Genomic DNA, 115343 nt, shown 5'->3' on the forward strand with positions numbered 1-115343 from the left:
CCGCGCGCCGCGGTGCGGATGTGGCGGCACTCGCGATCCTCGTCGCGGCCTTCGCCCTGGTGCCACCGCCGCTGGCGTTCGGCGGGTACTTCGCGGCCTGGCACTCCGCCCGGCATGTCGCCCGGCTGCTGCGCGCCGACCCTGCCAACCGCCACCACCTCGCCGCGGGACGGCTGGGTGGTCCGGCCCGCCGGTTCGCCCGGCAGGCCATCCTGCCCACCATCGCCGCCCTCGCCGGTCTGCTCGTCCTGGTGCACGTCAGCGCGTCGCCGACCGTCGGCCCCGCGACCGCCGGTCCGTCCCAGGAAACACCGTTCCAGCTGGTCTTCGCGGTGCTCGCCGGGCTCACCGTGCCGCACGCGGCGGTGGTCAACCGGCTCGACGCACGGATGGCCGCCCGAATAACCGGGCCGGTTGGCCGCTGCCCGATTCGGCGCGCCGGCTCGGGGTACGACCCCGAGTGGGGTGAACGAGGACGCTCCCATCACCGGTTCGCGCTGGCCGCGGCGGAAGAGATGACGACAGTCACCGCCAGAAACGACAGAGAGGAGTGCCCGATGCCGAGCACCACGATGCCCATGCTGGAGACGTACCCGAAGTCGATCAACCTGGACCGGACGAAGCTCGCAGCCACCATCGACGCTCTCGATGACTGCGCGCAGGCCTGCACCGCGTGCGCGGACGCCTGCCTCAGCGAGGACATGGTCGCCGAACTCACCAAGTGTGTCCGGACGAACCTGGACTGCGCCGACATCTGCGCGACCACCGCCCGGGTCCTGTCCCGACACACCGGCTACGACGCGAACATCAGCCGCACCCTCTTGGAGGCGTGCGTAACGGCCTGCAAGGCGTGCGGAGACGAGTGCGCCGCTCACGCCGACAAGCACCAGCACTGCCGGATCTGTGCTGATGCGTGCCGCGCCTGCGAGCGAGCCTGCCGGGAGCTGCTGGCCACCATCGCCTGAGCGAGCAGCTGGTGGCGTCGGCACCACCGGCTTCGGCGAAGACCACCGCGTCGCCCGTCACAGCTGTCCAGCCCGGAACCTAGCGGTGCCGGGCTGGACAGCAGGATTGGTCGGTGGTCAGGTGGCGAGGGCGACCTTCAGCCAGCCGGGGTCTCGGTCCTGAAACTCGCGGTACGCCTTAAGCACGTCGGCCATCGGTTCGTGCTCGGTCAGCAGCTGCGCCGGGTCGACCGTGCCGTTGGCGACGCTGTGCCATGTGACGGCCTTCATCGGATGTCCCTTCGTCGGCTCACCGGTCACCTACCCGGCCTGGCACGACCGAACCATTTCGATCAGCATCGGGCATCTCGTCACAGCCGGGCCGTCATCCGGCGAGGCGGTCCCGGAGGAACGCGACGATCTCCGTCCGTGCCGACCGCGCCTGGGGCACCACGCCCGGCATGCTGAGGAACGCGTGGGTCGCTCCGGGGTGTTCGGTGAGCTGTGCGGGCGTCCCGGCCTCGCGCAGCCGTCGCGCGTACGTACGTCCGTGATCGGCCAGCGGGTCGTGGGTCGGCACCACCACCAGCGCCGGAGCCAGCCCGCTCAGGTCGCCGGCGAACAACGGTGACACCGCGCGGGGGTCCGTTCCTTCCGGAGCGGCCAGCCGGCGGAACAATTCCAGCTGCGGCACGGTGAGGATCGGGCTGCTGGCGTGCTCGTCCATCGAGGCGTAGTCGAACGCCGTCGAGGTCAGATCGACGCAGGGATTGACAAGCACCTGTGCCCGTACCATCAGGTCGGACTCCCGGGCGCGGATCGCGGCCAGCGCGGCCACCACCGATCCGGCGCTCTCGCCGAAGACAACCACCCGGGTCGGGTCGATTCGCCACCGCGCGGCGTGCCGCACGACGTGGTTCAGCACGTCCCAGCCGTCGTCGACAGCTGCGGCCAACGAGACTCCGGGTGCGACGAGGCGGTGTTCGACCGACACGACCACCGCGGGCAGTCGACAGGCGAGGTGGCTGTTGACCCAGTCGCTCTGCACCGCTGTGCCCACGAAGCCACCGCCGTGGACGTGGAGCACGAGCGGCAGGCCGGCCGGATCGTCGCGTTCGGACGACGACCGGTAGACCCGGACCTGGAGCACCCGGTCGGGCAGCGTCAACTGCTGCCAGTCGATCCTGGCCCTGCGGTCCGGGAAGCCGGTGATCAACCGCGCCAGGCTGGAGGCCCGCCGGCGGTTCTCCGCGTCGCGGAACACGTCCAACGCCTCGGCCGGCATCGTCAGCCAGTCCGGCTCCTTCCGTAGGGCGTGCAGCAGCCGGACGCCCAGCGGCGGCCGTCGCATCTCGACCGTGTGGCTCATGGCTCCTCCTCGATCATTATTACGATACTTCAGGTATCGATACTGGAAGTAGCATAACTGGTTATCGTGTGACCATGGACCGAGCAACCACACCCACCAGACCGGCCGGCCGTCCCCGCTCCAGCGTCGACGCCACGGTCTTCGCCGCCACGCTCGACACGGTCCACCAGCTCGGCTACGCACACGCCACCGTCGACCGCATCGCCGCCGCGGCGGGCGTCGCGAAGACCACGATCTACCGCCGCTGGCCGTCGAAGGGTGCGCTGATCACCGCCTGCCTCGTCGACGCGTTCGGCCCGGCGCCACTGACCGGCGCCAGCCGGGAGGAGATCATGTCGACAGCGATCCGTTGGATCGCGGCGAAGATCGGTGAGCCCGGGATCGGCGCGGCGTTCGCGGGCGTGTTCACCGATGCCGTGAACGATCCCGCCCTGCGCCAGCTTCTTTCCGCACAGTTGCAGGACCCTTACCAGCTCGCGCTTCAGGAGGCGCTCGGCGAGCCGGAGAAGCGGGTGCTCTTCTTCATCGACGTGGTCGTCGGAACCCTGCTGCACCGGATGGGCATGACCGGCGAGCCGATGGACGACGCCGACGTCGACGCCCTGGTCGAGATGGTCCTACTCACTCTTCGCTAGGGGTGCGACGTGCTGGCGCGTCACGGTCCCGGCAGGGTGGTTCGCCAGGCCGCGACGAGGAGGAGTTGGCAGCCGTGGGGTAGTTCCATCGCTCCGGAAGCGTACGGCAGCTGTCCATCGCTGCCGGCCGGATCGACTGCCGGTACGCTGCACCGGCGGCGTCAGCCCGTTGCACCCGTCCCCGACGGGTGCACCACCGGCGCTCCTTCGGCACTGGCAGATGAAAGGCGACCCGACACCATGACGGCGGTACCAGGTGAACTGCGCGCTGCTGCGGATCCGGCGGGCGCAGGTCAGGCAGCGGAGGATCTGCGGACGCTGTTCGGGCAGTCCATTGCCGTCTTCGCAGCGCTGGCGGGGCCGGAGCACCTGGTGGAGACGGCCAATCCGGCGTTCTTCGCCGCCATCGGCGAGCATCGGGCCCGAACCGGCGTACCGCTCGTCGAGGTGATGCCCGAGCTGGCCGCTCAGGGCTTCATCGACCTGCTGGACGAGGTCTATCGCACGGGCGAGCCCTACACCGGTCGGGACGCTCGGGTCGTGCTGGGCACCGGGCCGCACGCGCGGGAGGCTTACTTCGACTTCACCTACGAGCCGCGCCGGGACGCCGACGGCACCGTGCTGGGCATCCGCGTGATCGGTGTGGAGACGACCCAGGTCAAGCAGGCCCAACGGCTGATGGCCGAGCACCGGGCCATGCTGGAGCAGATCGCCCGCCAGGCACCGCTGACCGAGGTACTCGACGGGATGGCGCGCTGTATCGAGCAGCTCGCCCCGCAGGAGATGCTCGTCTCCGTGCTGCTCGCCGACCCCGACGGTCGGCACCTGCGTCATGGTGCCGCGCCCAGCCTCCCGGACTTCTACAACGAGGCCATCGACGGGATCGCCACCGGTGAGGGGGTCGGATCCTGCGGCACCGCCGCGCACCGGCGGGAATCGGTGATCGTCACCGACATCGACACCGATCCCTTCTGGGCCGATTTCCGCGACCTGGCCGGGCGGGCCGGGCTGGCCGCCTGCTGGTCCACCCCGATCCTGGCCCGCGACGGCAGCCTGCTGGGCACCTTCGCGATGTACCACCGCACTCCGCGCGTGCCCCAGGACATCGACCTTGCCCTCGCCCGGGTCTTCGCTGGCACCGCCGCACTGGCCATCGAGCGGCACCACATCGAGCAGGCGAAACTCGCCGCCGAGGCGCGCGCGAAGGCAGCCCACGACGCACTCGCCAAGGCGGTACGCGCGGAGCGGGAGCTTCGTGCCGAGGCCGAGCAGCGCGCCAGCGTCGCCGCGGAACTGAATGCCCAGATGCGTGCCGCCGCGGCTGCGCAGGCCACCACCCCGCACCCGGAGACCTGCCAGCTCGGCGGCATCCAGGAGTGCACCGCACCGGCTGAAATTAAGATCGCCGATTCGTGGGGCGACTCGGCGTGGGGCTGTCCCCGCCACGTCGAGGAAGCCATCCTCAACGTGCGGACGGTCTTCATCGCCAGCGAGGAACTCGGCGGCCTGACCGCGTACCTCAACCGCTGACCGCCGGAGCTAAGGCCGACTCGAACTACTCTGAGTCACCATTTCGACACACCTCTACCCGTCCGGGCTCCGGTTCGCCAACACTTCCTTCATGCAGAGCAGTGGGCGTGAGCGCAGCGACGAGCGTTTCGAGAAGGTGGCCGAGGAGACCTCCGAGACGGTGACCCATGCGGCCAGCGTGCTGGAGGAGGAACTCGCGGCGGGCATTGCCAGCGCGCGACGGCTGGAGGAGAAGCTGAGCGCCGACCGCCGGGTGGACCCGGAGGCGTTCGACGAGTTGGTGACGCGGGTCCGTACCGACGGGCACGCGCTCATCGACACCGTGGTCGCGCAGTTGAAGACCTCCGACGACCGGCGAGGTGAGGTGATCCGCCGGTACACCTCGGACGCGCACGACGCCCTCGACGGCGTGCTCAACCTCGCACGGTTGGTGCCGGACATGGCGAACGGCCTGGTCGACCGGCTCACGCCGGAGGCCAGGCAGAAGCCCACACCCTCGGACAGGTAGCCGGACCACCGACGTGACTGGCGGTCACGTCACCCAGATGCTGGAGCGCTATCGCGCCCTCGCGATCGACGCGCTCCTCGCGGGTGTGCCGTCGGGCGGACCGCACTACCTCTACGACCTGGTGAGTGAGTATCCGCGGCGGTGGGGCAAGGGGCTGCGGGCCGCGCTCTGTCTCGCGGCCTGCCGGGCCTTCGGTGGCACGCCGTCGGTGGGGCTCAACGCGGCGGTGACGGTCGAACTGTTCCACAACGCGTTTCTGATCCATGACGACATCCAGGACGAGAGCGAGCAGCGGCGCGGAGCACAGACCCTGCACGGCGAGTACGGAGTCGGTGTCGCCCTCAATGTGGGAAACATGACGAACCTGCTCGCGTTGCAGCGGCTCGCCGCCAATCGTCGGGCCCTCGGCTCGGGGATCGCGTGGCGGCTGTTCGAGGAAACCCAACTCATGCTGCGTCACTCGTTGGAGGGGCAGGCCATCGAGGTCGGCTGGATCCGGGACAACGTGTGCGACCTCGACGCGGACGACTACTACCGGATGTGTCTGAAGAAGACCTCCTGGTATACCTGCATCTACCCGTGCCGTACCGGCATCCTCGTCGCCACCGGTCAGCATGACGCGATCGACGTGCTCGACCGCTACGGCTGGTATCTGGGTGCCGCGTTCCAGATCCAGGATGACGCGCTCAACCTCGTGGGGGACTTCGCCCGCTACGGCAAGGAGATCGCTGGCGATCTCTGGGAGGGCAAGCGGACACTGATCCTCATCGACTTCATGCGGCGATGTACCGGTGACGAACGCGAGCGGCTGCTGGAGTTCCTACGCCGGACCCGAACGCAGCGCACAGCCGCTGAGGTGCGGTGGCTGCACGGGCGGTTGCTCGCCTACGACTGCGTCGAGTCCGCCCGCCGCAGCGCCCGTGATCTGGCCGCCGCCGCGATCCGGGAAGGACGGCGGGCGTTGGGGCCGGCGGCCGAGACCGAGGACGGGCGCTTCCTGCTCGGCCTACCCGAGTACGTCGTGGAACGCAGCCGGTAGCGCCAGGGCTCCGCATTCCCGCCGCGCCGGAGCTGCACGGGTACCGCCGGGGTCAGCCGCCGAGGGTGGCAAGTTCCGAGACGACGACGTTCGTCAGTGCCCGGCCGTCGCGGCGGACCTGGCGCAGGTACCACTTCTGAATCGGCGCGTGGGTGGACTTCGCGAACTGCCAGGGCCCACGGGGGCTGTTGAGCTGCCCGAGGCCGGCGATCGCGGCGTTGATCTGCTCCGGGGTGGGGTTCACACCCGCTGCGGCGATCGCCCGATCCAGCACGGCTGCCGCGTCGTACGACGCCATGACGATCGAGGTGGGTACCCGGCCCGGGTAGGCCGCGTTCCAGGCGGCGACGAATTCCCGGTTGGCCGCGTTGTCGAGGTCGGGTGAGTAGTTCAGGCCGTTGTAGATGCCCTCGGCCGCGTCGCCCTGCTCGACCAGGCTCGCCGGCTCGGTCACGAAGCCCGCCGCGTAGAGCGGCAGGTCGGCGACGGGGGACGCGGCGTACTGCTTGACGAAGGTGATGGCGTTCTGCGCGTCGAAGAAGCAGTAGACCGCGTCGGCGCCGGACTCGGCGATCTCGTCCAGGTACGGCCTGAAGTCCTCGGTGACCGGGAACGGGCTGAAGACGGCTTTGCCACCGGGGTTGGCCAACCGGCCACCGAGGTCGGTGAACGTGTCGACGAATCCGCGCAACTCGTCGCGACCGCTCTGGAAGTCCGGCCCGATGGTGTAGACCCGGCCCTGCCCCACCTCCTGCTTGACGAACGGTGCCATGGCCACACCCGGCTCAACGGAGATCAGGTTGGTGTGCCAGATGTACGTCACGTCGGTCAGCGCCGGCCGCCCCAGGGCGCCGACGAGCGGAACCTTGTGCTTGTCGATGAGCGGCAGGATGGCGGCCACGCTGCCGCCGTTGATGATGCCGGTGATCGCCGAGACGCGATCCTGCTCCAGCAGTTTCGTGGCGGACTCGACTGTCACGTCGCGTTCGTAACCCTCGTCGGCGACGATCAGCTCCGCCGGATGGCCGCCCAACTGCCGGCCGCGCATGTCCAGGTAGAGCTGGAAGCCGTCGCGCAGCTCGGAGCCGGGTGCCTCGAGCGACCCGGCCAGGGCGGTGATCATTCCGATCCGGATGGTCTGACGTTGCGGTTCCGACCCGCCGTCACAGGCGGCGGTGGCGGCGACCAGTACGCCGGTCAGCAGGGCCGCGACGAGCCGACGGGCGGGGTGGCTGGCGTTCACAGCATCCCCAGCAACTGGGACCGCACCGCCGGGGTCAGCACCTCACCCATCCGGTTCGCCAGGTCGGTCATCTCGTACGAGACCTGACCCACGTCGCAGACCGGGGACGCCAGCACGAGCAGCGAGGCCCCGTCGCTGAACGACATGCAGAACATGAAGCCGCCGTCCATCTGGGTCACGTTGGAGATCACCGAGCCCGCCTGGAAGAACCGGGCAGCCCCGACGAGCAGGGCGATCAGTCCGCTGCCGGTGGCGGCGAGCTGATCCGCCCGGTCCCGGGGCAGGCTGTGGTTGTGCGCCAGGACCAGCCCGTCGGTGGAGATGGCGAGGGCATGACTGACCTCAGGAGTACGGTTCACGAAGTTCTGCAACAGCCAGCTCAGGTCGTTCGGGCTTGTCACGACGTCGCTCCAGATCGGGGAGGGGGTGGACGGTCAGCGTCAGAAGGAGGTGGTGGACCGGCGTCCGGCGACGCCCTTGGCGTAGGCCGACATCGCCGCCGACACGGCGGCCGGGTCCAGCTTCCGCCGCGGGTCCGCGCTCGGTTTCTGTGCCTCGGGTACGAGGTGCGGCTGCGGGACCCGGCGCGGCAGACCGACCTGAGTGGCGGGCGCCGGAGTGGCGGTCGCCCACTTCTCACCGTCATCGACCGGCCAGATGACGGCCACCGAGTCGCCGTCGAAGGCAGTCTTGAACCAGCCGTTCACCGTCGGCCCGGCCGGCAGGCCCACCGCGGTGGGCTGGGGCTGTGCTGCCGGCTGGAACAACGGTGCGGGCACCGGTGGGGCGACCGAGCCGGTCGGTGCCGGCGCGCTCGCCCGTACCGCGCCGGCCGTGCCGACACCGGCCGGGATCCGCCCGGCGCTCGGCACCTGGTTGTCGGGACCGGCCACCGGGACGTTGGCGCGGCTCGCCGAGGCCACGGCCGGACGTCTCCCGGCGGCGGAGGGTCGGCCTCGGCTTAGTTCGGGCTCCACCGCCGGTAGCTGCTGCGCCGGTCGGCGTACCACGATCGGCGCCGGCAGAGCGATCTCGGCCACCGTGCCGCCGGTTGGTCCGGGTCGTAGCTCGACCTTCACCGCGTGCCGGGCGGCGAGGCGGGCGACCACGGTCAGACCCATGGCTCGCACGCCCGACACGTCGACCGACGACGGGTTGGCAAGTGCCGCGTTCAACTGCGCGCACCGTTGCGGGGAGAGCCCGACCCCCTGGTCGACCACCTGCACGATCGCCCGGTCGGTGAGTGCATGCCCGGTGACCAGCACCTCCGCGTCCGGCGGGGAGTATCCGGTCGCGTTGTCCAGCAGTTCGGCGACCAGGTGCACGATCTCGTCGACCGCGTTGCCGGCGATTGCCAGCTCCTTGTCCACCGTGCCGATCCGGACCAGGGTGTAGTGCTCGATCTGGGACAGCGCGGCCTGGATCACATGGTCGAGCGGGACCGGTTCCTGACGTACCCGGGAGATGCCGGAACCACCGAGCACCAGCAGGCTCTGGTTGATCCGGGCCATCCGGGTCGCGAGATGGTCCAGTTGGTACAACTGCTGGAGACGTTCGGGGTCGGCCTCGTCGCGTTCCACGTCATCGACCTGGGCGAGCATCGCGTCCACCAGCCGCTGCTCACGCCGGGAGAGGTGGACGAAGATCTCCGCGATGTTGGCCCGCATCACCGCCTGCTCGCCGGCGATCCGGACCGCTTCCCGGTGCAGGGCCCGGGTCGCGGTGGCCACCTCGGCGATCTCGTCGGAACCGGTGATCCGGAATTCCGAGACGGAACGGTCCGCCACCTCGTCGGGCTGCACGCTGCCCGGTGGGGCCGCGCTGAGTTCCCGGACGACGGCCGGAAGCCGGTCGTACGCCACCTTGGTCACCGTGTTGCGCAGGGACCGCAGCCGGCGGGTGATCCGGCGCGCCACCACACCGGTGAGGACGGCGGTGAGCGCCAGGACCAGGAAGATGCCGACGCCCTGGAGCAGCGCGTCACGCAGCAGTTGCCCCCGCTCCGTCGACACCCGGTCGGCGACGGCGGCATCCACGTCGCTCTGGATCCGGAACATCTGGCTGACCCAGCCGTCGGTGGCCTCGACCCAGTCATCCGCGTCGACGGCGAGCCGGCCGCCGGGAAGTGTCCGACCCACCTGATCCTGAAGCCGTTGCGCGGCGACGACCTGAGGATCGGTGCCGATCTGCTCCCAGCTGGCCGCCCAGCCTGGTTCGGCGAGGGCCAGGAAGGCGTTGGTGGCCTCGGCATACCGGGCCTGGGCACCGACGATCTCCTGCTGCCCGGCCGGGGTCAGTTCACCTCCGGCGAGGCTGCGCAGCACGATCACCTGAAGCTGACCGATCGCCTCGCCTGCCTCGGAGACCGCCACCGCGGCCCGGACGTCTTCGGCGATGTTCGTCGAGGTGTCGGTGGCCACCGACGCGCGGAAGGTGAGCAGGTCCGCGACGAGGATCCGGTAGCTGAAGGCGATCGCGGACAGGGTTGCCCGGGGGCTCGAACGGACCTGCTCGCGTACCGAGCCGAGCGCCGTCAGACCGGCGTCGATCCGTTGCAGGGCCGAGTTCCCGGCCGACACCTCGGCCCGACGTCGTTGGAACTCGACGATCTCGGCGTCGGTCTTCGCCACCTGGTCGTCGAAGGTGGCGCTGGCGGCCTGACTCTGGGTGGTCACTTCGACCGCCGCGATCACCCGTTCGGCCTGCAGGGCGCGGGCCAGCGCACCGGCCTGGGTGGACAGTGTGACGACGTCGTGCACGGTGCCCGCGTTGAGCACCTGCCGAACGGTGCCCTCAAGGGCCAGGCCGGCGAACGCCACCACGGCGATCAGTGGTACGGCGACCAGCAGCCGTAGCAGGCGGACGATGCTGCCCCGGGCCAGCCACCCCCGGCGCGCTTCGGCATGGGTACGCACCGCGGCTGCCGCTGTAGCACGTGTCACCGGCGTACTCCGCCCCCTTGCCTCATCGACGTTGATCTCAGCAGGAACCGGCGTCCACGCCGGCTACATGGTGGAGGGTGGGCATGCCTGCCCACGTCAGAGCGCCATTCCTACCACGATGTATCGGTTCACCTCTAGATCCCTTATCGCCCGTCGACGGGCTGACTGACGTCTCGGACATGAACCGAAAACACGAAAGCGAAACTTGTTCGACCGATCGTCGTGAACCAATAGAGGAACGGGCGAGGCGAGATCTGGCTTGATCTTGTTAAGTGGTTGCATATACCCCTAGGGGGTATATGGTAGGGCCGGGAGGCGATGACATGGCCCACGTCGACACGAGAAACCATCCGGATCAGCACGGGCACGGCGGGCACGACAAGCACGCCGGGCACGATCCGGCGGCGTTCCGCCGCAAGTTCTGGCTCAGCCTGGCGCTGACCGTGCCGATCGTGGCCACCAGCCACATGGTGATGGACTGGCTCGGCTACGAACTCGACTTTTCCGGAATCGGTCTGGTCGGGCCGGTGCTCGGCACGGTGGTCTTCGGCTACGGCGGCTGGCCCTTCCTCCAGGGAGCGGTGCGTGAGATCCGGGACCGGGCGCCGGGCATGATGCTGCTGATCGCGATGGCGATCACGGTCGCCTACGTGGCATCGCTGGCCACCTCGTTCGGCGCCTTCGACCTGGACTTCTGGTGGGAACTCGCGGCGTTGGTGACCATCATGCTGCTCGGTCACTGGCAGGAGATGAAGGCGATCGGCCAGGCCCGGGGTGCCCTGTCGGCGCTCGCCGCGCTGCTGCCCGACGACGCCGAGCGGCTCGACCCGGACGGGGCACCGCAGCGGGTGCCGGTGGCCGAACTGGGCGTCGGTGACGTGGTCCTGGTCCGTCCGGGTGCCCGGGTGCCGGCCGACGGCACCGTGGTCGACGGTCGCGCCGAGATGGACGAGTCGATGATCACGGGTGAGTCCCGGCCGGTGGCCCGCGCCACCGGCGACCGGGTGGTGGCCGGCACGGTGGCCACCGACGCGGCGCTACGGGTACGGATCGAGGCGGTCGGCGACGACACCGCGCTGGCCGGCATCCAACGGTTGGTGAGCGAGGCCCAGCAGTCCAGCGGCCGGGCGCAGGTGCTGGCCGACAGGTTCGCCGCCTGGCTGTTCTACATCGCCACCGCGACCGCCGTGCTGACCCTCGCGGTCTGGTCGCTGCTCGGCAATGTGGACGAGGCGGTCGTACGGACGGTGACCGTGCTGGTCATCGCCTGCCCGCACGCGCTCGGGCTGGCCATTCCGCTGGTCATCGCGCTGTCCACGGCGGTCGCCGCGAAGGGCGGCATCCTGGTCAAGGACCGGTTGGCGCTGGAGCGGATGCGCACGGTCGACACGGTGCTGTTCGACAAGACCGGCACCCTGACCCGGGGCGAGCACGTCCTCACCGACGTAGCCGCCACCGGCGGCTCGACCGAACGGGACGTACTCGCCATCGCGGCGGCGGTGGAGGCCGACAGCGAGCACCCTCTCGCCCGGGCGATCGTGACCGCCGCCGACCAGCACGACAGGCGGGCGGCCTCCGGCTTCCATTCGATGACCGGCCGTGGGGTACGCGCCGAGGTGGACGGAGTGACCTACGCCGTCGGCGGCCCGGCGCTGCTACGGGAACTCGACGTCACCGTGCCGGACGACCTCGACGAGCACCGGCACGACTGGTCACGTCGGGGCGCGGCGGTGCTCTACCTGCTGCGGCTCCGCGACGACCACGCTGACGTCCTCGGTGCCCTCACGTTGGCCGACCAGGTTCGGCCGGAGGCCCGACAGGCCATCGCCGACCTGCGGGAACAGGGCATCCGGAAGATCATGATGATCACCGGGGATGCGCGTCCGGTCGCCGAGGCGGTCGCCGCCGACCTCGGATTCCGTACCGGAGAGGACGAGGTCTTCGCCGAGGTGCTCCCGGCGGAGAAGGACGACACCGTGACCGGACTGCAGCGACGCGGGCTGCGGGTCGCCATGGTGGGCGACGGGGTCAACGACGCACCTGCCCTGGCCCGGGCGAATGTGGGCATCGCGATCGGCGCCGGCACCGACGTGGCCATCGAGTCCGCCGGAGTGGTGCTCGCCTCGTCCGACCCGCGCGGCGTGAGCGGCGTGATCCGGTTGTCCCGGGCCACCTACCGGAAGATGCTCCAGAACCTGGCCTGGGCCGCCGGCTACAACGTGGTCGCGCTACCGCTCGCCGCCGGAGTCCTGGCCTGGGCCGGCGTGGCGCTGAGTCCGGCGGTCGCCGCCGTGCTGATGTCGGGCTCCACCATCGTGGTCGCGCTCAACGCCCAACTGCTGCGTCGCGTCGAACTGCGCCCACCGGACTGAGCACGCGTCAGGGCAGTTTCGTACAAGACCCCGGCGCGGCTGCCGGCCCAGACTCGGCAGCATGGAAACCCTCACCGAGCCCGTACGCTTCGACACCAAGATCGCGGTCCTGCTCCGCGACGACCTGCCTACCTGGCAGCGACTCAACATGACCGCGTTCCTGGTCAGCGGCATCGGTCAGGCCGTGCCCGAGGTGATCGGCCAGCCGTACGCCGACGCGGACGACACGCCCTACCTGCCCATGTTCCGGCAGCCCGTGCTGGTGTTCGCCGGTACGAAGGAGACGGTGACCGCCGCCCACCAGCGCGCCGTGACCCGCGGGCTGCCGCTGGCCGTCTTCACCTCGGACCTGTTCCGGACCGGCAACGACCGGGACAACCGGGCGGCGGTGCGCGCCGTCGGCCGTGACCACCTCGACCTCGCCGGGCTGGCCGTCTACGGCCCGAAGAACGCCGTGGACAAGATCCTCAAAGGTGCCCGGATGCACCCGTGAACCGGCGGTGGTGGGTGTACTGGCCGGGGGTGAAGCCGAGGATCCGCTTGAAGTGTCGACTCAGATGCGGCTGGTCGTGGAAGCCGGCGGTGGCGGCGGCCTCCCGGGCCGGTACGCCCTCGCGCAGCAGTCGTCGGGCGAGATCCACCCGGCGGGAGATCAGATACTGGTGCGGGCCGATACCGAAGGCCGCGGAGAAGGCCCGCACGAGGTGGGTCGGGTGGGCGTGCAGCAGTCCGGCGGCCTCCGCCAGGGTCAGCCCCACCACGAAACGCTCGTCGATCAGGTCATGTAGCCGCTGCGCGATCCGTGGATCCCGCCGCGATGTGACCATGGGCGTACCGCGGGCCAGTCCCGCCCGCAGCCGCTCGGTGACGAGCGCGAGATGCACCTCGGCGGCGAACTCGTCACCCGGCTCGGTCAGCCGCGCGTGCAGCAGATCGATCCGCCGGCGCAGGGCTTCGTCGTCGAAGGTCGGTCGGTCCACCGCCCGGCCAGAAAGGCGTTCGTCGAGTTGCCCGGATTCGAGATAGAGCACCCGTTTGCGGAACCCCTGCGCGGTGACGGGGGAGCCGTTGTGCGCCACGTTCGGCGGCAGCAGCGTGACCACCTGCCGGAACGCGCCGTGCTCGTGGCGATCCAGGTCGTACCGGACGACTCCCTCGTCGACCACGAGCAGCGCCCAGCTGTCATGGGTGTGCATCGGGTAGGCGTGGTCGGTGAACCGCGCGTGCAGCACCTCGGTGATCCCGCTGAGCGCGGGGGACCACGTCCGTACCTGCTGTCGCCGGGCCACGGCGGAACTGTAGCCGCTCCGCCAGCGGCCACCACAGGACGCGAGTGACCTGGGCAACCAGGGCGGGCGGAACTTCCGGGCGGCACCGGCCGACCAAGCTCATGACATCGATCTTCGAGGGGAAACTCATGCCCAGCGTCCTGCCTCGCCGGTTCCTGCGCCCGGCGGCCCTGCTCACCGGGGCCGCGCTCAGCGTGTCCCTGGCCGCCTGCGCGTCGTCGCAGGACGGGTCGACCGCGCCCACGCCATCCGCCAGCGCGTCCACCGCAGTCACCGTCGAGGCCGGCGTGCTGGGCGTACGCGATCCGTGGGTGAAGGCCGCGGACGAGGGGATGACGGCGGCGTTCGCCACGCTTGTCAACGACAGCGACACCGACATCACGATCACCGGTGCCACCACCGAGGTCTCCCCGATGGAGCTGCACGAGATGGCGATGGCGGACGGGAAGATGGTGATGCGGGCCAAGCAGGGTGGCGTGGTGATCAAGGCGAAGAGCGAGTACAAGCTGGAACCGGGCGGCGACCACCTGATGCTGATGGACCTCGCCAAGCCGGTACGGGCCGGTGACGAGCTGGCCTTCACGCTCAGCTTCGCCGACGGGCGGACCCAGACGTTCCGCGCGGTCGCCAAGCCGTTCACCGGGGCGCAGGAGAGCTACGCCCCCGGGCATGGCGAGCCGATGCCGGACATGCCGACGAGCCACAGCCCGGCACCGTGAGGCCCACCAGCCGGCCGGTGAGCCGGCGCGGCCTGCTCACCGGCGGCGCGCTGGCCGCCGGTGGCACGGTCGTCGGGGCCGCCGCGGTGGCCACCGCCCGCAGCGAGCCAGCGGGACGTCCGCCGGAGCGGACGCTGGTGGCGGGTGTCGGCGAGGCTGTCGAACCGTTCCACGGCGTACGGCAGGCGGGGATCGTCGACGAGCCACAGGCACATGCCGCGTTCGTCGCCTTCACCCTGCGCCCCGGCACCGACCGGGCCGGCCTCGGGCGGCTGCTGCGACTGCTCTCCGACGACGCCGCCCGCCTCACCCAGGGTCGACCCGCACTCGCCGACACCGAACCCGAGTTGGGGCTGCTGCCGGCCCGGCTCACGGTCACCTTCGGTTTCGGACCGGGCCTGTACGCCGCCGCCGATCTCGACGACCGCCGCCCGCCCTCCGTGGTCGACCTGCCTGCGTTCCGCATCGACCGGTTGCAACCCCGCTGGTCCGGTGGGGATCTGCTGGTGCAGATCTGCGCCGACGATCCGATCACCGTGGCACACGCCCAGCGGGTCCTGGTCAAGGACAGCCGGCCCTTCGCCATCGTGCGCTGGGTCCAGCAGGGCTTCCGGCGGGCGGCCGGCGCCGAGCCGGGCCGGACGCAGCGCAACCTCTTCGGCCAACTCGACGGCACCGCCAACCCGAAGCCCGGTGCACCGGTGGAGACGGCGGTCTGGGTCACCGACGGGCCGGACTGGCTGCGGGACAGCACCACCCTGGTGGTGCGGCGGATCAGCATGAACCTGGAGACCTGGGACCTGCTCGGTCGCACCGACCGGGAACTGGCCGTCGGTCGGCGGCTGGGCAGCGGTGCTCCGCTGACCGGCACGCGCGAACACGACGAGCCCGACTTCGCCGCCCTCGGCCCCGACGGGCTCACGGTCATCCCGGACTTCTCCCACCTCACCCGGGCGCACGTCACCGACGACCGGTTCCGGATCCTGCGCCGTCCCTACAACTACGACGGCGTGCCCGCCGCCGACGGCACCGCGGACAGTGGGCTGATCTTCGCGGCGTATCAGGCGGACATCGCCACCCAGTTCCTGCCCATCCAGCGGCGGCTCGCCGAACGGGACCTGCTCAACGAGTGGACCACCCCGATCGGCTCCGCCGTCTTCGCCGTCCCGCCCGGCTGCCCGGAAGGTGGTTGGGTCGGTCAGCAACTGCTCGACTGACGAGGAGAATGACCGCCATGTCCCGCCACCCGCATCGGCCGCTCGCCGCCGCCCTCGCCGCCGCGCTGGCCGCCACCGCCCTGCTGCTCGGGCCGGTCTCCCCGGCGTACGCCCACAACGTGCTGCGCAAGGCCACTCCCGCACAGGACGCCGAGCTGAAGAAGGCACCGACCAGGATCACCCTGGAGTTCCTGCAGAAGCTGAACCCGTCGTTCACCACGATCACCCTCAGCGACGCCGACAAGCAGCAGGTGACCACCGGCGAGCCGGAGGTCAGCGGCACCAAGGGCACCGTCACCGTCGACACGCCGCTGGCCAACGGTGTCTACACCGTCGCGTACCGGGTGGTCTCCAAAGACGGACACCCGGTGCAGGGGTCGTACAAGTTCACCGTCGCCGACCCGACGGCCACCGCCGAACCGAGCCCCAGCCCGGTGGCGAGCGAGCCGGCACCGGCCCCGTCGGCCACCCCGAGCGCCGAACCGACCGCCTCGACCAGTCCGGTCGCGAGTGGCTCCGCCGACGGTCCCGGCACGACGGCACTGCTGGCCGGCGGCGGGATCGTGCTGGCTCTGATGGCCGCCGCGGCGGTGCTCCTGCTGCGGCGCCGGTCCACCGGCAGCGATCCGACGCGGTGAGCCGTACCGGCAGCGATCCGGCGCGGTGAAGCCGTACCGGGGCTGACGGCCCGCGACCCGGGCGGGCTCAGCGCAGCAGCACCGGGCCGGCGTCGATCCGGGTCCGGAACAACGCGTACGGCTTACGGCGCAGATCCCGGCCCCGCTGGAAGCTGGGCTGCCGGTGCAACTGGTTCGCGGTGACGTAGAGGTGCCCGTCCACCGCCACCGACAGGGTGTCCGGCCAGAGCAGCCGCGAATCGTGGACGACCGTCTCGTACTCGCCGTCCGGACGTCGCCGCAGCACCGCGTTGTGCTCGTACGCGGTGAGGTAGATCCGCCCGACGTCATCGGCCTCCAGACCGTCCGAGCCGGTGCCCTTGTCGCCCTCGTGGATCACCGTCGCGGCGGCCTCGTCCGCGCTGGTCGAGACGTCGGCGAGCGCGTCGGTGGCCACGCTGTACCACTGGCGCGAGGCCAACGGGCAGTAGTGGAGTCGGGAACCGTCGGCGGAGATGGCTATCCCGTCCGCGCCGATCGTCAACGGACTCGGCGGCCCGTCGGCCGGTCGTTGCAGGAGGGGCCTGCCCTCCACCACCGGCCGGAAACGGGACAGTGGCTCCGCCTTGGTCGACCGATGGTCGTGCAGCCGTCGCCAGGAGGTCCCGGTGGCCAGGTCGACCACGATGATCCCGTTCGGCCCGGCGACCGCGGAGTCGGTGATGTACGCGAGGCCCGCCTCGCCGCGCCGCAGGTCGAAGCGCACGTCGTTCAGGTACGTGTTGGGCAGCGCCACGTCTGGCGGAAAGGTGATCACCTGGGCGACGGTGTCGCTGCCCAGGTCGATCCGGACCAGTTTGGGGCCACCCGGTCGCGTCGGTTGGAACATCGGGCTGCCGGTGTCGAGCACCCAGAGCCGGTCTACCGGGTCGACCACGACGCTCTGCACCGAGACGAAGGCACCCGGGTCGTCGTCGCCGGCCGGCCGGTTCCACCGCTCGTCCGGGTACGGCACCTCGGCGCCGTCGCGCAGCTCGACCACGGTGGCGGGCACCTCGTCGCCCCAGCGGGGAAAGTTGACGAAGATCCGACCGCTGTGCGAGACGCTGACGCCGGTGGGCATGGGCCCGGTGAAGGCGTGCACCAGTTCCAGCTCGCCGACGGGCTCGTCGGAAACGGGCTCGCTCATCTACTGCTCCTGCCGTCGGGCCACATGGCGTCCGACCCGTCCCGAGTCCTGCCAGAGACGGCCTGTGCCCAGCCGTTCCCGTCGCCGGACGAGGCAAACGTGACCGTGCGGCTTCTTCGCCCGAACCCCGAGGCCGGTGTCAGCCAGCGGCCGGGGGGTGCGGACGTTGCCGGGGCGCGGGTAGGCGATCGGTTTCCGCGTAGCCGGCGGCCTGGAGGGTGAACAGGTCGGCGTACCGGCCACCGGCGGCGACGAGTTCGTCGTGGGTGCCCTGCTCGATCAGACGACCGTGGTGCAGCACGAAGATCCGGTCGGCGTGCCGGACGTTGGCCAGCCGGTGCGTGATCAGGATCGTGGTGGCCCGGCCGCGCCGATCGCGGATGGCCTGGAACAGCGCGTCCTCGGCCCGTGGGTCGAGCGCCGAGGACGGCTCGTCCATCACCAGCAGCTCGGCGTCGCGGAGGAAACCACGGGCCGCGGTGATCCGCTGCCACTGGCCGCCGGAGAGGTCCTGCCCCTTGGCGAACGTGCGGTCGAGCAGCGTCTCGTACCCGTGCGGCAGCTCGCGGATCATCTCGTCGGCGACCGCCCGGGCGGCGGCGGCCTCGATCCGGTCCTGCCGGGCCTCGGTGTCGATGTCCCCGATGGCGATGTTCGTGGCGGCGGTGAACGGCCACTTGTGGTACTCCTGGGTGACCACGGCGATGCGACCACGCAACTCGTCGCGGTCCAGCTCGGACAGGGGCCGCCCGTTCCAACGGATCACCCCGTCGCTGGGCGTACGCAGGGCCGCGATCATCGCGGCCAGGCTGCTCTTGCCGGATCCGTTCTCCCCGACGAAGGCCACCGTCTGCCCCGCCTCGACGGCCAACGTCACGCGATCCACCGCCGGGACATCGCGATCCGGGTAACGCAGGCTCACCGCCTCCACGGTCAGCACCCGAAGCCGGTCGGGTGCGGCCGCCACCGCCTCCTCCGGAAGATAGGTGGCGGCGCGGGTCATGAACCCGGTGTAGTCCCGGAAGTGCTGGCCCTCGGTGTAGACGCGGTCCATCTGAAAGGTCACCACGGCCAACGAACGCTGCGCCGCCTGCACCGCGATCACACAGGTGGCCGCCGCCGCGAGCGGAATCTGGCCGTCGACGAGCAGCAGCCCGAGCAGCACGTAGACCACGGCGGTGGCGACGCCCCCGATCATCGAGCCCACCGTGACCGTCGTGGTCACCCGACGCGCCAGGGCCAGCTCGATGTCGGTCTCCACCGCCATCACCCGGTCGTACTGGTCCAGCAGGAACCGGCGCAGGCCGTACGAGCGCAGTTCCGGTGCCGAGGCCCGTTCAGCCATCAGCCGGTGCAGCAACCACATCCGGCGTCGCCGCACCGAGCCGGCGATGTACGTCTGGTACCGCAGGTGCCCCGCCCGCAGCGACGCCCACGCGTTCGGCACGGTCGCGACCAGCAGCGCCGGCAGCAGCAGCGGATGGATCACGGCCACGGCCACGGTCACCGCGACCACCCCCACCAGCCCGGCGAGCAGGTTCATCGAGGCGGGCACCAGGTCGACCGCGGAATCGGTGCCCCGCGAGGCACGCTCCATGTCGTCGGCGAAGGCGTCGGCGTCGAAGGCCTCCAGCCGCACCGCCGTGGTCACCTCGAACAGCCCGCGCTCCACCTCGCGGCTGACCCTGGGCGTCAGCCCGTTCAGGGCGTAACCGGTGGCGATCGCCATGCCGGAGCGCGTCGCCGTCGCGGCTGCCAGCACCGCCAGCGCCGGCAGCGCGGCCACCACCTTCTCCCGGGTCGGCCCACCGGCGAACAGTTCCACCAGCACCCGCTGCGTAGCGAGCAGCCCGAACGCCGACATCACGCCGGCACCGACCGTCGCCACGGCGACCACCGAGGTGCGCAGCCGGTCGGCCCGCCAGCTGATCCGCAGGGCCGCCCAAATCAGCCGGGGCAGTTCGGCGAAGACGGCGAGCAGACCGGCCTGGGTCCGCGCCCGCATGCCCGTCTCCCACCACATGGCCCGCATCTCGGGGAGCACCGACTCCCCGGCCGTCGACCCGGCCTGTTCCGCTCGGTCACGACGTCGGGTCGACGTGGCGGCCATGGCACACCTCCTGGTCCGGGAACGTGGCCGCGATCTCCGGCCGGGTGGTGGCACTGCGGTACCGAGCGGGACGGCCGCCGGTCGTAGCCAGGAGCATTCGACCAGCTACCTATAGTCACCGTCGATGCGACCGAGGTCCAGCCCTGTCGGCGCGCCGACCCGCCCGGCCGGTCCGGTCACCGCCGCTCGGCGAACTCCGGCAGCCGGCGGACATGCTCCGCGACGTCAGGCACCGCGCGGGGCGTACATGATGACGGCGACGCCGAATAGGCAGATCGCGGCACCGGTGAGGTCCCAGCGGTCCGGACGGAAGCCGTCGAAGATCATTCCCCAGGCCAGCGAGCCGGCGACGAAAACCCCGCCGTACGCGGCCAGGATGCGGCCGAAGTTCGGGTCGGGCTGGAAGGTGGCGACGAAGCCGTACGCGCCCAGGGCGAGCACCCCGGCGGCGACGAACCACAGCCCCCGGTGCTCCCGCCAACCCTGCCACACCAACCAGGCCCCGCCGATCTCGGCGATCGCGGCCAGGGCGAACAGCAGGACGGAACGCAGCACGGTCACCCGCCGCACCCTACCGTCGGCGGGTGCGCCGCACCCTGCGTCGACGTCCAGCGAGCGGCGTTATCCTCTGCACGGGCCATCCACCGAGGTGTCCGTGGCGGTGGGCCCGCCATCCCGCCGGTACGGGACAACCGCAGCACCCGCCGCCAACGGTCCCTGCCAGGGCCCACGCGTACTGGTAGGGGGTGACCGTGGGAGCGCAGCGACCGCCCGTCGATCCGGACGTCGATCTCGGTGTTCCGCGTCAGCGCGCGGAACTGCGGGGCGGGACGACCAGCCTGCTCGCCGCGATCGCCGGCGGCGGGATGGTCGGCGCGCTGGCACGGTACGGGCTGACCGTGACCTTCCCGCATCCGCCGCGCGGCTTTCCGTGGGCCACCTTCGCCGTCAACGTCTCCGGCTGCCTGCTCATCGGGGCGCTGATGGTGCTCATCACCGAGGCGTGGACCGCCCACCGACTGGCCCGGCCCTTCCTCGGCGTCGGCGTGCTCGGCGGCTTCACCACCTTCTCGACGTACGCCGTCGAGGTGCAGCAGGCGGTGGCGGCCGGCGCGGTGCGGACCGGCCTGCTGTACCTCGCCGGTACCCTCGTCGCCGCCCTCGTGGCCGTCCGGCTGGGCGTGATCCTGACCCGGCGGGCGACCGGCGGGGACCGGAACCGGAGCGCCGGATGACCGTCATCCTGGTGGCGCTCGGCGCCGCTGTCGGCGCACCACTGCGCTACCTCGTCGACCGGGCGGTGCAGGCACGTCACGGCTCCGCCTTTCCGTGGGGCACCCTCGTGGTCAACGTGATCGGCTCGCTGCTGCTCGGCGTCCTGATCGGTGGGGCCGCCGTGGGCGCGGTGCCCGGTTCCCTGGTCGCCCTGCTCGGCGTCGGTCTGTGCGGTGCGCTGACCACCTACTCGACCTTCGGCTACGAGACGGTCCGGCTATTCGAGGACGGTGCCCGTCTCCCCGCGCTGCTCAACGCCATCGTCAGCGTCGTCGCCGCGCTGGGTGCCGCGTTCGTCGGCGTCACCCTCGCCGAGACGATGTAGGCCTGAACCCGGCGCGGTCCCGCGATCGCCGGGAGCCGGCCGAAGCGGGACCGTTCAGCCGAGGGTGTGGCGCAGTCGCTTGTCGACGCCGACCACGACCGCGGAGACCGCCCCGACGGCCAGGATGCGCAACCACACGTCCGGCCCGATCGGCGCCGTGTCGAAGATCGCGTTCATTGGTGGCAGGTACGTGATGGCGAGTTGGCAGAGCGCCTGCGCGGCCACGCCGAGCAACAGCAGGCGGTTGGTGAAGAAGCCGATCCGCCAGGCCGAACGGGTCAGTGACCGGCAGCTGAACAGGTAGAACGTCTCGACCACGACGAAGACGTTCATGGCGGCGGTACGCGCCTGCGCGACGTCGGCGCCGTTGGACCGCTCCCACTGGAACACCCACCACGCGCCGGCCACCAGCAGCGCGGCCACCAGCAGGATCCGCAGCACCAGCGCACCGGTCAGCAGCGGCCGGGCCGGGTCACGGGGCTTCCGACGCATGATGCCGCGTTCCTTCGGCTCGAAGGCCAGCATCAGGCCGAGCAGGACGGCGGTGGTCATGTTGATCCAGAGGATCTGGGTGGGCAGCAGCGGCAGGGTGGCCCCCAGCACGATGGCGACCAGTACCACCAGCCCTTCGCCGAGATTCGTCGGCAGCGTCCAGACGATGAACTTGGTGATGTTGTCGAAGACCCCCCGACCCTCCTCCACCGCGGCCTCGATGGTGGCGAAGTCGTCATCGGTGAGGACCATGTCGGCTGCTTCCTTGGCCACCTCGGTCCCGGAGCGGGCCATGGCGATGCCGATGTTCGCCTGCCGCAACGCGGGGGCGTCGTTGACCCCGTCGCCGGTCACCGCGACCACGTGGCCGCGTTGCTGGAGCGTCTCCACCAGCCGGAGTTTCTGTTCCGGGGAGACCCGGGCGAAGACGGCGGCCCGGTCCACCGCCTCGGCGAACCCCTCGGCGGGCAACTCGTCGAGATCCGTGCCGGTGACCACCCGGTCCGGTCGGTCGGCGTCGAGCAGCCCGAGCCGGCCGGCGATGGCGCCGGCGGTCGCCGCATGATCCCCTGTGATCATCTTGACGTCGATCCCCGCGAAATGACATGCCCGCACCGCCGGGGCCGCCGCGCCGCGGGGCGGGTCGAGCATGGCCTGCAACCCGGTGAGGACCAGGGTGCCGGGCAGCGCGACCTCGTCGAAGCCGTCGTCCGGGCCGTCCGGCGGTCGTACGGCGGTGGCCAGCACCCGCAGCCCCTGGGCAGCCAGATCCTCGGCGGCCCGCAGGGCGGCCTCGGCGCGGAGCGGGCGGATCTGACCGTCGGCGCCCATCTCCCCCCGACACATCGACACGATCCGCTCGACGCCGCCCTTTGCCAGGACCACCGTCCGCCCCGTGGCGCGCTCGTCGTGCAACGTCGCCATGTACTGCCGCTTCGAGTCGAAGGGGATGGTGTCCCGACGGGGATAGTCCGCCGACAGCCGACCGTGATCGATCCCGACCTTGGCCGCCACCACCTGCATCGCACCCTCGGTCGGATCGCCGGCCAGCAGCCACTCGCCGTCCTCCTCGCGTACCCGTGCGTCGTTGCATCCGGCACCGGCCAGCAGGGACCAGCGCAGTGCCTCGCCGCCCCGGCCGTCGTCGCGGACCTCCCCTTCCGGCCGGTAGCCGGACCCGGTCACCTCGAATTCGGCGTCCGGGGTCCACAGCGCGCGGACCGTCATCTGGTTCTCGGTGAGGGTCCCGGTCTTGTCGGAGCAGACGACGGTCGTGCTGCCGAGTGTCTCGATCGCCGGCAGCCGACGGATCACCGCCCGTCGACGGGCCATCCGGGTCACCCCGATGGCCAGGGTGATGGTGACCGCCGCCGGCAGCCCCTCGGGGATCGCACCGACGGCGAGCGCCACGGCCGCCGTGAACGTCTCGACCGCGTCCTGGCCGCGGAGCAGGCCGACCGCGAACGTCACCGCCGCGAGCACCAGGATGATCACGGTCAGCACCTTGCTGAACCGGGCCAGCTTGCGGGTCAGCGGCGTGGCGAGCGCCTCCGCCGTGCCGACCAGACGGTGAATCTGGCCGAGTTCGGTCTCGGCTCCGGTGGCCACCGCGATACCGGCACCGCCGCCCGCCGCGATGAGCGTGCCCGACCAGACCATGTTGCGCCGGTCGGCCACCGGGGTGCCCACCGGCAGTTCCGCCTCCAGCTTGTCCACCGGAACGGACTCACCCGTCAACGCCGACTCGTCGACCCGCAGTTCGGCCAGCCGGACCAGCCGCAGATCCACCGGCACCTTGTCGCCCGCCTCCAGCACCACCAGGTCACCGGGGACCAGGTCGTCGGAGGAGATCGGCCGTAGTTCACCGTCGCGGATCACGCGCGCCTCGGTACGCACCATCGAGCGCAGACTGTCCAGGGCCGCCTCGGCCCGCGACTCCTGGGCGTACCCGATCGCGGCGTTGGTCAGCACCACCGCGAAGATCACCGCGGAGTCGACGTACTCCCCGAGGACCGCGGTGACCACACCGGCCGCGATCAGCACATAGATGAGCGGGTTGTGGAACTGCCGCAGGATCCGGCGCAGCAGCCCACCGCCGCCAGCGGCGGGCAGCACGTTGGGCCCGTAGCGTTCCAGCCGCCGGGCGGCCTCGGCACCGCTGAGGCCACGCTGCGGATCCGTCTCCAGCAGCAGCACCACCTCGTGGGTGGACATGCCGTGGTGTTCGTTGGACCGCGACGTCCCCGCTGGCTGTTCGAGCGTCACCGTCACCCCGCCGACGATCAGAAGACCGGATCCGCGTCCGCCGGCCCGGATTGCCGCCTGCGTCCCGGCGGCCGGCCGGACGCCGCGCCCACCATCTTCCGGGACGAACTCCGTCCGGCAGGCCGGAACGCCCGATCACGCACCTCCGGCCGGCATCGTTCAGTCGGCGGACCGCTCGGCCGGGTCGGGGCGCCCGCCGGTGTGCTCGGCCAGGTCGGGATCGAGACGCCGCCGCAGGGCGGCGATCTCGGCACGCAGGGCCGCCACGTCGTCGCCGGTGACCTCCGCCGGCTTGTCGGCGGAGGCCGAGACGCGGTCGACGATCCAGGTCGCCAGCGACCCCGTGACGAAACCGATCAGGCCGATCCCACCGATCATCAGACCGAGGGCGACGAATCGGCCGGCGGTGGTCACCGGATAGAAGTCGCCGTAGCCGACGGTGGTGATGGTGACCGTCGACCACCACAGCGCGTCGTCGAAGGCGGTGATGTTGGCGTCCGGTGCGAATCGTTCGGCGTCCAGCACGGCCAGCGCGGAGACCAGCACCAGCAGGGCCGTGGTGGCGGCGACGTAGACGGCCAGCCGGCCGCGCGCCCACACCTCGGTACGGCGGTTGATGGTCAGCACCACCATGACCAGGCGTACCGCGCGTAGTGGTCGCAGCATCGGCAACGTCAGCACCACGAGGTCGAACAGGTGCTCCCGGAGGAATCTCCGCCGGTCCGTGGCCAGCCGTAGCCGCACGAGGATGTCAGCCCAGAACAGCACCCAGACGATGACCGTCGTGGCGGAGCAGGCCGCCCGCCACTGCGGGCTGAGGTCCGGGTCGAGGATCGGTACCGCGTACACCACCAGGAACACCACGGACAGTACGGTGAGCGGTGCGGCGCTGACCCGCTCCCACGCCTCCAGTCGATCGGTCTGCGGTGCTGTCCCGCCGCTCATGAGCCGGCTCCCGTCTGCTCCGTCGTCGTACGCGTGACCGGGCCATGGTCGCGCAGTCGAGCACCGGTCCCCACAGGTGGTCCGCAGATCGTCCGGGCAGTGCGTCACCGTCACGCTCGGCATTCGGTGGCTGCTCACCCGGTAACGTGAGCGCGGGGACACACCGTGGCACGGGTTGCCGTCCGGCTGGTAGAGCCGGGCGTGCCGGCTGTGCGCCCGTGGGGGCGGGTGTCGGCGTCGTACCCCGCACCGGGCGCGAGCGTGAGGGAGCGGAAGCATGGGTCGACGGCGACTGGGACAGGTTCCGGGATGACCCTGCAACAGGTCTACCTGCTGATGATCGCCGGAGCGGCGACCGTCCTGGTCAGCGTCACGGCCGCCCGGCTGGCCACCCGGGTCGGCGTGCCGATGCTGCTGGCGTACCTCGGTATCGGGCTGCTGCTCGGCGAGAACGGGCTCGGTCTGCGCTTCGACGACGCCGCCATGGCGCAGGCCCTGGGCACGGCGGCGCTCGCGGTGATCCTGGTGGAGGGCGGCCTGACCACCCGGTTCTCCGACATCCGGCCGGTGCTGGCGCCGGCGACCGCGCTCGCCACCGCCGGGGTGCTGATAAGTGTCGGGGTCACCGCCCTCGGCGCGCACCTGCTGCTCGACGTCTCGTGGCAGCTGGCCCTGCTGCTGGGTGCCGTGGTGTCCTCCACCGACGCGGCGGCGGTCTTCTCGGTGCTGCGTACCCTGCCGCTGCCCCGGCGGCTGGCCGGGCTGGTCGAGGCCGAGTCGGGGCTCAACGACGCGCCCACCGTCATCCTGGTCCTCGCCCTGAGCGCCACCGGGCTGACCGTCACCAGTCCGCTGGAACTGCTGGTCCAGATGATCTATCAGCTCGGCGTCGGTGGCGCGATCGGCATCGTGATCGGCATCGCCGGAGTGTGGTTCCTGCGTCGGCTCACCCTGCCCGCCTCCGGCCTCTACCCGATCGCCACCTTCTCCTGCGGCATCCTGGCCTTCGCCGCCGCGGGGCTCGCTCAGGCCAGTGGCTTTCTCGCCGCGTACCTCGCCGCGTTGCTCCTGGGCAACGCCCGGCTGGCGCACCGCCGGGCCACCGTGTCGGTGGCCGAGGGACTCGGCTGGATCGCGCAGATCGGCCTGTTCGTCATGCTCGGCCTGTTGGCCAATCCCAGCGAGCTGCCCGCCGCGATCCTGCCCGCCCTCGCCGTCGGCCTGGTGCTCCTGCTGCTCGCCCGGCCGATGTCGGTGCTGATCACCCTGCTGCCGTTCCGCATCCCGCTCCGCGAACAGGTGCTGCTGTCCTGGGCCGGCCTGCGCGGTGCCGTACCCATCGTGCTGGCCACCATCCCCGTCGTGGCCGGGGTCGGTGGCAGCGGGCAACTGTTCAACATCGTGTTCGTGCTGGTGGTGGTGTTCACGCTGGTCCAAGCTCCGACGCTGCCCTGGCTGGCCAAGCGACTGCGGCTCAGCTCGGCCGGGATCGGCCCGGACCTCCAGGTCGAGTCCGCACCGCTGGACGCCATCGACGCGGACCTGCTGCACCTCACCGTCGAGGCCGACTCCCGGATGCACGGCGTGCACATCCGCGAACTGCGGCTGCCTCCGCCGGCCGCGATCACCCTCGTGGTCCGCGACGGCACCGCCTTCGTACCCGAGCCGGGCACCCGACTACGCCGTGGTGATCAGTTGCTCGTGGTCACCACGCCACACGTTCGGGACCGTGCGGAACGTCGGCTGCGGGCGGTCGCCCGGGCCGGACGGCTGGCCCACTGGCGCGGCGAGACCGGTGATCCGGAGCGGCCGGCCAGGACTCGTCGCCCCCCGGACGCCCCCACGGCTCCCCCGCCCCCGGCACCACCGCCGGACACCGGTGACGAAGCACCGCCGATCCTCGTCCAGTCGGCTGGCTGATCGGCCGTCGGTCGTCCGGTCAGGGCATTGACACGGGCCCTACGGTGAGGCTGGTGTGCCGGGAAGCCTGGTCGGCGGTCGTGTCCCTGATTCCACGGAGGCCGCCGTGCACCCGCCCGCCATCCGCACCGAGCACCTGACCAAGCGCTACGGTTCGCTGCTCGCCCTCGACGATCTGAACCTGACCGTCACCGACGGTGAGGTGTTCGGCTTCCTGGGCCCCAACGGCGCCGGCAAGTCCACCACCATCCGGCTGCTGCTCGGCCTGGCTCGCCCGACCGCCGGTCAGGCGCAGATCTTCGGAACTCCCGCCGCCGCGGTGGCCACGGCACACCAGCGGATCGCGTACGTTCCGGCCGATGTGACCCTGTGGCCGCAGCTGACCGGCGCGGAGATCCTGGAGCTGCTCGGCTCTACCGGACCCGGCGTCGACGTCGCCTACCGCGACGAACTGGTGGCGCGGTTCGCACTCGACCTGTCGAAGCCGGGGCGGGCCTACTCCACCGGCAACCGGCAGAAGGTGGCGCTGGTCGCCGCGTTCGCCACCCGCGCGCCGCTGCTCGTGCTGGACGAACCGACCGCTGGTCTGGACCCGCTGATGGAGCGTGAGTTCCGCCGCGCCGTGGTCGAGGCCCGCGACGGCGGGAGCACGGTGTTCCTCTCCTCGCACCAACTGGCGGAGGTGGAGGCCGTCTGCGACCGGGTGGGCATCCTGCGGGCCGGGCGCCTCGTCGATGTCGCCACCATGCCCGAGTTGCGTCGACTGCACCGCACCGAGGTGCTGGTGCGGTTCGCCGGTCCGGTGCCCGAGTTGACCGACGTGGCAGGGGTCGACGGCGTTCAGGTCGACGGGGCCGCGCTGCGCTTCACCCTCACCGGGCCGCCCGGCCCGGCCCTGCGGGCCCTGGCGGCGGCGGACGTCACCACTCTCACCATGCGCGAGCCCACGCTGGAGGAGATCTTCCTCGACTACTACGGCGAGGAGGACCGATGAGCGCCTTCGGAGCCGGTGACGCGGGTGCCGCCAGGGCCGCCGTCACCCGGCTCGCGCTGCGGCAGGTCCGCCGGCCCGCGCTCGTCGTGTCCGCGGTGGCGGCCGGCGTCACCGCCGTCGTCGTCGCCGGGTACGAGAGCACGGCCGGCACCGCGCTCGACGCCGCCGCGTTGGCCACCCTCGCCGAGAACCCGGCGATCCGTACCCTCTTCGGCGAACCGTTCGCGCTGGACACCCCCGGTGGGTTCACCGTCTGGCGGACCGGCACCGTACTGGCCGTCCTGCTCTCGGTGTGGGGGGTGCTCGCCACCACCCGGGTCACCCGGGGCGAGGAGGACAGCGGTCGGTGGGACCTCCTGCTGGCGGGCCGGTTGGCGGTGCCCGCCGTGCTCGGTCGACACCTCACCGTTCTGGCTGCCGCCGTGGTGATCGCCGGGGGCGCGGCCGGCATCGTGCTCGTCGCGGCCGGCACACCACCGGGTGGTGCACTCCGGTACGCGGCCGGTCTCGTGCTGGTCGCCTTCTTCGCCGTGTCGACGGCGCTGCTGAGCGCGCAGGTGATGCCGACCCGGGCCGGGGCGAGCGGGTCCGCCCTGGCCGTGCTCGGCGTCGGGCTGCTGGCCCGGATGGTCGGCGACGGCGTCGCCGCGCTGGGGTGGTTGCGCTGGCTGTCGCCGTACGGACTGCTCGCCCTCGTCCGCCCCTACCACGACGACCGGCTGCTGCCGCTGCTCGTGCTCGCCGGTGCCGCGCTCCTGGTCGGTGCGGCGGCGATGACGCTGGCCGGGCGTCGCGACGTCCGGGCCGGGCTGGTCGCCGCGCCGGCCGGCAGGCCGCCCCGGACGTGGCTGCTGGGCACGGTCGACGGTTTCGCGGTACGCCGGATGGTCCGCCCACTGGCCGGCTGGTCCGCCGGGATCGGCGCGTACTTCCTGCTGATCGGCCTGCTGGCGACGTCGATGACCCGCTTCCTGGCGGACAATCCGCGCTTCGCCGAACTGGCCGCCCAGGCCGGCTTCACCGAGTTGGGCAGCGTACGCGGCTACACCGCGTCCCTGTTCGTCCTGCTCGCCGTGCCGGTCGGGGTCTTCGCCGCGTCCCGGCTCGCCGAGTTCGTGGCCGCCGAGACGGACGGCAGGTTGACGTCGCTGTACGCACAGCCGGTCAGCCGCAACCGGCTGCTGACCGCCGAGACGCTGGCCTCCTTCGCCGGGGTGGCCGTCCTCGTCACCGTGGCGGCGACGGCGACCTGGCTCGGTGCCGCTCTGGTGAACGCCCCGCTGCCGCTGACCGCGGCCCTGGCCGGCACCTGGAACGTGCTGCCGGTCGTGCTGCTCTGCCTCGGTGCGGCGACACTCGCGCTCGGTTGGCTGCCCCGGGCCACCGCGGCCGTCGGCGTGCTACCCGCGGTCGGCGGTTTCCTGCTCCACGTGCTCGCCGACAGTGCCGACCTGCCCGGATGGGTGGCCGCCAGCTCACCGTTCGCCCACCTGGCGGCGGTTCCGGCCGAGTCCCCCGGCTGGACGGCGGCGGGCGTCATGATCGCGATCGCGATCGCCGCCGCCGCCCTCGGCCGACTCGGTAACCGCCGTCGCGACCTGCTGGGATGACCACTGACCGGCGGCGGCCCGCCGGACCAGCCGGCGAGCCTCGTCGCCTGGCACACCGGTGGCCCGCAGCATGTCGTTGGCGACGGTCCGCAACTGGGAGACCACGATCGTGCCGGAGAAGCCGATCTCCTGGCGGCAGGCTTCACCGGCGTCGTGGACGGCCCGCAGCACCCGCTCCCGCGTCCGCACCGGCTCCCGCATCGACAGGAACTCCTCGTGCATCAGGCGCACGCCCTGCCCCACCTGTTGGACGGCGGTGGACAGGCCGACCGGCACCGGTTCGTGGTCACGCAGCGCGGTGAGAATGCGTCGGACCATCGTCCGGCTGTTGCGGAACGCCCGGTCCAGGTGCTCGGCCCCGGCACCGTACGCGGCCAGCGCTCGTCGCCGCCGCCACCGCAGCGGGGAGAAGCGGACCACCTCCTCGGCCGCGGTCACCACGTCACCGACCTCCCGCAGTTGCCCCTCGGCGGACCGCATCTCGTCCAGTACCTGCCGCGCCCGGCGCGCGTCCCCTCGGGCCAGCGCATCCGCGGCCGACGTCAACTGCCGCGCGAAGGTGTCAAGCGCCGGCCCGGCTATCCGGCGCACGCTGCGGGTCGGGTTCATCGGGACGAGGACCAGCACCACCAGCAGCCCGGTCGCGCCGCCGACCAGGGCGTTCACCGTCCGGGGCAGGACGATGTCGGGCGTGCCCGGTGCGAGGGTGGCGATCAGTGCCGCCGCGCCGCCGGCCTGGGTCACCAGGGCACCGGTGCCGCGTACCGCCACCGCGACGAGCAGCGCACCGAACACGATCACGAACGTCTGCCAGGCGCCGGTGCCGACCGTGCCCACCAGCAGGTCGCCGATCAGGACCCCGACGATCACGCCGACGATCAGTTCGACGGCCCGCCGGGCCCGCCGGCCGATCGAGGTGGCGATGACAGCCACCGCGGCGATCGGGGCGAAGGTCGGGTCCGGGTTGCCCAGCACCTGCTCGGCGACCACCCAGGCCAGCGACGCGGCCAGACCGCCCTGGAAGGCCAGCAGCAGGTGCTGCCGCAGCCGGCCGTAGCTGCCTCTGCTGACGGCCGCGACGCGTCCCCGCAGGCTGCTCATCGAGTCAGCCGACGGGATGGGCCATGGTTCCGGTGAGGGCCACCGTGCCCGGCAAGCGGGTGTCCTGTCGAAGGAACTGCACCACCACCGGCACCGGTGAGCTGAGCACGCAGCCGTACGGGCGGTCGAGGCGGACGGCTTCCGGGTCGATCAGGTCGTTGATCCGTACGTGCCGGATCCGGCGGGCACCGACAGCGAACCGGTACGGCCCGACCGGTTCGGCGTCCTCGTAGTAGAAATGCAGCCTCACCTCCGCCACCTCGTCGGTGGTGTTCAGCACGCACAACTTGTCGAAGCTGGTGAACTGCGGCTCGCCGCCGGTGCCGCCGAACGGCACGTGGCCGCCCGGCACCGCCCACACCTGGGACATCACGCCTCCTCCAGCAGTCTGGCCAGGTCCGGGGTGAGGAACACCCCGTCCGGGTCGAGGCGGCGCCGGGCCACCTGGAAGTCGTCCCATCGGGGGAAGAGTGGGCGCAGGTCGTCAGCGGTCATCCAGTGCTTCTTGCCCCAGTGGGGTCGTCCGCCGTACTGCCGGAAGACGTCCTCCATGTCCCGGAAGTACTCCTCGTACGGCAGTGCGGCGTTGTGCAGGCAGGCGATGGTGGTGGTGGTGCGACCGTACGCGTTGCTGAGCCAGATGTCGTCGGCGGCGATGCTGCGGACCAGCACCCGCCAGCCGACGGTGCGCCGGTGTCGGTTCAGGATCCGTCGCCGGACTTCCGCGAAGCAGGCCGGGAACGCCTCCGACGGGAGCATGTACTCGATCTCCTCGAAGCGCAGATCCCGGTGCTGCGGGATGGTGTCGTGGGTCGGCCCGACCTCCAGTTCCCTGGGCTCCTGCCACCCGTTCCACTCCGGCACCCGACGGGCCGCCCACGTCGACCGCGCGGCCACCCCGTCGACCCGGTTCATGGTGCGGATCTGGGTCAGGTCGCTGCGCGGGTACCAGTAGAAGTCGATGTTGCGGTTGGTGTGCTGCAACTCGGCCAGGTGGTCGAGGGTCCACTCGATCGGGGCGCACCAGGACCGTCGGCGCAACTCGTAGCTGGGCTCCAGGTCGAGGGTGAGCTGGGTCACCACGCCCAGTACGCCGAGGGAGAGCCGGGCGGCGGGCAGCAGTTCGCTGTTGCTGGTCGCGGAGACGTCCAACACCTCGCCGGTGCCCGTGACGAGGCGTACCTCCGCCACCTGGGTGGAGAGGTTGCCGAAGCCGAGGCCGGTGCCGTGGGTACCGGTGGCGGTGGCGCCCGCGATGGACTGGTAGTCCACGTCGCCGAGGTTCTCCATCGCCAGCCCGGCCTTATAGAGGCCCTCACCCAGCTCCTTGAGCCGACTACCGCCCCGGACCGTGGCCTGGTCGCCGGCCTTGTCGATCACACCGACCATCCGGTGCAGGCTGACCAGGGTGCCGTCGGTACGTACCAGCGGGCTCGACGAGTGGCCCGAGCCGACCGGGCGCAGCGTGTCGCCCGACTCACGGGCCCGCAACACCAGTTCCCGTACCTCGTCCTCGTCGGCCGGCTCGGCGTAGCCGGACGGGGTGAAGGTGAGACTGCCGGACCAGTTGACGAACGGACGCGGCACCCCGGCAACCTCCTCACGACGGACGAACCGTGCGCTTACCCCCGGGCTGGTGGGGTAGTCCTGGGCATGGCGGCACTCGTTTTGACCGCGTCCACGCCCCGAATCGTCGGCGAGGTGCCCTGTGTCTGAGTGGTGGTATCTGGCACTGGTGGCGGTGTTGTGGTTGGCCGTCGGTCTGGGCACGGCGGCGCTCTTCGTCACTCGTGGCGGGCACCGCAGCCCGCTCTGGTATCTGGTGGGCGCGCTGCTCGGGCCGCTGTTCGTGCCGATCGCCGTCGAGCGGGGCCGGGCCCGTCCGCAGATGGTCGACGTACGCCACCGACCGTCCGAGGCGGTCGGCACCGGGCTGCGGGTGCTGGTGGGCGTGGACGGTTCCGAGCACTCCGACCGGGCGCTGCGGGCCATCGCCCGCACCCTCACCGGGAGCACGAGTGAACTCGTCCTGGTCACCGTCACCAGCCCCGACCTGTCCGACGCCGAGTCCCGGCGGGAGCACGAGCGGGCCCGTCGCATGATCGATGAACGGGCCGCCGGGCTGCCGGAAGGGCTGCCCCGGCCCACCACCGCGATCGTCACCGGCCATCCCGTCGACGCCCTGCTCACGGTCGCCGACGACCGAGAGGTGGACCTGCTGGTGGTCGGCCGACACGGACACGGGATCGGCGACCGCTTGCTCGGCAGCGTCGCCGAGGGCCTCACCCACCGGTCGACGCGGGCCGTGCTGCTCGGCAGTCTGCCCGGTCGGTGACGTCGACGAACGACCTCGCGCCACACCGAGCGGCACCTGGGCGGCGCTGACCTCGGCGTCGGCCGGTTCCGTCGGTCCCGGCCGGGAACCATGCCGGCCCGGGGAGCGACTATTGGTACATGCGGTGTGAGCAGTGGCGGGAGATTCTGTCGGCACAGTTGGACGGTGAGGTCACGGCGGACGAGCAGCGCAGGGTCGGCGAGCACCTGGAGACGTGCGCCGGTTGCCGGACCTGGCTGGACTCGGCGGCGAGGGTGACCCGCCGGGCACGTACCCGGGTGGTGACCGCACAGCCGGATCTGACCGAGGCGATCCTTGCCGCCGCGCCGCCGCCACGGCGAGGCCGGCGTACGCTCACCCCCACCGGGGTGCCGGGACGCCTGTGGCCGGCGGCTGGTGGGCGACTCACCCTGGTCAACGCGCTGCGCGCCGCGCTGGGTCTGCTCGGTGCCGTGCAACTGGTGCTCGGGCTGGCGCAGATCGGCCGGGCCGAGGTCGCCGCGCACCTGCACGCCAACGGCCAGCACCTGTGGCACGAGTCCGCCGCCTGGAACGTCGCGGTGGGCGCGGGGTTCCTCTTCGTCGCGTTGCGCCGCACCTCGCCGTCGGGGCTGCTGCCGATGCTCGGTGCCTTCGTGGTGACCCTGGTGCTGCTGTCGGTCAACGACCTCGTCGCCTCGCAGGTCGCGGTGGAACGGCTGGTGAGCCACGGCTTTCTGGTGGTCGGCTACCTGTTCACGGTGCTGCTGGCGCGTAGCTCCCGCCAGCCCGGCGAACCGGGCGACCGACACCAACCGGAACGGTCCCGCTGGCGGCTACGCCTCGACGAGGTCGACGAGCCCGCGCCGCTGCGGCTGCTGCCGCCATACTCGGCTCAGGCGCACCACGGGCCGGCCCGGGCCGGTAGCGGCGCCGGCCGGGGCGACGGCGACCGTGACCAGCGGCGGGTCGCCTGACGACAGATGGCTCAGCCGGCGGCACCAGGGCGGTCGGTCGGCTGCTCGACCGGCCGGATCGCCGCGACCAGGTCCTCCCGGGCCCGGGCCACGCGGGACCGGATGGTGCCGACCGGCACGTCACACACCTTCGCGGCCTCGGCGTACGACAGGCCGAGCAGTTGGGTCGCCACGAACGCCTCCCGACGCTCGGGCGCGAGGCCGTCGAGCAGCCGATGCAGCACCACCTGCTCGTCCACCCCGGCGCGTACTCCGGTCGGCGTGCTCTCGGCGGCCGCCTGCCAGTCGCCGAGGTTGGCGGTCCGTGGCCGGCAGGTGGCGGCGCGTACCTGGTCCACCGCGACCCGGCGGGCGATGGCCAGCAGCCAGGTCCGTGCCGTCGACCGACCCGCGAACGACGGCAGTGCCCGCCAGGCCCGCAGGTACGTCTCCTGGACCAGGTCGTCGACCTCCCGGACGCCGGGCAGGTGGGACAGGAACCGCCGTACGTCGTGCTGCGTGGCCCGCACAAAAGCCGCCGCGGCGGCGTGGTCGCCCCGGCCTGCGGCAAGCGCATATCCGCTGATGTCGTCGGTCACGGCTGTCATCGCCGTATTGGTCGGTCGAAACCGTCGGTTGGTTCCCGGCCGGGACGACAACCGCAGGACCTGCATCTGGGGCCCGCCTCGGACGACGCCGTAGAATGCACTGATGGGGCACCTCACGTGAGCGAGCGGAGTGCCGTGCTGACTGACCAGCCGCGGTACCGGCACCTGTGCTGGGCCTACGACGACCCGGCCGGGTTCATGACCCACGCCGTGGAGTTCCTCCGCGCCGGGTTGGCGGCCGGCGAGCGGGTGTGGTTCGTCGTCTCCGGTCCCGCCGAGCCGGTCCGGGACCAGTTGCTCGGTACCCGGGATTTCGCCGACGCACTGCTGTCGGGTGCCGCCCAGGTCCGCTCCCTCGACGGCGCGTACGGCAGCACGGCGACGATCGATCCGGCGAGTCAGGTGACGGCCTACCGCAGCGCCACCCAGGAGGCGGTGGCCGACGGATACACCGGCCTGCGGGTGGCCGCCGACGCCACCGAGCTGGTCCGTACCCCCGCTCAACGCGACGCGTTCGCCCGTTACGAGCAGCGGGTGAACGAGATGATGCGCACCGAGGCGTTCCGGGCCATGTGCGCCTACGACCGCTCACGGCTGGGTGAGCCGGCGGTCGCCGAGTTGGCCTGCCTGCACCCGGAACACAACCTCGGCCAGCTGCTGTTCCGGTTGTACGCCGTACCGCTGCGCCAGGGACAGACCGCTCTCGCCGGTGAGCTGGACCCGTCCAACCACGACCTGTTCCGCACCGCCCTCGACCGCGCGGATCTGCGACCCGTCGAGGACGAACTGGTGCTGGACGCCCACGGGCTCCGCTTCCTCGACCACCGGGCGCTCATCCACCTGAGCGAGTACGCCAGGGACCGACACGCGACCGTCGTGCTGCGGGCCGCCCGCCCCGGGGTGGCCCGGCTCGCCGCCCTGTTGGACCTGCCCGACGTGCGGGTGGAGGTGGCCCGGTGAGGACCGGCGCGGCCGCCGGACGCACCGGCTATTTCCACGAGGCTGTCTGTTACGGCTCCGACGAGGAACTGCTCGCCGTCGTGGTGCCGTTCCTGGTCGGCGGCGTCGAGGCGAACGAGCCCACCTTTGTCGCGCTCGGCGAACGCACCGGCAACCTGGTCCGCGCCGCGTTGCCCGCCGACACGAAGGTCGAGTTCCTGTCCGGCGGTGACGTCTACGGCCGGCCCACCGCCGCCATCCGGATGTACCGCCAGCTCCTCGCCGATCTGGTCGCCGACGGCGCCACCCAGATCCGGATCATCGGCGAGGTGCCGTCGCTCGGTCTCGGCCCCACCTGGGACTGGTGGGCCCGGTACGAGTCGGCGATCAACCGCGCGTACGACGACTGGCCGTTGTGGAGCATGTGCGCGTACGACACCCGGACCACCGCACCCAGCGTGCTGGCCGACGTCGCCGCCACCCACCCGTGCTTCGCCACCGCCGACGGGCGGCATGTGCCGAGTGGCGACTACGTCGCCCCGGAGACGTTCCTACGCCAGGTGCGCCCGATGCCACCCGACCCGATCCAGGCGGCCCCGCCCCTCGTCGATCTGCTCGGCCCGACTGCGGCGCAGGCTCGCGCGGCCGTGCACCAGGTCGGCCAGGGCGGGTTACCGGACGACGAGTTCGACGACTTCGTCGTCGCGGTCAGCGAAACCGTCACCAATGGGCTGCGGCACGGCCGTCCCCCGGTCCGGTTCCGGGTGTGGGTGGGCGCGGACCGGATCGTGGCCACCGTCAGCGATGCCGGTAGCGGGCCGCAGGATCCGTACGCCGGGCTGCTGCCGTCGGCCAACGGGACGCCGGGCGGGTTGGGCCTGTGGATCACCCACCAGTCCTGCAACCACGTCACCTACCATCGCGACGCCGAGGGGTTCACCCTCCGACTCACCGCTGGTCGACCGCTGGGCGCCTGAGCACAGGCGAACGCCGGGCCGGCGTAGGCCGACCCGGCGTCAATGTCGAGTACTACTTACGGAACGCGTCCTTGATCTTCTCGCCGGCCTGCTTGAGGTTGGCGCTCATCTGGTCGCTACGGCCCTCGGCTTCCAGACGCTCGTCGTCGGTGGCGCGACCCACGCCTTCCTTGATCTTGCCACCGGTGTTCTCGGCGGTGTTGTCGAACTTGTCCTCGACGCCCATGTCAGCCTCCCGGAGGTTTTTGCCGCTACGTCCACTCAGGTACCCAGCCCGGCGGCGACCAACCGGAATTCAGGAAACCGGGCGGAACCGGCGCAGCCGGAGGCTGTTGGCCACCACGAACACCGACGAGAACGCCATCGCCGCTCCCGCGATCATCGGGTTGAGCAGCCCGGCGGCGGCCAGCGGCAGGGCCGCCACGTTGTAGGCGAACGCCCAGAACAGGTTGCCCTTGATGGTGGCGAGGGTGCTGCGGGCCAGCCGGATGGCGTCCACCGCGGCCAGCAGGTCGTCCCGGACGAGAGTCAGGTCGGACGCCTCGATCGCCACATCGGTGCCGGTGCCCATGGCCAGGCCGAGGTCCGCCCGGGCCAGCGCGGCGGCGTCGTTGACCCCGTCGCCGACCATCGCGACCACCCGACCCTCGCCCTGCAACCGGGCGACCACCTCGACCTTCTCCGTCGGCAGCACCTCCGCGATCACCTCGTCGACGCCCACCTCGGCGGCCACCGCCCGGGCGACCGTGGCATTGTCGCCGGTGAGCAGCACCGGTTTCAGGCCGAGTGCGCGTAGTCGCCGCACCGCCTCCCGGCTGGTCGGCTTCACCTGGTCGGCGACGGCGAGCAGGCCCCGGGCCCGGCCGTCCCAGCCGACCAGCACCGCCGTGCGCCCCACCGCCTCCGCGTCGGTCGCTGCCCGGGCAAGGTCGTCCGGTACGACCAGACCCCGCTCGCGCAGCAGCCGGCCCCGGCCGAGCAGCACCTGACGGCCGTCCACGGTGCCGGTGACGCCCAACCCGGCCACGTTGGCGAAGTCGGTGACCGGCGGCAGCGCGCCGACCTCGGCGGCGCCGGCCACCACCGCCCGGGCGACCGGGTGCTCCGAGCCGCTCTCCAGGGCGGCGGCCAACCGCAGCACCTCGTCGCGTCGCTCCCCGTCGGCGGGGGTCACCGCGAGCAGACTCATCCGGCCGGTGGTCACGGTGCCGGTCTTGTCGAGCACCACGGTGTCCACCCGCCGGGTGGACTCCAGCGCCTCGGGCCCCTTGATCAGGACGCCGAGCTGTGCGCCACGGCCGGTGCCGACCAGCAACGCGGTCGGTGTGGCCAGGCCGAGGGCGCACGGACAGGCGATGATCAGCACTGCCACGGCGGCGGTGAACGCGGCGGCCGGTCCGGCACCGGCACCCAGCCACCAGCCGAGCGTGCCGGCGGCCAGCGCGATCACGATCGGCACGAAGACCCCGGAGATGCGGTCGGCGAGCCGCTGGGCGGCGGCCTTGCCGCTCTGCGCCTGCTCGACCAGGCGGGCCATCTGGGTGAGTTGGGTGTCGGCACCGACCCGGGTCGCGGTGACCACCAGTCGCCCACCGGCGTTGACGCAGCCGCCGATCACCGCGTCGCCCGTGCCCACCTCGACGGGCACCGACTCACCGGTGACCAGGCTGGCGTCGACCGCCGAGGAACCCTCCTCCACCGTCCCGTCGGTGGCGATCTTCTCGCCGGGCCGCACCACGAAGCGGTCGCCCACCGCGAGCTGGTCGACCGGGATCCGGGTCTCCACCCCGTCACGCAGCACGGACACGTCCCGGGCGCCCAGTTCCAGCAGGGCCCGCAGGGCCGCCCCGGCGGTGCGCTTCGCCCGCGCCTCGAAGTAGCGGCCGGCGAGGATGAAGGTGGTCACCCCGGCGGCCGCCTCCAGATAGATGTTGCCGGAGCCGTCGGTGCGGCCGATGTCGAAACTGAACGGGTGGGTCATTCCCGGGGTGCCGGCGGTGCCGAGGAACAGTGCCCACACCGACCAGCCCAGGGCGGCCAGCGTGCCCAGCGACACCAGGGTGTCCATGGTCGCGGCGCCGTGCCGCAGGTTGACCAGCGCGGCCCGGTGGAAGGGCAGCCCGCCGTAGACCACCACCGGGGCGGCCAGGGTCAGCGACAGCCACTGCCAGTAGGTGAACTGCCAGGCCGGCACCATGGCCAGCGCGATCACCGGGACGCTCAGCGCCACCGAGACCCACAACCGGGTACGCAGGGCGGGCAGCGGGTCCACCGGTTCGGCGGCTGCCGGCCCGGCCGGGGTGGGCGGTGGCGGCAGGCTGGCCTGGTAGCCGGTCTTCTCGACCGTGGCGACCAGGTCGTCCGGGGTGACCGGATCGGCGTAGGAGACCGTCGCCTTCTCGGTGGCGTAGTTGACGGTGGCCCGCACGCCGTCCATCCGGTTGAGCTTCTTCTCGATCCGGGCGGCGCAGGACGCGCAGGTCATCCCGCCGATGGCCAGCTCGATCAGGTGCGGCGCGGCGGTCAGGGGTCGGCTCGTGCTCATCGTTGGTCCCGTCAGTCGTGCCCGTGCCCGGGGCTGCCGTGCCCGTCCTCGGTGCCGGGGGTGGCGTGCTCGTCGGCCGGCGCGGCGGCAGCGCCCGGGTCACCGACCCGCACGGTGAACTCGGCGGTACGCACCACGCCCCGGTGACGGAAGTCGAGGTAGAGCCGGTACGTGCCGGCCGAGGGGAACTCGGTGGCGAAGCTGACCTGCGGTCCGGGGGCGGTCCGTCCGTCGCCCGGGGCACCCTCGGGGTGTACGTGCAGGTAGGCGAGGTCGCCCCGGCGCAGCGCGACCAGGTGACCGTACGCGCCGAGGTACGGCTCCAGATCGGTCACCGGCGCGCCGTCGCGGTTGACGGTCAACGTCAGCGTGGTGGAGTGCCCGGGCCGTGGGGTGCCGGCGAGGGTGACCGTGTAACCGTCGACGGTGGCGCTGCTCGCCGGAGCGGGCAGTCCTCGCTCGGTCAGCGCGCCGGGGACGGTCACGTCGACGCCGAGCGTCAGGGGTGCGCCACCGGTCGGGGTGAAGTCCGCGAAGGCCCGCCACACCCCCGGGGAATCCAGCGGCGAGGCGATCCGCCAGGTGCCGTCTGCGGCCAGCTCCGGATGGACGTGCCGGAAGCCGGACAGATCACGGCGGGCCACGATGAGGTGCATCCGTTCGTCGTGGCTGACGTCGTATCCGGTCACGGGACGGCCGTCGGGCCCGGTGATCCGGAACGCGAATTCACCCGGCGGGGCGTCGACCGGCACCAGGGTGTAGCCACGGTCGGAGACGAGCAAACCGCCGGGCAGGTGCCCAGCCTCCCCTTCCCCGTGCCCGACCGGCCCCGCCGCTCGGCCGGTGTCGCCCTCGGCGCGGACGTCAACCCCGTGACCGGCACCCTCGCTGTCGTGGTCGGCGGCGAGCACGTTCACCGGACCGGCCAGCTGCCCCACCCCGTACGCCGCGCCGAAGACCGCCGCCAGGCCGAGCACGAAACCGCTCAGCCTCGTCGCCGTGTTCATGCTCGACTCCTCGGTTTCCGCCTGCCGGCCGGCTCAGGCGCCGACCAGCTCGTATCCGGCCTCGTCCACCGCGGCACGCACCGCGTCACCGGAGAGCGGTTGGTCACTGGTGACGATCACCTGACCGGTGGCCAGGTCCACCTGGACGTCGCTGACTCCCTCGATCGCACCGATCTCGGTGCTGACCGCGTTGACGCAGTGCCCGCAGGTCATGCCCTGCACCTGGTACGTCGTGCTGACCATGCGACTCTCCTCACCAACTCGCCAGGGTGGCCGAGCACCACCCGATACCCGTAGGGGGTATCTACGACATCGACCGTACCATACCCCCTGGGGGTAGGCTATTCTTGTCGGCATGAGCACACCCGCGCCGATCCGTGGTTACACCGCCAGCAAGGACCAACTCCTGGCCCGGCTGCGCCGCGTGGAGGGCCAGGTGCGCGGCATCGAGAAGATGGTCGACGACGATCGCTACTGCATCGACGTGCTCACCCAGATCTCCGCCATCCAGGCCGCGCTGGACAAGGTCGCCCTCGGTCTGCTCGACGGGCACGCCCGGCACTGCATGCACGAAGGTGCCGCCGAGGGGCGCGCCGACGAGATGGCGACCGAGATGATGGCCGCCGTGGGCCGGCTCATGAAGCGCGGCTGACCCGACCCGCCGACATACCCTCGCGAACGGCGTCGGGAGGTCGGGCTGGTTACCATTCGCACACGATGGCCAGCCGAAATCCGTGCCGCGCGGCCCGAGGTCGCCGGCGGGCACCCGCCCCTGCCCCCGCCGCCGTCGCGAACCCCTCCACAGCTCACGGTACGCAGCCACCCCGCCACCTTCCGGCCATTCGGGCTGCCCTTCGACACGGTCGTCCGGCGGCAGTGAACCGTCTCGCCCATCGACACGTACTCAGCCCTGAAATCGTTGGGAGACACTGAATGGGCGCCGACCACACCCGTTCCGCTCCGCCCACCCCGCCCCGGGTGCGGCGGATCCTCGTCGTGACGGTGGTCCCCCTCTTCCTCGCCACCCTGGTCGCCGCGATCGTGCTCTGGCCCCGGGACGCCCCACGTCCCGAGGCCACCGACGACACCCCCCGCTACCACGGCACGGTCACCCGGGTGGTGAGCGAGCCCTGCCCGCCCAACCCGGTGGTGCCCGAGGGCACACCGACGACCGCGGCGGGCCCCTGCGGCACGGTCACCGTGCGGGTGCAGACCGGCCCGGACGCCGGCCAGGAGGTGCAGACGCCCATCCCGAGCGGGCCGGGAGCACCCCGCATCGACGTCGGCGACGACATCATCCTGGTCTCGCTGATCGACCCGGAGGACCCGTCGGTCAGCACCTACAACATCGCCGAACACCAGCGCGGCAAGCCGCTGGTGTGGCTGGCCGTGCTCTTCGCCGCCGCCATCGTCGCCTTCGGGCGGCTACGGGGCCTGGCGGCGCTGGGTGGCCTGGCGGCCAGCTTCGCGATCCTGCTGACCTTCGTGCTGCCCGGCATCAGCGCCGGCCGGCCGCCGCTCGCGGTCGCCATCGTCGGCGCCTCGTTGATCATGTTCGTGGTGCTGTACCTGACCCACGGCATCTCCGCGCAGACCTCGGTGGCCGTACTCGGCACGCTCGCCAGTCTGGTCCTCACCGGCCTGCTCGGGCTGGCCGCCACCGGGGCCACCCACCTGACCGGATTCGGCAGCGAGGACGCCACCACCCTGTCCATGTTCCGCGCCGACGTCGACCTGCACGGCCTGCTGCTCGCCGGCATCATCATCGGCTCGCTGGGCGTGCTCGACGACGTCACGGTCACCCAGGCCGCCGCGGTCAACGAGCTGCGTCACGCCAACCCGAACCTCTCCCGTCGGGAGCTGTACCGCTCGGCCACCCGGGTCGGGCGGGCCCACATCGCCTCGGTGGTGAACACCATCGTGCTGGCGTACGCCGGCGCCTCGCTGCCACTGCTGCTCCTGCTGACCGCGGACTCCCGCGCGCTGGGCCAGATCCTGACCAGCGAGTTCCTCACCACGGAGATCGTCCGAAGCGTGGTGGCCACGCTCGGGCTGATCGCCGCGGTACCGCTGACCACGGCGCTGGCGGCGGTCGTCACGACCGCCGGACGCGGCGAGGCCGGCGCCCACACGGGTGAACCCACCCCCCTGGTCCCCCGGCCGGCGACGGACCGGGCCGAGGCGCTCCGCGCGCTGAGCACCCCACCCACCCGCAACACGTCCCCCGCCACCCCCTCGGGGTGGCCCGACCCGGACAGGAGCACGGACACCACATGGTGACACTCCTCAACGTGACCGCCCCTGCCGATGCGGCTCGAAACCGTGTCGCTGGTCACTCAAAGCGATTACGAAATGACGCATCTCGTCGGGTTCGGGGCGTAGAAGCACAGATGGACTGTCGGGTAACCTCACTGCCGGTCACCGCCGAAGGCGCGCAGCGGCGCCTGCGGTGCCACCGCCCAATCGCCCTCGGGCGAGCCGGGGACCCAGGTAGGTGGGGTGAATCCGCGAAAGCGGTAGGGGCCACTTCCGTCCCGAACCCGTCAGCTAACCCGGTCGGCGGTCGATGGAAGGGAAAACAGTGACGGCACCCCTACGCCGCTGGTTGACACCCGTGGTGGCCGTGCTCGCCGCGTTCGCCGTGTTCGCCGGTCCGATGCCGGCCACGGCCGCGCCGAACGACCCCAAACCGGCGGAGCACGACGACGACCCGCCGATGCTCAACGATCTGATCGAGGCGACCACCCGGGACTACTCCAAGGCCAAGGCCAAGCTGGAGAAGTCCAAGAAGCGCCAGCTCCGACTGGCGGTCGAGGTCCGCTCCGCTCAGGCCGACCTGGACGCGCTCTCCCCGCAGGTCGCCCAGATCGCCACCCAGTCCTACCGGACCGGCCGGGTCGGCGCGATCGCCATGTTGTTGCAGAGCAGCGCACCGGACTCGTTCATCAACCGGGCCTCCGCGCTTGACGAGCTGAACCTGGTGAACGACAAGAAGCTGGGCGAGGTCAACGCGATCAAGCTCCGTGCCGAGCAGGCCAAGCTCGCGCTCGACGCCGAGGTGCGCGAGCAGAAGAAGCTGACCAACGACATGGCGCGCAAGAAGAGCGAGGCGGAGAAGTCCCTCCGGCTGGTCGGCGGTGTCGGCCTGACCGGCGGACTGGTGGACGCCACCTCGCCGGTGGCCCGGATCGGGCCGAACCGGTCCTCGGACGGCGGCTGGAAGCCCGAGTCGTGCAGCCAGAACGACCCCACCACGTCGGGCTGCATCACGCCCCGGACGCTGCACATGTACAAGGAGGTCAAGCGGGCCGGGTTCAACCGGTTCGTCGGCTGCTTCCGACCGGGTGACAAGTTCGAGCACCCCAAGGGCCGGGCCTGCGACTGGTCGTTGCAGAACAGCGGCTTCAGCCCGTGGCACAACAACGACACCCGGATCTACGGCAACAACCTGGCGGCCTTCCTGGTCCGCAACGCCGACCGGCTGGGCGTCTACTACGTGATCTGGAACCGGCAGATCTGGTTCGCGGCGACGGAGCGCTGGAGTTCCTACAGCGGACCGTCCAACCACACCGACCACGTGCACGTGTCACTGCTCTGATCGCCCGACACGACGCGCCGAGGGCCGTCCCACCAACCGTGGTGGGACGGCCCTCGTCGTTCAGGACGTCGTCGTCGGTCGCGGATCAGGGCGCGGTCGCCATCGCGCCGGTCAGTTCGGCGGGTTCCGCGGCCACCGCCCGCACCTCACCGGCGGCCAGCCGGTAGGACATGCCGACCACCGCGCATCGCCCGGCGGCCACCTCCGCCGCGAGGGTCGCCGAGGAGTCCAGCATCGTCTCGACGGTACGCGCGATGTGGATGTCGACGATCTCGTCCAGCTCGTGCACCCCGGCGTCCTGTGCTCGGCGCAGGCTCGGCACCACCGCGTCGACCACGGCGCCCAGATGCCCGGGGGGCGTGGTGTCGGTGGCCAGTGCCTCGCGGGCCGCCTGGACGGCGCCGCACGAGTCGTGGCCCAGCACCACCACCAGCGGCGTACGCAGCACGGCCACCGCGTACTCCACGCTGCCCAGCACCTCCGGCCCGACGGTGTGCCCGGCGGTACGGACCACGAAGAGGTCGCCCAGCCCGCGATCGAAGATGATCTCGGCGGCGAGCCGGGAGTCGGAACAGCCGACGATCACCGCGAAGGGATGCTGCTCGGTCGCGACGGCGGCCCGACGCCCGGCGTTCTGGTTGGGATGCCGCAGCGCGTCGGTGACGAATCGACGGTTGCCGGCGAGCAGTTCGGCGAGGGCCCGCTGCGGGGCACCGGGATGATCCACGCTGAGCACCTCGCGGTCCGGACCGGGTTGCGGACCGAGCGTTCCGGGTCGACTCATCCGGCTGCACCTCGTCTCTGGGAGGAATGCCTGGTCATCCCGGCCGACGCTGGTCACGGGCTGCCATCACGGTCACACGCGACCTAACGCACGTCAAGCTATACGTGATATGTATTTCATGCATCAGTCGACGCTTGCGCTCGGCCGGGCCGGCGTCGGCGACGGCGCGAGCCGAGGTAGCCGAACGGCAGGTCATACGATGGCGGACATGGCGAGCACTGACGGACGGGGAAACGCGCGAAACTGGACGTTTCTCACGAACCACGCGCACGTCCTGCTCGCCATCGCCCGTAACCCCACCGCCCGGCTACGGGACGTCGCGACCGAGGTCGGCGTCACGGAACGTGCCGCCCAGGCGATCGTCGCCGACCTGGAGGCCGGCGGCTACCTGCATCGCACCCGGGTGGGTCGGCGCAACGAGTACACCCTGAACCCCGCCGGACGGTTCCGGCACCCGGCGGAGGCCGACCACGAGGTCGGTGATCTGCTGGCCCTCTTCACCAAGGAACAGGTCACCGGCACCGCCGAGGGATGAGTCGACGGACATCTGGTCGGACGACGTGGCGCGCTTCACCCACCCCGAACGATCGCGGCGCTGCGGTCCCGCCGAAGGCGGGATAGGTTGGGTTCCGTGCCGTCTCCCGCGTTCGCCCGTCCACTGTGGCCGGCGACGCTGTGCGCACTGCGCGAGCTGACCCGACTGGCGCTGGCGTCGCTGGTGCTCGCCGTCGGTCTCGGCGGGGCCGTCGCGGCCGATCCGCCGGGCCGGTCCACCGCTGTTTCACCACCGAGCGCCACCGTCACCCTCGGCGCGCCGCCCACCGCCGTGGCGGCCGTCCGGCCCACCGTCGGGCCCGTGCGGGCGGTCGACGCCGGCCAGCGGCGAGAGCCGGCCACCAGTGCTCCGGTCGGGCCCGCAGGCACCGACGGCACATCGGCTGCCGCCGTCCAGGTCGGTCACCGCGTCGCCCCGGTGCCCGCCGTCCGCGCGGGCGAATCGACCCGACGCGGCCCACCCACCGGCTGACCGACGGCGGTCCGGCCGACCGATCGAGCAGGTGACGCCGCCGCGCTGGCCAGACGCCAGGCGGACCCAGGCGACCAGCCGACTCACCGCGTCACTGCCATGGTGATGCCGGGACCATCCCGCGAGCCCGATCCGGCCGGCCTGCAACGGCATCAGCCGCGTCCCGGGCACCTACCCCGCCGTCACGATCCGCGTCCACCACAGTCGACGACTCATCCCGACCGCGAGGTGTTGATGATGCGTACCGCCCTGTCCTCCGTTCTGCTCGACGCGCCCCGGGCCGCGGCCATCTGGCTGGGCCTGCTCGGCGTGGTGACGCTCGCCGTCACCGGCCTGCTGCTACGACCCCGACTCTTCCGCTTCGACGCCGGCGTCCGCATCCGCGAGGCCGCCCTGCCGAGCCGGCCAGACCACGCCGAGCACCGACGTGACCAGGAGCGCTGGGCCGAGGAGGTCACGATCGCGGCGGACCGGGCCGATGCCACGGCACGGCACCGGCGCGACGAGTGGCTCGCCGCACAGGACGAGGCCGAGCAGGCGTGGCGGTCGTACGAGGCGGCCGAGGCGGACGTACGCCGGCTCTCCCGCGCCGCCGGCATGCCGTTGCCGCAGACCGCCCGCACCCCCGCCGAGTACGCCGACCGGGAGCGCTGGCTGCACCGGGCCGCCCTGGACGCGTACTGGCGGCGGGAGCTGTCAGTGGAGCAGCTCAGCGACGTCTTCGCGCATCGCGGCTGGGATCCCCGGTTGCACCCGGTGGAGCAGGAGTTGATGCTGCGCCGGGCGGTACGCGACCACCTCCTCGCCCGGCAGCGGGCGGCCCGGGAACGGGAGCAGGCCACCTGGCGGGCCGCGGAACTCGCCGCCGCGGCGGCCCGCAGTCTGCGCGAGGAAGCGGCCGCCGCACTGGTGCCGGTGGTGGAGGAGCGCGAGTCGGTCCTGCCGCTGACCACACCCGGCGCCGCCGAGCAGACCCGGGAGATCCCGGCGGTCGTCGGCCGGGCACCGGTCGCCGCGTACTGAGTCGGGTCTCGCGAGCCGAACACCCTCCGGGCCGGTCGCCGGCAACTAGTGTCGGAAGGACGTCGACCGGGTACCGACCACGCCGGACACTGAGGAGGGCCGACGTGGTCGCAAGCGATGACGGGAACCAGCCCGACAAGACGGCGGTGCGGGGCGCCGGCCCACGCCAGACCTGGGCCGCCCTGCCCTGGCTGGTGCGATCCGCGGTGGTATGGAGCGCCTGCCTGGTGGTGATCTCCGCCGGGCTCTACCTGCTGGCCCGGATCACGCTGCTGGTCACCCCGCTGGCCATCGCCGTGGCCGCGACCCTCTTCCTCGCCGCGCTGCTCGATCCGGTGCAACTGGCGTTGCGTCGCCTGCGGCTGCCGGCCGCGCTCGCCGCGCTGCTCAGCGTCCTGCTCCTGCTCGGCATCCTGGGCGGCGTCGGCGCGCTCGTGTGGAGTCTGACCGCCGACCAGTTCAGCGAGTTGGGCGAGGAACTGCGTCAGGGGCTGGAGCGCACCCGGGACTTCGTCACCTCCACCCTGCCGGTCAGTGACCAACAGCTGGACAGCCTGCTCGCCCAGTTGCGCCAGGCGATCAGCCAGCAGCAGGTGGACCCGGTCGCCAGCGCCCGCACGGTGGCCGAGGTGGTCGGCTCGATCCTGCTCGCCCTGGTGCTGCTGTTCTTCCTGCTCAAGGACGGCCGGGAGATGTGGCGCTGGACGTTGCGCCGAGCCGCCGGGCCCAATCGGGACATCGCCGCCGAGGCGGGTCGCACCGGCTGGCACACCCTCGGCTCGTACAGCCGGGGCACCATGCTGATCGCGGCCATCGACGCCATCGGTATCGGTCTGGCGCTGGTACTGCTCAGGGTGCCGCTGGCGTTCCCGCTGGCGTTGATCACGTTCATCGGCGGGTTCGTGCCGATCGTCGGTGCCACCGTGGCCGGCGCGGTCGCGGTGCTGGTGGCACTGGCCGCCAACGGGCCCACCACCGCCCTGCTCACCCTGGCCGCCGTGATCGCCGTCCAGCAGATCGAGGGCAACCTGCTGGAGCCGCTGGTGATGAAGCGCCAGGTACGGCTGCATCCGGTGGTGATCCTGGTCGCGGTGACCGCCGGCACCCTCATCGCCGGCATCGCGGGCGCCTTCGTGGCGGTTCCGATCGTTGCGGTCGCCTGGCGGGTCGTCGACAGCGTCCAGCGTCAACGGCAGGCCGCCGCGGACGCATCCGACTCGGCGTCCGGCCCACCGGCTCCCGACTCGCCGCCATCGAAGAAGGCACCGTCCCGCCCGTCGACCGCCCCCTCGGGATCGTCGCCCTCCGGACCATCGACGTCGCCGGCCGGACCCGATCCCGAGCCCGCCTGAGGGTGTGTCAGGCGGAGGCGGGTTGCGGGTGCAGGTGGTCGTGGAACCAACCGGCTGCCGCCTCGGCGACCTGGTCCAGCGTGCCCGGCTCCTCGAACAGGTGCGTCGCACCCGGAATCACGCGCAGCTCGGATCGGGACGTCAGTTGACCGAGCGCATGTTCGTTGAGCGTGATCACCTGCTCGTCGAGACCACCGACGAGCAGCAGGGTGGCGGCGCGCACCTGGCCCAGCGCGGAGCCGGCCAGGTCGGGACGACCACCGCGGGACACCACCGCGCGTACCAGATCAGGTCGTCGCGCGGCGGCGACGAGCGCGGCGGCGGCTCCCGTGCTCGCGCCGAAGAGACCCACCGGGCTCGCCCCGAACGGCCGCTCGGTGGCCAGCCAGTCCACGATCCCGGCGAGACGGTCGGCCAGCAGGCCGATGTCGAAGCGCAGCTCGGCGGTGACCGCGTCCAGTTCGTCCTCGGCCGGAGTCAGTAGATCCACCAGGACGGTGCCGAGCCCCGCCCCGTTGAGCTGGTGCGCCACCGCCACGTTGCGCGGGCTGTGCCGGGAGCTGCCGCTGCCGTGCGCGAACAGCACCGCACCGACGGGCTCCGCCGGCACCAGCAGGTCCGCCGGGAGCAGGACCCCGCCCGCCGGGATCGTCACCGCTTCGCCGCGCACGTCCATCTCGCCTCCCCCTGAGCTGTCTCGCCCGCCCGGATACCCGGCCCGACCGACAACAAGCCCCGGGCACGCGGCGAGTGGGTTTGCGCCGGGGGGCGCCGGGTAGCCGACGGGTGACCAGAGACGGACCGGCGTCACCGGCGCCGCCGACAGATCGCGAGGACCGTCATGGCGCATCACCAGCGCGAGCCCGTGCAGTCCGCCGCCGAACGTGACCGGCGGGAACAGGACGACCGGCGCGGAGGGGACTGGGCAGACGACGCGGCCCAGGCGCGTTCGGCCGACGATCCCCGGGCGAGGACGCCCCACGACGCCACCGGGCACCCTTCCCAGGGCGAGCCCATCTGACGACGCGGTAGCGGGTCAGGCCGGGTTTTCCGGCAGCCGGAGCAGGGGTGCCCGACCGGGCGCCTGCTCCGGCGTCGGCAGGTCCGTACGCGGCGGCGGATTCGGTACGGTCACCGGCTCGTCGCAGGTGACGCGCACCGGTTTGCCGTGGTGACTCAGCTCGATGACCGCGTCCGGAGCGGCGTGGTGCAGGGCGTACGTCGTGTCGTGGCCGCGTACGTCGACCCGCAGCCGCATGCCGCACCACTGGAGCGAGAAGGACAGGGCGTTGAGCCGGCTGGACAGGCACGGCGCGAACGACAGCGTCCCGTCGTGGTCCCGCAGGCCGCCGAATCCGGCGACCAAGGCGATCCAGGCACCCGCGAGCGAGGCCATGTGCACCCCGTCCCGGGTGTTCTCGTTCAGGTCGTGCAGGTCCATCAGCGCGGCCTCACGCAGATAGCTGTGCGCCAGATCGGCGTAACCGACCTCCGCCGCCAGCACCGCCTGGGTGCAGGCCGACAGTGACGAGTCGCGGACCGTACGGCGCTCGTAGTAGAGGAAGTTGCGCAGCTTCTCCTCGCTGGTGAAGGCGTCGCCCCGCCAGTGCATGGCCAGCTCCAGGTCGGCCTGCTTGATCACCTGCTTGCGGTACAGGTCGAAGTACGGATAGTGCAACAGCAACGGATACTTGTCCGGTGGGGTCTGCTCGAAGTCCCACTCCTGCAACCGGGTGAAACCCTCCACCTGCTGGTGGACGCGCAGCTCCTCGTCGTACGGGATGTGCATGGCCGCGGCGGCGTCCCGCCACGCGGCGGCCTCCTCGTCGGTCACCCGGAGGTGGAACGCCTCGTCGCGGTACCGCGACGCCGCCTCGGCGGCGGTCAGCAGGTTCCGCTGGGCCATCAGGTTCGTGTAGATGTTGTCGTTCTTGACGGCGGTGTACTCGTCGGGACCGGTGACCCCGTCGACGTGGAAGTTGCCGGCGCGGTCGTGGTGCCCGAGCGAGCGCCACAGCCGCGCGGTCTCCACCAGCAGCTCCAGCCCGATCTCCCGCTCCAACTGCCGATCGCCGGTCGCCAGCACGTAGCGCCGCAGCGCGTCGGCGATGCCCGCCGCGATGTGGAACGCCGCGGTGCCCGCCGGCCAGTACCCCGACGACTCCGGCCCCTCGATGGTGCGCCACGGAAAGGCGGCACCGGCCAGATTGAGCGTGCGCGCCCGTTCCCGGGCCTGCTCCAGAGTGGAGAAACGCCAGTACAGCGCATCCCGTACGGCGGCCGGGTGGGTGTATGTCAGCACCGGCAGGACGAACATCTCGGTGTCCCAGAAGGCGTGCCCGTCGTACCCGGGGCCGGTGAGTCCCTTGGCCGAGATGGGCCGACGCTCCGCCCGCGCGCCTGCCTGGAGCACGTGGAACAGGCCGAACCGGACCGCCTGCTGCACCTCCGGATCCCCGTCCACCACGACGTCGGCGGCGTCCCAGAACTCGTCCAGGTACTCCCGCTGCTCACGGACCAGCCCGTCCCAGCCGTCCAGCTTCGCCGCGGCCAGGGCGGCACCGACCTGGTCGCGCAGCGCCGGCAGGGAACGCCGACTGGACCAGCCGTAGGTCAGGTACTTGACCACCTGGAGCTTCTGTCCCGGCTCCAGCACGCAGGCCACGGTGGTACGGACCCAGTCCTCGTAGCCTTCGGAGCCGACGGACGTGCGGGCCGGCGAGGCCACCTCGTGGTCCATGGCGGCGGCGACCCGCAGCCCGGAGACCTTGGTCTGGTGGATCAGCAGCCCACCGGCGGGAGTGGTCAGCTCCTCCTCCGCCTGCAACGGCGACTCCAGCACGGCGGCGACGCGCGGGTCGCGGCTCTGCGGTGGCAACGTCTCGTTGGCCACCAGTTCCGACTGGATGATCAACCGCAGCGGCTTGTCGTCGGCCACCTCCACCTCGTAGCGGATCGCGGCCACCGAGCGCTGCCGGAAGGAGACCAGCCGGGTGGTGTTCACCCGGACCTCGCGGCCGGCCGGCGAGCGCCAGTGCAGCGACCGGTGCAGGGTGCCGGCGCGCATGTCGAGGATCCGCTCGTGGGCGAGCACCTCGCCGTAACGCACGTCGAGCGGCTCGTCGTCCACCATCAGTCGGATGAGCTTGCCGTTCGTGACGTTGACGATGGTCTGGCCGGACTCGGGGAAGCCGAACCCGGCCTCCGCGTACGGCAGGGGCCGCAGCTCGTAGAACGAGTTGAGGTAGGTGCCGGGCAGCCCGTGCGGCTCACCCTCGTCCAGGTTTCCGCGCAGGCCGACGTGCCCGTTGGAGAGCGCGAACACCGATTCGGACTGGGCGAGCACGTCCATGTCCAGCCGGGTCTCCCGGACGTGCCACGGTTCGACCGGGTACGCCCGTTCCCGGATCACTCGGGCCGCCCGGTGTCGAGCAGGTCGGCGAGGTCGTCGACCACCACGTCGGCACCGTGCGCGCGCAGCTCGTCGGCGTGGCCGGCCCGGTCCACGCCGATCACGTACCCGAAACCGCCGGCCCGGCCGGCTTCGACGCCGGCCAACGCGTCCTCGACCACGGCTGCCTTCTCCGGCACCACGTCGAGCAGTTTCGCTCCGGCGAGGAAGGTGTCCGGGTACGGCTTGCCGCGTAGCCCCTCGGCTCGGGCGGTGAGGCCGTCCACCCGGGCCTCCAACAGCGGCTCCAGGCCGGCGGCGGCGACCACCTCACGGCCGTTGGCGCTGGCCGTGACGACCGCCCGCCGCAGCCCCGCCGCGGCCACCGCCCTGAGGTACGCGACCGAGCCGGGATAGACGTCCACCCCGATCGTGCGGATCCGCTCCAGCACCATGGTGTTCTTCTGGTTGCCGAGGCCGTGCACGGTCTGGGCGCCCGGCGGGTCCTCCGGTGCGCCCTCGGGCAGGGTGATGCCGCGGGAGGCGAGGAAGGTCCGCACCCCGTCGAGACGCGGGCGACCATCGACGTACCGGTGATAGTCCGGCCCCGGATCGAACGGCCGGTACGGCTCACCGGTGGTGGCCGAGCGCCGGCGCAGGTAGTCGTCGAACGTCTCGGTCCAGGCGGCGTTGTGCACCCGGGCGGTCTGCGTGAGCACACCGTCGAGGTCGAACAGAACAGCGGTCACATGATCAGGCAGGCCGAGCATCGTATCAATCTATCCGCGGACGCGGACCGGCAAACACACTTCCGCTGATACCGGCGCGGCCCCGGGGTTGATCAGAGTCCGGCCGCGGAGTCGTACCGGCGGCGTAGATCGGCCATCTCGGACGGCTCCAGCGCCTCCTTCTCCGCCAGCTCCGCGTACTTGGCCGGGAACATCTGCCGCAGCCGGTCGATGAACCTGGTGTCCTCGGTCGCCTCGACCACCTGGATGTCGGCGGGTTCGGTGGACATGTCGATGATCACCGGGCCGGCCAGTTTGACCGCCCAGTCCCACGGGCGCCCCTGCTCGGCGACCCCGCAGAGGTGGAAGCCGTAGACCGTCCGAACGTCGGCGAGCACGGTGACCTCGGCCGGCTCGTAGCCGTAGACGTGCACTCCGCAGATCACCGCGGGCTTGGTCTCTTCCCCGTTCGTCACCTGCTGGATGTCGTGCCCGGCGTGGTTGTGCTGCTCCGGGTCCGCCTCCTCCAGCGTGGTACGCATCCAGTTCGTGATCTGCCCGTGCAGGTCCGGCGGCTCCGATTTCGACGTGGCCGAGTTGACCAGCACGACGGCACCTGTCGACACCACCAGCAGGATCGCCGCCGCCCACACGTAGCGGTGCCGGAACCACCTTGCGAAACTCTCCCGGGAAATCATGATCGCTTCTCACCTCGTCGCCGGTTCTGTGCGTTGCGGACCGCTGGGACGCCTCCGGCGCGTCGACGCTCGACCATCTCGGTCGACGCGAAGACAGCAGCCGGTGATACGACCGGTGGACCACCGTGCCCGGGTAGGTGTGACCGGTGAAGTTGGCCCAGGTGAGCGGCGCGCAGGCAGGTGCCCGAGCGATGCGCAACCGGCACTGGGTTGCTCCCGTGCTGGCCGTGCTCAGCGCGTTTGCCCCCGCGCTGCGGCGATATGAGTCATTCCAACACGCTTGGGCCCCATCCGGCAACATCGACGACCCTCGACGGTCTCGGCGCGGGCAGGCCCCAGCTTGCGGCATGTCGGGCCATCCTCGGGACAGCAGGGCCCGACATGCCGCATGTCGGGCCAGCTTGGGGGTCAGTTCGGGCGCAGGGTCCAGATGACGGTCATCTCCGAGGTCGGCTTGCCCTCCTCGGTGGCGATCTCCACGCGTACCGGAAACTCGGGTCGCTCGCCGGCCTCCAGTTCCGCGACCACCTCGGCCGGCGCGCGGCCGAGCCGCGCCGTCGCCCGCACCGGGCCCAGGGCGAGCTTGCGGTACGCGATCTCCGCCCGCACCGCCAGCGGCGTGGCCCGGTCGAGCAGGTGACCGAAGGCGGCGAGCACCACCGCACCGGAGGCGGTCTCCCCGAGGGTGAACATGGCCCCGGCGTGCGGGCCACCGATGTGGTTGTGGGTGGCCGGCGAGTCGGGCAGCCGGACCACCGCCCGGACCGAACCCTCCGCCTCCGGGGCCACCTCGACGAATTCGAAGCCGAGCGTACGGGCGAAGGGCACCGCCTCGAGCATGCCGGCCGCCACCTGCCGCGAGTCGATAGTCATGCCGCCAAGCTACCCGCCAGTAACTTCGTCAGGCAAGGAGCGAACCGTGGCAGGGGTCAGCGCCAGCCGACGTCGATGCGGTCGCCGCGCTCGTCGAAGAAGTGCAGGGCGTCCATGCGTACCTGGACCGCGAGCGGGTGGCCGGCGGTGACGGCAGGGTACGGGGCGAGCCGGACCGCGAGTTCGGCCGGGCGGCGGTGGTGCCGGCCCGGGTCGTGCAGCACGCTGGTCCGGGTGCCGTTGGTCGCTGGTGTCGTCGACTCGCTGGCCCGGCCGGTGATCCGCTGCATCACCTGGCCGAACCGGCGCAGGCCGCGCTGGCCGGGCGGCGCGTCCGCGTCCCCCGGGGCGCCGATGTCGTCCACCATGATGGCGGTCGCGCCGATGTCGAGGAAGGCGAGCGACTCGTGGCCGTGGTGTTCCAGGTAGCGGATCCGACCCTGGAGCACGTCACCGGGGGTGTCCGGGGCGACCGGGGTGAGCGCCTCGGCTCGCATCCCGACCACGATCCGCTCGCCGTGGTAGTGCGCCACGGCCCGACTGCGGATGTCGTCCCAGGGCAGGTAGAGCGCCTGTTCCCCGAGCGTCAGGGTGACGTAACGATCGAGGTGGACGTAGACCGACGCCTCCAGCAGGTTCATCCGGGGGCTGCCCAGGAACGCGGCCACGTAGAGGGTCGCCGGCCGGCCGTACACCTGGGTCGGGGTGCCCACGTCCTGGAGCACACCCTTGCGCATGATGGCGACGCGGTCGGCCATGGTCAGCGCCTCGGCCTGGTCGTGCGTCACGTAGACGGTGGTGACCCCCAGCTCGCGGGTCAGCCCGGAGATCTCCGCCCGCAGCTCCGCGCGCAACCCGCTGTCCAGGTTGGACAGCGGCTCGTCCATCAGGAACAGCCCCGGCCGGCGGACGATCGCCCGGCCCATCGCGACCCGCTGCCGCTGGCCACCGGAAAGCTGGCTGGGACGTCGGGCCAGCACGTCACCGATGCCCAGTGCGCTGGCCACGTCGGTGACCCGCTCGCCGCGCGGGGTCGGCTCGACCCCGGCCAGCTTGAGCGGGAAGGCGATGTTGTCGTTGACGCTCATGTGCGGGTAGAGCGCGAAGTCCTGGAAGACCATGGCGATCTTCCGCTCCCGGGGCGGCAGGTCGTTGGCCAGTTCCCCGTTGAGCATCACCGCGCCGGAGGTCGGGTCCTCCAGGCCCGCGACCATCCGCAGCACCGTCGACTTCCCACAGCCGGACGGCCCGAGCAGCACCATGAACTCACCGTCCTTCACGTCCAGGTTGATGCTGTCGACCGCGACCGTGCCGTCGCGGAAAACCTTCGTGACGTCCTTGAGTGCGACGGTGGTCACCGTCTCCTCCCCACCTCGTCCACGGAATCCCGAATGACTGTGGCCAGGATCATGCGGATGGCACATCGGGTAAACGTGCCATGTTTGAATCGTGACAGACCTATTACGTTCCATCGATTAGCGGCGATTGTGCGGAACTTCCAACTCAGGCCGGGTTCTCCCCGAGGAACACCCGGCGCACCACCCGCTCGGCGGCGCGCCCGTCCTCCAGGGCGCAGAACCGCTCCCGGAAGCGGGCCCGGGCCCGCTCGGCGTCGGGTGCGCGCAGCGCACCCGAGCGGAACACGTCGAGCAGCTCGGTGAAGGTCCGGGCCACCGGTCCGGGCGGCTCAGCGACGATGTCCAGGTAGACGCCCCGGGTCAACCGGTAGGCGTCCCAGTCGGGCGCGTAGAGGACGATCGGCCGGTCCAGGACGGCGTAGTCGAACATCGCCGACGAGTAGTCGGTGACCAGCACGTCGGCGGCGAGGTACAGGTCCTCGACCCGGGGATGGGCACTGACGTCCAGGACGCGACCACGGGCCGCCGCAGGCGGTCGTTGCCGGTTCCGGTCCTGGAAGTAGTGACTGCGCATCAGCAGCAGGCCGGCGGGGCCGAGCGCGTCCAGGAAGCGCTCCGGGTCGAACGGCGGCCGGTACCGGGGCAGATGCTCCCGGTGGGTGGGCGCGTACAACACGACCTGCTCACCGAGGCCGGCGTCGAACTCCGCGCGCAGCCGCAGCACCTCCTCGGCGGTCGCGGTGACCAGCCGGTCGTTGCGCGGGTAGCCCACCTCCAGTGTGGTGTACCCGGCCGGATAGGCGCGTTCCCACATCTGGGTGGAGAAGCTGTTCGAGGTGACGCTGTAGTCCCACCGGTCCACCCGGCGCAGCAGGCCGGCGAAGTCCATCCCGCCCGCGCCCAGCGGATAGCGCTGCTGGTCCAGCCCCATCACCTTGACCGGGGTGCCGTGGTGGGTCTGCACGTGCACCGTGCCGGGTCGCTTGCGTACCGAGTCCGGGAAGTTGACGTTGTTTATCAGCCATCGGGCCCGCGCCAGCGTCCGGTGGTACGCGGGCGTGCCCGCGACCACGTACTCCACCCCCTCGGGCAGGGTGTGCACTCGGTCCCGCCGGACGATCCACACGCCGCGGACCTGCGGTGCCAGCCGGCGGGCCGCTTCGTAGATCGCGGCGGGATTGCAGGCGTAGCCGCGGTACCAGTAGGCGGCATAGACGGCCAGGTTGTCCTCGACCGGCCGGCGCCGCTCGGCCCGCTGGTACTGGCGCAGCGCCGCGTCACGGGCCCGCCGCACGCCGAGCCGGGCTGGTGGCAGCACCCGTCGGCGGGTCCGGCCGGCCAGCCGGCGGGCGGCTTCCCCCGCCCGGCTCGCGGCTCGCAACGCGCTGAACGTACGCCACTGACCGGCCGCCACCAGCCGGTGCTTGAGCCCTTCGACCCCGCTCGGCACCCGGTGCCCGTCGAGCGGTCGGAACCGGGCGTGCTCGATGGCGACCCGGGCGAAGAAGGTCGGCCGCAGCTCCGGCCCGATCCGGTCGCCGTTGCCGAGCACCACCAGGTAGTGCCACATCATCCGCTCGAAGATCGCCGGCCGCAGCTGCTCGGCACCGAACCGGTCGAGTTCCCGGAACACCCGGTGCCACTGCTCGAACACGTCGAAGTGACGCTCGCCGCGGGTTCTCGTGATCGCCCCCGCCCGCCGCTGCCGGTAGTTCAGGCAGACCTGGTCCAGCACGCCGATCCGGTCGGCGGCCAGCAGCACCGGATAGCTGAACGAGACGTCCTCGTACCAGCCGGGTGCGAAGCGCAGCCCCACGTCGGTCAGGAACTGCCGGCGGACCAGCCGATTCCACGCGGTGTGCAGCAGTTTCACCGTCTCCGGCCGCTCGACCAGCCGGAACGTCGCCGGCCCCGGCGGTACGGGGAAGACCTCGGCCATCGCGCTGCGGGTCACCGTGTCGTCCCAGTGTGCGCGTACGTGGTCGACCAGCAGCACGTCCGGCCGGGTCTCGCGCAGTCGGGCGGCCACCTCGACCAGGCAGTCCGCCGTCAGCCAGTCGTCGCCGTCGACGAACCAGAGGTACTCGCCGGTGGCCCGGTCCAACCCGACGTTACGCGCCGGTCCCAGCCCGACGTTGCGCTCCAGTCGTACGGCGGTCACCCGCTCGTCGCGCTCGGCGTACTCGGCGAGGATGTCGCCGCTGCCGTCGGGCGAGCAGTCGTCGATCCCGATCACCTCGATGTCGGCGACCGGTTGGGCGAGGATCGAGTCCAGGCATTCCCGCAGGTAGCCCTGCACCCGATAGGCCGGGACGACGAAGCTGACAAGCGTCATCGTCCCGGCTCCTCCTCAGTGCGTCGCGCGACCTCCGGCACCCGCCGGCACCCGTGTGGCCCGGGCCGGCCGGACGAACCAGGCCAGCACCACGCTCGCCACGAAGAGCACCAGAAGGTAAGAACCGAGTGTAGTCAGACCAATACTCACGATTCCGGCGATCGTCGCCACTGCCAGCACCACCGATCGCCCCTCCCAGCCCAGGGTGGCCGCGTGCAGCGGCGGTGCCGGTTGCCGTTTCTCCAGCCGGGCGACCAGATCGTAGTGGTGCAGGGTGAGCACGAAGAGGTACCCGAAGATCAGCCAGAGGGGTGCTCCGCCGATCAGCCCGACCGCGATGGCGAACAGGAACTCGGCCGCCCGCAGCGCCGCCGGCACCAGCCAGTCCAGCGGCCCGTTGTGGGCCGCCCGCGCCCCGGCCGCGCCGGCCAGCAGCACCAGCAGCGCCACCGGCACCGCGACCCACGACACCGCCGGCAGGCGGAGCACCAGCCCGAGCAGGAGCAGGATCGCCGCACCGAGCGCCGCCACCACCGCGAGCGCCAGCGGCCCCGGTCGCCGCAGCACCGGTAGCCGGGCGGCCAGCGGACCGTCGTCGCGGTGCAGGGTCGCGTCCAGCGTGTCCAGCACCGGCACCCACATCCAGCGGGCCCGCAGCGTACGCAGCCCACCGGTGTACGCGAACGCCAGCGCCCCCCAGGTCAGCACCGCCAACAGCGCGATCCGCTGGTCGAACAGCGCCACGGCCAGCGAGATCAACGCCCACCGTTCCCCGATCGGGAAGACCACCGTGCGCTTGAGCCAGTACGACACCGAGCCGGTGTCCGCCTGCACCCGGGTCGACGCCGCGTTCAGCCGGTCACCGATGCCCCCGCCCCCGCCGCCGACGCTCTTCGGCCGGCGCGCCGCCTCGTCGTGTAACACGCCGTACCACGCGTCGGTCATGTGCCGCACGGTCTGCATGGTCATCGCGGCGATCGCGAGGGCCCAGCCGTACCGGAACCCGGCCTGGGTCGCGCCGAGGCCGAGCCCCGCGTAGACGAGGTACTCCTTCGCCCGGTCGGCCATCGTGTCCAGCCAGCCGCCCCAGGCGCTGAAGTTGCGGGTGTACCGCGCCAGCTGACCGTCCACGCAGTCCAGCACGAAGCCGAGGTAGAGCAGCACCGCACCGACCACCAGCAGCGGCCGGCCACCGGCGGCGAACAGCGCCGCCGCGGCCACCGCGAAAGCCACCGACACCATGGTCACCGCCGTCGGGCTCAACCCCAACCGGGCGCAGGCCTTGGTGACGTACGGCGACCAGGTGCTGACGAAGTAGGTGGTGACGAAGTCGTCCTTCTCCTTCACCGACAGCCGCAGCTCGGCCCGGTCCTCGTCGACCGCGGCCACCGCCGCCTCCGCCCGGCTCAGGCCGGTGGCCTCGTCGACCCGGTGCGCGACGAGCAGGCGTACCCGGTGCGCGAAGACCAGCGCACCCTGCCCGGTGAGGGCGGCGAAGAGCCGGTCCACGGCGGGCCCGGCCGCCGCGTCCGGCCGCTCGACCGGCCGGGTCGACTCGAACAGGTCTACCGGGACGACTCCGGCCGGTAGCCGACCGGCGGCGACCGCACGGGCGGCGGCCACCAGCGCCGACACGTTCTCCCGACCCACCCGCACCGCGCCACCGAAGGTGCCGGTGGCCGCGCCGCCCGCCAACTGCTCGGGGCGGCCCGCCTCGACCACCTGGCCGCGCTCCTCGCGCAGCACCGTGCGACCCTCGGTGGGCGGATCGGTGAGCACCAGGGCCACGGTCGGCCCGACCGGGCTGGTCAACAGGTGCCGCAGCACGGCCGTGTGCGCGATCAGGTCGACCCCGCTGACCACCACCGGACCGTCGGCCGAGCCCGCCAGATCGGCCAGTTCGTCAAGGTCGGCAACCACCCGTACCTCGCTCGCGCCGGCCCGGTGCCACTGGTCGGCCAGCCGGTCGCCAATCGTCTCGCCGGTCTCCGTCGACAGGCTCGCGGCCGGTGATCCGGCGGCGAGCACGATCGCGAGGGTCACCGCGGAACCGCGTCGTGGTACGCGGCCAGCGCCTCGGCGATCGTGCCGTCGACGCTCAGCCGGCCCGCGTCGAGGAAGAGCCCCCGACGGCAGAACCGGGTCAGATCCTTTTCGTTGTGTGACACCAGCACCAGAGTGCGCCCCTCCCCGAGCAGACGATCGATGGTCGTGTAGCACTTCTTGCGGAACTCGGCGTCGCCGACCGCCGTCACCTCGTCCATCAGCAGGATCGGGTGCGGCAGGTGCGAGATGATCGCGAACCCGAGCCGCACCTTCATGCCGGACGAGTAGTGCCGCACCGAGGTGTCGATGGCGCGTTCCACCTGCTCACCAGCGAACGAGACGATCTCGTCGAAGTGCCGTTTCAGGTAGCCCGACGACAGCCCGTGCAGGCCGCCCACCAGGTAGAGGTTCTCCCGCCCGGTCAGGTCGTTGGAGAAGCCGGCGGAGAGTTCGAGCAGCGGCGCGACGTCGCCGTCGACCCGGATGCGACCTTCGTCGGGGATCAGCACCCCGGCGATCAGCCGTAGCAGGGTGCTCTTGCCGGTGCCGTTGCGACCGATCACCCCGACGGTCTCCCCCGGCGTGACCGAGAAGGAGACGTCGCGCAGCGGCCAGAACCGGCCGTCGGAGGCACCCCTCGTACCCCGGTGGATGAACAGCTCCCGCAGCCGCAGCTGCCGGCGGCGGTTGCGGACGAACCGGATGCCGAGGCCCTCCGCCTCGATGATCGGCCCACCCATCAGAGTTCCTTGAGCACGGCGGGTTCGAGCCGGCGGAACGCCCACCAGCCGGCCACGAGCAGCAGCAGGCTGGTACCGATGGTGGTGGCGAGCAACCGGGCATCCGGGAACTCGTCCGGGTACCACACCGCGTGGTGCAGTTGGAAGATGCCGACCAGGGGGTTGAGTTCGTAGCTCACCCGGAGCCAGCCCGGCAGGCCGGAGTCGCGGACCAGGCTCAGCGGGTAGATGATCGGCGTGGCGTAGAAGAGCACCCGGATGACCAGGCGCATGAACCGCTCCACGTCGCGCATCAGCACGTTGAACGCGGACAGCAGCAACGCCAGCCCGATCAGCAGGATCGCCTGCACCAGCACCGCGAGCGGCAGGGCGAGCAGCGACCAACCCGGTTCGATCCGGCCCTGTGCCGCGTACCAGACCGCGATGGCGACGAGGATCGGCAGGCCGGCGGCGTACTCGGCGAAGCGGCCGGCGACCCGGCCGACCGGGAAGACCTGCCGGGGCACGTTCATCGTGGTGATCAGCCGGGCCTGGCCGGTGAGCGCGTGGGTGGCCTCACTCAACGCCGAGCTGGTCCACATCCAGGCGAAGATCCCGGTGATCAGGAACAGCGGGTACGACCCGGCGGCCTCGCCGAGATGCCGGTTGGTGTCGCGGGAGTAGAGCACGCCGAAGACGAACCAGTAGATCGCGCCCATGCCCAGCGGCTCGATCAACGACCAGAGGTAGCCCAGCACCGACTGCTGGTACTTCACCGCGAGGTCGCGCCGGACCAGGATGCGCAGCGAGCCGCGGTGCGACCACAACGCCCCGACGCCAGAGGTCACCGCCGCCTCCCGCCTGCTGAACGGACGACAGGTTAGCAGCCGGTGAACGCCGCCCGACGAGCACTCAGCACTCGATCACGTTGACGGCCAGGCCACCGCGCGCCGTCTCCTTGTACTTGATTTTCATGTCGGCACCGGTCTCCCGCATGGTCTTGATGACCTTGTCGAGCGAGACGGCGTGCACGCCGTCCCCGCGCAGCGCGAGCCGGGCGGCGGTGATCGCCTTGATGCTAGCCACCGCGTTGCGCTCGATGCACGGGATCTGCACCAGGCCACCGACCGGGTCGCAGGTCAGACCCAGGTTGTGCTCCATGCCGATCTCGGCGGCGTTCTCCACCTGGGCCGGCGTGCCGCCCAGCGCCTCGGCCAGGCCGGCGGCGGCCATCGAGCAGGCCGAACCGACCTCGCCCTGGCAACCCACCTCCGCGCCGGAGATCGACGCGTTCTCCTTGAACAGCACCCCGATGGCACCGGCCGCCAGCAGGAACCGCACCACCCCCTCGTCGGAGGCACCCGGCACGAACCGCGTGTAGTAGTGCAGCACCGCCGGAATGATCCCGGCCGCCCCGTTGGTCGGCGCGGTCACCACCCGACCACCGGCCGCGTTCTCCTCGTTCACCGCCAGCGCGAACAGCGTCACCCAGTCCATCACGTGCAACGGGTCGGCGAGCGCAGCCGCGGTCGGGGCGGTGGCGTCGGCCTCCAGGCTGCGACGGAGTTCGGCGGCGCGACGGCGCACCTTCAGGCCACCGGGCAGGGTGCCGTCGCGGGTGCAGCCGCGCTCGACGCACTCCCGCATCACCCGCCAGATGTCCAGCAACCCGGCCCGGACGTCCGCCTCGGCCCGTCGGGACACCTCGTTGGCGAGCATGATCTCGCTGATGGACAGCCCGGTCGTGGCGGTCACGTCGAGCAGCTCCGCGCCGGTGAGGAACGGGTACCGGACCGGCGTGCTGTCCGGCTTGATCCGGTCCGCCCCGGCCGCCGCCTCGTCCACCACGAACCCGCCACCCACCGAGTAGTAGGTACGCGTCCGCACCTCGGCCCCGCCCGCATCGTACGCCGAGAAGATCATCCCGTTCGGGTGGTACGGCAACGACCGGCGACGGTGCAGCGTCAGGTCCCGTTCTGGGTCAAAGTCGATTTCGTGCGTACCCAGCAGGGGCAGCCGGTGCTCCGCCCGGATCCGGCCGACCCGCCCCTCGACGCTGTCCGTGTCGACCGTCTCGGGCGCCTCGCCCGCGAGGCCGAGCAGCACCGCCCGGTCGCTGCCGTGCCCGTGCCCGGTGGCGCCGAGGGAACCGAACAGCTCGGCCCGTACCCGGGCGGTGTCGGTGAGCAGACCGTCGGCCTTGAGTCCGGCGACGAAGGTACGCGCCGCCCGCATCGGCCCCACCGTGTGTGAGCTGGACGGCCCGATACCCACACTGAACAGGTCGAACACGCTGATCATTACTGTGCCTTCTCGCCGTCGCCGGGGTTACCGGTCAGCGGCCGGTCGTGGTCGGCTCCGTACTGCGAAGCCGACCCGGTCGTGGCCGGTCTCCGGTACGGTCCGGCCCTGGTGACGCCCGGGTGAGGGCGTCCGACCAGCGAGCCTACTATCTGGTCCGCGACCGTGACCGACGTGCGAGTGCGCTGTCGAGCTGACGGCGCAGACGAATCACCCCCGGGATGGCGCGGACGGTTCGCCGCGACCGTCACCGCCGAAGAACATCTCTCCCCTTGGCGTCGCAGTTGTCCTCCCTCGGCGTCGCAGTTGCCCTGATTCCGGGCGGTAGGCGTCGTCCGGAACCCACGCGGGTAAGCACCTACGGGTCAGCGGGGTGGCCTTCCTCCTCCCGACCGAGGGCGGGGCGGCCATCCGTCTCTAGCGTTGATTCCAGCAGCGGCGGAACGCCGCAGAGGGGAAGTGACACGAATGAGCCGCAAACTCGTCCGGCCCCGCCAGGGGCGCATGCTCGCTGGTGTCTGCGCCGGCCTGGCCCGGCGCTTCGGCACGTCGGCCGGGATGATCCGGCTGCTGTTCCTGCTGTCGCTACTGCTCCCGGGCACCCAGGTGATCGTCTACCTGGCGCTCTGGATCATCATGCCCAACGAGGACCGCCACCTGGCCACCAGCCACTGACCCCCACCCACACACCCCGCCCACCGCCGCCGAGAGCGCAACTTCAGGGTTGTTGCTGTATCCGGCGCGCGGCAGGCGACAACAACCCTGAAGTTGCTGCCGCCTGGCGGCGCACGGCGGGGGGTGGGGTGGTCAGGGGGCGATGTAGGTGACGGTGACCTGTTCGAAGCCGAGCGAGCGGAGCAGCCCCTCCAGCATCTTGCGGGTGTTCTCCTCGGCGCGGGCGTTCAGGCCGCTGTCCCGGGCGGCCGCGGTGATCCGGTCCTCGGCCAGCCGGTAGACCTCCTGCTGCCGGTTCGGGTCACCGCGGATCAGGTCACCGACGCGGTTGAGCAGGCCGCGTTCCTCCGCGAAGACGTAGCTCTTCTCCAGGTCGAGGTTGGTCTCGGCGAGTTGCGGCGCCGGCAGCTTGATCTCGACCGACTTGCCGTCGGCCGACTGCACGATCGCCCCCTCGGTGAGGGTGGTGAAGTCGACGTACGCCTCGACGCTGCCCGACCCGACGAACAAGGTCCGCTGGTTGAGCAGCCAGTCCGGCACGTTGCGCCGGTCGTTCTGCAGGTCGACCACGACCTGGAAGTTGCCCTCGGCGGCCACGTAGCGGCTGAGGTCCTGCATCGACTCCAGCAGCGCGGGCTGCGTGCGGTCGGTCTGTTCCTTGGCGAACGGGTTGCGGAACTCGGGCAGGAGCCCGGTGGTCTGCACGCCGAGCAGCACCACCACCGCGAGCGCAGCGGCGCCGAGCACCCAGAGCAGGGCGCGGACCGCTCCGCCGCCCGAGCGCGGAGCAGGCGGTGGTGTGTCCGCGTCGTCCGTGAGCACATCGCCCGACCGGTGGTCGGTAAACCTGCTGGTGGGCTCGTTGATGTCGCCGTCGCGTGCCATCGCCCTCACCGTCCTCGTCAGACGCCGTCTCTGGTGATGACGGTAAGCCCAACCTACGACAGCCGCTCGCCGAGCCCGTCAGATGAACGGGCCAGGTTCAGGTGAACGCCGAGACGCCGGTGAGCCGCTGCCCGACCACCAGCTGATGGATCTCCGAGGTGCCCTCGTAGGTCAGCACGCTCTCCAGATTGTTGGCGTGCCGCATCACCGGATAGTCCCCGGAGACCCCGTTGGCGCCGAGGATGGTCCGGCACTGCCGGGCGATCGCCAACGCCTCCCGTACGTTGTTCAGCTTGCCGACGCTCACCTGTTCCGGGCGCAGTCTTCCGCCGTCGGCCAGCCGGCCGAGCTGAAGCGCCAGCAGGTAGCCCTTGTTCCACTCGACCGCCATGTCGGCGAGCTTCGCCTGGGTGAGCTGGAAACCGGCCAGCGGCCGACCGAACTGGGTGCGGGTCGTCGCGTACGTCAGGGCGGTCTCCAGGCAGTCGCGGGCCGCGCCGAGCGCGCCCCAGACGATGCCGTGCCGGGCCTCGGTCAGGCAGCTCAGCGGCGCCTTCAATCCGGTCGCGTCGGGCAGCCGCGCGTCCGCCGGCAGCCGCACGCCGTCGAGGGAGATCTCCCCGGTCGACGAGGCGCGCAGCGACATCTTCCGGGTGATCTCCCGCGCCGTCACCCCCGCCGTGTCCATCGGTACGACGAAACCCCGGACGCCCTCGTCGGTGCGTGCCCAGATCACCGCCACGTCGGCGATCGGTGCGTTCGTGATCCACATCTTGCTGCCGTCGAGCACCCAGTCGTCGCCGTCGCGGCGCGCCCGGGTGGCCATCGAGGCCGGGTCGGAGCCGTGATCGGGCTCGGTCAGCCCGAACGAGCCGATCGCCTCGCCGGCCGCCATCGCCGGCAGCCAGCGCTGCTTGTGCTCCTCGCTGCCGTAGCGCCAGATCGCGTACATGGCCAGCGAACCCTGCACCGAGACCAGCGACCGGACACCCGAGTCACCGGCCTCCAGTTCCAGACAGGCCAACCCGTACGCGACGGCCGTCGAGCCGGCGCAGCCGTACCCGGTCAGGTGCATGCCGAGCAGGCCGAGCTTGCCGAACTCGCGGGCCAGTTCGCGGGCCGGCACCTGGCCGGCCTCGTACCAGCCGGCGACGTGCGGACGGACCAGATCGTCGACCACCCGGCGCACGACGGCGCGGATCGAACGCTCCTCCTCGGTCAACGACCCGTCCAGGTCGAGCAGGTCGACGGGGGTCACTCGACCGCCTCGGCGAGCACGAGCACCCGGGCGTGGATCTGGTTGCGCTGTTGCAGCGCGGCACGCAGTGCCCGGTGCAGGCCGTCCTCCAGGTAGAGACCGCCGTTCCACTGCACGACGTGCGGAAACAGGTCACCGTAGAAGGTGGAGTCCTCGGCGAGGAGCTTGTCCAACGCCAGCTCGCGCTTGGTGGTGATGAGCTGGTCCAGGCGCAGTGGGCGGGGCGGAATCTCCGCCCACTGCTTCAGAGTCAGGTTGTGTTCCGGATAGGGACGCCCGTCCCGGACCGCTCTGAAGATCACGACGGACGCTCCCCTCCCCCGGCCGGGCCGGTACCACGACACCGGGCCGGGTCGCGGTACGGCGCCGCGACCTGCGGCGCCGATGACCGTGCCAGCGTAGCCGGACCCCGCACCCCACGTTCTGTTCCCTGATGCCAGTTTCGCGACCGGTCGTCCGGTTCTCAACCGGACGAAACCACCGGTTCGGGTCAGCTCCACCGCCCCCGCCGAACGACCTCGTCCACCGGACGGCGTCCGCGACGCAGCGACGGTGACCGGTGGTCGGCCGCTCGATAACCGACAGTGAGGGCACCGATCGGGTGGTACGCCTCCGGCACACCGAACGCCTCCCGATAGGACTCCAGTCGCTGCGGTGGAATGCCGAAGAAACAGGAACCCAGCCCCTCGTCCACGGCGGTGAGCATCATCAGCAACGCGGCGAAGCCGGTGTCGACGAACCAGTAGGGCACCGGCCAACGATCCGTCGACCGGTCCGCCCAGCCCTTGTCGGGCTCCGCGTACCGCTCCAGGTAGACCGAGCGGTTGGCGTGCGGCACCACGATCAGCGGGGCCCGCCGCATCCCGGTCAGCCAGCGCTGCATCCCGCCGCCCTCCGGGGTGCTGGCCGCCCAGAACCGCTCCCGGTCCTCCGGCGACTCCAGCACCAGGAAGCCCCAGCCCTGCGAGAACCCGGCCGACGGGGCGCGCACCGCGTGCTCCAGCAGCCGTTCCAGCACCTCCGGCGGGACCGGCCGGTCCGGGTCGTAGTTGCGCACCATCCGGCGCCGCCGGACCACCTCCGCGAACTCCACGCCGTACTCCTCACTTGCCCGCCCGGTCGACGACCGGACGTCAGACACCGGGCCGGATGCCCCAGCTGCCGCGCCAGGTGTCGCCCGGTGCCAGGGTGATGAGATCCCGACCCGACCGGAACGCGTCCGGCGGGCAGGTCATCGGCTCCACCGCCACCGACCGGCGGAACCGCTCGCCGGTGAGGGTGTCACCGGTGAAGACCTGCCACCAGCCGAACTGGTCGTCGGCCCAGATCCGCAGCCCGGCCGAGGCGCCCGGCCCGGTCAGCGTCACCGAGGAGCCTCCGTCGTCGTCCCGGTTCACCTGCCCGAAGGCGAGGTCCAGGACCGCGTCACCGATGCGCCGCGGCTCGGTGTAGTCGTACTCGGTGCCGGCCACCACGGCCGCGCCGACCGGCAGCAGCCGACCGTCCAGCAGCAGCCGGGTACGGCCGGGTACGCGCAGGGCGATGTCCTCCACGGACACCCCCGGCAGTCGCAGGTACGGGTGCACGGAGAAGCCGAAAGGCACCGCCTCGGTGCCGACGTTCGTGACCTCGTGCTCGGCACGCAGCCCGTCGGCGCCCACGCTCCACCTGGTACGCAGCCGCAGCGGCCACGGGTATCCGGGCTGCGGCAGCAGGTCGTAGCCGACCGTGACCTCGTCGGGTTTCTGCTCGATCAGGTGCCACGACGCCCAGTTCACCAGGCCGTGGATGGCGTTGTGCCGCTCCGGCTCGGTCAGGTTCAGCTGCCGTGACTGGCCGCCGAAGGTGTAGACGCCGTCGCGGATCCGGTTCGGCCAGGGTGCCAGCACCTGCCCCGCCGAGCCCGGGCACACCTCGTCGGTGGCGTACCCGTCGAGGTGCTCGACCCCGTCCTGGCGGTAGGCGCGGAGCCCGCCGCCCACCTCGACGATGACCGCCTCGTGACCGGCGGCGGAGATGCTCCACTGGGCTCCCGAGAGGGGAAGCGGATCGCGGCTGTCCATGTCGCCAGACCCTAGCCGCCGACGCCGTTGTCCGCTCGCCGCGGTCGGCGGCCGGCGTCGGGCTCGTTCCCCTCGGCTCCGATCGGCGGCCGGTAGCGGGTCAGCGCCGGGAACGCCACGGCGAGCAGCACCGCGAGCACCGCCGCCGCGACACCGCCACCGACCCAGGCCACCCCGCTGCCGAAGCCGGCCGCCATCGCACCGGCCCGCAGGTCGCCCAGGCGCGGACCGCCGGCCACCACCACGGTGTTGACGCCCTGGAGCCGGCCGCGCATCCGGTCCGGCGCGTAGACCAACAGCAGCGACTGCCGTACCACCGAGCTGACCAGGTCGGCGGCCCCGGCCAGCACCAGCAGGACGACCACCAGCCAGAGCTGGCCGGCCAACCCGGCCAGCGCCACCGCGACACCCCAGCCCACCACGGCGAGCACCAGCACCAGCCCCTGCCGACGGACCTGGCCGATCCAACCCGAGACCAGGCCGGCGAGCAGCGAGCCGATCGCGATGGAGCTGTACAGCCAGCCCACCGCCGCACCGCCACCGAACCGCTCGGTCGCCACCTCGGGAAAGAGGGCCCGCGGGAAGGCGAACACCATCGCGATCAGGTCGATGGCGAAGGAGAGCAGCAACACCGGACTGCCGGCCAGGTACCGGACCCCGTCGACGATGCTGCGCAGCCCCGCCTGCCGGCGCCCGCCGTCGGGGTCGAGCTCCGGCGGCATGGCCGGCAGCCGCAGTGCCGCCCAGACCAGCGCGACGAGCAGCGTCGCGTCCACCGCGTACGCGACCGGCAGCGCCACCCCGAGATCCCAGATCGCCAGGATCAGGCCGGCGGCCAGCGGCCCGAGGACCGCGGTGGCCATGGCGGTGGTGAAGTTCAACGTGGTGGCCGCCGGCACCAGTTCGGCCGGTACCAGCCGGGCCACGAGCGCACCCCGGGCCGGCCCGGAGATCGCGAACGCCACCGAACTCAGCGCCACCAGGGCCAGCAGCAGGATCGGGCTGCCGACGCCGAGCAGCGCCTGGGCCAGCAGCCCCAGCACGGCCACCCAGAGCAGGACGGAGCCGCCCAACAGCACCCGCCGCCGGTCGATGGCGTCGGCGACCGCGCCACCCCAGAGCCCGAAGACCAGCAGCGGTACGAAGGCGGCGACGCCGAGCAGACCGACCCAGAGGGAGTCCTCGGTGAGCGCGTACATCTCCACCGGCACCGCGACGGCGGTGAACTGGAAACCGAACATCGCGATGGCGTTGCCGAGCCAGAGCCGCCGGTACGCCGGCACCCGCAGCGGGCGTAGATCGATCGCCCAGCGGCGCTGCTCGCGCGGCCGGTCGGTGCTGGCAACTGTCACGGGGCCAGCCGCTCCACGACCCAGCCCGCGTCGGTACGGCGGAACCGCAGCCGGTCGTGCAGCCGGCTGGCCCGGCCCTGCCAGAACTCGACCGAGTCGGGAAGCACCCGCAGCCCACCCCAGTGCGGCGGCGCGGGGATCGGGTCCACGTCGGCGAAGCGCTCCGCCGCGGCCCGGTAGGCGTCATCGAGGGCGGCCCGGTCCGGCAGCACCGACGACTGGGCGCTGGCCCAGGCGCCGAGCTGCGAGCCACGCGGCCGGCTGGCGAAGTACGCCTCCGTCTCGGCCCGGTCGAGTCGTTCCACCGGGCCGGCGACGATCACCTGCCGCTGCATCGGGAACCAGGGGAACAGCAGGCTGGCGTACGGGTTGGCGGCCACCTCGGCGCCCTTGCGGGAACCGTAGTTGGTGAACAGCACGAAACCCTCCGGGTCGTACCCCTTGAGCAGCACCGTCCGGGCGCTCGGCCGCCCGGCGGCGTCGGCGGTGCCGAACACCATGGCGTTCGGCTCCGGCAGCTCGGCGGCGACCGCGTCGGCGAACCACCTGTCGAACTGGGCGTGCCAGTCGGCGGCCAGTCCGCTCTCCGTCAGGCCGGATTCGGCGGCGTACTCGTGCCGCATCCCGGCCGGCACCGGTGTGTCCCCCATCACGCTCCCGCTCCTCCCCCGTGGGGCCGGTACGCGCCCGGCGACCAGCCCGTCCGGCCCAGTCTTATCGATGCCGGACGGGGACCGGCAAGCGGGATGTCGCCAGCAGCACATTGACAGCGTCTCGCGCACCCGGTCCCCAGCAGGCAAGATGTCACGAACACATCCCTGAGGGTCGCCTAAGGCGCTCACCCGGCCGGGGCCGGGGCACCGAGCCCGGGCGGGCGCACCGACCACACACCAGGAGTAGTGAGATGGCCGACTTCAAACCCGGACTTGAGGGCGTCGTAGCCTTCGAAACCGAGATCGCCGAGCCCGACCGCGAGGGCGGTGCGCTGCGCTATCGCGGGGTCGACATCGAGGACCTGATCGGCCAGGTCTCCTTCGGCAACGTCTGGGCGCTGCTTGTCGACGGCCGCTTCGGCCCGGGCCTGCCGCCGGCCGAGCCGTTCCCGGTGCCGGTGCACTCCGGCGACATCCGGGTCGACGTGCAGTCCGCCGTCGCCATGCTCGCCCCCTACTGGGGTTTGCAGCAGATGCTGGACATCTCCGACGAGCAGGCCCGCGAGGACCTCGCCCGGGTTTCGGTCACCGCACTCTCCTTCGTCGCCCAGTCGGCTCGCGGCCTCGGCCTGCCGGCGGTCCCGCAGAAGGAGATCGACAAGGCGGAGACGGTCGTCGAGCGCTTCATGAAGCGGTGGCGCGGGGAGCCCGACCCCCGGCACGTCAAGGCCGTCGACGCCTACTTCATCTCGGCCGCCGAGCACGGCCTGAACGCCTCCACCTTCACCGCCCGGATCGTCGCCTCCACCGGGGCCGACGCCGCCGCCTGCATCTCCTCGGGCATCGGCGCGCTCTCCGGCCCGTTGCACGGCGGTGCGCCGTCGCGGGTGCTGACCATGCTGGAGGCGGTCGAGCGCAGCGGCGACGCGGAGGGCTACGTCAAGGGCGTGCTCGACCGGGGCGAGCGGCTGATGGGCTTCGGCCACCGGGTCTACCGGGCCGAGGATCCACGCGCCCGGGTGCTCCGCCGCACCGCCCGAGAGCTGGGTGCCCCGCGCTTCGAGGTCGCCGAGGCCCTGGAGAAGGCGGCCCTCGCCGAGTTGCAGGCCCGCCGGCCGGACCGGGTGCTCGCCACGAATGTCGAGTTCTGGTCCGCCGTGGTGCTCGACTTCGCCGAGGTACCGGCGCACATGTTCACCTCCATGTTCACCTGCGCCCGGATGGGCGGTTGGAGTGCACACATCCTGGAGCAGAAGAAGCTCCAGCGGCTGGTCCGTCCCTCGGCCCGCTACGTCGGCCCCGGCACCCGCAAGCCGCACGAGGTCGACGGTTGGGACGCCGTCCCGCACGACGTCTGATCTGCCGCGACAGGGCCTCTCCGCCGGATGGTGGAGGGGCCCTGTCCGACTGTTCGGGCCTCGGCAGGCCGCCGGTAACGGCCGGTCGGCCGGGCGGCCGACGGGAAGGACGGTCCGCAGGCGGGCGCCGACAGGCCGTGGGCGACGGGCCTTGGGCGACGGGCCTTGGGCGACGGGCCGTGGGCGACGGGCTGTGGCGGACGCCTCAGCGTTCAGGGTGGGACCAGCGCCCGGACCGGCGGCGACGGGTGGGAGGATGAAGTCCGGCAGCGCTGCCGGACGGGCTCCGACCCGGCAACGCCGTGCGACCGCGCACGCGTCCGCCGTCGGTCCACGCCCATTCTGCTCACCCGGGCCCCGACCCATGCGGAAGGATCTTGAAAACCGTGGCTGACGCACCGACCATCCGGATTCCCGACGAGATCAAGCCCGCCGACGGCCGATTCGGCTGCGGGCCGTCCAAGGTCCGTCCGGCGGCGGTCTCCGCGCTCGCCGAGGTGACCACCAGCTACCTGGGCACCTCGCACCGGCAGAAGACCGTCCGCGACCAGGTGGCCCGGTTGCGCTCCGGCATCGCCCAGTTCTTCTCCCTCCCCGAGGGCTACGAGGTGATCATCGGCAACGGTGGCACCACCGCATTCTGGGAGGTCGCCGCGTTCGGCCTGATCCGCGACCGCGCGCAGTTCGCCAGCTTCGGCGAGTTCGGTGCCAAGTTCGCCAAGGCCGTCAAGGACGCGCCGTTCCTCGGTGAGCCGACGGTCCGCAAGTCCGACGCGGGCAGCGCCCCGGCCCTGGTCGCCGAGGCGGGCGTGGACGTCTACGCCACCCCGCACAACGAGACCTCGACCGGCGTGGCGGTGCCGATCGGCCGGGTGGCCGGCGCGGACCCCGGCTCCCTGCTGCTGGTCGACGCCACCTCCGGTGCCGGTGGGCTGGAGGTCAACGTGGGCGAGACCGACGTCTACTACTTCGCCCCGCAGAAGTGCTTCGGCTCCGACGGCGGGCTCTGGCTGGCCCTGATGTCACCGGCCGCGCTTGAGCGGGCCGCCGAGGTCAAGGCCTCCGGGCGGTACATTCCGGCGTTCCTCGACCTGGTCACCGCGATCGACAACTCGCGGCTGGAGCAGACCTACAACACTCCGGCGCTGGCGACCATCTTCCTGGCTGCGGAGCAGACCGACTGGATGAACTCCCAGGGTGGTCTGGCCTGGGCGGCCAAGCGCACCGCCGAGAGCGCCGCGATCGTGTACGGCTGGGCCGAGCGCTCGTCCGTCGCCACGCCGTTCGTCACCGACCCGGCACTGCGCTCCAACGTGGTCGCCACCATCGACTTCGCCGACGGGGTGGATGCCGGGGCGATCGCCAAGGCGCTGCGCGCCAACGGCATCGTCGACACCGAGCCGTACCGCAAGCTGGGCCGCAACCAGCTGCGGGTGGCGCTCTTCCCGGCTGTCGAGCCGGCCGACGTCGAGGCGCTCACCGCGTCCATCGACTACGTCGTCGAGCGGCTGTAGGACCGCCGACCCGGTCTCGTCACGGGCCCGGCACCCGATCGGGTGCCGGGCCCGCGCCGTGGGATGCCTCGGTAGGCCTCCGGCACACGCCTGCTCCCGGCACCACTTCGGACCGGGTACCACGGCACTGTCCGCCGTCGACAGCTGACCCGTCACACAGCGGCGGAGCAGGCGGATCCGCCGCTTGTCCGGGCGTGGCGTCTCCCGCCCGGGGACGGATGGGCGTACCGTGGAGCGCAACGCCCCGGGTGGCCGGCTCGTGGCGTACGGCCAGCGAAGCGGGACGGAGGCAACGCGATGCGCCCAGTACGCTTCGTCGCCCTCTCCGAGGACGGCCAGGCCCTGGTGCTCGCCGACGAGGTCGGGCGGCTGCTCGCCCTGCCGTTGGACGAGCGTATCGCCGGAGCGCTGCACGCCGAGCCGGGTACGCCCACGCTCGCGGTGGCACCGGCCGCCGCCGACCCGGTGCCTTCGCTGTCTCCTCGGGACATCCAGGCCCGGATCCGCTCCGGTGAGTCCGCTGAGGACGTCGCCCGGATCGCCGGCGTCCCTGTCGATCGGGTGCTCCGCTACGCCGGGCCGGTGCTCCAGGAGCGCGCGATGCTCGCCCAGCACGCCCGGCGCACCCGGCTCAAGGGTGCCGAGAAACCGACGCCGCTGGCCGAGGTGGTCAACGGTCGGCTCGCCCAACACGGGATCGACACCGAGAAGATCTCCTGGGACGCCTGGCGTCGCGACGACGGCACCTGGCGGATCGTCGCGACCTGGCCGTCCGGCAAGGCCACCGCTCAGGCGGTCTGGGATCTGGACAAGACCCGGCAGTCGGTCGCCCCGCACGACGACATGGCGCAATACCTGTGCGCCGAGCGCCCGACGCCGATCCTGGGCCAGGAGCCGGCACCGGAGCGGGGCGGCCACGCCCTGCCCGGCCCGTCGCGTGGCGAGCCGAGTCGCGGTGGACACGGGCTGCCCTCGCCCGCCGAGTCGGGTCGCGCGGGTCGTGACCCGATCCGCGCCGGCCGCGACGCGCTGCTCGCCTCCCTCGACCGGCCACTCGGTTCGACCACGGGCCGTGGGCTCGAACCGCGCACACCGGCCGCGCTCGCGGGCGGTCCGGACACGCAACGCCAGCGGGCGGTTGGCGGGGGCGCCGCGGCGCTGCTCGGTGGCGGTCAGGGCTCGGCGTTCGACGACGACGCGGACGCGCCCAAGGAGGTGCCGGCCGTGCCCTCGTTGGCGGTGCTGCGTCCGCGCCGGACCAACGCGCCGGCCGCTGGTGCCACCGAGTCCGGCGAGGCCGGCGGCAAGCCGCGCAAGCGGCTGCCCAGCTGGGACGACGTCCTCTTCGGCACCGGCCCTGCGGCCCGCGAGTCCTCCTGACCCGCGGGCCCTGTGCCCGTAGCCCCTGACGGATCTCAGAGGGGCCAGGTGGCGAGTTGGTGGTAGCTCGACGAGGGCCCGGGCCGGCTCTGCACAAGCATCAGTTCCCTGGCCGGCCAGGGCGGGCCGAGGTAGCTGTCGAGTGCGGCCAGGTCCGCCTCGATGTCGGCGTGCGGCACCCGGTCACCCGGACGGGCGATGGTCAGGTGCGGTCGGAACGGCTTCTCGTCGCCGGGGAACCCGGCCGCGGTCAGTCCGGCGCGTACGGCGCCGGCCAGCGCTCCCAGGCGGGCGACATCGCCGCGTACGTCGACCCAGAGCACCGTGCTTCGGCCCCAGCCGAATCGACCACCGCCGCCCAGCCGCAGCACCGGCGAGCCGTCACACCCGCCGGGCGCCTGCGCCGCGGCACCGCCGCGAGCAGCCGCCACGGTGCGTGAGAGGACCTGCCGCAACTCGGCCAGTCGCGCGGGATCGACCTCGCCGACGAAGGCGAGCGTGAGATGGGCCTTCGTCGGGTCGACCAGCCGGACGTTCGTGCCGGCGGCCGAGGCCGCCGCCAGGCGTAACCCGGCCAACCGGGTGCTCAGGTGCGCGATGGCCTCGGCCGGTGGGTAGATCGCGATGAAGAGCCGCACCTGTCACAGGATGGCAGTCAGTGGTTCCGCTCGGGTTGCTCGGGGCGGGTGGCCGGCAGCAGTAGGCCGGCGGCGTCCAACTCGGCCTCGACCCGTACCCGCTCGATCTGGCGGTCCAGGCCGGTCAACTCGGCGAGATGCTCGGTGATGCCCAACGCCCGGCAGGCCAGCCGGAGCCGATCGTCGTACGCGTCGAGCACCTCACTGTGCCACACGGCCGGTCTGCTGCCGCCGGCCCGGTCCCGGCGCAGGCACCGCAGGTCGGCGGCGATCTGTTCCAGCGGCCGCCGGTCCAGCCGGTCGAGCGCGCCGAGGTCGATCCGGTCGGCGACCGCGACGGCGTCGGCGGCCTCGTTCAGCCGGGCGATCAGACGTCGTTCGCGGCGCCGCTGCCGCCACTCGCCGTACCGGCAGGTCAACCGGTCGACGACCTCGTCGGCGCAGATGACGAGCGCGATCAGCACCGGCACGAAGACCACGGCGGCCAGCGCCACGGCCAGCAACATTAGGCGTAGGATCTCCACCCATCGAAGCTATGCCGTGGCACAGCGTCAGGTAACCGATTTTCCGCATTCCACGCGTGCGGCGATGCGCTGTCCAACCGCCGGTGACATCCCAGTGTTGGACCGACCGGGCAGCGGGCGCGGCCGGCCATAGGAACTCGTCACATCTCGGTGACGTAGAAGCGCGGCAGCGGCAGGACGCGGAACCGCAGTCGGGCACCGGCCCGGCGTAGCTGCCAGGCCAGCGCCAGCAGCGCGGTGGTCAGCGAGAGCAGGCCACCGGCCCAGATGCTGGCACCGGCGCCGAAGGTCTCCGCGACCCAGCCGATGATCGGGGCGCCGACCGGGTTGGTGCCGAGGAACACCAGCACCCACAGCGCCATCACCCGTCCGCGGAAGGCGGCGTCGGTGCCGAGTTGCACCCGCTGATTCGCCGCCTGGGCGAAATAGACCATGAAGAAGCCGGTCGGCGGCAACAGGGCGACCACCATCCAGTACGCCGGGGCCAGCCCGACGAGCGTGCCGAAGGTGGCGCAGCCGATCGCGGCGCCCAGCACCAGCCACACCGAGGGGCGGCTGCGCCGCCCGGTTCCGGCCAGCGCACCGACCAGCGCGCCGGCCGCGAGCGTGGTGCTGAACAGGCCGAACGAGGCCGCCCCGGTGTTGAAGACCGTCTTGGCCAGAGCCGCCAGTGTCAGCTGGAAGTTGAACAGCGACATCCCGATCACCGACATCACCACCATCGGGAGCAGCAGGTCGGGACGGCGGGCGACGTAGCGCAGCCCGTCGAGCACGGTCGCCGCGGCCCGCTCGCCACGCGCCGGCAGCGGCTCCCGGTGCAGTTCGGTCGACCGCATCCGGATCACCGTGACCAGCGGCGCGATCGAGCTGAGCGCGGTGACGAGGAAGACCGGACCGACGTCGAAGGCGGCGATGGCCAGGCCGGCCACGGCCGGACCGACGATCCGGGCCGAGTTGAACACGGCCGCGTTGAGGGAGAGCGCGTTGGGCAGCAGCGCCGTGCCGACCAGCTCGGAGACGAACGCCTGGCGTACCGGGGTCTCCATCGCGTTGGCGACGCCGAGCAGGGCGGCGAAGACGAAGACGTGCCAGAGCTGGACCAGGTCGGTCAGCACCAGCACGCTCATGGCCAGCGACAGCACGGTCCAGAACGCGTTGGCGACGAAGAGGAGCATCCGCTTGTCGTACCGGTCGGCGAGCCGCCCGGAGAGCAGGGTGAGCAGCAGCACGGGCGTGAACTGGAGGGCGACGACCACGCCGAGGGCGGTGGCCGAGTCGCCGGAAAGCTCGAGGACCAGCCAGTCCTGGGCGATGAACATCATCCAGACACCGATCAGCTTGACCAGTTGCCCGAATGCGAAGAGCCGGTAGTTGCGGACCTGTAGGGACTGGAACATCGTGCTCAGTCTTGCCTGCACTCTTGGTGCGCCTCCTCGCGGTCGTACGCGTCGTCAACGACGGACGGCACGGCGCGGGGCGCACACCCGGTGTGCGCGGCGTCAGGCGCGGGAGATTCGTTGCAGGATCTCCGCGGCCCGGTGCAGGGTCTCCCGATCGGTGTCACTCAGCTCGGCCAGCCGGCGGGCCAGCCACTCGTCCCGGACCCGCTCGAACTGGTCGAGCACGGCCCGGCCCCCCTCGGTCGTCGCGAGGATGACCTGCCGGCCGTCGGTCGGATGCGGGGTGCGCTGCACCAGGCCGCGCTCCTCCAGCTTCGCGACGATCTTCGTCATCGTCGGTGGCTGCACCCGTTCGACGTCGGCGAGTTCCCGCGGCGTGAGCGCGCCCGCCAGCCGAAGGCTGGTGAGCGCGGACAGTTGGGTGACCGTGAGGTCACCAACCGGCCGGGCCTGGCGGACCCGCCGGTTCAACCGGGTGATCGCATCACGCAACTGGAGGGCCAGTTGCGCCGGTGGCATGCTCTGAGCCGTCACCGTCCGCTCCGTCACGATAGTTAGCCTAACTAATTAGCTGACCGAGCCGCAGCGGATATGACCATGCTCACCCCGACGTTTCTCCTGCTCCAGGCCGGGCGCGGCGATCACGTCACGCGGATCACACGCGCCCGGCCCGGCGCCTGTCAGAAGAGCAGCGTCTCGATCGGACCGCGCAGGAAGTACACCACGAACAGCGCCGCCACCGCGTACAGCAGCGGATGGATCTCCCGGGACTTGCCGTTGGCCAGTTTGATCACCACGTACACGATCAGGCCCGCACCGATCCCGTTCGAGATCGAGTAGGTGAACGGCATCAGCACGATGGTGAGGAAGGCCGGGATGGCGATCTCGTAGTCGGACCAGTCGATCGTCCGGACCGCCGTCATCATCAGGAAGCCGACCACCACCAGCGCGACGGACGCCGCCTCGAACGGGACGACCACCACCAGCGGCGCCAGGAACATGGCCAGCAGGAAGAGCACGCCGGTGACCAGGTTCGCCACCCCGGTCCGGGCGCCCTCCGCGACACCTGCGGCACTCTCGATGTACGACGTGTTGCTGGAGACGCTTGCCGCACCACCGCTGGCCGCCGCGATCGAGTCGACGAGCAGGATCTCCCGGGTACGCGGCGGAGTGCCCTGCTCGTCGAGCATGCCGCCTTCCTGACCGACGGCCACCATCGTGCCCATCGTGTCGAAGAAGTCGGTGATGAGCAGCGTGAAGATGAACATCAGCACGACCAACCAACCGGCCCGCCCCCACGAGTCCAGCACGTTGAACTGCCCGAGCAGCGACAGGTCCGGCACGTCGAACGGGTTACTCGGCAGCGTCGGAACGTTCAGCGACCAGCCCTTCGGGTTCGGCGCCCCGTCGACGAAGGACGGACCGATGTCACCCACCGCCTCCACCAGCATGGCCAGCGCCGTGGAGGCGAGGATGCCGACCAGGATGGCCCCCTTGACCCGGCGTACCACGAGCACCAGGGTCACCAGCAGGCCCACCACGAAGACCAGCATCGGCCAGCTGACGAGTTTGCCGCCGATGCCGAGACCGACCGGCACGGTGGTGTTCGCCTCGTCCGGGATTCGCCGGACGAAGCCGGCGTCCACCAGGCCGATGATGGTGAGGAACAGGCCGATGCCGACGCCGATCGCGGTCTTCATCTGGGTCGGCACCGAACGGAACACGGCGGTACGCAGCCCGGTCAGCACCAGCACCGCGATGATCACACCTTCGATCACCACCAGGCCCATCGCGTCCGCCCAGGTCATCTCGGGCGCGATCTCGTACGCCACCAGGGCGTTGACGCCGAGGCCGGCGGCGACCGCCAGCGGGAAGCGGCCGACCACGCCCATCAGGATGGTCATCAGACCCGCGATCAGGGCGGTGGCCGCCGCGATCGCGGGGATCGGCAGGGTGTTGCCGTCACCGTCGACGGCACTGCCCAGGATGAGCGGGTTGAGCACCACGATGTACGCCATCGTGAAGAAGGTGGCCAGGCCGCCGCGTACCTCCCGGCTCAGGGTGGAGCCACGGGCCGAGATCTCGAAGTACCGGTCGAAGCCGTTGCGCGGCTGGCGGGAATCGGGTGGGGTGCCGTTGTCGGGCGGCGCTACTGCCATCAGGAACCTCACAGCGGATCATCGGGTTGTCGCGCGCATCGTCGCAGATGGCCGGCCTGACGCAAAGCAGGGTCACGTACGCTGACCGGGTGCCCACCCCGCCGCCCCGCCCCGAGCCGCTCGACCCGCCGATGGTGCCGTTCGCCCTCGCCGGGATGGCGGCCTGGGCCGTCGCCGGACTGGTGCTGCTGCTCTTGCGCGACCGGCTGATCGCCGCTGGCCACGAGAACTGGCTCTGGATCTGCCTGGCCGGGTTCCTGTGGGGCTTTCCCGGTCTCGCGGTGATGATGCGGCACGACGCCAACCGCCGCCGCCGTCGCGCCGCCGGTTGAGCCGTCGGCGACCGGCCACGGGTCAGGAGTGCCCGTACGGCTCCGCCGGCTCGCCACTCTCGACGGACCCGGCGGCCCGGCTGACCGCCATCGGCTCCACGGCACTGTCGTCGTAGACGGTGGGCATCTCGTCGACCGCCGTCTCCGCCTCGACAAGCGTCTCCGAGTGGGCACCACAGCCGTGGTCGGCGCTGACCACCCGGCCGTCGTCCGGCGCGTAGAAGTTGCCGCAGACGCCGAAGCACTGCCGCAGCTTGCCCGCGAGTGGCAGGTAGAAGCCGCAGGTGCCGCAACGGGCGGCGGGCGGCGCGGAGGCGGAGATCGGCGCCGAGGGACCGTGATCACCGTCGTACCAGCGCTGGGCCGTCTCGATCCGCCCCTCCCGCGACATCACCCGGGGACGGCCGAGCCCCAGCTCCCAGGCGGTCTCCTCGACCGCCGGGTCGTCGGAGAGGAGGTAGCCGGGTTGAAGTCGCTCGTCGTCGGACGGGGTCGGCAGCAGGTCGCCGGGGCCCAGGTCACCGGGCTTGAGTCGCTCCTGCCAGGGCAGCCAGCCGGGGGCGAGCAGCGCATCCGACCCGGGCAGCAGCACCGTCTCACAGAGCGTCACCGTACGACTGCGCGGAGCCCGCGTCACGGTGACCGCCCACCGCCAGCCGCGGTAACCGGCCAGCCGGCACTCGAAATAGTGCGTGACGAGTCGATCGCCTTCGGCGACGACCTGGAGGTGATCGCCGACGTCGTCGGGGCCCACCTCGGTGATGCCGGCGCGCGCCACCTCGACGGCGGCGGCGCAGACCTGGTCAAGACGAGCGGCGCGGGCGGAGGCGGGCCTGGTCACCCGACCATTGTTCCCCATCGGGTGGGTCGACTGTGAGGCACTCCCCAGAGGTGTTCTGCGCCGGTGGCGCAGCATCGCCCGCGCCGATGGGTCAGGATGGGTGCCATGCCGCTGTTCTCCCGCTCTGAGCGGTCCCTCCTCGGGCGGACCGTCGGCACCGGCATCCGCGCCACCCGGCTGATGCTGCGCGGTTCACTGACCAGCGGTCGCTGGATGACCCGCAGTGCCGCCCGGGCCCGGGCCCGGGGTGCCGGTGGGGAGACCGGCATGGTCCGCCTGTTCGACCTGCACGCGATCTCCTGCGCCGGTGACACGCTGATCGCCATCGGGCTGGCCGGGACGATCTTCTTCAACGTGCCGCTCGGCGAGGCGCGGAGCAAGGTGGCGCTCTACCTGCTGGTGACCATGGTGCCCTTCGCGATGCTCGCTCCCGTGGTCGGCCCGCTGCTCGACCACTTCCGGCACGGCCGGCGATACGCCCTGGCCACCACCATGCTGGGTCGGGCGTTCCTGGCCTGGCTGATCTCCGACTACATCCACGGTTTCGGGCTCTATCCGGCGGCCTTCGGCGTGCTGGCGCTCTCCCGGGCGTACGGAGTGGCCCGTTCCGCGGCCGTACCCCGCTTGCTGCCGGAAGGGCTCGGCCTGTCTCAGGTGGGTGCCCGGGCCAGCGTCTACGGCACGGTCGCGGGAGCGCTGGTCGCCCCGATCGGCCTCGCCGCCTTCTGGTTCGGACCGCAGTGGCCGTTACGGGTCGCCTCGGTGATCTTCCTGGTCGGCATGGTGATCTCCCTCCGGCTGCCACCGAAGGCCGACTCCGAACCACCGGAACGGGTACCGCGGCCGCTGCGGGCGCTGCGGCGGGGCACGGACGAGCGACCACTGGGCCGGGGCAGACCCGCCGGACGATTGGTCATCTCGACCCTGGTCGGTGCGGCCACGCTGCGCGCGGTCTACGGTTTCCTGCTGCTCTTCCTGGCCTTCACCATCAAGGCGGGCGACCTGACCACCGTGGTGTTCGGGCGTGACCTGGGGGACGAGGGATCACTCGGCCTGGTCGGCGGCGCGCTGGCCGTCGGCACCTTCCTGGCCACCGCGATCGGTACCCGGCTGCGCATCCACCGTCCGGCCGCCCTCCAGTCCAGCGGCATGGTGATCGTCGCCGGGGTGGCCGTGCTCACCGTGCTGAGCTTCTCGCTGCCGATGGTCGCCCTGCTCTGCGTGGTCACCGCCATGATGAGCGGCATCGCCAAGCTGGCCGTGGACGCCTCGATCCAGGAACGCATCCCGGAGCGGCTGCGGGCCAGTTCCTTCGCCCATTCCGAGACGGTGCTGATGCTCGCCTTCGTCGCCGGTGGCGGTCTCGGACTCGTACCCTTCGACGGCCGGATCGGCATCGCCGTCGCCGCCGGTGTCGGAGCCCTCGCCGCCGCCCGGGGCCTGGTGATGGCCCGGCGGTTGCGGGCCGAGAAGCTGCACGGACGGCCACTCACCGACGACGAGCTGGCCGCCGAGAAGCCAGCCGCAACGGACACCGCTGAGGCGGACGGCGCCGAGACGGAACGCGGCTCTGAGTCCACCCCCACGTCCCCGGCCCCCTTCCAGGGCGGGCGTGGTCCGGAGGAGCCGGGACTGGCACCCCCCGGCTTCCACATCTACCGGCCCTCCTCGACCGTCACCGGTTCCGGTGGTGGCGACGACGAGACGCGGCGTAGCTCACCGGGTTCGCTCGCGTGAGCGGTCTGCTCGTGGTGACCGCCGTGCCCGCCGAGGCGGAGGCCATCCAGGCCGGTCTCGCCGACCCGACCGTGGCGGTGCTGCCGGTCGGGGTGGGTCCGGCGGTCGCCGGTGCGGCGACCGCCCGGTTGCTGGCGCTCGCCGAGATGGCCGGCCGCCCGTACCGGGCAGTGGTCAGCGCGGGGGTGGCCGGCGGCTTCGCCGGCCGGGTCGCGGTCGGTGGCACCGTGCTCGGCAGCCGGGCCGTCGCCGCCGACCTGGGCGCGGAGTCACCCGACGGCTTCGTGCCGATCGACGAACTCGGCATGCCGGCCGAACTGCTCGGCGGCGGTCCGGCCCTCGACGCAGATCCGGAGCTGTTGACCGCCCTGCGCAAGGCGCTGTCGGCCGCGACCGTCGGACCGGTGCTGACCGTCAGCACCGTGACCGGCACCGCGGCCAGCACCGACGAGCTGGTCCGCCGCCACCCGGAGGCGGTGGCCGAGGCCATGGAGGGGTACGGCGTGGCGGTCGCCGCCAGCCAGGCCGGCGTGCCCTTCGCCGAGCTACGTACCATCTCGAACCCGATCGGCCCCCGCGACCGCGACGCGTGGCGGATGCGCGATGCCCTCACCGCCCTCACCGCCGCCGCCCCCGCCCTACGCTGACCCGCCAACCCCATCCCAAGATCCGCGCAACTTCAGCGATATTGCTGATTCTGGCCGAGTTCAGGCAGCAGCATCCGGGAAGTTGCCCGGATCTTGGGTGGGGGCGCTACAGCGCTTGCAGCGGGTCGGCGGGGCTACGGTGGGGGTGTGGCGCTCTCGCTGGCGATCTCGCCTTGCCCCAACGACACGTTCGTCTTCCATGCCCTGGTGCACGGGCAGGTGCCCGGCGCGCCGCCGGTGGAGGTGACGTACGCCGACGTCGACGTCACCAACACGGCCGCCGAGCGCGGCGCCTTCGACCTGGTGAAGGTGAGTTACGCGGCGCTGCCGTGGCTGCGGGAGGACTACCACCTGCTGCCCTGTGGGGGTGCGTTGGGCCGGGGCTGTGGCCCGCTGGTGCTCACCCGCGCCGACCGTGACGGCGGCCCGGACCGCGACGATCTCACCGGCGCCACGGTGGCGGTGCCGGGTGACCGGACCACGGCGTACCTGCTGTTCAGGCTGTGGTCGGCCGGGCGGACGCCGCAGCGCATCGAGGTGGTGCCGTTCCACGAGATCATGCCGGGCGTGGCCGCCGGCCGCTACGACGCCGGACTGGTGATCCACGAGGCCCGGTTCACCTATCCGCGCCACGGCCTCACCGCCCTGGTCGACCTGGGCGAGTGGTGGGAGTCCGACACCGGGCTGCCGATTCCGCTCGGCGCCATCCTGGCCCGCCGGGGCGTGGTCGATCCGCAGCAGGCCGCGGGCTGGATCCGGGACTCCGTTCGACGGGCCTGGGCCGATCCGGCGGCCAGCCGGGCGTACGTGCTGGCGCACGCCCAGGAGATGGAGCCCGACGTGGTGGACCGGCACATCGGCCTCTACGTCAACGAGTTCACCGCGGACCTGGGTGAGGCGGGTTTCGCTGCCGTCGAGGCGCTGCTCGGCCGGGCCGCCGACGCCGGGCTCGTGCCTCAGACCTCCAGCTCGCGGGCGACCGCGTGGACGAGCTGAGCGATCTTCTGCGCGGTCCGACGGTCCGGGAAGCGGCCCCGGCGCAGATCCGGCTGGACCTTCGCCTCCAGTACCTTGATCATGTCCTCGACCAGGCCGTGCAGCTCCTCGGCGGGACGTCGGCGCAGCTCCGCCACGGACGGCGGCGCGTCCAGGAGCTTCACCCCCATCGCCTGCGCACCCCGCCGGCTGTCCACCACGCTGAAGTCGACCCGCTGGCCGCCCTTGAGATCGGTGACACCCGCCGGTAGCGCGCCCTTCGGCAGGAACACGTCGCCACCCTCGTCACTGGTGACGAACCCGTATCCCTTGGCCGCGTCATACCACTTCACTCGACCCGTAGGCACCTGAGAACCTCTGCTTCGCTTGAACCGTCTACTGCCTCAAGGCTAGCCGGATCATCCCGTCGAGCGCCGCCGGGAATCCGGTGAGATCCGCCAGCACCACCGCCGCCCCGGCGGCGCGTAGTTCGTCCGCCGTACACGGGCCGGTGGCCACCGCGATGCCGGGCACCCCGGCCGCACTGGCGGCCACCATGTCCGCCACGTGGTCACCGACGTAGTGGGTCGCCCCGTGCGCCCGCAACGCGGTCGCCTTCTCCTCGGCGAACAGGTCACCGGCCAGCTCGTCCACGGCCAGCCCCAGGTGGTCCAGGTGCAGCCGGGCCAGCCGACCGATCTTGGACGTGACCACCAACACCCGGCCGCCCCGGTCACGAACCGCGGCGAGCGCCGCCACGGCGCCGGGCAGCGGCACGGTCGGCGTGATCGCGTACGCCGGATACAGCTCGCGGTAGACGTCCACCGCCGCCTCGACCTGGTCCGGCGGGAACCAGCGGGCGATCTCGGTACGCAGCGGCGGGCCGAGCCGGGACACGGCGGCGTCGGCGTCGACGGGGACGCCTGTCCGCTCGGTCAGCGCGCGGTAGGTCGCGGCGATGCCGGGACGCGAGTCGACGAGCGTCATGTCGAGATCGAATCCGACGGTCAACGAAGGCATCCTGGAAAGCTACCCGGCCAGTCAGACCGGCCGGGACGTCCGATGGGCGAGACCGCCCCTCACCGGGCTAGCGTGGAACGACGATGAGCACCTCACTCGCCGACCACCTGCGGTCGCTGCCCGACGAGTCCCTCGCCGCGCTCCTTCAGCTCCGGCCTGACCTCGTCGTACCGGTCCCCGCCGACGTGGCCGCCCTCGCCCTGCGGGCACAGTCCCGCGTCTCGGTGTCGCGGGCACTCGACGGGCTGGACCAGTTCACGCTCCAGATCATGGACGCCGCCAGGTTGACCCGTGACCCGGCCGACGGCACCACCTCGGTCGACGGGGTTCTCGCCCTGGCCACCACCGGCCCCAACCCACCCGCACCCACCGCGGTCCGCGCCGCCGTCGACCGGCTGCGGGCCAGGTTCCTGCTGTACGGCCCCGACAGCGCCCTGCATCTCGTCGGTGGCATCGACGAGATCTCCCCGTATCCCGCCGGGCTCGGTCGGCCGGCGGCGGAGCTGGACCCGCGCACGGCCGCGCTCTGCGCGGACCCGGCGAAGCTGCGGCGGACGCTGCTGTCCGCGCCGCCGTCGGCCCGGGCGATCCTGGACCGGCTGGCCGCCGGCCCACCGGTCGGCAGCGTGCCGCCCGGCGCGTTGCAGGCACCGGCGGTCGGCGCGGACGACGACCTGCCGCCGGACGACACCAACGGCGGGGCACCGACCGGGTCCCCGGTGCGCTGGCTGGTCGACCACCGGCTGCTGGTGCGGGTCTCCGGCGGCAAGGGTGGCACCACCGGCATGGTCGAGCTGCCCCGGGAGATCGGGCTGCTGCTGCGCCGCGAGACCGGTCCGCTGGGTCCGCTGTCCAGCAGCCCACCCCAGGTGGCTGCCACGCCCCGCGAGCCGAAGGCCGCCGACTCCGCCGGGGCGGGGCAGACCATGGAGGTGGTACGCCACACCGAGGCGCTGCTGGAGCAGCTGGCCGCCGAGCCGGCGCCGGTGCTGCGCTCCGGCGGCATCGGCGTGCGTGACCTGCGCCGGCTGGCGCGGGCCACCGGGTCGGACGAGTCCACCGCCGCGCTGCTGCTGGAGGTGGCGTACGCGGCCGGGCTCACCGGTGAGATGGAGTTGCCCGGCGTCGCCGGCCGGTACGGCGCCGACCAGCAGGTGCTGCCGACCGCCGGCTACGAGATGTGGCGGGCCGCTTCGTTGGCCCAACGCTGGGAGCAGCTGGCCCGGGCCTGGCTGACCATGACCCGGCAGGTCGGGCTGGTCGGGCAGCGGGACGACCGGGACCGGCCGATCACGGTGCTGTCGGCGGAGGCGGAACGGGCCGGAGCGCCGGCCGCCCGGCGGGCGGTGCTCGGCATCCTCGCGGATCTGGAACCGGCCAGCGCGCCCAGCGTCGAGGAGGTGCTGGCGCTGCTGGACTGGCAGGCGCCGCGACGCAGCCGGGGCCGGGAGAACACGCATCGGGAGGTGCTTGCCGAGGCGGCCACGCTGGGCGTGACCGGGTTGGGGGCGCTCACCTCGTACGGACGACTGTTGCTGGCCGAGGCGACGGCGAACGAGCACGGCGCCACGGACGACCCGCTGGGGTTGCTTGCTGACGCCGAGGACGGCGGCGGCGCGATCCGGGCCCTGGACACGCTGCTACCCGCCCCGGTGGACCACTTCCTGGTCCAGGCCGACCTGACCGTGGTGGTGCCCGGGCCGCCCGAGCCGGCGCTCGCCGCCGAACTGGAGGTGGTCGCCGAGCCGGAGTCGGCCGGTGGAGCGAGCGTGCACCGGATCACCACGAGCAGTGTGCGACGTGCCCTGGACGCCGGCTACTCCGCTGACGACCTGCACGACCTGTTCCGCCGCCGGTCCCGAACTCCGGTACCGCAGGGGTTGACCTACCTGGTCGACGACGCGGCCCGCAAGCACGGTGGGCTGCGCATCGGCTCCGCCGGGGCGTACCTGCGCAGCGACGACGAGGCGTTGCTGGCCGAGGTGCTCGCCGACCGGCGGGTGGAGGCTCTGGCCCTGCGCCGGCTCGCGCCTACCGTGCTGGTGACCCCGTACCAGGGCGGCCGTCTGCTCAGTGTGCTGCGGGAGGCCGGCTACGCCCCGGTGGCCGAGGACGCCACCGGGTCGACGGTGCTCACCCGACCGAGGGCCCGCCGGGCACCCGCCCGGGTGTCGGTGGCGAACCGGACGCTCGACCCACTCGCCACCCCGCACCTGCCGCTGCCCCGTCTGCTCGGCGTGGTGGAGCAGATCCGGCGGGGTGACGCGGTGGCTCGGGCGGCCCGAAGGGCCCCGGCGGTGGTGCGGGGCGCGGCGTCCGACGGGCCGGTTCCCGCGCACAGTCACCACGACGCCCTGGCCGTGCTTCAGCAGGCGGTACGCGACAAGGCGCTGGTCTGGGTCGGCTACGTCGACGCGCACGGGGCAACCGCCTCGCGGCTGGTGCGCCCCGTCTCGCTGGGCGCGGGCTACCTGCGTGCCGAGGACGAACGCACCGAGATGTTGCACACCTTCGCGCTGCACCGGATCACTGCGGCGGTGCTGGAGAAGTGAGGTTCAGCGGCGGCTGCGCCGCACCGACCCGACGATCGCCACGATCAGCAGCAGGGCGAAGCCTGTCCCGGCAGCCTCACCGACCGAGTCGATGAAGCCCTGCTGGAGCACCAGCCAGCCGAAGAGGAACCAGCCGAACAGGACGACGCCGACGATCGCGTACGCGACCACCGTGGCGGTGGAGACGGGTTCGGACGACTCTGCCTGCTCGCGTTTGGGGACAACTTCCTGGTCAACGGTCATCTGCCCTCCCCCGTACGGTCCGGCCCTCGCAGTCAAGGGTGTCACCCTTGGCGGCTGTCGGCCAGCACCATCGGGTGACGATCCGACTCGGCTCGTACCCTGCGGTGCCCGGTGGGCAAACGGTGCGGACGGGGCGCCGGTGCGGCCCGGGCGCGCCGCTCGCCCCCGTTGGCTTCCACTGCGACGGGAACGGCCCCCGCTTTCCTGGCCCGTCCGGCCGTGGATCGAACGCGCTGCGCACCGGCACCGACCGGCTTGACGACCGCGAGGGCGTACGGTGGCCCGTCACGCGACCCGGTGGGCCGCCGACCTCGACGACTCGTCCCCTACTGCTAGACGCGCCGGGGCACCCGCAGGGTTGCGCCAGCTGAGCACTTTCTCGCCACCCGCCCGCGCGTGCAACACTGGATGGTCGCCCAGTGGCAGGTCAGCCGCCTGCCCCGGCGGCCGGATCAGCCGTACGGACGAGAGGATTCGGCGTGAGTGGTGGACCGCTTATCGTGCAGTCGGACAAGACCCTCCTGTTGGAGATCGACCATCCCGACGCACAGGCCTGCCGGATGGCCATCGCTCCCTTCGCCGAGTTGGAACGCTCGCCCGAGCACGTGCACACGTACCGGCTGACGCCGCTCGGGTTGTGGAACGCCCGCGCCGCCGGCCACGACGCCGAGGGCGTGGTGGACGCCCTGATCAAATATTCGCGGTACCCGGTGCCGCACGCGCTGCTGGTGGACGTGGCCGAGACGATGGACCGGTACGGGCGGCTCCAGCTCGCCAACGACCCGGCGCACGGCCTCGTCCTGCGCGCCCTGGACCGGGTGGTGCTGGTCGAGGTGGCCAAGAGCAAGAAGCTGGCCGGGATGCTCGGCAACCGCATCGACGACGACACCATCGCGGTGCACCCGTCCGAGCGGGGGCGGCTGAAGCAGGCCCTGCTCAAGCTCGGCTGGCCGGCGGAGGACCTCGCCGGGTACGTCGACGGCGAGGCGCACCCGATCGAGCTGGCCGAGGCCGGCAAGGACGGTGGCCGGCCGTGGACGCTGCGGTCGTACCAGCGGGAGGCGGTCGAGGCGTTCTGGGCCGGCGGGTCGGGTGTGGTGGTGCTGCCCTGCGGGGCCGGCAAGACGCTTGTGGGTGCGGCGGCGATGGCCGAGGCGAAGGCCACCACGCTGATCCTGGTCACCAACACGGTGGCCGGGCGGCAGTGGAAGCGGGAGCTGATCGCCTGCACCTCGCTGACCGAGGAGGAGATCGGCGAGTACTCGGGCGAGCGCAAGGAGATCCGCCCGGTCACCATCGCCACGTACCAGGTGCTCACCTCGCGGCGCGGCGGCGCCTTCACCCACCTGGACCTGTTCGGTGCCCGCGACTGGGGCCTGGTCGTCTACGACGAGGTGCACCTGCTGCCCGCGCCGATCTTCCGCTTCACCGCGGACCTCCAGGCCCGCCGCCGGCTGGGCCTGACCGCCACCCTGGTACGCGAGGACGGCCGGGAGGGCGACGTGTTCAGCCTGATCGGCCCGAAGCGGTACGACGCGCCCTGGAAGGACATCGAGTCGCAGGGCTGGATCGCCCCCGCCGAGTGTGTCGAGGTCCGGGTCACCCTGACCGACGCCGAGCGGATGGCGTACGCGACGGCGGAGGCGGAGGAGCGCTACCGGATGGCCGCCACCGCCCGCACCAAGCTGCCGGTGGTACGCGCCCTGCTCGACCGGCATCCGGACGAGCAGACGCTTGTCATCGGCGCGTACATCGACCAGTTGCACCAGTTGGGCGAGTATCTCGACGCCCCGATCGTGCAGGGCTCGACCACGAACAGGGAGCGCGAGCGCCTCTTCGACGCGTTCCGCACCGGGGAGATCCGCACGTTGGTGATTTCCAAGGTCGGTAACTTCTCCATCGACCTGCCCGAGGCGGCGGTGGCGATCCAGGTGTCCGGCACTTTCGGCTCCCGCCAGGAGGAGGCGCAACGGTTGGGCCGGGTGCTGCGCCCGAAGGCCGACGGCCGGCAGGCGCACTTCTACACCGTGGTCTCCCGGGACACCATCGACACCGAGTACGCCGCCCACCGGCAGCGCTTCCTCGCCGAGCAGGGGTACGCGTACACCATCGTCGACGCCGACGACGTCCTCGGCCCACCCCTACCCACCGTCGACTGACCGGTCGCCGGCAAGATCCGCGGCATCGGGGCTGTCCCTCAGAGGATCCGGGTGACCTGTTCGGCGGCGATGAGCGTGTCCCGACGGGACGGGTCGAGGTTGGCGCAGAGCAGCACGGACGCTCCGGCTGCCAGCGGGGCGAGCAGCCACTTGAGCGGCTGGTCGTGCTCGGCGACGTCGACCAGCAGCCGGTCACCGGCCCGCAGGTCGAGCTGCTCGGCCACCGCCATGGCGATCGAACCCCACTCGGCGTAGCTGGTGCCGTCCGGACTGGCCGCGTCGTGCGCGTGCAGCACGGGCCGGTCGGTCGGGGCGACGCCGTGCCGCAGCACCTCCACGGACCAGTCGAGCCAACCGACCGGCACGTCGACGAGCGGCTGCGGCCCGGTGCCGACGAGATACCGGTGCAGCCCGTCCGGCACGTCCTCCAGCCAGTCGTCCAGGCGTTCCGGGGTGACCAGGACCGCGTCGTACGGCCGGTCGCCGCCGGGCTCCAGCACCGGCAGCCCGGCGGTGGCGCGCGGCCGGAACGACACCTCCATCCCGACCGACCAGGCACCCAGCAACACGGCTGCGGTACGCCAGTGCGGCGGCAGCAGCACCGCCACCCGGCTGCCCGGGGTCAGCCCGCAGCCGTCGCGCAGCAGCCCGGCGGCCCGCGCCGCCAGGTCACCGAGCGCGGCGGCGGACAGGTCGTGCCGCGCGCCGCTGCGGTGGTCGAGGTAGCTGAGCAGTGGCCGGTCCGGATCGGCGAGACCGGCGGCGGACGGTACGGGTAGGGCAGCGCGCATAGGTACGTCCTACTCCTGCCGCCCGGCCCTGTCGAGGCCGCCCCCTCGCGGCCGGGTCGGCGAAGACATGACTGACGGCATTGGTGGCGGGCGCCGCGTCACGGGAGAGTCAGGGGCATGACCACTCACGGAGCAGAACGGGCGGCTCTCGACGGCGGCCGGCAGCCGATGCCGCGGCGACTCGTCCCGGTCGTGGCGCTGCTGTTCCTCGCCCCCTGGGCCGCCGAGTGCTCGTGGGGCGGCTTCGCCGGCACCGACATGCTGGGCGTCGTGGTGGTGCTGGCACCGATGTACGGGGGCGCGGCGGTGCTGATCCGGGAGGCGGCCCGGCGTACCGGCGGCGGCTGGCCGATGATCGTCCTGCTGGCGGCGGGGTTCGGGGTGCTCCAGGCGGGCCTGGTGGACCAGTCGCTGTTCAACCCGGACTACCTGGCCGACACCGAGTTCGCGGAGCTGAGCGCGGCGGACCGCACCCGCGTACCGGTGCTGGGCATCAGCGCGCAGCAGGCGATCAGCTTCGTCGGTAACCATGTCGCGTTGACCATCTGCGCGCCGATCGCCATCGTCGAGTCGTACCTCGCCCCGACCCGCCGGCTGCGGCCGTGGCTGCGGGTGCCCGGCCTGGTCGTCGTGGCCGTGCTCTACCTGCTGGGCAGCCTGCTCGTCTTCGCCGACGACAGCGGACGCAAGGGGTTCCTGGCCAGCCCCGGTCAGCTCGTCGGGGCCGCGGCGGTGGTCCTCGCCCTGGTCGTGCTGGCCGCGCTGCCGCGTTGGCGGCGCCGGCCACTTCCGGCTCCGGCCGGCGCGCCCCGGCCGACCCGTCCCGGCCTGCTGGTGCTGCTCGTCTACCTGGGAGTCAGCATGCTCTCCGGCTGGATCGGCGTCGCCGTGTCGGTAGTTGTCGTCGCCGCGCTGGTGTGGATGCTGGCCCGTTGGTCGGGACACGCCGACTGGGGTCAGCGGCAGGTGCTGGCCAGTGCCGCCGGTGCGCTGGTCGGGGCGGCTGTGCTGGCCTACCTGGTGCCCCCGTACTCACCGGCGTCACCCACCCAGGCCCTGATCAGCGACGTGATCGTCAGCCTGCTCGCGATCGCCATGCTCACCGGGGCGTACGCGCGAGTGCGGCGGCACGAGTCGGTGCCGGCCTACCCGGGCTGAGAGCCTGCCTGAGGAGGTCATGCCTCTGGCGAGCCTCCTCAGGCACGTTCTGACCGTTGCCGGAGGCTGCCAGACTCGTTGCGCGGGCGTCCAATGTCGACGTCGGATGCTGTCGGGCGGGAGGCTGGTCATGAGGCGATGGACGCGGCTACGGGTCGGACTGGTGATGCTCGCGATGGGCGCGGTGCTGGCCCCGCCGGCAGCCGCGACGGCTGATCCGCTACCCACCGGCGCGGTCATCGCGACCGTGTGGGCGAACCAGCCGGCTGCGGCTGAGTACACGGTCGACAACGGCTGGAGCTGGTCCTCCACCGAAGGTGACATCGTCGTACGGCGGACCGGCACCGGGGCGTACACGGTCGAGTTGCAGCACGCCGCGACCAGCACCGGCGTCGCACACGTGGTGGCGTACGGTGGCGGGCCGGTGCACTGCACGGTGGCCAGCTGGTACCGGAGCCTGCTGGGCGGCAACCACCTGCTGATCCAGGTACGGTGCTTCGCGGCGACCGGCGCACCGGTGGACAGCCGGTTCGTGGCGACGTTCACCAACCGGCAGCAGATCCATCAGGGGCGGTTGGCCTGGTTCACCACGGACCAGGCGACGCCGGTCGGTCTGCGGACCATCCCGGCCGGCCTGCGGTACGACTCCACGGGCGGGACGATCAGCTATGAGCGGCTCGGTACCGGCCACTACCGCTTCCGCATGAACCCCAACCCGGCCAGTGAGTCGGGTGCCCCGATCTTCCCGATGACACACGTCACGGCGCTTGGCGGCAACGCGGTGAACTGCCAGATCGACTGGCCGGACGGGCGGGAGGTGCGATGCGCCAACGCCGCCGGTAACGACGTCGACGCGCGGTTCGCGGTCACCTACGGCTCCCGGGTCGACCTGCTCGGCCACTCGGCGGGCCCACGGTTCGCCAGCGGAACCCTCTATGGCGACAACATCACCGGAGGGTTCATCAGCGGTGACAGCTACAACTCGACGCTGCCCGGGTACGGCGGCGCCAGCGGCACACTGCTCGGCACCGGCCGTTACCAGATGATCTTCAGCGGCACCAGGACCACGTTCGGCACCGCCTTCGTCAACGCCCACCTCGGCATACTTCCCGGCAGTCGGCCTCGCGGCCACTGCGTGCTCGCCGGCTGGGGGCGATCCGGGGCGAACACGGTGGTGCTGGTGAACTGCTACGGCTGGCTCGGCGTACCGGCCAACCTGAACGCCCGGATCTCCTACACCACCTGGCCCGGAGGCACCGCCGTGTGAGCCGGGGGCGGTGGGGTCTACTCGGGTAGTGCGGGGCCGCCGTCGAGCAGCGGGGCGAGCAGGTCGCCATGCTTCTCGATCCGGTCCAGCACCTCGCCGGCGGCGTAGGGTCTGGTGGCCGGGCGTCGGCCCGCCGCACCGGCGGAGACCTCGTCCCAGGTCAGCGGCGTCGACACCGACGGGACGGGCTGGGCACGCAGCGAGTACGGCGCCACCGTGGTCTTCGCCGCGTTGTTCTGGCTCCAGTCGATGAAGACCTTGCCCGGTCGCAGGTTCTTCGCCATCTTCGACACCACCAGCTTCGGCTGTTCGCGTTCGAGCTCCTGGGCGACGCGCCGGGCGTAGGCCGACACGTCGTCGGCGGGCTGGCTGCCGGAAATGGGGCAGCAGAGCTGCATGCCCTTCTTACCGGAGGTCTTCGGGTAGGAGTCGATGCCGTCGGCGGCCAGTCGGTCGCGCAGCGTCAGGGCCACCTGGCAGCACTGCTCCAGTGCCGCCGGAGCACCCGGATCCAGGTCGATCACCATCAGGTCCGGGTGTGCGCCGACCTTCCACTGCGGGGTGTGCAGTTCCAGGGCGGCCAGGTTGGCCAGCCAGACCAACGTGGGCAGGTCGTCGGCGACGACGTAGTCGATGGTCTCCCGACCCTTGGTGGAGCCCGGCGCGGGCAGCGTCTCGACGCGTACCCAGGACGGGGTGGCGGCCGGAGCGTTCTTCTCGAAGAACGAGCCACCGGTCACGCCGTTCGGGTAGCGGATGCGGGTCAGCGCCCGGTCGGCCAGGTGCGGCAGCAGCACCGGGGCGATCCGGGTGTAGTAGTCGATCACTTCGCCCTTGGTGAAGCCGGCCGTCGGATAGAGCACCTTGTCCAGGTTGGACAGCTCCAGCGTGCGGCCCTGCACCTCGACCGGGAACCGGTCAGCTGGCATCGTCGACCTCCTCGGCCGGTTTGTCCGGGCGGATCCGCAGGATCCGGGGGAACCGCAGGCGCCCGTCCGGGGTGCGTTGGCCGTACTTGACCTCCACCACCAGCCGGGGAGTTACCCAGATCGCGCCCCGGGCATCCTCGCGGGGCACATCGCCGCGAAACGGCGAGGCGGTGGTGCGCAGCGGCTCCAACTCGCGCAGCAGTTCCCGTTCGAGGGCGGCACCGATCCCACCGCCGACCCGGCCCCGGTAGACGAGTCGGCCGTCGGCACCGGGCACCCCGACCAGCAGCCCGCCGATCTTCCGCGCGCCGGGCCGCCAGCCGCCGACCACGAAGTCGCCGGTCACCTCCAGCTTGACCTTCACCCAGTCCGGCGAGCGCACCCCGGGCCGGTAGACCGACTCGACCCGCTTGGCCATCACCCCTTCGAGGCCGTGCTCGCCAGCCGCCTCGTAGGTGGCCGGGCCGTCGGAGAAGACCGGTGGGACCGCCCACCGCGCCGCGCCGAGCGCCAGGCCGTCGAGGGCCTCCCGCCGCCGGGCGTACGGCCAGCCGGTGAGATCCTGCCCGGCCAACCGCAACACGTCGAAGATCATGTACGTGACCGGGGCGGTTGCCGCCAGCCGGGCCGCCTTCGCGGCGTTACGCACGTGCATCCGCTCGGCCAGGGCGGTGAACGAGGGTCGTCCGGCCTGGTCGAACAGGACCACCTCGCCGTCGAGCAGTGCGTCGTCGACCTGCTCGCCGAGCGGAATCAACTCGGGATAGGCGGTGGTGATCTCCACGCCGGAGCGGGCGTACAGGCGTGGCCGTCCGCCGGCGATTTCGGCAAGCGCGCGTACCCCGTCCCACTTGAACTCGTACGCCCAGTCGGGACCGGCCGGAAGCTGCCCGGTCATCGCGAGCATCGGCTTGAGCGGCGCGCCGGGCACAGGCCGACTGTAGTAGCAGGCCGAACACCTCGCGTCCGGTTCGCTGTGATGCGAGCATGGTCGATACCGGGGAAGGGAGCGCAGCATGCGTGCCATCTGGAAGGGAGCCGTGTCGTTCGGCCTGGTCTCGATCGCGGTGAAGCTGTATTCCGCGACGGAGGAGAAGGACATCCGGTTCCACCAGGTGCACCGGGCCGACGGCGGACGGATCCGGTACAAGCGCACCTGCCAGGTCTGTGGCGAGGAGGTCAGCTACGACGACATCGCCAAGGGCTACGACATCGGTGGCGGGGAGATGGTCATCCTCACCGACTCCGACTTCGCCGACCTGCCGTTGAGCACCTCCCACGCGATCGACGTGCTGGAGTTCGTGCCGGCCGAGCAGGTCGACCCGATCCTCTACAACAAGGCGTACTTCCTGGAGCCGGAGGGCACCGCGACCAAGCCGTACCTGCTGCTGCGGGACGCGTTGACCGACTCGGAGCGGGTGGCGATCGTCAAGGTGGCGCTGCGCCAGCGGGAGCAGCTGGCCACCCTGCGGGTCCGCGAGGGTGTGCTGCTGCTGAACACGATGCTCTGGCCCGACGAGATCCGTAAGCCGGACTTCGGTTTCCTCGACGAGGACCTGAAGATCCGGCCACCGGAGTTGGCGATGGCCACCTCGCTCATCGACTCGATGGCCGGGGACTTCCACCCGGACGAGTTCACCGACGATTACCGGGCGGCGTTGCAGGAGGTCATCGACGCGAAGGTGGAGGGCCGCGAGGTGGTCCAACCGGAGGAGGTCGAGGAGGCGCCGGCCGCCGCCGTCGATCTGATGGCCGCGTTGAAGGCGTCCGTGGAGCGGGCCCGGGCGGCTCGCGGCGAGGCACCGGCCGGTGGTGGCGCCGAGCCGACCCCCATCTCGTCGGCACGTTCGGCGCAGAAGAAGGCGGCGGAGAAGAAGACCGCCAAGGCACCGGCCAAGAAGGCACCCGCGAAGAAGACCGCCGAGAAGAAGGCCACCGCCAAGAAGGCAACGCCGGCCAAGAAGACCACGGAGAAGAAAGCCACCAAGAAGGCCACCCCGCGCAAGTCCGCCTGACCGCGCCCTCGATCACCTGAATGTACCTTTCTGGGCGGGTTCGGCTCCACCACCGACCCCATGATCGTCATGCCCGTGCCGGTCGGCGCGGGCCATCGATGGTCGGAAGTGCGTCGGACACCAGGTACCGTGTGTCGGCGACGGCTGCCCGTGGCCGGACCCACCCCACACCTCTCAGCAGGGAGTCGAGGACGTGAGCGAGCAGGAGACCAAGGCGCGGCGGCGGCTGGCCGAGCAGTTGGCGGCTCAGAAGGCGGCCGAGGCGAAGCGCCGCCGGCAGGCCTGGGCCGGTGCGTTCGCCGGCATCGCCGTCGTGGCGGTGCTGATCACCGTGTTCGTGATCGTGGGCCAGCGCGGCGGTGACGACGCCCCCGAGCAGGCCGCCGGTACGCCGTCCGCCCCGGCGGAGGCGACCAACGAGCCGGCCGCCCCGCCTGCGCCGCAGCTACCGGAGGGCGCGGACCCGGCGCTGGGCAGCAAGCCGACGGTCACCGCCGGTGAGGGTGAGTTGAAGAAGCTGACCGTGACTCCGCTGATCGAGGGCACCGGGCCGAAGGTCAAGGCCGGTCAGTCGATCACCACCAACTACGTCGGTGTCTTCTACAAGACCGGTGAGGAGTTCGACTCCTCCTGGGAGCGGGGGCAGCCCGCCACCTTCCCGATCGGGGTGGGGCAGGTCATCCCGGGCTGGGACAAGGGTCTGGTGGGCGTGAACGTGGGCAGCCGGGTGCAGCTCGACATCCCGGCCGAGGACGCCTACGGCGACGGTGGCGGCGGTCGCCCGGCCGGTCCGCTGCGGTTCGTGGTGGACGTGCTCGCCGCCGAGTGAGCCGCGGGGCGCCCCGCCCCGACGGCAGGCGAACATCGATGCGGTTGACCACAGATGGCTTCCGGACGGTCACCGACCGGCAGTAGGTTCGACAGGCGTCCCGGGTACCTCGCCCGGGGACGCTCGTCGAAGCGACCCGGAGGTGCACGTGACGGCAGTGGACGCCGACGGGCGGACCGCCCGGTTGATGTGGACGCACTACGAGCCGCTGCACGCCGTCACCTACTTCCATCCGCGCGCCCGCGCCGCCTACGAGGCGGCCGGACTACGCGGCTACTGGCGGGGCTACTTTGCCGGTCGCGCCGCCCCGCTCGGGCCGACCGGTCCGGCTCCGGTGATCGCCGCCTTCTACAACTTCGCACCGCACATGGTGAGCCGGGCCCTGCCGGCGGTGTGGGAACTGGCCACGCCGGACCAGGCGCTGCGCGCCCGGCTGACCGGTGCGGTGCAGGCGCTCGCCGAGTTGACCTACGAGTTGCCCGAGCGGCATCTCGTGGAGGCCGCCGACCTGCTCGAGGCCGCCACCGACGGGCTCGGCACGGCCGGCCGGGTGCTCGGCGCGGCGAACGCGGGCCTGCCCCGGGGTGAGTACCCGCTGGCTCGGCTCTGGCAGGCCGCCACCACGCTGCGCGAACATCGTGGTGACGGGCACGTGGCCGCGCTGGTCTCCGCCGACCTCGACCCGGTGGAGACGCTCGCCTGGCGGGTCGCGGTCGACATGCCGGCGGCCAACCTCCTCGGCCGGGGCTGGTCGGAGCAGGACTGGTCGCAGGCGCGTGACCGGCTCACCGTCCGTGGCTGGCTGGACGCCGAGGGCAAGCCGACCGAGCGCGGCCGGACGTCCTTCCAGGCGATCGAGGACGCCACCGATCTCGCCGCCACTCGCCCCTGGCTGACGCTCGGCCCCGAGCGTGCACACCGCCTCCGCGAACTGCTCGACCCGATCGCCCGCGCCGCTCACACGGTCATCCCGCCGGACAGCCCCATCGGTCTGCCACCCCTGGCGAGTTGACCAAGAAGTTCCGGTCTGACTTGTCGCCGATTCCTGACGCGAACTTCTTGATCGACGCCGCGGTGGGTGGGAGAGGATGGGGGTGTGACGGTGGATGGAGTGGTTTTCGACCTTGACGGGGTGATCGTCGACTCCGAGCCGGTGTGGGAGGAGGTTCGGCGGGCTTACGTCGCGGAGCACGGGGGTGTCTGGCAGGACGACACCCAGCGTCGGCTGATGGGGATGAGCACCGGCGAGTGGGCCCGCTACCTCAGCGACGAGTTGGGGGTGCGGCGCACCGCCGACCAGGTGGCCGCCGAGGTGGTCGAGGAGATGGCCCACCGCTACGCGGCCCGGGTGCCGGTGATCGACGGCGCGGTCGACGTGGTCCGCCGGCTGGCCGCACGGTGGCCGCTGGGACTAGCCAGTTCCTCGCCGACCCGGCTGATCGGCGCGGCGCTGGCCGCCACCGACCTGACCGGCTCGTTCCGCAGCACCCTGTCGACCGAGGAGACCGAGCGCGGCAAGCCGGCACCGGACGTCTACCTGAGCGTGGCCGAGCGGCTCGGCCTCGACCCGACGCGCTGCGTGGCAGTGGAGGACTCTTCGAACGGGGTCCGTTCCGCGGCTGCGGCCGGGATGGCGGTGGTGGCGGTGCCGCACGGGGCGTACCCGCTGGATCCGGACGCTCGGCGGCTGGCCGTGGCGGTGCTGGACTCGATCGACGAGTTGACCCCGGAGGTCGTCGACCGGCTGGGCTGAACCGGCACCGGGCGGTCCCCTGCCCGCCTACGGTCGGTGGCATGAAGGCGATGGTGTACGAACGCACCGGCGATCCCTCCGTGCTCCAGTTGGTCGAGCGGCCGGTGCCGGAACCCGGGCCGGGCGAGGTGCTGGTGCGGATCGCGGTGTCCGGGGTGAACCCGACCGACTGGAAGTCGCGCCGGCAGGGCCCGCTGCCGGCCGGCTGGCAGATACCGGGCCAGGACGGCGCCGGAGTGGTCGAGGCGGTCGGCGAGGGGGTCGACCAGGAGCTGATCGGCGAGCGGGTCTGGGTCTGGGAGGCCGCCTGGCAGCGGCCCTGGGGGACCGCCGCCGAGTACACGGTGGTGCCGGTCCGCCAGGCGGTACGCCTCGGCGACGCGTCCTTCGAACTGGGCGCCTGCCTCGGCATCCCGTTCCTGACGGCGCACCGGTGCCTGACCTCCGGCGAGTATCTGCCGGACACCCTGCGTCCCGGCGCGCTCAGTGACCACACGGTGCTGGTACAGGGTGGGGCCGGCGCCGTGGGCAACGCGGCGGTCCAGTTGGCGTCCTGGGCCGATGCCTGCGTGATCGCCACGGTCAGCAGCGCCGAGAAGGCCCAACTGGCCGCGGCGGCCGGTGCCTCGTTGGTGGTCAACTACCGGGAACAGGACGTGGTGGAGGAGGTCCACAAGATCGCGCCCGACGGGGTGCACGGCATCGTGGAGGTCTCCCCCGCCCGCAACGCGGCCACCGACGTTCGGCTGCTGCGCCCGGGCGGAGTGGTCAGCGTGTACGCCAACGACGGCGGTGACGAGGTGACGTTGCCGGTCGGCCCGCTGATGGCGCCGAACGCCCGTTGGCAGTTCGTGCTGGTCTACACGATGCCGAAGGCGGCCAAGGCCCAGGCGCTTGTCGACGTCGCGGCCGCGGCCGCGCAGGGCGGGATCCGGGTGGGCGAGGAAGCCGGTCTGCCGTTGCATTCCTATCCGCTGTCGGCGACCGCCGCCGCCCATCAGGCGGTGGAGGACTCGGTGGTCGGCAGGGTGCTGCTCAGCGCTCACGAATAAGCGGCTCGACCTGGGAGTTTTCGCCGTACGCAGGACAGAGGCGAACAAGTCTCGCAATACTGGCATTGCGGGTCGCCCCGCAAGGAACGGGCGGCCCCGGCGCGGTGCGAACGCCGGGGCCGCCCACCGGAGAGAGGTCTGTGCAGGCCACTACTCCCAATGGCGATGATGCGCCGAAAAACGTTACGGCGTGGCCAATTCCCGCACATTCAGGTCGCCGTCGGCGTACCGGGAGCGCACCACCTTCTTGTCGAACTTGCCGACGCTCGTCTTCGGCACCGCCTCGACGAACGCCCACCGCTCCGGCAACTGCCAGCGCGCCACCGACCCGGCCAGGAAGTCCTGCAACTCCTCCGGGGTCGCCGAGGCACCCTCCCGGAGCACCACCGTGGCCAGCGGCCGTTCGTCCCACCGCTGGTCCGGCACGCCCACCACGCAGGCCTCCAGCACCGCCGGGTGGGCCATCAACGCGTTCTCCAGTTCCACCGAGGAGATCCACTCGCCACCGGACTTGATCACGTCCTTGGCCCGGTCGGTGAGGGTGAGGTAGCCGTCCGCCGACAGCGTGCCCACGTCACCGGTACGCAGCCAGCCGTCGCGGAACTTCTCCGGGTCCGGCGCGTCGTCCCCGACGTACCGCGCGGTGATCCACGGCCCACGGACCTCCAGCTCGCCGACGGAGGTTCCGTCGGCGGGCAGCGGTTCCCCGGCCGGGCCCACGACGCGGGCCCGCACGCCCGCCGGCACCCGGCCCTGGGTGTACCGGTAGCGCCAGGCCTCGTCACCGCTCGCCCCGGCCGGTGGGCGCGACACCGAGCCCAGCGGCGACATCTCGGTCATTCCCCACGCGTGGATGACGTCGATGCCGTGCCGCTCGTCGAACGCGTGCATCAGCGACGGCGGGCAGGCAGAACCACCGACGATCACCTCCGTGAGCGAGGAGGTGTCGACGTCGTGGCTGTCCAGGTAGGCAAGCAGGTCGGTCCAGATGGTCGGCACCGCACCGGCCAGCGTCGGCCGCTCGGCGGCGATCATCTCGGCGATCGGCGCGGCCTGGAGGAAACGGTCCGGCATCACCAGCGACGCGCCGGAGAGGAACGCCGCGAACGGCAGCCCCCACGACATCGCGTGGAACATCGGCACGATCGCCAGTTCCCGGTCGGTGGGCCCGAGCCCGAACCCCTCCGGCATGCAGATCTGCAACGAGTGCAGGTAGATCGAGCGGTGCGAGTACGCCACCCCCTTGGGGTTGCCGGTGGTGCCGGAGGTGTAGCAGAGGGCGGCGGCGTCGCGTTCGTCCACCTCGGGCCAGTCGTACACCTCCGGGCGGTCGGCCAGCAGCGCGTCCCAGTAATGTACGGCGATCCGGTCGCCCGCCGCCGCCAGCAGCGGGGCGGGATCGCCAGCGCCGACCACCACCACGTGTCGCACGCTCGTCATGCCACCGAGGGACTTCGCCAGCAGCGGGATCAACGTCGCGTCGACGAGCACCACCCGGTCCTCGGCGTGGTTGGCGATGTAGGTGACCTGGTCCGGAAAGAGCCGGATGTTGAGTGTGTGCAGCACCGCACCCATGCTGGGCACCGCGAAGTACGCCACCAGGTGCTCGGTGTTGTTCCACATGAAGGTGGCGACCCGCTCGTCGCCGGTCACCCCGCACTCCGCCCGCAGTGCGTGCGCGAGCCGGGCGGCGTCCCGCCCGACCTCGGCGTACGTGCTGCGGCGCGGCTCGGCGCCGGTCCACGTCACCACCTCGGCCGCGCCGTGCACGGTGGCGCCGTGTTCGAGGATCCGGGAGACCTGAAGAGGGGCGTCCATCATCGTGCTACGCATGGGTAACAAGTTAGTGTCGCCGGTCACACGTTGGGAACCCCCGTAAATTGTCCGGGTGAGCATCTCCTGGGCTGATTCGTACGTCGGGCAGCTACGCGCCCTGGCCGGCGACCGGACGCTGATGTTCGTCGGCGCGCGGGCCGTGGTGCGCGACAGCTCGGCCCGGATCCTGCTGATCCGCCGCTCCGACAACGGGCAGTGGGCACTGCCCGCCGGCGCGATGGAGTTGGGCGAGTCGATCGCGGACTGCGCCGTGCGGGAGGTACGCGAGGAGACCGGGCTGCGGGCGCTGCGGGTGAGCGCCTTCGCCCTCTACACCGGCCCGGACCGCACCCACACCAACATGTACGGCCACACCTACCAGATCTTCACCACCGCGTTCCGGGTGGAGGAGTGGGACGGACGGCTGGCCCGGGTCACCGACGAGACAAGCGACGCGGGCTTTTTCCACCGCGAGGCGATGCCCCAGCCGCTCTCGGCAAGTGTCCTGGAGACCCTGGCCGACCTGGACGTCTTCGAGCAGACCAACCGTCTGATCCTGAAGTGACCAGACAGCACGGTGGCCTCGCCCGGGCGGGCGAGGCCACCGTGCGAGCGCCGTCGGCGGATCAGTGCCGACCCTCGGCGAACTCCTCGACGATCTTGGCGCAGAAGGCCGGCAGGTCGTCGGGCTTGCGGCTGCTGACCAGCCCGTTGTCGGTCACGACCTGCTCGTCGACCCATTCCGCGCCGGCATTCACCAGGTCCGTACGCAGGCTGGGCCAACTGGTCAGCCGCCGACCCCGCACCACGTCCGCCTCGACGAGCGTCCACGGGCCGTGGCAGATCACCCCGACCGGCTTGCCGGCGTCGAAGAACGACTTCACGAACCGGACGGCGTCGGAGTCGGTACGCAGGAAGTCCGGGTTGGCCACCCCACCAGGCAGCACCAGCGCGTCGTACCGGGCGGGATCCGCGTCGGCCGCGCTCACGTCCACCTCGTACGTGGTGGAGGGGTCCAGGTGCTCGAAGGAGGTGATCTTCCCAGGCTTGATCGACACCAGCTCGGCGGTCGCACCGGCCTGCTCGACGGCCTGACGCGGCTGGACGTACTCGACCTCCTCCACGCCGTCGGTGGCCAGGAAGGCGACCCGCTTGCCCTGCAACGTCGCTGCCATAGTGTTCTCCTTTCCGGGGGTACGTCCGTATCCGTTCCCGGTGCCGACGTCACGAAACGCGGCTGGACGGTGGCCCACCGCACGTCGCCGCCAGCGGGTGCCCGGCCGGCAGGTTTGACCCCGCCGACCGGAGGGGAACCGCCGGCATGGCACGAGCAGCAGCGGAACAGCTCCGGCTCGCCGACGTCGTGCAGAGCTGGCTCGGGCGTCCGGTCCTGGTTATCGGTGACGCCATGCTCGACGAGTGGCGGTTCGCCGACTCCGACCGGTTGTGCCGGGAAGCCCCCGCACCGGTCCTCACCCTGCGCCGCCGCATCTCGGCGGCGGGTGGTGCCGCCAACACCGCCGTCAACATCGCCACGCTGGGCGGGCGCTCGGTGCTGGTGGCTCCCGTGGGGGCCGACGCCGCCGGCGACGAGCTGCACGACTGCCTCGACCGGGCCGGTGTCTGGGACCGCACGGTCAGCCAGCCGGGCCGCTACACCCCGGTCAAGCGTCGGATGCTGGCCGGCGACCAGATCCTGCTGCGGGAGGACTCCGGCGACCCGGACGACCCGCTCAGCGACCTGGGAGTGGACTGCCTGCTCACCGCCCTGGACTGTGCGAGTGCGGAACTGCGGGCCGCCAGCGGAGGCGAGAAACCGGCCCTGGTGGTCTGCGACTACGGTCTGGGCGCGCTGCCCGCGCCGGTACGCGCCTGGCTGGTCGAGCACCGGGACCGGTACGCCACGGTCGCGCTCGACGCCCACGACCTCGCCGACTGGCGGGGGCTCGCCCCGACCGTGGTGACCCCGAGCTTCGCCGAGGCCACCCGCCTGCTCGCCCGGGCGGGCACGATCCGGCCGACCACGAACCCGGCGACGGCCGCTGACCCGGTCGGTACCGGTGCCTCGCCGGCCGCCGGTGGCCGCGAGCTGCACCTGGAGCATCCCGAGGTCGACCCGGCCGACGGGCCGTCCGAACTGACCGTCGGCACGGCTCCGGGTGCGGCCGGGATGCGGCGTACCGACGGGCCCACCGGCGAGCCGACTCCGGGCGAGAGTCGGGTGGCGATGACCCGCGACGGGCTCAGCGTGACCGGCACGGGGGTGACCGTGAACGCCGAGGTCGGTGCCGGCGTGGACCGGGCCGTCCTGGCCGAGTCCCGGCTCGCCGAGCTGCGTGCCCACACCGGCGCGGCCGTGGTCGCGGTGACTCTGGACACCGAGGGCGCGGTGGTCGGCGGTGTCGACGGTGCGCCCGCCCGCAGTCACAGCACACCCGTGCCCGCCAGCCACGCCGTCGGTGCCGGTGACGCCTACCTGGCCGCGATGACCCTCGCGCTGGCCGCCGACGCCCCGCTGTCCACCGCCGCGCAACTTGCCCAGCTCGCCGCGACGAGCACCGTCGCCGGCACCGGCACCTGCGTGTGCCGCCGCGAGGACCTGCTGGCCGCCCTGGGCCGACCGGCAGCCGACGACCGGCAGGTACTCGTCGACACCGGGCACCTGACGGAGATCGTCGCCGAACACCGGCGGGCCGGCCGCTCGATCGTCTTCACCAACGGCTGCTTCGACGTGCTGCACCGGGGGCACGTGCGGTACCTGGAGCAGGCCCGCGCCCTCGGCGACCTGCTGGTGGTGGCGGTCAACTCCGACGGCAGCGTACGCCGGTTGAAGGGTGCGGACCGGCCGGTGAACCCGATCGAGGACCGGGCCGCCCTGCTCGCCGCGCTGACCTGCGTCGATCACGTGGTGGTGTTCGAGGAGGATTCCCCGGCCGCCCTCATCGAGGCCGTCCGGCCGGACGTCTACGTCAAGGGCGGCGACTACCCGCCCGAGCTGGTGCCGGAGGCGCCGCTGGTGCAACGGCTGGGCGGCCAGGTACGCACCCTGGGGTACGTGCCGGACCGCTCCACCTCGGCGATCATCGACCGGATCCGCGCGTACGGGCAGGAGGGCGCGACCGACGCGCAGGCCGCTCCCACCCCGGCGGTGGAGACGTCCGGCGCGACCGGCACCGGAACCGCCGCCACGACCGGAGCGGACGCGCCGCCGCTGACCGGCAAGGCGCCGTGAACCGACCCCTCGACGCCGGCACGCCCGCGCAGTTCCGCGCCGACCGGCTGGTCGACGTGCTCGTCCCGACCCGCAACCGGCCCACCGAACTCGCCGTCACCCTCTCCGGGCTCGCCGCCCAGGAGGGGGTGCCGGGGTTCGGCGTGGTGGTCAGCGACCAGTCCGACGGCGACCCCGGATACCTCCACCCGGCGGCGGCCACCATGGTCCGGGCGCTACGCCACCGGGGGCATCCGGTGCTGCTGACCCGGCGACTGCCCCGACGCGGGCTCGCCGAGCACCGCGACTTCCTGCTCGACGCCTCCGTCGCGCGGTACGTCCTCTTCCTCGACGACGACGTCTGGCTGGAACCGGGCACACTGCGCCGGCTGGTGACCGCGATCGGCGAGCTGGGCTGCGGCTTCGTCGGCAACGGGGTGCACGGCCTGTCCTACCTTGACGACGTACGGCCGGACACGCACCGGCACTACCGGGAGTGGCCGGGCCGACCGGTGCCCGAGCGGGTCCGGCCGGGCACGCCCGAGTGGGACCGGGCGCAGATCCACTCCGCGGCGAATCTGCTGCACGTGACGGCGTCGCTGGCGCTCGCCGACGGTGACTGGCGGGCGTACCAGGTGTCCTGGATCGGCGGCTGCGTGCTCTACGACCGGGCCAAGCTCGTCGACGCCGGCGGATTCGGCTTCTGGCGACGGGTACCGGCGCGGCACCAGGGCGAGGACGTCGCCGCGCAACTCGCCGTGCTGGCGCGGCACGGCGGTGCCGGCGTCCTGCCCAGCGGCGCCTACCACCTGGAGTCACCGACCACGGTCACCGAACGCGACGTGGAGGCATGGGAGGTCGTCCTCGCCTCGCTGGACCCGGACACCTGAGCCGGCGGAACCCGTCAACGGAACAGCAGCTCGCGGGCGGCTTCCACCACCTCGGCCACCGGCACGTCCGTGACGAAGGAGTCGCGGTGCGGGCAGTTGCCGTCGCCCGGACGGTGCGGGTAGATGCCGGGGGTGCAGTCCACCCCGCAGACCGGACAGTGCACCGTCCACGAGGTGATCGGCCGATGCCGGCCCCGCAGCACGGGAGCGGTGGTGATCAGGTTGCCGACCCAGAAGATGCCGACGGTCGGCGTACCGACGGCGGCGGCCAGGTGCAGCGGCCCGGTGTCGTTGGAGACCACCAGCTCGCAGCCGGCGTAACAACCGGCCAGCCCACCCAGGCTGAGCGTGCCGACCTGCGGCCGGACCGGCACCCCGGCGGTGGCCACCACCCGGTCCACCACGTCCCGTTCGGCAGGGGTGCCGGTGACGAGGATTTCGTACCCGTCGGCGTGCAGCGTCCGGGCCACCTCCCCGAAGCGGTCCGCGGGCCAGCGACGACGGGTGTCCGTCGCTCCGGGATGCAGCGCCACCCGGGGACGTTCCGACTCGCCGAGCACGGTGCGCGCCTCGGCCCGGTCGGTCTCGGTGACCGCCAGCGCCGGGATGGTCGTGGTGGCCGCGGCGCCCACCAGAGCCACCGTCTCCAGGTACCGGATCACCTCGTGCTGGTAGTAGACGTACCGCAGCCAGCGGTCCAGCGGCGGCGCGTCCTCGGCCCGTAGGCCGGCGGTGAGCCGGGCGCCGAGCGCGGCCACCAGCGGATTGGAGTTGGCGCCGCCGCCATGCAGCTGCAGCGCCAGGTCGAACCGTTCCGCGCGGGCGGCGGCCAGGAAGTCGACAATGCTCGACTCGGGCTCGCCCTCGGTCGCCGTCCGGATCCCCGGCGCGGGCGGCACCACGAGTACCCGGTCGACCGGGCCCGGCCGGTCGCGCCACAGCTGCGCGTGCCAGGGCGCGCCGAGCAACACGATCTCCGCCTGGGGGTACGCGGCCCGCAGCGCCTCCAGCGCGGGCAGTACGAAGATGAAGTCACCGAGCGCGTTGGCGCGCAGCACGGCGATCCGGGCCACGTCGGGCACCCGGTCGGCGGCCCCTTCCAGCACGGCCGAAGCCACCGGGCGCGCTACCGGCCGGAATCGCCGGTAGCGACGTCCGGCTGGTGCAGTTCCCGGTCCGCCGCCGGGTCGACGCTGCTCGGCACACCACCGGAGGGGCTCGTCGAACGCGGTCCGGTACGGCCGACGGTGATGGTGCGCGGTGCGGGCCGGTTCGCCCGGGGCAGCCGTACCCGCAGCAGACCGTGGTCCATCACCGCGTCGATCGCCTCGGGGTCCACCCGCGACGGCAGTTGCACGCGGTACTCGAAGCCCCGGGTCTCGAACCCGCCGGGAATGCCATGGTCGGCGTTGACCTCGGCCTCCGTCCGCGCCCGTACGCACAGCTCGCGGTCGTCCAGCTCCACCGCGACCTCCTCCGGGGCGACGCCGGGCAGCCGGACGACCACCTCCCAGCCGTCGCTGGTCTCGCCTAGCTCCACCTCGGGCGGCCCTGGACGGCCGCCGACCAGCCGGCTCAGCTCGGCCCGCAGCGACTGCAGCTCGCCCATCGGGTCCCAGCCCTGCTGGCCGCCCCGCCAACCGCGTCCCGGCCTGGTCATCGCGCGTCTCCCATTCGTTGACTGGCGGCTGCCGGCCGCAACGAGCTCGGCGCGTCGAGGTTGGCCTCCCGGTCGACCCCGACGCCGAGCCGGTCGACGAGTTCACCGCCCAGCCAGCCGCTGACCCCGAGAATGCCCAGCGCCACCACCTCGATGGCGATCAGTGCCCCACCCGCCCCCCGCGAGTCGGCGTTGAGCCGCACCACCCAGACGGCGGCGAAGAGCAGGATCACCGCGACGTTCGCGACGGCGTGGATGAGCGCCACCCGCTTGGCTCGGGTTCCGGAGGGGATGGCCAGCAGGTCGAACGTGCCGGCCGCCGCCGCCAGCAGGCCGCCGATCAGGCCGACGGTGAGGTTCCAGTACGCCACCTCGCCGAGGAAGTCCGGCCCGCCGACCGTGTCGATGACGTCGAAGAGCACGGCGGTGACCAGTAGGGCGAAGGGAAACATCACAAGCATCGGATGGACGGGGTGCCCCAGGATCTTGAGTCGACTCTCCATCTCCGGGCCTCCACTGCTGTTCGAAAGCACTCCGTGGGTCGGTACCCCCGGGCACCGGGGGACAAACCTGACGGTCGTGCGCGACTAGACTGACCGTGGCGGTTTCCCGCCCGGGTGCTGCCACCACGGTCAACTCCACGGGGAGGCACCCAGTGACGGTGGAGATCACATCCGCAGCGGAATTGACCGACCTGCTCGGCACCCCGGCACCCCGCGCGATCGCCAAGGAGCGCACCCGACTGCACGAGCGTGACCGGCAGTGGCTCGCCGCATCGCCGTTCTGCCTGGTGGCCACCGCCGGCGCGGACGGCACCTGCGACGTCTCCCCCAAGGGCGACCCGGCGGGTTTCGCGCACGTGCTCGACGACCGGACCATCGCCATCCCGGAGCGTCCCGGCAACAAGCGCGCCGACGGCTACCGCAACATCCTGGCCAACCCGCACGTCGGCCTGATCTTCCTCATTCCCGGGCGCACCGACACCCTGCGGATCAACGGCCGGGCCCGATTGCTGCGGGACGCGCCCTGGTTCGACGACATGGTGGTCAAGGGGCACCGGCCGGTGCTCGCCGTGCTGGTCGAGATCGAGCAGATCTTCTACCACTGTGCGAAGGCGTTCCTGCGGTCCCAACTGTGGCAGCCGGAGACCTGGCCACCGGACCCGCTGCCCAGCCGGGCCCGCCTGGTCAAGGAGGTCGAGGCCCCGGCGGCCACCCTCGCCGACCTGGAGCGTCACTACGGCCCCCAGTACGCCGCCACCCTCTACACCTGACCCGCCTCGTCGACCGCCACCCGACGCCGCCGGCTCGCAGGCAGCAACTTCGGTGATGTTGCTGCCTGCGGCCCGTCCAGACACGACAACATCCGCGAAGTTGCAGGCCGGGGCTGCACGGGGGCCGGCGGCGGAGGGGTGTGCTAGCTGCGGGGGATCACCGTGGTGGTGACGATGACACTGTTGACGACGGTTGCGGTCATGGTCCGGGTCACGGCTTCCGCTGCGGCACCGGCTCCCCAGTTGCCCTGTTCGAGTTCCTTGGCGCGTTCGATCACCGGTGTGGTCCACGGGATGTCGCGGTAGAACTGGGGCAACGTTCCGCTGCCCGACAGCAGTGCCGCGAGCGCGGCCATCCGGGCCGACGGTTCCGTGCCGTCCACGAGCACCTGCCGGACCTCCTCCAGCAGGCGCGCCCGGCGTCCGTTGCCGCCGTCGCGCAGCGCGGTCGTACGGAACAGGCCGAGCACCTTACGCTCCTCCCGCCGGATGTCGCCGCGTTCGACGAGCCGCTCCAACACCGGCTTGCGCAGGTGCGGGCCGATGGCGGCGAGCACCGTCTGGACGCCGCGGGGCTTCTCGGAGACGTAGTCCCACGCCGACCGGAGCAACTCCTCCGACGGTGCCTGCCCCTCGACGGTCTGCACCTTGCGTCGGTCCGCCATCGTCACCCGGTCGGCGAGGGCGAGATCCGCGAGTACGGCCCCGGCGAGGACATAGAAGAGGGTGTTCTCTCCGGCGATGGTGCCCGACCACGGCTGGAACAGTAGAAGCAGCAGGTCCTCCACCAGAGTCGGTGAGCCGGGTTGCGACGTTTCTGCGGTCACGGTCACTCCTTTGTCGTACGTCTTCCCGCGCGGTGCGCGGTTCTGGTCGGGGTGTCGCGCGCACCTCGGTGCCGCTCGCCACCCTCAGCGGCGGGGTTCCCACTTGAACAGGCGGGTGGCCGCCACGACGGCGATCACGACCCAGCCCAGCGTCGGGGCCAGCAGGAGCAGGGAGTCGGTCACGGCGACGCCACCGTTCCAGGCGTTCATCACCATCTCGGTGGCGGAACCACCGGGCAGCAGCCGCTTGAGCAGGGCGAGATTCTCGGTGCCGGTGACGCCCACCCAACTGGCCACGCCGATCACGCCGAGGGTGACGGGCAGGGTGGTGACCTGGGCGTGCTCGGGTGAGTTCGTCAGGCCGGCGGTGGCCAGACCCAGGCCGATCAGCATGGCCACGGTCGCGACGATCGCCACCACCAGCAGGGGCACGTTGGCCGGCCCGCCGGCGACCATGGCCAGGGCGGTCAGGATCGCGGCCACCTGCACCAGCGCGACGACGGTGGCGGGCAGCAGCAGGCCGGCGAGGATGCCGGCGTCCCCGATGGCCGTGGAGCGCAGCCGCTTGAGGAAGAGGTTCTGCCGCCGGGACGCCAGGGTGGTCACGGTCGTGGCGTAGAGCCCGAACGCGGCCACGGTGAACAGCACGATCGCCGCGATGTAGCCGAGGCTGCCGAGGGCGGCGAAGGTCTCGTGCTGACGGACGAAGTACGCGGAGACGACCACCGGGATGATGAAGCTGGTGACCAGCACCAGCCGGTTCCGGAAGATCTGGATCAACTCGCTGAAGGCGATGGGGAACACGGGAAGGATTCCTCTCGGGGAGACGATTCAGCCGCTGATGGCGCGGAAGACGTTGTCGAGTCGGGTCGGTCCGGCCTCCAGGTCCCGCAGCTCCACGGCGTGGTCCTGCGCCCAGGCGAGCAGGACGTGCAGGTCCTTCTGCAGATCGAAGGTCTCGATCACGACCCTGCCGTCGCCGTCCGTGGCGGCCCGCACCGGCAGCGCCGGCGCCGTCGGCGGCAGCGAGAAGCGGATGACGGCCGGCAGCGTGCGGGTCAGCTCGGAGACGGTGCCCTCCCGGTGGAAGGTGCCCTCGTGCATGAGCCCGATCCGGTCGGCGCGCTGCTGCGCCTCCTCCAGGTAGTGCGTGGTCAGCACGATCGTCGCGCCGTTCTCCCGGAGGCGGTCCACCGTCATCCACAGGTGGTCACGGGACTGGACGTCCAGGCCGGTGGTCGGCTCGTCCAAGAAGATCAGCTCCGGGGTGCCGTAGACGGCGGTGGCGAAGTCCAGCCGCCGCTTCTCCCCGCCGGAGAGCTGGGAAACCTTCCAGCCGGCCTTGCCGGTGAGATCGACGATGTCGAGCACCCGGTCGACATCGTCGGTCCGCCGGGTCAGGGTGCCGATCAGCCGGACCGACTCACGAACCGTGAGGTCCGGGGAGAAACCACTCTCCTGGAGCATGACGCCCATCCGGGGGCGGACCGCCCGACGGTCACCCGGTTGGTGCCCGAAGACGCGCACGGTGCCTGAGGTCGGCGTCCGGTGGCCCTCGACGGTCTCCAGGGCCGAGGTCTTCCCCGCCCCGTTCGTGCCGAGCAGCGCGTACAGTTCGCCGCGCCGGACCTCGAAGGAAAGATCCTTCACGGCGTGGAAGTCGCCGTACTTCACGTTGAGCCGTTCGACTTCGATCACTGGTGTCGTGGACATGCCCCAATGACAGCAGCGGTCGCGGCGATCGCTCAGTGGCGCCACGTCACGGGTACATGTGACGTGGTGTCACTGCCCGCCCCACCTGGACGTGGGAATACTGGCTGGGTGACCGCGAGATCGCCGGCCTTCACCAAGACGACGCAGAAGCGGCTGCGCCGGATCAATCTCCTCACGTCACTTCCGCCGGTCGTGTTCGCCGCGGTGGTTCTCCTGGCCACCGACGCGCACACCTGGTGGCATCTCGTCGTCCTGGCCCCGGGTGCCGTGGCGGCGGTGGTGGCCTTCGAACGCTGGACGGCGGACGACCTCGCCCGGGTCGCCCTGCCCTGCACGATCGTCGGTGCTGTGGTGTGGCCGCTCGGGGTGCTGCTGACCGGCAGCCCCAACGCCTACTGGGGCATCTGCGCGGTCGGGTCTCTCGCCCTCCGCGAGGTACGACGCCGGACCCTGGCAGCGGTCGGGCTGTTCAGCTACGTCGCCGCCGTCGGCGCGATGCGGTTCCTGGTCGATCAGGACGACGTCCGCGGCGTCCTGATCACCTACGTCCTCGTCCCGACGGGCCTCACCGTCCTGGTGACCGTCCTGACGATCGTCGGCGAGCGCTTCTACGACCTCATCCGGGAGCTGGATCACGCCCGGGAGCGCGAGGCGGAGCTGGCGGTCATCCGCGAACGCGTCCGCTTCGCCAGCGACCTGCACGACATCCAGGGCCACACTCTGCACGTGGTCAAGCTGAAGATCGCACTGGCGCAGAAGCTGATGCGCCGCGACACCGACCGAGCAGAGAAGGAACTGCGGGAGACGTACGCGCTGGTGAGCGACACCATCACCCAGACCAAGGAACTGGCGTACGCGCAGCGCCGACTCAACCTCTCGGCGGAACTCGAGAACGCGAAGAACCTGTTCGAGGCGGCGGGCATCCGGGTCCGGGTGACCCGGGAGGCCGAGGTGGACCCGCGCAGCAGCGAACTGCTCGGCCAGGTCCTGCGCGAGACCACCACGAACATCCTGCGCCACGCCCAGGCCACCCAGGTGCGGATCACGCTCTCCGAAGCCGGCATCTCGATCGTCAACGACGGCGTGAGCGGCGACACGCTGCCCGAGCTCAGAGGGCTGTCCAACCTCCGGCAACGGCTGGCAGCCGACGGCGGCGAGTTGGCCGTGGAACAGCAGGACGGGCGCTTCCGAACCGCCGCGAGGTTTCCGGCCGCCCGTGCCGATGCCGCCACCGGCGGCGCTGCGGAGGATCAGCGATGACCACCACCATCGTGCTCGCCGACGACGAGGCCCTGCTGCGCAAGGCGCTGGCGGCGCTGCTGCCGCTCGAAGGCGACATCGACATCGTCGCCGAGGCGACCAACGGCGAGACCGCCGTCGAGGCCACCCTGCGACACCGGCCCGACGTGCTGGTCATCGACCTGGAGATGCCCGGCACCGACGGCCTCGGCGCCATCACGCAGATCCGCCGCGTCCGGCCGGAGCAGGTGGTCCTCATGCTGACCCGACATGCCCGGCCCGGCGTGCTGCGCAAGGCGCTGAAACTCGGCGTCCAGGGTTTCGTCAGCAAGTCGGCCGAGCCCGCCCACATCGCCTCGGTCATCACCGACCTGCACGCGGGTCGACGGTGGATCGACCCCGACGTGTCCGCGCTCGCCATCGTCGACGACTGTCCGCTCACCGAGCGGGAACTCGACGTTCTGCGGGTGACGAGCGAGGGCTACTCGGTCGCCGACATCGCCGCCCGGCTCCACCTCGCCCAGGGCACCGTGCGTAACTACCTCTCCAACGCCATGCAGAAGACCCAGACCCACACCCGCCACGAGGCCGCGCGCTACGCCCGCGAGCACGACTGGCTGTGACCCCTGAACCGCCAGCTTGGAGATGTCGGATGTTGAACCCGGTCCAGACACAGCGCATCGAGGGCGTCGTGGTGGCGGCCTTCGCCGTCGTGGTGATCGTCGCCGTCGGGTACGCGTGGTGGTGGCTGCTCGCCCTGTTCCTGATCTTCGACCTGTCGATGGTCGGCTATCTGCGCGGCCCGCACGTGGGTGCCTTCTGCTACAACCTGGTGCACTCCTACGCGCTGCCGGCGCTGCTCGGCGCGGTCGCGGTGGCCCTCGCCGCATTCCGGGAGCCGATCGACTGGCTCGGCGTCCTCGCCATCGCGTGGGTCTTCCACATCGCCGTCGACCGCGCCCTCGGCTACGGCCTCAAGACCACCGAGGGCTTCGAACACACCCACCTCGGCCCGATCGGCAAGGCCAAGCGGTCCACGCGCTGAGCCGCACGCTCCGGGACGGACAGCCGCAGCGCAACCGGCAGCGGCTGACCTGAAAGACGGCGAAGCCCAGGCCGATGACCTGGGCTTGCGTACCGAGCCGCCTGACGGAATCGAACCGTCGACCTACGCATTACGAGTGCGTCGCTCTGCCGACTGAGCTAAGGCGGCAACGGTGGTCAAGTGTACGGCACGCACCGCTGCGGGGCCGAGCGGGATTGGCCGCCGGGTCGAACGAACCGGACGCCCGGGGCGTTTCCGGGGTCGTCGGGTCACCCGGGTCGCACTACGCTGCGGCGAATGACCGACGATCACACCTCTCACGACGAACCGGGCGATGTCGGGCCGCCGTCCCGCGACCGGACGCCGCCGCCAGGGTCGTACGCCGGGGAGGCCGCCGGCGGTCGACAGGCTCGGCGGCCCCGCAGCACCGATCCGCTGGAGCTGGGCTTCACGCCCCGCAAGCCGGTGCCGTGGCTCGCGCCGTTCCTGCTGATCAGCACCGGCCTGCGGACGCTGCTGGCGATGCTGTTCGGTGCGTACCTGGACAAGCGGGAGCTCCAGAAGGCGCTGGACGCGGAGATCTCCCGGCAGGTGGGGCCGGACGGCGGGCTCTGGCTGGACTACGTGGCCGATCTGGGTGACGGGTTCGACGCCACCTATTCGGTGGCGTACCTGCTCGCCCAGCGGGAGATCACGGTGGACGGGCACCGGCTGCCCCGGGCACAGACCCTGGTGATGGGTGGCGACCAGGTCTACCCGTCGGCGGAGTACGCGGCGTACGAGGACCGGTGCAAGGGGCCGTACCAGGCGGCACTGCCGGCCACTCCGGCGGAGCAGCCGACGATCTTCGCGGTGCCCGGCAACCACGACTGGTACGACGGGCTCACCGCGTTCCTGCGGCTGTTCGTCCGTACCCGGGACCGGCACTTCGGCGGCTGGTGTACCGGCCAGTCCCGGTCGTACTTCGCGGTCGAGCTGCCGGCCGACTGGTGGCTGCTCGGCCTCGACGACCAGTCCGGCTCGTACGTCGACGACCCGCAGCTCACCTACTTCGACGCGGTGGCGAAGCGGCTCGGACCGCAGAGTCGGGTGATCCTTGCGGTGCCGGCTCCGGCCTGGGTCAAGGCCGTCGACCGGCCCACCGCGTACGACTCGATCGACTACTTCATCCGCACCATCGTCGCGCCCACCGGCGCCCAGGTTCGGCTGCTCATCTCCGGCGACCTGCACCACTACGCGCGGTACACCGGGCCGGACGGACGGCAGCTGGTCACCTCCGGCAGCGGCGGCGCCTACCTGTACCCGACGCACAAGCTGCCCGAGCGCATCCAGGTGCCACCGCCCGACACCCTGGCCCGCCGGTCCAGCCCGTCCCGGACGTACGAGTTGGCGGGCCGCTACCCCGACGCCGCCCGCTCCCGCCGGTACGGCTGGGGAATCTTCGCCCGGCTGCCGCGCCGCAACCCGGGCTTCTCGACGTTGCTGGGGGTGCTGCAAACCCTGCTGATGCTCTCCATGGCCGGGGTGGCCGATTTCCGGTCCGAGGCCTCCGAACAGCGGCTGTTCAGTGTGCCGCTGGTGATGATGGTGCTGGTCACGGTGCTCGCGGCGGCGATGTTCGCGAAACCGCCCAGTTCCAGCGGCAAGCGCCACGCCCGGCACTGGATCCTCGGCGTCGGGCACGGGCTGGCGCACGTCGGGCTGGCCGCCGCCGGCACCTGGGCCTGGCTCGCGCTGCCGTTCCACGACTGGTCCTGGCCGCTGCCCGCGGTGGCGGCGGCAGTGGTCTACCTGCCGGTGATCGGGTTGGTGGCCAGCCAGTTGGTGGCCGCGTACCTGCTGCTCGCGAGCGCCTTCGGGGTGAACGTCAACGAGCTGTTCGCCGGGCAGGGCATCGAGGACGCCAAGGGCTTCGTCAGGATGCGCATCGATCCCGACGGCACCCTCACCCTCTACCCCATCGCCGTCGACCGGGTCGCCCGCGACTGGCGCATCAACCCCGACCAGTCCCCCGACTCCTCCTGGCTAACCCCCACCGCCCCGTTGATCCCCCGCCTGGCCGAACCCCCCATCACCCTCACCTGACCACCCCACCCATGCCGTTGATCATGAGGTTAGCGGCGATGTAGATCTCTGAAACTGCCGTTAACCTCATGATCAACGCGGACCGGCGGGGGGTGGAGTGGGTGGGGTGGGTTAGCGGGTGTCGTGGGCGCGGCGGGGGCCGCAGACGTCGGCGCGGGAGCACCTGGAGCGGGAGCCGTCGGCGTCGAGGCGGACGGTGACGGCGTCCCTCGGGACGCTGTGGCCGACCACGCGGCCCTCGCCGTCCGGCGTGGTGACCCGGGCGCCGATGGCCGGGGCGGATTCGGCGAACTTCGCGTACAGGGGATGTTCGTACTTGAGGCAGCACATCAGCCGACCGCACGCGCCGGAGATGCGCAGCGGGTTGAGCGGAAGATCCTGGTCCTTGGCCATCCGGATGGTGACCGGCTCGAAGTCGTTGAGGAACGTGGCGCAGCACAGATCCCGCCCGCAGGAGCCGATGCCACCCTGCACCCGCGCGGAGTCGCGGGCCGAGAGCTGACGCAGCTCGACCCGGCAGTGCAGGGTCGCGCCGAGATCGCGGACCAGGGAGCGGAAGTCCACCCGGTGCGGGGCGGTGAAGTAGATCGTGCTGCGCTCGCCGCCGCCCTCGCCGTTGCCGAGCACGTGGTCGACCGCCACCACCTTCATCGGCAGTCCGTGCTCGCGGATCAGCCGCTTGGCCGCTACCTTCGCCTCGGCCTTGCGCCGCCGCAGATCCTCGTCGCGCCGCAGGTCCTCCTCCTGCGCCAGCCCGGCCAGTCGGGGGAAGCCCGCGGTCTCCTCGGTGACCCACTGGGCCGCCCACACGCACTCCGCCACCTCGGGACCGTCGTCGGTGGGTACCAGCACCTTGTCGCCCACCTGGGGGCGCAGCTCGCCTGGGTCGAGGTAGTAGAGACGCCCGTACCGCTGGAAGCTGACCGCGCAGAGCATGCCCATTGCCTCACCCTACGTCGCGGGGACGGAAATGCGCCGGGTCGACCGTGGGCGCCGTTGCCCCGGACCGCCGGCAGTCAGCCATCCATGATTGTCGACTCGACCGATGCCCGGCCCGGCCACCGGTCCGACGATGCTGCCCGGACGGCTGAAACCTGCGTCACGGGCGGGACAAGACCGGGCCGAAGGCGTTGAGTGGAGAGCAGACCTGCGGGGGGTGCAGGGAAGGTCACGGCGCCGCTGACGGGCCATCTTCGA

Annotated in this window: 110 protein-coding genes, 1 tRNA gene and 1 riboswitch (1 of these 112 running past the window's edge); of the genes, 51 read left to right on the top strand and 60 right to left on the bottom strand. The window is 71.8% G+C overall.

The annotated features are described in order from the left end of the window. On the top strand, positions 1-965 hold the 3' portion of the coding sequence (locus tag O3597_RS22395; protein ID WP_281602296.1) for a beta-carotene 15,15'-dioxygenase, Brp/Blh family. 610 nt of this gene lie to the left of the window's left edge; only the last 965 of its 1575 coding nucleotides appear in the window; its start codon lies off the left edge, out of view; it ends in the stop codon at positions 963-965. A gap of 117 nt (positions 966-1082) precedes the next feature. On the opposite strand, the gene O3597_RS22400 is transcribed toward O3597_RS22395, so the two are convergent. Then, a complete protein-coding gene (locus O3597_RS22400) occupies positions 1083-1235 on the bottom strand; it encodes a hypothetical protein (protein WP_281602297.1) in 153 nt (50 codons plus the stop codon). Positions 1236-1329: 94 nt separating this feature from the next. Beyond that, entirely contained in the window at positions 1330-2313 is a 984-nt protein-coding gene (locus O3597_RS22405) for an alpha/beta hydrolase (protein WP_281602298.1), read from the bottom strand. Between the two features lie 74 nt (positions 2314-2387). On the opposite strand from O3597_RS22405, the gene O3597_RS22410 reads away from it, so the two are divergent. From O3597_RS22410 to O3597_RS22425, 4 genes are all read left to right on the top strand, one after another. After that, on the top strand, positions 2388-2948 hold the full coding sequence (locus O3597_RS22410) for a TetR/AcrR family transcriptional regulator (protein WP_164446346.1): 561 nt from the start codon (positions 2388-2390) through the stop codon (positions 2946-2948). A 240-nt stretch (positions 2949-3188) separates the two neighbouring features. Then, on the top strand, positions 3189-4478 hold the full coding sequence (locus O3597_RS22415) for a GAF domain-containing protein (RefSeq protein ID WP_164446347.1): 1290 nt from the start codon (positions 3189-3191) through the stop codon (positions 4476-4478). A gap of 91 nt (positions 4479-4569) precedes the next feature. Then, positions 4570-4986: a hypothetical protein gene (locus tag O3597_RS22420; RefSeq protein WP_164446348.1), complete on the top strand. Its 417-nt coding sequence runs from the start codon at positions 4570-4572 to the stop codon at positions 4984-4986. Between the two features lie 13 nt (positions 4987-4999). Next, complete coding sequence (locus tag O3597_RS22425) at positions 5000-6025, top strand: polyprenyl synthetase family protein (protein ID WP_281602299.1); 1026 nt, start codon at positions 5000-5002, stop codon at positions 6023-6025. A 52-nt stretch (positions 6026-6077) separates the two neighbouring features. Here the strand turns inward: O3597_RS22425 and O3597_RS22430 are convergent, their stop codons facing one another. The 3 genes from O3597_RS22430 to O3597_RS22440 are packed head-to-tail and all read right to left on the bottom strand — an operon-like array spanning position 6078 to position 10210. Beyond that, positions 6078-7268, bottom strand: a complete 1191-nt coding sequence (locus O3597_RS22430; RefSeq protein ID WP_281602300.1) for an ABC transporter substrate-binding protein — start codon at positions 7266-7268, stop codon at positions 6078-6080. Continuing rightward, complete coding sequence (locus tag O3597_RS22435; protein WP_099847772.1) at positions 7265-7669, bottom strand: roadblock/LC7 domain-containing protein; 405 nt, start codon at positions 7667-7669, stop codon at positions 7265-7267. Before O3597_RS22435 ends, O3597_RS22430 begins: the two co-directional genes overlap by 4 nt. Positions 7670-7708: 39 nt before the next feature. Continuing rightward, entirely contained in the window at positions 7709-10210 is a 2502-nt protein-coding gene (locus O3597_RS22440) for a nitrate- and nitrite sensing domain-containing protein (protein WP_281602301.1), read from the bottom strand. A gap of 323 nt (positions 10211-10533) precedes the next feature. Between O3597_RS22440 and O3597_RS22445 the strand changes: the two genes are divergently transcribed. Together O3597_RS22445 and O3597_RS22450 are read left to right on the top strand one after the other, a co-directional pair. Beyond that, the gene (locus O3597_RS22445; RefSeq protein WP_281602302.1) at positions 10534-12582 is read left to right on the top strand and encodes a copper-translocating P-type ATPase; all 2049 of its coding nucleotides are present in this window, start codon (positions 10534-10536) and stop codon (positions 12580-12582) included. A gap of 61 nt (positions 12583-12643) precedes the next feature. After that, positions 12644-13075 (top strand): DUF2000 domain-containing protein, encoded by a 432-nt coding sequence (locus tag O3597_RS22450; RefSeq protein WP_281602303.1) that lies wholly within the window; start codon positions 12644-12646, stop codon positions 13073-13075. Here the strand turns inward: O3597_RS22450 and O3597_RS22455 are convergent. Beyond that, positions 13050-13871 (bottom strand): AraC family transcriptional regulator, encoded by an 822-nt coding sequence (locus O3597_RS22455; RefSeq protein ID WP_281602304.1) that lies wholly within the window; start codon positions 13869-13871, stop codon positions 13050-13052. The genes O3597_RS22450 and O3597_RS22455 overlap by 26 nt on opposite strands. Before the next feature lie 128 nt (positions 13872-13999). Between O3597_RS22455 and O3597_RS22460 the strand changes: the two genes are divergently transcribed. Genes O3597_RS22460 through O3597_RS22470 form a run of 3 tightly spaced genes read left to right on the top strand, consistent with a single transcriptional unit; the run spans position 14000 to position 16445 of the window. Next, entirely contained in the window at positions 14000-14590 is a 591-nt protein-coding gene (locus O3597_RS22460; protein WP_281602305.1) for a copper chaperone PCu(A)C, read from the top strand. Between the two features lie 17 nt (positions 14591-14607). Next, positions 14608-15807: a Dyp-type peroxidase gene (locus O3597_RS22465; RefSeq protein WP_281602306.1), complete on the top strand. Its 1200-nt coding sequence runs from the start codon at positions 14608-14610 to the stop codon at positions 15805-15807. A gap of 17 nt (positions 15808-15824) precedes the next feature. Then, positions 15825-16445 carry a copper resistance protein CopC gene (locus O3597_RS22470; protein ID WP_281602307.1) on the top strand — a complete coding sequence of 207 codons (621 nt, stop codon included), beginning with the start codon at positions 15825-15827 and terminating at the stop codon, positions 16443-16445. Positions 16446-16512: 67 nt separating this feature from the next. On the opposite strand, the gene O3597_RS22475 is transcribed toward O3597_RS22470, so the two are convergent. The 3 genes from O3597_RS22475 to O3597_RS22485 form a co-directional block, all read right to left on the bottom strand. After that, positions 16513-17613: an L-dopachrome tautomerase-related protein gene (locus O3597_RS22475; protein ID WP_281602308.1), complete on the bottom strand. Its 1101-nt coding sequence runs from the start codon at positions 17611-17613 to the stop codon at positions 16513-16515. A gap of 139 nt (positions 17614-17752) precedes the next feature. Next, positions 17753-19723 (bottom strand): ATP-binding cassette domain-containing protein, encoded by a 1971-nt coding sequence (locus O3597_RS22480; protein ID WP_281602309.1) that lies wholly within the window; start codon positions 19721-19723, stop codon positions 17753-17755. 225 nt (positions 19724-19948) lie between these two features. Next, positions 19949-20284, bottom strand: coding sequence for a YnfA family protein (locus O3597_RS22485; RefSeq protein ID WP_281602310.1), 336 nt, complete (start codon positions 20282-20284; stop codon positions 19949-19951). A 191-nt stretch (positions 20285-20475) separates the two neighbouring features. Here O3597_RS22485 and crcB (O3597_RS22490) point away from each other — a divergent pair, with 191 nt between their 5' ends. Together crcB (O3597_RS22490) and crcB (O3597_RS22495) are read left to right on the top strand one after the other, a co-directional pair. Further along, the gene (gene crcB / locus O3597_RS22490; protein WP_281602311.1) at positions 20476-20958 is read left to right on the top strand and encodes a fluoride efflux transporter CrcB; all 483 of its coding nucleotides are present in this window, start codon (positions 20476-20478) and stop codon (positions 20956-20958) included. Beyond that, positions 20955-21323 (top strand): fluoride efflux transporter CrcB, encoded by a 369-nt coding sequence (gene crcB / locus O3597_RS22495; protein ID WP_281602312.1) that lies wholly within the window; start codon positions 20955-20957, stop codon positions 21321-21323. Before crcB (O3597_RS22490) ends, crcB (O3597_RS22495) begins: the two co-directional genes overlap by 4 nt. 54 nt (positions 21324-21377) lie before the next feature. Here crcB (O3597_RS22495) and O3597_RS22500 read toward each other — a convergent pair whose 3' ends face one another. Continuing rightward, the gene (locus O3597_RS22500; RefSeq protein WP_281604615.1) at positions 21378-24029 is read right to left on the bottom strand and encodes an HAD-IC family P-type ATPase; all 2652 of its coding nucleotides are present in this window, start codon (positions 24027-24029) and stop codon (positions 21378-21380) included. 210 nt (positions 24030-24239) lie between these two features. Then, complete coding sequence (locus O3597_RS22505) at positions 24240-25025, bottom strand: potassium channel family protein (protein WP_281602313.1); 786 nt, start codon at positions 25023-25025, stop codon at positions 24240-24242. Between the two features lie 309 nt (positions 25026-25334). Between O3597_RS22505 and O3597_RS22510 the strand changes: the two genes are divergently transcribed. Continuing rightward, positions 25335-26945 carry a potassium/proton antiporter gene (locus tag O3597_RS22510; RefSeq protein WP_281602314.1) on the top strand — a complete coding sequence of 537 codons (1611 nt, stop codon included), beginning with the start codon at positions 25335-25337 and terminating at the stop codon, positions 26943-26945. A gap of 106 nt (positions 26946-27051) precedes the next feature. Continuing rightward, positions 27052-27939, top strand: coding sequence for an ABC transporter ATP-binding protein (locus tag O3597_RS22515; protein WP_281602315.1), 888 nt, complete (start codon positions 27052-27054; stop codon positions 27937-27939). A gap of 1475 nt (positions 27940-29414) precedes the next feature. Here the strand turns inward: O3597_RS22515 and O3597_RS22520 are convergent. Genes O3597_RS22520 through O3597_RS22530 form a run of 3 tightly spaced genes read right to left on the bottom strand, consistent with a single transcriptional unit; the run spans position 29415 to position 32237 of the window. Next, positions 29415-30650 (bottom strand): FUSC family protein, encoded by a 1236-nt coding sequence (locus tag O3597_RS22520; RefSeq protein ID WP_281602316.1) that lies wholly within the window; start codon positions 30648-30650, stop codon positions 29415-29417. A gap of 4 nt (positions 30651-30654) precedes the next feature. Then, positions 30655-31020, bottom strand: a complete 366-nt coding sequence (locus O3597_RS22525; RefSeq protein ID WP_164446371.1) for a sensory rhodopsin transducer — start codon at positions 31018-31020, stop codon at positions 30655-30657. Then, on the bottom strand, positions 31020-32237 hold the full coding sequence (locus tag O3597_RS22530) for a D-arabinono-1,4-lactone oxidase (protein WP_281602317.1): 1218 nt from the start codon (positions 32235-32237) through the stop codon (positions 31020-31022). The genes O3597_RS22525 and O3597_RS22530 overlap by 1 nt, the downstream gene beginning before the upstream one ends. Positions 32238-32358: 121 nt before the next feature. On the opposite strand from O3597_RS22530, the gene O3597_RS22535 reads away from it, so the two are divergent. After that, a complete protein-coding gene (locus O3597_RS22535) occupies positions 32359-32985 on the top strand; it encodes a universal stress protein (protein ID WP_164446374.1) in 627 nt (208 codons plus the stop codon). 119 nt (positions 32986-33104) lie between these two features. After that, positions 33105-33941 (top strand): zf-HC2 domain-containing protein, encoded by an 837-nt coding sequence (locus O3597_RS22540; RefSeq protein ID WP_164446375.1) that lies wholly within the window; start codon positions 33105-33107, stop codon positions 33939-33941. A gap of 11 nt (positions 33942-33952) precedes the next feature. Here the strand turns inward: O3597_RS22540 and O3597_RS22545 are convergent, their stop codons facing one another. Next, positions 33953-34519 (bottom strand): sigma-70 family RNA polymerase sigma factor, encoded by a 567-nt coding sequence (locus O3597_RS22545; protein ID WP_164446769.1) that lies wholly within the window; start codon positions 34517-34519, stop codon positions 33953-33955. A 126-nt stretch (positions 34520-34645) separates the two neighbouring features. Here O3597_RS22545 and O3597_RS22550 point away from each other — a divergent pair, with 126 nt between their 5' ends. After that, complete coding sequence (locus O3597_RS22550) at positions 34646-35488, top strand: MEDS domain-containing protein (RefSeq protein WP_281602318.1); 843 nt, start codon at positions 34646-34648, stop codon at positions 35486-35488. After that, positions 35485-36444, top strand: a complete 960-nt coding sequence (locus O3597_RS22555; RefSeq protein WP_281602319.1) for a sensor histidine kinase — start codon at positions 35485-35487, stop codon at positions 36442-36444. Before O3597_RS22550 ends, O3597_RS22555 begins: the two co-directional genes overlap by 4 nt. A 52-nt stretch (positions 36445-36496) precedes the next feature. On the opposite strand, the gene O3597_RS22560 is transcribed toward O3597_RS22555, so the two are convergent. From O3597_RS22560 to O3597_RS22575, 4 genes are all read right to left on the bottom strand, one after another. Continuing rightward, positions 36497-36670 (bottom strand): CsbD family protein, encoded by a 174-nt coding sequence (locus O3597_RS22560; protein ID WP_164446377.1) that lies wholly within the window; start codon positions 36668-36670, stop codon positions 36497-36499. 69 nt (positions 36671-36739) lie between these two features. Next, complete coding sequence (locus O3597_RS22565; RefSeq protein WP_281602320.1) at positions 36740-38989, bottom strand: heavy metal translocating P-type ATPase; 2250 nt, start codon at positions 38987-38989, stop codon at positions 36740-36742. A gap of 11 nt (positions 38990-39000) precedes the next feature. Continuing rightward, complete coding sequence (locus O3597_RS22570) at positions 39001-39996, bottom strand: hypothetical protein (protein ID WP_281602321.1); 996 nt, start codon at positions 39994-39996, stop codon at positions 39001-39003. 33 nt (positions 39997-40029) lie between these two features. Next, positions 40030-40239 carry a copper ion binding protein gene (locus tag O3597_RS22575; RefSeq protein ID WP_164446380.1) on the bottom strand — a complete coding sequence of 70 codons (210 nt, stop codon included), beginning with the start codon at positions 40237-40239 and terminating at the stop codon, positions 40030-40032. Positions 40240-40351: 112 nt separating this feature from the next. Here O3597_RS22575 and O3597_RS22580 point away from each other — a divergent pair, with 112 nt between their 5' ends. From O3597_RS22580 to O3597_RS22590, 3 genes are all read left to right on the top strand, one after another. Then, positions 40352-40648, top strand: coding sequence for a metal-sensitive transcriptional regulator (locus tag O3597_RS22580; protein WP_099847797.1), 297 nt, complete (start codon positions 40352-40354; stop codon positions 40646-40648). Between the two features lie 281 nt (positions 40649-40929). After that, the gene (locus tag O3597_RS22585) at positions 40930-42276 is read left to right on the top strand and encodes a YibE/F family protein (protein WP_281602322.1); all 1347 of its coding nucleotides are present in this window, start codon (positions 40930-40932) and stop codon (positions 42274-42276) included. 166 nt (positions 42277-42442) lie between these two features. Continuing rightward, positions 42443-42574: riboswitch (cyclic di-AMP (ydaO/yuaA leader) on the top strand. Positions 42575-42577: 3 nt separating this feature from the next. Further along, on the top strand, positions 42578-43594 hold the full coding sequence (locus tag O3597_RS22590; protein ID WP_164446382.1) for a hypothetical protein: 1017 nt from the start codon (positions 42578-42580) through the stop codon (positions 43592-43594). Between the two features lie 85 nt (positions 43595-43679). Here the strand turns inward: O3597_RS22590 and O3597_RS22595 are convergent, their stop codons facing one another. Then, entirely contained in the window at positions 43680-44378 is a 699-nt protein-coding gene (locus O3597_RS22595) for a carbonic anhydrase (RefSeq protein WP_281602323.1), read from the bottom strand. Positions 44379-44577: 199 nt separating this feature from the next. On the opposite strand from O3597_RS22595, the gene O3597_RS22600 reads away from it, so the two are divergent. The 4 genes from O3597_RS22600 (at position 44578) to O3597_RS22615 (ending at position 47780) form a co-directional block, all read left to right on the top strand. Then, positions 44578-44913, top strand: a complete 336-nt coding sequence (locus O3597_RS22600) for a helix-turn-helix domain-containing protein (protein WP_281602324.1) — start codon at positions 44578-44580, stop codon at positions 44911-44913. 96 nt (positions 44914-45009) lie between these two features. Beyond that, positions 45010-45405 (top strand): hypothetical protein, encoded by a 396-nt coding sequence (locus tag O3597_RS22605; RefSeq protein ID WP_281602325.1) that lies wholly within the window; start codon positions 45010-45012, stop codon positions 45403-45405. A 237-nt stretch (positions 45406-45642) separates the two neighbouring features. Further along, positions 45643-46428, top strand: a complete 786-nt coding sequence (locus tag O3597_RS22610; RefSeq protein ID WP_281602326.1) for a hypothetical protein — start codon at positions 45643-45645, stop codon at positions 46426-46428. A gap of 104 nt (positions 46429-46532) precedes the next feature. Next, positions 46533-47780, top strand: a complete 1248-nt coding sequence (locus O3597_RS22615; RefSeq protein WP_281602327.1) for an AI-2E family transporter — start codon at positions 46533-46535, stop codon at positions 47778-47780. A 7-nt stretch (positions 47781-47787) separates the two neighbouring features. Here O3597_RS22615 and O3597_RS22620 read toward each other — a convergent pair whose 3' ends face one another. Then, on the bottom strand, positions 47788-48456 hold the full coding sequence (locus O3597_RS22620; protein ID WP_281602328.1) for an alpha/beta fold hydrolase: 669 nt from the start codon (positions 48454-48456) through the stop codon (positions 47788-47790). A gap of 165 nt (positions 48457-48621) precedes the next feature. Here O3597_RS22620 and O3597_RS22625 point away from each other — a divergent pair, with 165 nt between their 5' ends. Beyond that, positions 48622-48801 carry a hypothetical protein gene (locus O3597_RS22625; protein WP_281602329.1) on the top strand — a complete coding sequence of 60 codons (180 nt, stop codon included), beginning with the start codon at positions 48622-48624 and terminating at the stop codon, positions 48799-48801. Between the two features lie 15 nt (positions 48802-48816). On the opposite strand, the gene O3597_RS22630 is transcribed toward O3597_RS22625, so the two are convergent. The 10 genes from O3597_RS22630 to O3597_RS22675 all read right to left on the bottom strand — a co-directional run bounded on the left by O3597_RS22630 (position 48817) and on the right by O3597_RS22675 (position 62229). Next, on the bottom strand, positions 48817-51192 hold the full coding sequence (locus tag O3597_RS22630; protein ID WP_281602330.1) for a glycosyl hydrolase family 65 protein: 2376 nt from the start codon (positions 51190-51192) through the stop codon (positions 48817-48819). Further along, positions 51189-51941, bottom strand: coding sequence for an HAD-IA family hydrolase (locus O3597_RS22635; RefSeq protein ID WP_281602331.1), 753 nt, complete (start codon positions 51939-51941; stop codon positions 51189-51191). Before O3597_RS22635 ends, O3597_RS22630 begins: the two co-directional genes overlap by 4 nt. Positions 51942-52012: 71 nt before the next feature. Beyond that, a complete protein-coding gene (locus O3597_RS22640) occupies positions 52013-52597 on the bottom strand; it encodes a hypothetical protein (protein ID WP_281602332.1) in 585 nt (194 codons plus the stop codon). Between the two features lie 408 nt (positions 52598-53005). Next, positions 53006-53470, bottom strand: a complete 465-nt coding sequence (locus O3597_RS22645) for a DUF4442 domain-containing protein (protein ID WP_164446391.1) — start codon at positions 53468-53470, stop codon at positions 53006-53008. Positions 53471-53526: 56 nt separating this feature from the next. Then, positions 53527-54828 (bottom strand): ABC transporter ATP-binding protein, encoded by a 1302-nt coding sequence (locus O3597_RS22650; protein WP_164446392.1) that lies wholly within the window; start codon positions 54826-54828, stop codon positions 53527-53529. 145 nt (positions 54829-54973) lie between these two features. Continuing rightward, on the bottom strand, positions 54974-57163 hold the full coding sequence (locus O3597_RS22655; protein ID WP_281602333.1) for a bifunctional glycosyltransferase family 2 protein/CDP-glycerol:glycerophosphate glycerophosphotransferase: 2190 nt from the start codon (positions 57161-57163) through the stop codon (positions 54974-54976). Positions 57164-57178: 15 nt separating this feature from the next. After that, the gene (locus tag O3597_RS22660; protein ID WP_281604616.1) at positions 57179-59161 is read right to left on the bottom strand and encodes a DUF5941 domain-containing protein; all 1983 of its coding nucleotides are present in this window, start codon (positions 59159-59161) and stop codon (positions 57179-57181) included. Between the two features lie 41 nt (positions 59162-59202). Continuing rightward, entirely contained in the window at positions 59203-59949 is a 747-nt protein-coding gene (locus O3597_RS22665; RefSeq protein WP_164446395.1) for an ABC transporter ATP-binding protein, read from the bottom strand. Further along, positions 59949-60776 (bottom strand): ABC transporter permease, encoded by an 828-nt coding sequence (locus tag O3597_RS22670; RefSeq protein ID WP_281602334.1) that lies wholly within the window; start codon positions 60774-60776, stop codon positions 59949-59951. Before O3597_RS22670 ends, O3597_RS22665 begins: the two co-directional genes overlap by 1 nt. 64 nt (positions 60777-60840) lie before the next feature. Beyond that, entirely contained in the window at positions 60841-62229 is a 1389-nt protein-coding gene (locus O3597_RS22675) for an L-serine ammonia-lyase (RefSeq protein WP_281602335.1), read from the bottom strand. Between the two features lie 468 nt (positions 62230-62697). On the opposite strand from O3597_RS22675, the gene O3597_RS22680 reads away from it, so the two are divergent. After that, positions 62698-62904, top strand: a complete 207-nt coding sequence (locus O3597_RS22680; protein ID WP_164446398.1) for a PspC domain-containing protein — start codon at positions 62698-62700, stop codon at positions 62902-62904. Positions 62905-63036: 132 nt separating this feature from the next. Here O3597_RS22680 and O3597_RS22685 read toward each other — a convergent pair whose 3' ends face one another. From O3597_RS22685 to pdxH, 7 genes are all read right to left on the bottom strand, one after another. Next, positions 63037-63789, bottom strand: coding sequence for a DUF4230 domain-containing protein (locus tag O3597_RS22685; protein WP_281602336.1), 753 nt, complete (start codon positions 63787-63789; stop codon positions 63037-63039). A gap of 97 nt (positions 63790-63886) precedes the next feature. Beyond that, positions 63887-65047, bottom strand: coding sequence for an acyl-CoA dehydrogenase family protein (locus O3597_RS22690; protein WP_281602337.1), 1161 nt, complete (start codon positions 65045-65047; stop codon positions 63887-63889). Continuing rightward, the gene (locus tag O3597_RS22695; RefSeq protein ID WP_111214238.1) at positions 65044-65349 is read right to left on the bottom strand and encodes a type II toxin-antitoxin system VapB family antitoxin; all 306 of its coding nucleotides are present in this window, start codon (positions 65347-65349) and stop codon (positions 65044-65046) included. The genes O3597_RS22690 and O3597_RS22695 overlap by 4 nt, the downstream gene beginning before the upstream one ends. Before the next feature lie 188 nt (positions 65350-65537). Continuing rightward, positions 65538-66140 (bottom strand): nitroreductase family protein, encoded by a 603-nt coding sequence (locus O3597_RS22700; RefSeq protein WP_281602338.1) that lies wholly within the window; start codon positions 66138-66140, stop codon positions 65538-65540. A gap of 40 nt (positions 66141-66180) precedes the next feature. Beyond that, positions 66181-67110 (bottom strand): aldose 1-epimerase family protein, encoded by a 930-nt coding sequence (locus O3597_RS22705; protein WP_281602339.1) that lies wholly within the window; start codon positions 67108-67110, stop codon positions 66181-66183. Between the two features lie 11 nt (positions 67111-67121). Then, positions 67122-68462 (bottom strand): MFS transporter, encoded by a 1341-nt coding sequence (locus O3597_RS22710; RefSeq protein ID WP_281602340.1) that lies wholly within the window; start codon positions 68460-68462, stop codon positions 67122-67124. Next, positions 68459-69112 carry a pyridoxamine 5'-phosphate oxidase gene (gene pdxH, locus O3597_RS22715; RefSeq protein ID WP_281602341.1) on the bottom strand — a complete coding sequence of 218 codons (654 nt, stop codon included), beginning with the start codon at positions 69110-69112 and terminating at the stop codon, positions 68459-68461. The genes O3597_RS22710 and pdxH overlap by 4 nt, the downstream gene beginning before the upstream one ends. 254 nt (positions 69113-69366) lie before the next feature. Between pdxH and O3597_RS22720 the strand changes: the two genes are divergently transcribed. The 3 genes from O3597_RS22720 to sepH all read left to right on the top strand — a co-directional run bounded on the left by O3597_RS22720 (position 69367) and on the right by sepH (position 73367). Beyond that, positions 69367-70473 carry a citrate synthase 2 gene (locus O3597_RS22720; RefSeq protein ID WP_164446404.1) on the top strand — a complete coding sequence of 369 codons (1107 nt, stop codon included), beginning with the start codon at positions 69367-69369 and terminating at the stop codon, positions 70471-70473. Positions 70474-70859: 386 nt separating this feature from the next. Next, positions 70860-71987 (top strand): phosphoserine transaminase, encoded by a 1128-nt coding sequence (serC, locus tag O3597_RS22725; protein WP_269740176.1) that lies wholly within the window; start codon positions 70860-70862, stop codon positions 71985-71987. A gap of 297 nt (positions 71988-72284) precedes the next feature. Further along, a complete protein-coding gene (sepH, locus tag O3597_RS22730; protein ID WP_269740177.1) occupies positions 72285-73367 on the top strand; it encodes a septation protein SepH in 1083 nt (360 codons plus the stop codon). A 35-nt stretch (positions 73368-73402) separates the two neighbouring features. On the opposite strand, the gene thpR is transcribed toward sepH, so the two are convergent. From thpR to O3597_RS22755, 5 genes are all read right to left on the bottom strand, one after another. Next, the gene (gene thpR, locus O3597_RS22735) at positions 73403-74005 is read right to left on the bottom strand and encodes an RNA 2',3'-cyclic phosphodiesterase (protein WP_281602342.1); all 603 of its coding nucleotides are present in this window, start codon (positions 74003-74005) and stop codon (positions 73403-73405) included. A 17-nt stretch (positions 74006-74022) separates the two neighbouring features. Continuing rightward, on the bottom strand, positions 74023-74529 hold the full coding sequence (locus O3597_RS22740; protein WP_281602343.1) for a hypothetical protein: 507 nt from the start codon (positions 74527-74529) through the stop codon (positions 74023-74025). A 140-nt stretch (positions 74530-74669) separates the two neighbouring features. Beyond that, positions 74670-75947, bottom strand: coding sequence for an MFS transporter (locus O3597_RS22745; RefSeq protein WP_164446408.1), 1278 nt, complete (start codon positions 75945-75947; stop codon positions 74670-74672). Positions 75948-76028: 81 nt separating this feature from the next. Continuing rightward, a complete protein-coding gene (locus O3597_RS22750; RefSeq protein ID WP_216592721.1) occupies positions 76029-76478 on the bottom strand; it encodes a MarR family transcriptional regulator in 450 nt (149 codons plus the stop codon). A gap of 131 nt (positions 76479-76609) precedes the next feature. Further along, positions 76610-78088, bottom strand: coding sequence for an NCS2 family permease (locus O3597_RS22755; RefSeq protein WP_281602344.1), 1479 nt, complete (start codon positions 78086-78088; stop codon positions 76610-76612). 89 nt (positions 78089-78177) lie between these two features. On the opposite strand from O3597_RS22755, the gene O3597_RS22760 reads away from it, so the two are divergent. Beyond that, complete coding sequence (locus O3597_RS22760; RefSeq protein ID WP_281602345.1) at positions 78178-78420, top strand: DUF2530 domain-containing protein; 243 nt, start codon at positions 78178-78180, stop codon at positions 78418-78420. A gap of 22 nt (positions 78421-78442) precedes the next feature. Here O3597_RS22760 and O3597_RS22765 read toward each other — a convergent pair whose 3' ends face one another. Continuing rightward, positions 78443-79279 carry a DUF3027 domain-containing protein gene (locus O3597_RS22765; RefSeq protein WP_164446411.1) on the bottom strand — a complete coding sequence of 279 codons (837 nt, stop codon included), beginning with the start codon at positions 79277-79279 and terminating at the stop codon, positions 78443-78445. Between the two features lie 87 nt (positions 79280-79366). Here O3597_RS22765 and O3597_RS22770 point away from each other — a divergent pair, with 87 nt between their 5' ends. From O3597_RS22770 to O3597_RS22780, 3 genes are all read left to right on the top strand, one after another. After that, positions 79367-80998, top strand: a complete 1632-nt coding sequence (locus O3597_RS22770) for an MFS transporter (RefSeq protein WP_281602346.1) — start codon at positions 79367-79369, stop codon at positions 80996-80998. Continuing rightward, positions 80995-81645: a futalosine hydrolase gene (locus O3597_RS22775; RefSeq protein ID WP_281602347.1), complete on the top strand. Its 651-nt coding sequence runs from the start codon at positions 80995-80997 to the stop codon at positions 81643-81645. The genes O3597_RS22770 and O3597_RS22775 overlap by 4 nt, the downstream gene beginning before the upstream one ends. Before the next feature lie 147 nt (positions 81646-81792). Further along, positions 81793-82641: a 1,4-dihydroxy-6-naphthoate synthase gene (locus O3597_RS22780; protein ID WP_164446414.1), complete on the top strand. Its 849-nt coding sequence runs from the start codon at positions 81793-81795 to the stop codon at positions 82639-82641. Here the strand turns inward: O3597_RS22780 and O3597_RS22785 are convergent. Then, on the bottom strand, positions 82602-82988 hold the full coding sequence (locus O3597_RS22785; protein WP_093404122.1) for a cold shock domain-containing protein: 387 nt from the start codon (positions 82986-82988) through the stop codon (positions 82602-82604). The two genes, O3597_RS22780 and O3597_RS22785, sit on opposite strands and share 40 nt — an antisense overlap. A gap of 28 nt (positions 82989-83016) precedes the next feature. Then, complete coding sequence (locus O3597_RS22790) at positions 83017-83640, bottom strand: HAD family hydrolase (protein ID WP_164446415.1); 624 nt, start codon at positions 83638-83640, stop codon at positions 83017-83019. Positions 83641-83723: 83 nt separating this feature from the next. Here O3597_RS22790 and O3597_RS22795 point away from each other — a divergent pair, with 83 nt between their 5' ends. Beyond that, positions 83724-86192 carry a helicase-associated domain-containing protein gene (locus tag O3597_RS22795; RefSeq protein ID WP_281602348.1) on the top strand — a complete coding sequence of 823 codons (2469 nt, stop codon included), beginning with the start codon at positions 83724-83726 and terminating at the stop codon, positions 86190-86192. Positions 86193-86195: 3 nt separating this feature from the next. Here O3597_RS22795 and O3597_RS22800 read toward each other — a convergent pair whose 3' ends face one another. Beyond that, positions 86196-86435, bottom strand: coding sequence for a hypothetical protein (locus O3597_RS22800; RefSeq protein WP_164446417.1), 240 nt, complete (start codon positions 86433-86435; stop codon positions 86196-86198). Positions 86436-86914: 479 nt separating this feature from the next. Between O3597_RS22800 and O3597_RS22805 the strand changes: the two genes are divergently transcribed. Further along, positions 86915-88594 carry a DNA repair helicase XPB gene (locus O3597_RS22805; RefSeq protein ID WP_281602349.1) on the top strand — a complete coding sequence of 560 codons (1680 nt, stop codon included), beginning with the start codon at positions 86915-86917 and terminating at the stop codon, positions 88592-88594. Positions 88595-88632: 38 nt separating this feature from the next. Here O3597_RS22805 and O3597_RS22810 read toward each other — a convergent pair whose 3' ends face one another. Beyond that, entirely contained in the window at positions 88633-89385 is a 753-nt protein-coding gene (locus tag O3597_RS22810; protein WP_281602350.1) for a TIGR03089 family protein, read from the bottom strand. A 117-nt stretch (positions 89386-89502) separates the two neighbouring features. On the opposite strand from O3597_RS22810, the gene O3597_RS22815 reads away from it, so the two are divergent. Together O3597_RS22815 and O3597_RS22820 are read left to right on the top strand one after the other, a co-directional pair. Next, a complete protein-coding gene (locus O3597_RS22815) occupies positions 89503-90543 on the top strand; it encodes a hypothetical protein (RefSeq protein WP_281602351.1) in 1041 nt (346 codons plus the stop codon). A gap of 130 nt (positions 90544-90673) precedes the next feature. Further along, on the top strand, positions 90674-91810 hold the full coding sequence (locus tag O3597_RS22820) for a hypothetical protein (protein WP_281602352.1): 1137 nt from the start codon (positions 90674-90676) through the stop codon (positions 91808-91810). Between the two features lie 17 nt (positions 91811-91827). Here O3597_RS22820 and ligD (O3597_RS22825) read toward each other — a convergent pair whose 3' ends face one another. Both ligD (O3597_RS22825) and ligD (O3597_RS22830) read right to left on the bottom strand, forming a co-directional pair. After that, positions 91828-92739 carry a non-homologous end-joining DNA ligase gene (gene ligD / locus O3597_RS22825; RefSeq protein ID WP_164446423.1) on the bottom strand — a complete coding sequence of 304 codons (912 nt, stop codon included), beginning with the start codon at positions 92737-92739 and terminating at the stop codon, positions 91828-91830. Continuing rightward, positions 92729-93670, bottom strand: coding sequence for a non-homologous end-joining DNA ligase (gene ligD / locus O3597_RS22830; protein ID WP_281602353.1), 942 nt, complete (start codon positions 93668-93670; stop codon positions 92729-92731). Before ligD (O3597_RS22830) ends, ligD (O3597_RS22825) begins: the two co-directional genes overlap by 11 nt. An 85-nt stretch (positions 93671-93755) precedes the next feature. On the opposite strand from ligD (O3597_RS22830), the gene O3597_RS22835 reads away from it, so the two are divergent. The 5 genes from O3597_RS22835 (at position 93756) to O3597_RS22855 (ending at position 98388) form a co-directional block, all read left to right on the top strand. Beyond that, the gene (locus O3597_RS22835; RefSeq protein WP_164446425.1) at positions 93756-94754 is read left to right on the top strand and encodes a Ku protein; all 999 of its coding nucleotides are present in this window, start codon (positions 93756-93758) and stop codon (positions 94752-94754) included. 193 nt (positions 94755-94947) lie between these two features. Beyond that, positions 94948-95583, top strand: coding sequence for an FKBP-type peptidyl-prolyl cis-trans isomerase (locus O3597_RS22840; RefSeq protein ID WP_281602354.1), 636 nt, complete (start codon positions 94948-94950; stop codon positions 95581-95583). Between the two features lie 187 nt (positions 95584-95770). Further along, positions 95771-96595 carry a hypothetical protein gene (locus O3597_RS22845; protein ID WP_281604617.1) on the top strand — a complete coding sequence of 275 codons (825 nt, stop codon included), beginning with the start codon at positions 95771-95773 and terminating at the stop codon, positions 96593-96595. A gap of 84 nt (positions 96596-96679) precedes the next feature. Then, positions 96680-97336, top strand: a complete 657-nt coding sequence (locus O3597_RS22850; protein WP_281602355.1) for an HAD family phosphatase — start codon at positions 96680-96682, stop codon at positions 97334-97336. Positions 97337-97377: 41 nt separating this feature from the next. Next, positions 97378-98388, top strand: coding sequence for an NADPH:quinone reductase (locus tag O3597_RS22855; RefSeq protein ID WP_164446428.1), 1011 nt, complete (start codon positions 97378-97380; stop codon positions 98386-98388). Positions 98389-98571: 183 nt separating this feature from the next. On the opposite strand, the gene O3597_RS22860 is transcribed toward O3597_RS22855, so the two are convergent. Further along, positions 98572-100221 carry a fatty acid--CoA ligase gene (locus O3597_RS22860; protein ID WP_281602356.1) on the bottom strand — a complete coding sequence of 550 codons (1650 nt, stop codon included), beginning with the start codon at positions 100219-100221 and terminating at the stop codon, positions 98572-98574. Positions 100222-100276: 55 nt separating this feature from the next. Here O3597_RS22860 and O3597_RS22865 point away from each other — a divergent pair, with 55 nt between their 5' ends. Further along, positions 100277-100768: an NUDIX domain-containing protein gene (locus O3597_RS22865; protein ID WP_281602357.1), complete on the top strand. Its 492-nt coding sequence runs from the start codon at positions 100277-100279 to the stop codon at positions 100766-100768. Positions 100769-100829: 61 nt separating this feature from the next. On the opposite strand, the gene O3597_RS22870 is transcribed toward O3597_RS22865, so the two are convergent. Next, positions 100830-101378 carry a type 1 glutamine amidotransferase domain-containing protein gene (locus O3597_RS22870; protein WP_281602358.1) on the bottom strand — a complete coding sequence of 183 codons (549 nt, stop codon included), beginning with the start codon at positions 101376-101378 and terminating at the stop codon, positions 100830-100832. Between the two features lie 146 nt (positions 101379-101524). Between O3597_RS22870 and rfaE2 the strand changes: the two genes are divergently transcribed. Together rfaE2 and O3597_RS22880 are read left to right on the top strand one after the other, a co-directional pair. Next, positions 101525-103435, top strand: a complete 1911-nt coding sequence (gene rfaE2 / locus O3597_RS22875; RefSeq protein WP_281602359.1) for a D-glycero-beta-D-manno-heptose 1-phosphate adenylyltransferase — start codon at positions 101525-101527, stop codon at positions 103433-103435. After that, positions 103432-104304 carry a glycosyltransferase family A protein gene (locus O3597_RS22880; RefSeq protein WP_281602360.1) on the top strand — a complete coding sequence of 291 codons (873 nt, stop codon included), beginning with the start codon at positions 103432-103434 and terminating at the stop codon, positions 104302-104304. Before rfaE2 ends, O3597_RS22880 begins: the two co-directional genes overlap by 4 nt. Positions 104305-104318: 14 nt before the next feature. Here the strand turns inward: O3597_RS22880 and O3597_RS22885 are convergent, their stop codons facing one another. From O3597_RS22885 to O3597_RS22895, 3 genes are read right to left on the bottom strand one after another with little or no spacing between them, the layout of a single operon-like run. Further along, on the bottom strand, positions 104319-105410 hold the full coding sequence (locus O3597_RS22885; RefSeq protein ID WP_281602361.1) for a glycosyltransferase family 9 protein: 1092 nt from the start codon (positions 105408-105410) through the stop codon (positions 104319-104321). A gap of 20 nt (positions 105411-105430) precedes the next feature. Further along, the gene (locus tag O3597_RS22890; protein WP_281602362.1) at positions 105431-105964 is read right to left on the bottom strand and encodes an Hsp20/alpha crystallin family protein; all 534 of its coding nucleotides are present in this window, start codon (positions 105962-105964) and stop codon (positions 105431-105433) included. Beyond that, positions 105961-106467, bottom strand: a complete 507-nt coding sequence (locus O3597_RS22895) for a DUF2231 domain-containing protein (protein ID WP_164446438.1) — start codon at positions 106465-106467, stop codon at positions 105961-105963. Before O3597_RS22895 ends, O3597_RS22890 begins: the two co-directional genes overlap by 4 nt. Positions 106468-106619: 152 nt before the next feature. Here O3597_RS22895 and O3597_RS22900 point away from each other — a divergent pair, with 152 nt between their 5' ends. Continuing rightward, positions 106620-107237 carry a pyridoxamine 5'-phosphate oxidase family protein gene (locus tag O3597_RS22900; protein WP_281602363.1) on the top strand — a complete coding sequence of 206 codons (618 nt, stop codon included), beginning with the start codon at positions 106620-106622 and terminating at the stop codon, positions 107235-107237. A gap of 143 nt (positions 107238-107380) precedes the next feature. Here O3597_RS22900 and O3597_RS22905 read toward each other — a convergent pair whose 3' ends face one another. The 3 genes from O3597_RS22905 to O3597_RS22915 form a co-directional block, all read right to left on the bottom strand. Continuing rightward, a complete protein-coding gene (locus tag O3597_RS22905) occupies positions 107381-108064 on the bottom strand; it encodes a GPP34 family phosphoprotein (protein WP_281602364.1) in 684 nt (227 codons plus the stop codon). A gap of 84 nt (positions 108065-108148) precedes the next feature. Next, positions 108149-108868 (bottom strand): ABC transporter permease, encoded by a 720-nt coding sequence (locus O3597_RS22910; protein WP_281602365.1) that lies wholly within the window; start codon positions 108866-108868, stop codon positions 108149-108151. 27 nt (positions 108869-108895) lie between these two features. Continuing rightward, positions 108896-109777, bottom strand: a complete 882-nt coding sequence (locus tag O3597_RS22915; RefSeq protein WP_281602366.1) for an ABC transporter ATP-binding protein — start codon at positions 109775-109777, stop codon at positions 108896-108898. A 108-nt stretch (positions 109778-109885) separates the two neighbouring features. Here O3597_RS22915 and O3597_RS22920 point away from each other — a divergent pair, with 108 nt between their 5' ends. From O3597_RS22920 to O3597_RS22930, 3 genes are read left to right on the top strand one after another with little or no spacing between them, the layout of a single operon-like run. After that, positions 109886-111037: a histidine kinase gene (locus O3597_RS22920; protein ID WP_281602367.1), complete on the top strand. Its 1152-nt coding sequence runs from the start codon at positions 109886-109888 to the stop codon at positions 111035-111037. Then, a complete protein-coding gene (locus O3597_RS22925; RefSeq protein ID WP_164446443.1) occupies positions 111034-111639 on the top strand; it encodes a response regulator transcription factor in 606 nt (201 codons plus the stop codon). The genes O3597_RS22920 and O3597_RS22925 overlap by 4 nt, the downstream gene beginning before the upstream one ends. Before the next feature lie 29 nt (positions 111640-111668). Continuing rightward, positions 111669-112061, top strand: a complete 393-nt coding sequence (locus O3597_RS22930) for a DUF4260 domain-containing protein (RefSeq protein WP_164446444.1) — start codon at positions 111669-111671, stop codon at positions 112059-112061. Between the two features lie 95 nt (positions 112062-112156). Here O3597_RS22930 and O3597_RS22935 read toward each other — a convergent pair. Then, positions 112157-112229, bottom strand: a tRNA-Thr gene (locus tag O3597_RS22935). A gap of 129 nt (positions 112230-112358) precedes the next feature. On the opposite strand from O3597_RS22935, the gene O3597_RS22940 reads away from it, so the two are divergent. Then, complete coding sequence (locus tag O3597_RS22940) at positions 112359-114146, top strand: metallophosphoesterase (RefSeq protein WP_164446450.1); 1788 nt, start codon at positions 112359-112361, stop codon at positions 114144-114146. 111 nt (positions 114147-114257) lie between these two features. Here the strand turns inward: O3597_RS22940 and ricT are convergent, their stop codons facing one another. Next, the gene (gene ricT / locus O3597_RS22945) at positions 114258-115088 is read right to left on the bottom strand and encodes a regulatory iron-sulfur-containing complex subunit RicT (protein ID WP_281602368.1); all 831 of its coding nucleotides are present in this window, start codon (positions 115086-115088) and stop codon (positions 114258-114260) included. Positions 115089-115343: the final 255 nt, after the last annotated feature.

This window comes from Verrucosispora sp. WMMA2044, assembly GCF_027497155.1.
Classification (GTDB): domain Bacteria; phylum Actinomycetota; class Actinomycetes; order Mycobacteriales; family Micromonosporaceae; genus Micromonospora; species Micromonospora palythoicola.

Coding starts and splice junctions, on each gene's coding strand:
- O3597_RS22400 (WP_281602297.1), bottom strand. CDS start 1,235: ATGAAGGCCGTCACATGGCACAGCGTCGCCAACGGCACGGTCGACCCG.
- O3597_RS22405 (WP_281602298.1), bottom strand. CDS start 2,313: ATGAGCCACACGGTCGAGATGCGACGGCCGCCGCTGGGCGTCCGGCTG.
- O3597_RS22410 (WP_164446346.1), top strand. CDS start 2,388: ATGGACCGAGCAACCACACCCACCAGACCGGCCGGCCGTCCCCGCTCC.
- O3597_RS22415 (WP_164446347.1), top strand. CDS start 3,189: ATGACGGCGGTACCAGGTGAACTGCGCGCTGCTGCGGATCCGGCGGGC.
- O3597_RS22420 (WP_164446348.1), top strand. CDS start 4,570: ATGCAGAGCAGTGGGCGTGAGCGCAGCGACGAGCGTTTCGAGAAGGTG.
- O3597_RS22445 (WP_281602302.1), top strand. CDS start 10,534: ATGGCCCACGTCGACACGAGAAACCATCCGGATCAGCACGGGCACGGC.
- O3597_RS22450 (WP_281602303.1), top strand. CDS start 12,644: ATGGAAACCCTCACCGAGCCCGTACGCTTCGACACCAAGATCGCGGTC.
- O3597_RS22460 (WP_281602305.1), top strand. CDS start 14,000: ATGCCCAGCGTCCTGCCTCGCCGGTTCCTGCGCCCGGCGGCCCTGCTC.
- O3597_RS22470 (WP_281602307.1), top strand. CDS start 15,825: ATGTCCCGCCACCCGCATCGGCCGCTCGCCGCCGCCCTCGCCGCCGCG.
- O3597_RS22475 (WP_281602308.1), bottom strand. CDS start 17,613: ATGAGCGAGCCCGTTTCCGACGAGCCCGTCGGCGAGCTGGAACTGGTG.
- O3597_RS22480 (WP_281602309.1), bottom strand. CDS start 19,723: ATGGCCGCCACGTCGACCCGACGTCGTGACCGAGCGGAACAGGCCGGG.
- crcB (WP_281602312.1), top strand. CDS start 20,955: ATGACCGTCATCCTGGTGGCGCTCGGCGCCGCTGTCGGCGCACCACTG.
- O3597_RS22500 (WP_281604615.1), bottom strand. CDS start 24,029: ATGTCCACCCACGAGGTGGTGCTGCTGCTGGAGACGGATCCGCAGCGT.
- O3597_RS22505 (WP_281602313.1), bottom strand. CDS start 25,025: ATGAGCGGCGGGACAGCACCGCAGACCGATCGACTGGAGGCGTGGGAG.
- O3597_RS22510 (WP_281602314.1), top strand. CDS start 25,335: ATGACCCTGCAACAGGTCTACCTGCTGATGATCGCCGGAGCGGCGACC.
- O3597_RS22520 (WP_281602316.1), bottom strand. CDS start 30,650: ATGAGCAGCCTGCGGGGACGCGTCGCGGCCGTCAGCAGAGGCAGCTAC.
- O3597_RS22525 (WP_164446371.1), bottom strand. CDS start 31,020: ATGTCCCAGGTGTGGGCGGTGCCGGGCGGCCACGTGCCGTTCGGCGGC.
- O3597_RS22540 (WP_164446375.1), top strand. CDS start 33,105: ATGCGGTGTGAGCAGTGGCGGGAGATTCTGTCGGCACAGTTGGACGGT.
- O3597_RS22560 (WP_164446377.1), bottom strand. CDS start 36,670: ATGGGCGTCGAGGACAAGTTCGACAACACCGCCGAGAACACCGGTGGC.
- O3597_RS22565 (WP_281602320.1), bottom strand. CDS start 38,989: ATGAGCACGAGCCGACCCCTGACCGCCGCGCCGCACCTGATCGAGCTG.
- O3597_RS22570 (WP_281602321.1), bottom strand. CDS start 39,996: ATGAACACGGCGACGAGGCTGAGCGGTTTCGTGCTCGGCCTGGCGGCG.
- O3597_RS22575 (WP_164446380.1), bottom strand. CDS start 40,239: ATGGTCAGCACGACGTACCAGGTGCAGGGCATGACCTGCGGGCACTGC.
- O3597_RS22580 (WP_099847797.1), top strand. CDS start 40,352: ATGAGCACACCCGCGCCGATCCGTGGTTACACCGCCAGCAAGGACCAA.
- O3597_RS22585 (WP_281602322.1), top strand. CDS start 40,930: ATGGGCGCCGACCACACCCGTTCCGCTCCGCCCACCCCGCCCCGGGTG.
- O3597_RS22595 (WP_281602323.1), bottom strand. CDS start 44,378: ATGAGTCGACCCGGAACGCTCGGTCCGCAACCCGGTCCGGACCGCGAG.
- O3597_RS22600 (WP_281602324.1), top strand. CDS start 44,578: ATGGCGGACATGGCGAGCACTGACGGACGGGGAAACGCGCGAAACTGG.
- O3597_RS22610 (WP_281602326.1), top strand. CDS start 45,643: ATGCGTACCGCCCTGTCCTCCGTTCTGCTCGACGCGCCCCGGGCCGCG.
- O3597_RS22620 (WP_281602328.1), bottom strand. CDS start 48,456: ATGGACGTGCGCGGCGAAGCGGTGACGATCCCGGCGGGCGGGGTCCTG.
- O3597_RS22625 (WP_281602329.1), top strand. CDS start 48,622: ATGGCGCATCACCAGCGCGAGCCCGTGCAGTCCGCCGCCGAACGTGAC.
- O3597_RS22635 (WP_281602331.1), bottom strand. CDS start 51,941: ATGCTCGGCCTGCCTGATCATGTGACCGCTGTTCTGTTCGACCTCGAC.
- O3597_RS22640 (WP_281602332.1), bottom strand. CDS start 52,597: ATGATTTCCCGGGAGAGTTTCGCAAGGTGGTTCCGGCACCGCTACGTG.
- O3597_RS22645 (WP_164446391.1), bottom strand. CDS start 53,470: ATGACTATCGACTCGCGGCAGGTGGCGGCCGGCATGCTCGAGGCGGTG.
- O3597_RS22655 (WP_281602333.1), bottom strand. CDS start 57,163: ATGACGCTTGTCAGCTTCGTCGTCCCGGCCTATCGGGTGCAGGGCTAC.
- O3597_RS22665 (WP_164446395.1), bottom strand. CDS start 59,949: ATGGGTGGGCCGATCATCGAGGCGGAGGGCCTCGGCATCCGGTTCGTC.
- O3597_RS22675 (WP_281602335.1), bottom strand. CDS start 62,229: ATGATCAGCGTGTTCGACCTGTTCAGTGTGGGTATCGGGCCGTCCAGC.
- O3597_RS22680 (WP_164446398.1), top strand. CDS start 62,698: ATGAGCCGCAAACTCGTCCGGCCCCGCCAGGGGCGCATGCTCGCTGGT.
- O3597_RS22685 (WP_281602336.1), bottom strand. CDS start 63,789: ATGGCACGCGACGGCGACATCAACGAGCCCACCAGCAGGTTTACCGAC.
- O3597_RS22705 (WP_281602339.1), bottom strand. CDS start 67,110: ATGGACAGCCGCGATCCGCTTCCCCTCTCGGGAGCCCAGTGGAGCATC.
- pdxH (WP_281602341.1), bottom strand. CDS start 69,112: ATGGGGGACACACCGGTGCCGGCCGGGATGCGGCACGAGTACGCCGCC.
- O3597_RS22720 (WP_164446404.1), top strand. CDS start 69,367: ATGGCCGACTTCAAACCCGGACTTGAGGGCGTCGTAGCCTTCGAAACC.
- sepH (WP_269740177.1), top strand. CDS start 72,285: ATGCGCCCAGTACGCTTCGTCGCCCTCTCCGAGGACGGCCAGGCCCTG.
- O3597_RS22755 (WP_281602344.1), bottom strand. CDS start 78,088: ATGGCAGTAGCGCCGCCCGACAACGGCACCCCACCCGATTCCCGCCAG.
- O3597_RS22765 (WP_164446411.1), bottom strand. CDS start 79,279: ATGGGGAACAATGGTCGGGTGACCAGGCCCGCCTCCGCCCGCGCCGCT.
- O3597_RS22770 (WP_281602346.1), top strand. CDS start 79,367: ATGCCGCTGTTCTCCCGCTCTGAGCGGTCCCTCCTCGGGCGGACCGTC.
- O3597_RS22790 (WP_164446415.1), bottom strand. CDS start 83,640: ATGCCTTCGTTGACCGTCGGATTCGATCTCGACATGACGCTCGTCGAC.
- O3597_RS22795 (WP_281602348.1), top strand. CDS start 83,724: ATGAGCACCTCACTCGCCGACCACCTGCGGTCGCTGCCCGACGAGTCC.
- O3597_RS22800 (WP_164446417.1), bottom strand. CDS start 86,435: ATGACCGTTGACCAGGAAGTTGTCCCCAAACGCGAGCAGGCAGAGTCG.
- O3597_RS22810 (WP_281602350.1), bottom strand. CDS start 89,385: ATGCGCGCTGCCCTACCCGTACCGTCCGCCGCCGGTCTCGCCGATCCG.
- O3597_RS22815 (WP_281602351.1), top strand. CDS start 89,503: ATGACCACTCACGGAGCAGAACGGGCGGCTCTCGACGGCGGCCGGCAG.
- O3597_RS22820 (WP_281602352.1), top strand. CDS start 90,674: ATGAGGCGATGGACGCGGCTACGGGTCGGACTGGTGATGCTCGCGATG.
- ligD (WP_164446423.1), bottom strand. CDS start 92,739: ATGCCAGCTGACCGGTTCCCGGTCGAGGTGCAGGGCCGCACGCTGGAG.
- O3597_RS22835 (WP_164446425.1), top strand. CDS start 93,756: ATGCGTGCCATCTGGAAGGGAGCCGTGTCGTTCGGCCTGGTCTCGATC.
- O3597_RS22845 (WP_281604617.1), top strand. CDS start 95,771: ATGTGGACGCACTACGAGCCGCTGCACGCCGTCACCTACTTCCATCCG.
- O3597_RS22855 (WP_164446428.1), top strand. CDS start 97,378: ATGAAGGCGATGGTGTACGAACGCACCGGCGATCCCTCCGTGCTCCAG.
- O3597_RS22860 (WP_281602356.1), bottom strand. CDS start 100,221: ATGCGTAGCACGATGATGGACGCCCCTCTTCAGGTCTCCCGGATCCTC.
- O3597_RS22870 (WP_281602358.1), bottom strand. CDS start 101,378: ATGGCAGCGACGTTGCAGGGCAAGCGGGTCGCCTTCCTGGCCACCGAC.
- rfaE2 (WP_281602359.1), top strand. CDS start 101,525: ATGGCACGAGCAGCAGCGGAACAGCTCCGGCTCGCCGACGTCGTGCAG.
- O3597_RS22890 (WP_281602362.1), bottom strand. CDS start 105,964: ATGACCAGGCCGGGACGCGGTTGGCGGGGCGGCCAGCAGGGCTGGGAC.
- O3597_RS22895 (WP_164446438.1), bottom strand. CDS start 106,467: ATGGAGAGTCGACTCAAGATCCTGGGGCACCCCGTCCATCCGATGCTT.
- O3597_RS22915 (WP_281602366.1), bottom strand. CDS start 109,777: ATGTCCACGACACCAGTGATCGAAGTCGAACGGCTCAACGTGAAGTAC.
- O3597_RS22925 (WP_164446443.1), top strand. CDS start 111,034: ATGACCACCACCATCGTGCTCGCCGACGACGAGGCCCTGCTGCGCAAG.
- O3597_RS22930 (WP_164446444.1), top strand. CDS start 111,669: ATGTTGAACCCGGTCCAGACACAGCGCATCGAGGGCGTCGTGGTGGCG.
- O3597_RS22940 (WP_164446450.1), top strand. CDS start 112,359: ATGACCGACGATCACACCTCTCACGACGAACCGGGCGATGTCGGGCCG.
- ricT (WP_281602368.1), bottom strand. CDS start 115,088: ATGGGCATGCTCTGCGCGGTCAGCTTCCAGCGGTACGGGCGTCTCTAC.